The organism is Cupriavidus alkaliphilus (assembly GCF_900094595.1).
GTDB lineage: Bacteria > Pseudomonadota > Gammaproteobacteria > Burkholderiales > Burkholderiaceae > Cupriavidus > Cupriavidus alkaliphilus.
In genome coordinates this window covers 509,136-622,015 of the sequence record NZ_FMAD01000002.1, presented here as the reverse complement: position 1 = coordinate 622,015, position 112,880 = coordinate 509,136, and the positions used below count along the sequence as shown (strand labels likewise).

Sequence of the window (112,880 nt, the reverse complement as noted above, 5' to 3'; positions counted from 1 at the left end):
CAACGGCCGCAAGGCGGTCGAAGAGAAGTTCGGCAACAAGGTCAAGACCACCTTCGTCGAGAACGTGCCCGAATCCGCCGCCGACGCCGAGCGCGTGTTCCGCGACCTGGCCAGCCAGGGCAACAAGCTGATCTTCGGCACCACCTTCGGCTACATGGAGTCGATGCTCAAGGTGGCGAAGGAATTCCCGGACGTGAAGTTCGAGCACGCCACCGGCTTCAAGACCGCCGACAACCTGGCCCAGTACGACGTGCGCACCTATGAGGGCGCCTACCTGGCAGGCGTGGTCGCCGGCAAGATGAGCAAGACCGGCAAGATGGGCGTGGTGGCGTCGGTGCCCATCCCCGAGGTGATCCGCAATATCGACTCGTTCACGCTGGGCGCGCGCAGCGTCAACCCGAACGCCACGGTCAAGGTGGTGTGGGTCAACAAGTGGTTCGATCCGGGCAAGGAACGCGAAGCCGCGACCACGCTGATCGGCCAGGGCGTCGACATGCTGATGCAGAACACCGACTCCGCCGCCGTGGTGCAGACCGCGCAGGAGAAAGGCGTGCATGCCTTCGGCTGGGACAGCGACATGACCAAGTTCGGTGACAAGGCCCACCTGGCCGCGTCGGTGATCTCGTGGGGCGTCTACTACAACAAGGTGGTGGAAGACGTGCTGAACAACCAGTGGAAGAACAGCACCACGTGGTGGGGCCTGAAGGAAGGCATGATCGACCTGAAGAGCTACAACGCCGACGTGCCGGCTGAGGTCAAGGCCCTGGTCGACGAACGCAAGAAGGGCATCATCGACGGCACCGCGCCGATCTGGAAGGGCCCGATCAAGGACAACACCGGCAAGGAACAGCTGGCCAAGGACCAGGTCGCGGACGACAAATTCCTGCACGGCGTGAAGTTCTATGTCGAGGGCGTGGAAGGGAAGATTCCGGGCTAAACCGCGCCATCGCCGCCCGAGCTTGTCCGGGCCCTCTGCTCCCTCTCCCCTTCATGGGGAGAGGAGAGCAAAACCGCAGCGGGGGCAGCCTCCAAGGCATCTCCGCGCACCCGCGGAACTTGAAGCCCGCCACACCGGCCCAACCTCTCTGCGTATGCGCCAGTCTCAGGCGCCCGCCATGTGAAGGAGGCCTCTCATGTTGAAGCGTTTTTCGGCCCTGTGGACGCTGGTTCGCCGCGACGGCCGCCTGTTCTGGTACGCGCTGCGTCATCCGGACGCGCCGGCGTGGCTCAAGCCCGCCGCCATCGGCCTGCTGTTCTACGCGATCTCGCCGATCGACCTGGTGCCTGACGTGGTTGCGGGCCTGGGGCTGGTCGATGACGTGGTGCTGATCCCGCTCGCGGTGCACCTGATCCTCAAGCGCCTGCCGCCGCATATCCTGCGCCAGGCGCAGGCGCGCGCCACCGCTACCACGGTCCGGCCGCACTGAAGCCGCCAACAAAAAAATCCCCGGGACACTCGGTGCCCCGGGGATTTTTCATGCCCGCGCAAAACCGCTTTCAGTGCGGCAGCAGGATGGTCGAGCCGGTGGTCTTGCGCGCTTCCAGGTCGCGGTGCGCCTGCGCCACTTCGGACAGCGCGTAGCGCTGGCGGATATCGACCTTGACCTTGCCGGTGGTGACGGCGTCGAACAGGTCGGCCACCATCGGCTCGAGCAGTTCGCGGTGCACCACGTAGGTCATCAGCGTCGGCCGCGTCAGCCGCAGCGAGCCCTTGTTGCCCAGCACCGACAGGTCGAACGGGGGCACCGGACCCGAAGCGTTGCCGAAGCTGACCATGGTGCCGCGCGGCGCCAGGCAGTCGAGCGAGCCGCGGAAAGTATCCGCGCCGATCGAGTCATAGACCGCCGGCACGCCCTTGCCGTTGGTGATCTCCCTGACCCGCTCCACGAACGACTCGCGCGTATAGACGATGGTGTGGGCGCAGCCGTTGGCGCGCGCCAGTTCGGCCTTCTCGTCGCTGCCGACGGTGCCGATCACGGTCACGCCCAGCGCCTTCAGCCACTGGCACGCGATCAGCCCGACGCCGCCCGCGGCCGCGTGCAGCAGCACGGTGTCGCCCGGCTGCACCTTGTAGCTGTCGCGGATCAGGTACTGCGCCGTCAGCCCCTGCAGCATCATCGCTGCGGCGGTGTCGAACGGGATCGCATCGGGCAGCCGCACCACGATATCGGCCGGCATTACCCGCACCTGCGCATAGGCGCCGGTAGGACGGCCGGCGTAGGCCACGCGGTCGCCCACGGCAACGTGGCGCACGCCCTCGCCCACCGCCTCGACCACGCCGGCGCCTTCCATGCCCAGCCCGCCAGGCAGCGGCTGCTTGTACAGCCCGGTGCGGAAATAGACATCGATATAGTTCAGGCCCACCGCCTCGTGGCGCACGCGCACTTCGCCGGGGCCGGGTTCGCCCACCTGTACATCGACCCACTGCATGACTTCGGGACCGCCGGTCTGCTCGATCCGGATGGCTTTGCTCATCTGCGTCGCTCCTTGTTTTGGTGAGGCATCGATCGGGAATGCGGGGAATTTCAGCCGGCCTGCGCCGCGCCGTTCTCGCGCGCAAGCCCTGCCAGCAGCAACTCGGCGCTGGCCACGTTGGTCGCGCACGGCACGTTGTGCACGTCGCAGGCGCGCACCAGCGCGTTGATATCGGGTTCGTGCGGCTGCGGCGTCATCGGGTCGCGCAGGAACACCACCGCGCTGACGCGCCCTTCGGCCAGCTGCGCGCCGATCTGCAGGTCGCCGCCCCACGGGCCCGACAGCATGCGCATAACGTCGAGCCCGACTTCGTCGATCAGGCGCCCGCCGGTGGTACCGGTGGCAAGCAGTTCGCACTGCGACAGAAAGGCGCGATGGCGCGCGGCGAAGGCGACGATGTCGTCCTTCTTGTGGTCATGGGCGATCAGCGCTATACGGGGCACAGGGGGCCGGGTCATCAGGGCTTCCTTTCTTCCTCTTGCGGGGTACGGGTAACGTCAGGACACTGCGGATCAGAACGTGCCAGGGAAGGCGCCGCCGTCGAGCAGGATGTTCTGGCCGGTGATGTAGCCGGCATGGCGGCTGCACAGGAAGGCGCAGGTGGCGCCGAACTCGGCCGGCTCGCCGAAGCGGCGCGACGGGTTGGCCGCGGCGCGGCGCTGCGCCACTTCCTCGATGCTCAGGCCGGCCTTCTTCGCGCCGCCTTCCATGGTCTTGAACAGGCGGTCGGTATTGAACGGGCCCGGCAGCAGGTTGTTGATGGTGACGCCGTGCTGCGCCACTTCGCGCGCGACGCCGGCAACGAAGCCGGTCAGGCCGGAGCGCGCGCCGTTGGACAGCCCCAGCACATCGATCGGCGCCTTGACCGCGCCGCTGGTGATATTGATGATGCGGCCCCACTTGCGCGCGATCATGCCGTCGACGGTGGCCTTGATCAGCTCGATCGGGGTCAGCATGTTGGCGTCGAGCGCTGCCAGCCAGTCGCTGCGCTCCCAGTCGCGGAAATTGCCCGGCGGCGGGCCGCCGGCGTTGTTGACCAGGATGTCGAGATCGCCGAGCTTGGCGGCGGCGTCGAGCGCCGCCTTGCGGCCCTCGGGCGTGGTGATGTCGGTCGCCACCGCGATCACGCGGCGGCCATGGCGCGCGCGCAGGTCGGCCGCGGCCTTTTCCAGCGCCTCGGCGCCGCGCGCCACGATCACCACGTCGACGCCCTCGGCCGCCAGCGCATCGGCGCAGGCGAAGCCCAGGCCCTTGCTGGCGCCGCATACCAGCGCATGCTTGCCGCGCAGTCCCAGATCCATGTGTTTCTCCCTTGTCTGTTGTCTGTGACCGGCCCGCCTCCGGGCCGGCCCGAATCAGCTTTTCCTTGCCGACAGCAAGTACATGCCGCCCATCACCAGCGCGCTGCCGGCCAGCTGCACGCCGCTGACAGGCTCGCCCAGCAGCCAGAAGGCCAGCAGCAGCGTCGACACCGGGCCGATCATGCCGGCCTGCGACGCCATCGGCGCACCGATGCGCGACACCGCTACCATGGTCAGCGACACCGGCAGCACGGTGCAGAACACCGCGTTGACCAGCGACAGCCACATCACCGGCGCCGGCTGCGCCAGCTCCGCCAGCGGCCGGCCCAGCACCAGGTACTGGATCACGCAGCAGGCGGTCGACACGCACATGGCATACGCCACCAGCCGCAGCGAGCCGATGCGCTGGACCAGCTCACCGCTCAGGATCAGGTAGATACCATAGGTGATGGCGCTGCCCAGCACCAGCGCGCCGCCCAGCCACACCTGGCTGCCGCTGACATCGAGGTCATGCGCGAACACCAGCACGATGCCGGCATAGGCCAGCAGCAGCGACAGCCACTGGTGCCTGCCGATCGGCCGGCGCAACAGCAGCGCGGTAGCCAGCAGCACGAACGACGGCGTCAGGAACAGGATCAGCCGCTCCAGTCCGGCGGTGATGTACTGCAGGCCGATGAAGTCCAGGAAGCTGGACAGGTAGTAGCCGATAAAGCCGAGAAACACCACCCGGCCCCGGTCCGCCCACGACAGCGGCGCCAGGCGGCGCGACTGCCACCAGCCGATCGCCATGAACAGTGGCACCGCGAACAGCATGCGCAGCGTGATCACCATCACGGCATCGACGTTGTAGCGGTACATCAGCTTGGCGACGATCGCCTTGGCCGAGAACAGCACCGCGCCCACCGCGGCGATGACAAGGCCCGAGCGCTGCGTCGACGGCAGCGCGGCGGGCACGGCGAGAGACTTCTGGGAGGCGGGCACGAAGAATACCGGGGAAAGCGGGCCGGCACGGCGGCCCCGCAAAACGACCCGACGATTGTATTCGAAAAGGCGCGAGGGCATCGGACGCCGCCCCGGCCGCGCGCACGCCCTGTTCCGCGGCCTTCCTCGGTATACTCTGGGTCACCTCCAGCCACCGCACCTGCTTCGTGCCCCAGCCCGCCGACACGCCTTCCGGCAAGCCCGCCGCCGACTATGACTTCACCGAGCAGGTGGGCCACCTGCTGCGGCGCGCCTACCAGCGCCATGTGGCGATCTTCCAGCAGACCATCCCCGATTCGCAGCTGACCGCGGCGCAGTTCGTGGTGCTGTGCGCGGTGCGCGACCGGCAGCCTTGTTCGATGAACGAGGTGGTGCGCGCCACCGCGATCGACCAGGCCACGGTGCGCGGCATCATCGACCGGCTCAAGTCGCGCAAGCTGATCGCGGTCTCGCATGATCCCAACGACCGGCGCAAGGTGGTGGTGACGGTCACGCCCGCCGGGCTGGCCCTGATCGACGAGACCGTGCCGTTCGCGAAGGAGATCTCGGAACAGACCTTCGGCAGCCTGAATCCGGCCGAGCGCGTGGCGGTGACCTACCTGCTGCGCAAGATGAGCGAGATCGACGAGGGGAACGGAGGCTAGCGCCGCAGATGCCGGGGGTTTGCTCCCCTCTCCCACAAGCGGGAGAGGGCGTACACAATCAGACGTTCCCTGACGCCATCGCCGCCAGCACCGTCTCCGGCACGAACGGCGGGCGGCGCAGGCGCACCCCCAGCGCATCGAACAAGGCATTGGCAATCGCCGGCGCGCCCGGCAGCGAGGCCGATTCGCCCGCGCCCAGTGGCGGCTCTGACTGGCGCGGCATCAGCACCACGTCGATCGGCGGGATTTCCGGGAAGGTCAGCAGCGGATAGCTGCCCCATTCGCGGCTGGCGACACCGTCGGCATCGAAGCGGACCTGCTCCTTCAGCACGCGGCTGAGGGTCTGCACCACATTGCCGTGGACCTGGTGGCGCACGCCGTCGGGATTGACAACCATGCCGGTGTCCTGCCCCACCACCACCTTGTCGATGGTGATGCGGCCCGTGCCCGCGTCCACGGTCAGGTCCACCACCCAGGCGGCCCAGGCCGCGCCGAATCCGGGAAAGCGGCTGTGGATATAGCGCGCGTAGGCCACGCCCCGTCCGCGCAGCCGCCCGTCGGCATCCGGCTCGCCGCGCGATCCGCCCGCGCCGCGCTGCCAGCCGGCCGCGTCGGCGACGGCCCGCAGCAAATCCGCGGCGCGTTCGTCAGGCAGGTGCCGCAGGCGGAAATCGACCGGGTCGGCGCCCGCCGCCAGCGCCAGCTCGTCGATCACGCACTCATGCGCGAATGCATTGGGCAGCGCCGACACGCCGCGCAGCCACGACGCGCGCACGATCGCCGGCGTGTCGTCGCAGCCGATACGGCGTGCGGCATAGGCATAGGGCGGCACCGCGGTACGGTCGCCCATCTCCAGCATGCGTGGGGCATTGGAGACGGCACCGGTCAGCACCAGCGCCAGCGTGGGCGCGTCGTTGGACGGATAGCGGCTGGTGAAATCGTAGCCGAGCAGCGCGCCGCCGGCGCCGAGCGTGGCGCTGACATCCATCAGCTGGGCCGCGCCCTTGGGCTCCCACAAGTGCTCCTGCTCGCGCGACAGCTGCACGCGCACCGGCCGCCCCACCGCGCGCGACAGCAGCGCCGCGTCGGCGCAGACGTCGTCGGCGCAATTGCGGCCGTAGCAGCCGGCGGCCTCCATGCGCACGATCTCGATGCGGTCTTCGCCCAGCCCGCACAGCCGGGACAGGTCGATGCGCAGCATGTGCGGGTTCTGCGTGCCGGACCATACCGTCAGGCCCTCTTCGTGCCAGTCGGCCACGGCGCAGGACGGGCCGATGGAGCCGTGCATCTGGTACGGCCACACGTAGCGACGCTGCAGTACCGTGCCGGCGCCGCCGGCGGGCAGCTCGCCCTCGCTCAGCAGTTCGCGCCGCGTGGCCGGGTTGGCGCGCAGCGCCGGCTCCGGATCGTCCAGCGCGGGCAACGGCGGCACCGGCTTCCAGCGCACGCGCAGCCGGCGCGCGGCCAGCACCGCATATTCCTCGCGCTCGGCGACCACGCCGACGAAGTCGCCCTGCACCACCACCTCGACCAGGCCGGGCACGTCGCGCACCGAGTCGCGGTCGACGGCCAGCAGGCTGCTGCCGACGAAGGCGCCGCTGTCGCGCCCGGCATACGGCGGGCGCACCACGCGGCCGTGCAGCATGCCGGGCACGCGCACGTCGTGGACAAAGGTCAGCGCCCCGCGCGCCTTGTCGGGGATATCGACGCGTGGCGCCGCGCGGCCGACGATGCGGTAGGCGTCGACGGGCTTGGTCGGCACGTCTTCGGCCAGCGGCAGCTCAACGTGCTCGCCGGCAACCAGCGCCGCGTAAGCGATGCTGAGCTGCGTGCCGGGCACGCGCAATACGCCGTCTGCCGCTTCCAGCCTGTCGGCGTCCACGCCCAGCCGCCGTGCCGCGCGCGCCTGCAGCCACGCGCGCGCCTGCGCGGCGGCGCGGCGCAGCGGCAGCGCCGAGATCTGGATCGAGGCGCTGGCGATGGTCGGGCCCTGGTTGGGCGTGGCCTCGGTATGGCCCAGCACCATGCGCACGTGCTCGAGCGGCACATCGAGTTCTTCGGCGACGATCTGCGCCAGCGCGGTGCGGATGCCGGTGCCGAGGTCGACGTGGCCGTTGAAGGCGAGCACCTCGCCGCTGTCGCGCACGGCGATAAACAGGTCCGGCAGCGCCGGCACATAGTCCGACGCCGCGCCGGGCTGGCCCGGCGCCGGGCGCGCGGCCGGCTGCGGGGCGCGCGTCACCAGCAGCACGCCGGTGGCCTGCAGCAGCGCCAGCCGCAGCGCGCGCGGCGTGGCGGCATCGGCCTGTGCCGGGGGTTGCAGCTGGGTTGCCGTCATCGTTTCATTCTCTCCGTCACTGCTAGCCGAGCAGGCCACCGATCGGGCCACCGATCGAGCCAAATCCGGCCACCGTTATACTGCGCCAACAGGCACACAGCAGAACCTCCCACCATGACCACCAAGACTGCGGCCGCGCCCGCCACCCGGCGGGCGGCAGCCGGCACCCGGGCCAGGCAGGCGCAGGACAGCCGCGAGCGCATCCTCAAGGCTGCCATCAAGGTCTTCGCCCAGCGCGGCTACGACGGCGGCCGCATCGAACGCATCTCGTCGCTGGCCAAGACCTACGACCGGATGATCTACTACTACTTCGGCAGCAAGGAGAAGCTGTTCGTCGAAGTGCTGGAGACCATCTACCTGCAGCTCAACCAGGCCGAGCAGCAGCTCGAGCATGAGCTCGATGCCGCCGACCCCGTGCGCGCGCTGTCGCAGCTGATCGATTTCGTCTGGCAGTATTACCTGGACCATCCCGAGTTCGTCGCCATCCTGACCAGCGAGAACATGAGCCAGGGCAGGCACGCGAAGAAGTCGGTGCGGCTGCGCGAGATCTCCAGCTACGCGCTCTCGGTGCTCGACGGCATCCTCGCGCGCGGCAAGGCCGCCGGACTGTTCCGCGCGGACGCCGGCGCGCGCGACGTGTACATGGTGATCGCTTCGCTCGGCTACTTCTATAACTCCAACCATCATACGCTCAGCGCCTTCCTGGGCGAGCCCATGATGAGCCCGCCCGCGCTGGCGCACTGGCGCGATGTGATCCAGCAGACCGTGCTGCGCACGGTGGCCGTGCCCGGCGCCGTGCCGGCGGCGCAAGTGCCACCCGCCGCCGCGCCGCGCAAGGCGGCACGCGGCAGGCGCGCGGCGGCGGGCTGAGACCGGCACGGGCGCCATCGGCCAGGCTCAGGCGGCGGCGCGCACGCCTGCCACCTGCGCCAGCGCCTCGTCGCGCGGCAGCACCGTGGCGTACTTCTGCGCCATGTCGAACAGGTTGGCCTCGTGCGGCCCCAGTGCGCGGTCGCCCACGCAATCCGACACCACCAGCGGGCGGAACCCCAGCGACATCGCATCGACCACGCTGGCGCGCACGCAGCCGCTGGTGACGCAGCCGGCCACCAGCAGCGTCTGCACGCCGCGCTGCGTCAGCCACGCCGCCAGCGAGGTGCCGAAGAATGCCGACGGCACCGTCTTGCGCACCACCAGCTCGCCCGCCGCGGGCGCCAGCTCGGGCACGATCTGGCTGTTGTGGCCATCTTCCTTCAGCGTCAGCATGCCCGGCACCTTCAGCGTGAAGATGTTGTGGTCGCTGTCGTCGTCGGCGAACACGATGCGGCTGTGCGCCACCGGCCAGCCATGCTCGCGCGCGGCACGCAGCAGCGGCTGGGTGTTGCGGATGGCCTCGGGAATATTGCCGCCGCCGAACACCGCCGGATCGGCAAAGCCGTTGACGAAGTCGATGATCAGCAGCCCGTACGGCGCCTTCAGTTCCATTGCCGCGCCGAAGCCCTGGCGCTGGTAAGTCTGCACTGCGTCATCCATGGCGCGAGTCCTTGTCTGCCTTGTAGAGCGATGCGGCCGGGGCATGGTGCCCGTCCATCACCTTGCCGCGCACCACCACCGGCTCGCCGTCGAGGCTGACGGTGCAGTGGCGCACGGGGATATCGATATGGCAGGCGGTGGTGCGGCTGCCGCCGGCTTCGTTGTTGGGGCCGAACGAGCACAGGAAGTTGCCCTCGTAGGCGCGCGCATCCATGCCGATGGTGGCCTCGCGGTCGTACATCGCCAGCGCCGACCAGCTCGCGCGCGGCTGCAGGCCCCAGCCGATATGCGACATGGCATACGCTTCCGGATCGTTGAACGACGCCATGTAGTCGGCCAGCAGCTCGGCGTCGACGCCGCCTTCGATGCGGCGCACGTAGCCGGCCTCGACCGTGATGCGGATCGGCGCCTGCAGATAGGACTTCATCGGCAGCAGGATGTCGCCGCGGTCCAGCACGATGGTGCCGTCGGTGCCGCCCTCGTCGGGCCAGGTCAGCACGAAGCCGCTCGGCCAGTGGTCCCAGCGCCCGGGCTCGTCGACGAAGCCGTACTCGCTGATCGCGGGGAATTCACCCAGGCGGCAGCGCAGGTCCATGCCGGCGTCGGACACGATATGCATCTCGCGCGCCTTGCCCAGCCGCTGGGTGGCAGCCTTGACGCGGGCGCGGTCGGCCTCGGTCGGCACCAGCCGTGCCAGCACTTCGGGCGGCTCCACCGCCAGCAGGATCCTGGTGCCGCCGGACAGGATCTCATGCTGCTCGGGCGAGAACAGCAGCGTCATCAGGTCCAGCACCAGATCGCTCGCCTTGAGCGCGGCAATCGCTGCAGGGTTGCCGGTCAGCGGCGTGGTGCCGAGGTAGGCCAGCGCGTCCCGGCTCAGCGCCTTCTCGCCGTTGACCGGCGGCAGGTCGAGCCGGTTGACGATGGCGCCCATCGACGCCGCCGCCACCATTGCCGTGCGCAGCGTCTGCGGATGCGTGGCCGCGCCGGTCAGCACGGTGACGGTCTGCCCCGGCTGCAGCTTCGACAGCGTCAGCACCTGCTGCCACGCTGTCGTCAGGTCGTAATCGCTTACGGGCATGTTGGCTCCTGTCAGTCCAGCGGCGCGCCGAGGAAATCGCCGAAGGCGCGGTAGAAGCCGGCCTCGTCGTCCCACGGGATCATGTGGCCGGCGTTGGCAACGTGCGCGACCAGCAAGGTTGGCAGCAGCGCGCGCATCTCCTGCACGTCCTGCGCGCGGATCACGTCGCCGCGGCCGGCGGTCATCAGCAGCGCCGGCACGGCGACCTGCGGCAGGTCGGCGTGGATATCGTCCTCATGGAAGCCGTTGAAGCTGGCCAGGATCGCGCGCTCGTCGCAGGTATGCAGCCATTGCGCGCGCAGGCGCAGCTGGTCTTCGGTCCAGGTCGGGCAGAAAGCGCGCATGCCTTCGGCGTCGATGCCCTGCTGCGCCAGCCGGATCGAATCGATGTACCACGGCAGTTGCGACGGGTAGGCGCGGCGCCCCGGGCCGGACACCGGCGGATCGACCAGCACCAGCCGCGTCAGGCCCGCGGGCCGGGCGCGCGCGGCGCGGATGCCGATGCGCGCGCCCATCGAATGGCCGACCACGGCATAGCGCTGCAGTCCCAGCGTGGCGGCCAGGGCCACCACGTCGGCGGCCTGCGCATCGAGGCTGTAGTCCAGCTCCGGGCCGGCCTGCGACAGGCCGCGGCCGCGCACGTCGAGCACATAGGTATCGAACTGCTGCCCGAAGCGCTCGCCGACAAAGCCCCAGGTCACCGCGGGGCTGGTGATGCCCGGCACGATGATGACCGCATCGCGCTGCGCGCGCGCGCCCGCCTGCCCGCCATAGCGCAGGTAGTGCTGGCGGATGCCGTTGGCGTGGACGTGGGCGCCGTAGAGAAAGGTGCTGTCTGCCATGGCCTGCCCCTTCAGTACGCGCCTGACAGCAGCGCGCCGGCGCCCGGCACCACCGGCTCCAGCCCCAGGCGCTTGAGCAGCGCATAAGTGGTGGCAACGGCGGCGGTGACGACCGGCTTGCCGGTCATGGCCTCGACCTTGGCCACCGCGGGCAGCGACGGCATCTGCACGCAGGCGGACAGCACGATCACGTCGGCATCGGCGGTGTTCATCTGCGCGACGATCCCGGGCAGCTTCGCCGGGTCGTGGCGGCCGACTTCCAGGTTGTCGGGGATCTCCAGCGCGCGATAGTCGACCACCTCGTAGCCTTCGTTGCGGATGTAGTCCACCACCAGTTCGGTCAGCGGCTTCATGTACGGCGCCACCACCGCGATGCGCTTGGCGCCCATCACCTTGAGCGCGTCGACCAGCGCGCCGGCGCTGGTAATCACGGGTGCATCGCCGCCGTTCTCGGCGGTATGCGCCTGCAGGCGCTGCTCGGAGACGCGGTGGTAGCCGTGGCCCATCGCCATGATCGCCACCAGGCAGGCGTAGCCGAGCACGTCGACGCGGGCGTCGCTCAGCTCCACCGCGCAGCGGTCGGATTCGGCATCCATCGCGGCCAGTTCTTCCTTGACCACCTTCTTCATCCGCATCCGGCTCGAGTGGAAGGTGAAGCGCTCCGGGCGCACCAGCTGGCGCGCGGCCAGCATCGCCGGGATCTCGGTTTCCATGGTGGTGTTGGAGCTCGGCACGATCTGGCCGATTCGGAAAACTTTCTGCACTGTCGACTCCGTCATCTGTTTGTCTGCCCTTGGTTGCGCTTGGGTCGCGCTCTCGGTCTGCCTGCATCGGCCCAGGGCCTGCATGCTGCGAACGATTGTAGTGTACACACTTTATATAGGCAAACAGATTCTGCACCGGGACCGATTCACTCGTTCAGTGCATACTTAATCCATGACTCCCTGTTTTAGCGCATAATTTCGCCATTGCAGCGCATCATTGTAAATCCATCACATGGTTGTCAGGGTTTTCCATAGGTTCGGTTGATTTCGCCTTTACCGCGATATTTTGAGTGTGTACACTCGTTTTCAACGGTCGGCCGCGTGGCCGCCCCAGCCCCCATCGACCTTGTGTCATTGCCAGGAGAAATAACGTGCAAGGCAAACCGCGAATCGCAGTTGTCGGCGCCGGACTCGGAGGGACGGCCGCGGCCGCCCTGCTGCAGCGAGCCGGCTTCCAAGTCAGGCTGTATGAGCAGGCACCGGCGTTCTCGCGCCTGGGCGCGGGCATCCATGTCGGGCCCAACGTGATGAAGATCATGCGGCGCATCGGCATCGAGGACGCGCTCAACGACATGGGCTGCCACCCCGACTACTGGTACAGCCGCGATGGCCTTACCGGCGAAGTGATCGCGCAGATCCCGCTGGGCGACTATGCGGTGCGGCACTACGGCGCCAGCTACCTGACCGTGCACCGCGGCGATTTCCACAAGCTGCTGACCGACGCCGTGGCACCCGGCACGCTGTTCTTCAACAAGAAGCTGGAAAGCGTCACCGACCAGGGCGATGTGGTGCAGCTGCGCTTCACCGACGGCACGGTCGAAGAGGCCGATATCGTGATCGGCGCCGACGGCGTCAACTCGCGCATCCGCGAGACCCTGCTGGGCGCCGAGCCGCCCAAGTACACCGGCTACGTCGCGCACCGCGCGGTGTTCCCGATCTCACGCGTCAAGGGCTTCACGCACGAGCGCTGCACCAAGTGGTGGACCGACGACCGCCACATGATGGTCTACTTCGACACCAGCAAGCTCGACGAGATCTACTACGTCACCGGCGTGCCCGAGCCCGATTGGGACATGAGCAAGAGCTGGGTGCCGAGCAGCATCGAAGAGATGCGCGCGGCCTTCGACGGCTGGCACGAAGGCGTGCAATCGCTGATCGAAGGCACGGTCGAAGTGACCAAGTGGCCGCTGCTGGAGCGCGACCCGCTGCCGCTGTGGAGCCGGGGCCGCCTGGTGCTGCTGGGCGATGCCTGCCATCCGATGAAGCCGCACATGGCGCAGGGCGCCGCGATGGCGATCGAGGATGCCGCCATGCTGGCGCGCTGCTTCACCGAAGCCGGCACCGACGACTACGCGGCCGCCTTCGCGCTGTACGAGGCCAACCGCGCCGAGCGCGCCGGCAAGGTCCAGCTGGTTTCGCACAACAACACCTGGCTGCGCAGCAACGAGAACCCGGACTGGTGTTTCGGCTACGATGTGTTCAACGTGCCGCTGGTGTCGGCCGGGAGCAAGCCGCTGTCCGAAGCCGCCTGACCGCCTGACCGCCCTGCCCGCCGCCGCCCCTCGCGAAGAATGGGGCGCGGCGCCGCGATGCGTGATGTTCAAACCGCCCCCAGCCCCCGATGAACACGCCCCGCCCCCTGACCCTGCAGGTCAACCACGCCGAGCACACGCTCGAGGTGGCGCCTGACACGCCGCTGCTCTACATCCTGCGCAACGACCTGTGCTGCAACGGGCCCAAGTACGGTTGCGGCCTGGGCCAGTGCGGCGCCTGCACGGTGCTGGTAGATGGCCTGCCCGCGCGTTCGTGCGTGCTGCCGGTCCGGGCCGCGGTGGGCCACGCGGTGACCACGCTCGAGGGCCTGGGCACGGCACAGCATCCCGACCCCGTGCAGCAGGCGTTTATCGAAGAACAGGCCGCGCAATGCGGCTACTGCCTGAACGGCATGATCATGACCGCCAAGGCGCTGCTGGCGCAGAACCCCGACCCCGACGAAGCGCAGATCCGCGAAGCCTTGCGCTTCAACCTGTGCCGTTGCGGCACGCATGTGGAAATCGTGCGCGCGGTCAGGCGGGCCGCGGTGCTGCAGCGACAAGCCGCGCAAGGGGCGGCGTCGTGAGCGCCGGCATCGTGCAAGCGGCGACGCCGGCCACGGCACTGGCCGCCGGCCTCCCGCCGGGCGCCGCCGATTGCCTGGTGGCCCATGTACTGACACCCCCGGGCCTGCGCTGGGTGGGCGGAGAACCGCTCGCGGCGCGCCTGCTGCACGCCGAGCGCGACGCCGCGCTGGCGCTGCCCGGCATCCGCGCGGTGGTGGTCCGCAACAGCTTTGCCGGCGTGGCCGCGGTTTCGGCCACCCAGGCCGCCGACGCGGCGCGGGCGCTGCGGGCGCGCTGGTCTGGTCCGCCGCGCGCCGGCGCCACCCCTGCGGCGCGCCACACCCTGGCGCAGCGCGGCGATGCCGCCGATGCGCTCGAACACGCCCGCGCATCCCACACGCAGCATTACCAGTGGCCGCTGGCGGGCAGCCGCGACGATGCCTGCTGCACCGTTGTCGCCGACTTGCGCGACGGCACTCTGACCGTGTGGCTGCCCGCCACGCGCCCCGGCGCACTGCGCGCCGAACTCGCTGCGCTGCTCGGCATCGCGCCAACGCAAGTGCTCCTGGTCTGCTGGCAAGACCCGAACGACCGCGCCGACCCCGCGCTGCTGGCACCGCACGCTGCCGCCGACGCGGCCCTGCTGGCGCACGCCAGCGGGCAACCGGTGGTGCGCCGGCTGCGCGCCGCCGAGGTGGGCCTGGCCGATGCCGCGCTCGATATCCGCATCGATAGCGCCCGCACCGGCGCCACCGTCGACGCCTACGCCGCCACGCTGTCCGGCGTCACGGCCCCGGTTTCACCGCTGGCGCTGTGGCTGACGCATACGCCGGCGCCGGTGACGGACCGCCTCGATGCGGGGCATGGCGGCGACGCTGCGCTGCCGCCGTATGACATCCCCCATGCCGAGCTCGCCGTGTCCGGCGACCCGGCTGCATTCAAAGCCGCGCCGCTGACGGCAGCCCGTGCGCAGGTGTTCGCGCGCGAATCCCATCTCGACGAGCTTGCCGCCGCCAGCGACGCCGACCCGGTGGCGCTGCGCCTCGCGCATCTGCACGACCCGCGCGGCGCGGCGCTGGTGCGGCAGGTGGCCAAGCGCGCCGACTGGGACCCGGACGCCAATGCCGCCGCGCCACGCGCCAGCGCCGCCGCGGGCAATGTGCGGCGCGGCCGCGGCTTTGCCTACGCCCACAGCATCGACCACGACGCCGGCCAGAGCTGGTCGGCGTGGGTTGCGGAGGTCGAGGTCGACGGCACCACCGGCGAGCTGGCGGTCACGCGCGTCACGGTCGGACATGACAGCGAATCGCTGCCGCCACCGCAAGCCGCCACGACCGCGCGTTCGATCGAGCGGGACGTGGCCGCAACCGCGCTGCAGCTGACCGCCGCCACGCCGGGGTTCGACACCTGGCCGGGCGACGCGCGTGTTGCCGGGGAAACCTTGCCTGCCGTGCCGGCCCGGGCCCTGCCCGAAGTGCGGCTGGCCGGCACGCTGGCCACGCACGATGCGCTGGCTGCCGGCCCCACGGACTCGATGCCGGCGGCCGCCGCCGTCGCCAATGCCATCTACGATGCCACCGGCGTGCGCCTGCGCAAGCCACCGTTCAGCGCCGAACGCATCCGCCTGGCACTGGCCGAGGCAAGTCCCGGCGACAAGCGCAAGAAGCGCGGCTGGATCGCGGCGGCGGCCGCCGCCGCGGCGGGCGTGTGCGCCACGCTGTTGCCGTGGCGCGCGCCGATCGCGCCGGTGGCACCGCCCGAACCCGGCTTCTATTCCGCCGCCACGCTCGAACGCGGCCGGCTGGTGGCCGCCGCCGGCGACTGCGCGGTCTGCCATACCGCCCCGGGCGGCGCGAAGAACGCCGGCGGCCTGCCGCTGGAAACGCCCTTCGGCACGGTCTACAGCACCAACATCACGCCGGATGTGCAGACCGGCATCGGCAACTGGTCGTTCGCCGCCTTCGAGCGCGCCATGCGCGAAGGCATCCACCGCGACGGGCGGCGCCTGTACCCGGCGTTCCCGTACACCGCCTTCGCGAAGATCAGCGATGGCGACATGCAGGCGCTGTACGGCTACCTGATGTCGGCCGAGCCGGTGACCTCCGCGGTGCCGCAGACGCAGCTCGCCTTCCCCTTCAACCTGCGCCCGCTGCTGGCCGGCTGGAACCTGCTGTTCCATCGCAATGAACGCTTTACGCCGGACCCGTCGCGCTCGGCGCAATGGAATCGCGGCGCGTACCTGGCCGAGGGGCTGGGCCACTGCAGCGCCTGCCATTCGCCGCGCAACGCGCTCGGCGCCGAGCAAGGCGGGCGCCGCTACCTGACCGGCGGCAGCGCCGAAGGCTGGGAAGCGCCGGCGCTGACCGCGCTGTCGCAGGCGCCGGTGCCGTGGACCGAGGCCGCGCTGTTCACCTACCTGCGCGGCGGCTATGCGCCGCACCATGGCGCCGCCGCGGGACCGATGGCGCCGGTGGTGGAAGAACTCGCGCAACTGCCCGAGGACGACGTGCGCGCGATCGCGCATTACGTGGCTTCGTTCGGCGCGCCCGCACCGGCACCGTCGGTGCTGGCGGCGCAGGCGGCGCAGGTCGAACAACGCAGCCAGCAGGCCGCGCGCACGCTGGGCGGTCCCGCCGAACGCCTGTACCAGAGCGCCTGCGCGGTCTGCCACCAGTCGGACCAGGGCATCGCGCAGTTCGGCGTGAAGCCGTCGCTGGCGCTCAATACCAACCTGCACAGCAAGCGGCCGGACAACGTGATCCAGGTGTTGCTGCGCGGCATGCCGGCACCGCCCAACAGCGAACTGGGCGCGATGCCTGGCTATGCCGACACGCTCGACGACCAGCAGATCGCGCAACTGGCGCAGTACCTGCGCGCGCGCTTTGCCCCCGACAAACCCGCATGGCAGGACCTGGAGAACACCGTCGCGCGGCTGCGCGCGGCGCCTGCCCACTGAACCACCGGAGCACCGCGCACCACGCTGGCGGGCCCTGCGCATCGGCGCCGGGCGCGTGGGCGTGACCGACCCTGCGCCAGCCGGCTAGCGCGCGGGAAAACCCCGAGGAGAGAAACGCAATTCGGCCTTGCCCGCCAGTTTCATGTAGCTTACGCTGAACGATCATGTAGTGCGCACTACATGAGTGCCAGCGGGCACGCAGCGGTGCCTCCCCGCACAAGGACGGCGCGCCGCAAGCGGCGGACAAGAACACCAAAACCATAAGACCGGCCCGATACATCACCGGACGCGCTGGCGCGGGGCTTGCATAGTTCCGCCAGACCACCGGGACACCGGGCCTGACCAAACCAAGGGTAGACAACCAGGAGTGACTATGACGTATCAGTACCAGGAAGCTGTTGCAGGCGTGCTACCGGGTTAGTTCTAGCCTCGCCAGGTGGAAGCCATCGCCCCCGCCGGGACGCCGAGCGGTGCCAATCGTGCCAGTCACGCCGGCGCCGCTGCATTCCGCAGCAGCTGGCATCACGTGCCGGCCAGCTTCGCTCCACGCGTGCTTCCGAGTTCCAGAACCAGCCTATAAAGACAGGTAGACAAACATGTCGTCATCCATTTCATCCATGGCCACTACGACCATCCCGGACGCAACCCTGGGCTCGGCGCCCCAGCCCAGCGCGCGCGCAGCGTCGTCGCCCCCCATCACGATCGAGCAAGGCATCCGCGCGGCCGGCGTCGGCCGCTTCCAGTATCGGCTGTTCGTCATATTCGGCCTGGTGTGGCTTGCCGACGCGATGCAGGTGCTGTCGATCGGCTTCACCGCGCCGTCGATTGCGGCAACCTTCGGCATCCCGGTGCCGACGGCGCTGCAGACCGGCACCATGTTCTTCGTCGGCATGCTGATCGGCGCCTTCGTGTTCGGCCGGCTGGCCGACCGCATCGGCCGCCGCCCGGTGCTGATGATGGCGGTGGTCATCGATGCGATCTGCGGCGTCGCCTCGGCCTTCGCGCCGGACTTCCAGTGGCTGCTGCTGTTGCGCTTCCTGACCGGCATCGGCGTCGGCGGCACCCTGCCGGTCGACTACACCATGATGGCCGAGTTCCTGCCGTCGGACCGGCGCGGCCGCTGGCTGGTGCTGCTGGAGTCGTTCTGGGCGGTCGGCACCATCCTGCTGGCGATCCTGGCGCTGATCGCGGTGTCGCGCGGCGACGATGCCTGGCGGCTGATCTTCCTGGTTACCGGCATCCCGGCGCTGGTCGGCGTGGTGTTCCGCTTCTTCGTGCCAGAGTCGCCGCTCTACCTGAATAAATCGGGGCGCTCGGAGGAGGCCCGCGCGGTGCTGCAGCGGGTCGCCGCGGCAAACCGCGTGTCGGTGGAGATCGGCGCGCTGCAGCCGCAGAAGATGGAGCGCAAATCGGTGTTCGCGCTGTTCGCGGCCGGCTGCCGGCGCCGCACCATCTGCCTGCTGGCGGCGTGGATGCTGATCTCGATCGCCTATTACGGAGTCTTCGTCTACCTGCCGGTGAAGCTGGCGGGCCAGGGCTTCGGCTTCATGCGCGGCCAGGTGTTCCTGATCGTGCTGGCGCTGGTGCAGCTGCCCGGCTTCGCGCTGGCCGCGCACGGGGTCGAGCGCTGGGGCCGCAAGCCGACCCTGATCGGCTTCCTGCTGCTGAGCGCGGCGGGCTGCATGCTGTACAGCCTGGGCCAGTCCCCGGCGCTGGTGATCGGCTCGACCCTGCTGATGAGCTTCTCGCTGCTCGGCACCTGGGGCGCACTGTACGCCTTCACTCCCGAGGTGTACCCGACCGACCTGCGCGCCAGCGGCATGGGCACCGCGGGTGCGATGGCGCGCTTCGGCGGCCTGTTCGCCCCGTCCATCATCGCGCCGATCATGGCCAGCCAGTTCACGCTGGCGCTGGTGCTGCTGTCCTCGTTCCTGGCCGTGGCGGCGCTGGCTATCTTCCTGGTCGATATCGAGTCGAAGGACCGCGCGCTCGACTAGCCGAAGGCGCCACGGCGCGGCAGTGGGGCCGCTGTGGGGCCGCTGCAGGGCGCGGCGGCCCGCTTCCATTACAATCCGGCTGCAACGGCGCGGCGCGCGAGCCCCAACCGGCCTCGCGCGCGCGCTTCACTCGCCATCCCGCCGAGCCCTCGCCGCCAGCCATGAAACAAGATCCGCGCTTTCCCAACCTCTTCATCCTCGACCACCCGCTGATCCAGCACAAGCTCTCGCACATGCGCGACAAGGAAACGTCGACGCGCACGTTCCGCGAGCTGCTGCGCGAGATCACGCTGCTGATGGGCTACGAGATCACCCGCAACCTGCCGCTGACCACGCGCCGCATCGAAACCCCGCTGGTCGAGCTGGACGCCCCGGTGATCGCCGGCAAGAAGCTGACCATCGTGCCGGTGCTGCGCGCGGGCGTGGGCATGAGCGACGGGCTGGTCGAGCTGATCCCGTCGGCGCGCATCGGCCATATCGGCGTGTACCGCGACGAGCAGCATCGCCCGGTGGAATACCTGGTGCGCCTGCCCGCGCTGGAGGACCGCAGCTTCATCCTGTGCGATCCGATGGTCGCCACCGGCTATTCGGCCGCGCACGCGGTGGAGGTGCTCAAGCGCCGCGGCGTCAAGGACGAGGCCATCACCTTCGTCGCGCTGGTGGCCGCCCCCGAGGGCGTGGAAGTGTTCCAGAAAGCGCATCCGGGGGTGAAGCTGTTCGTCGCCTCGCTCGACAGCCACCTGGACGCCGACGCGTATATCGTGCCCGGGCTGGGCGATGCCGGCGACCGGCTGTTCGGCACCAAGAACTGAGCGTGGGCGGGCTGGCCGGCGCTTGACCGGCCTCAATAGCCCGCCTCGAGCGGCTCCCTACACTGGCGGCAGGCGCCGGCGCAACCACGCCGCGCGCCACCATCCACACCAAGGGAGCGACGCATGGAAGCCTTCAAGATCCTGTTCAGTACCAGCACCGGGCTGATGAGCCTGGGCGTGATCGTCTTCATCATCGGCATGGGCTGGTTCTTCGCCCGCATGTTCGCGCGCAAGATGCGCGAGGATGGGGAAGCGGCGAAGGCGCGCGACGCGGCGCAGCGGCGCTGACCCATGAATGGCCGCCGGTGTACTGCGCTGTTCCCCTGCGGGAGAGCGGAGCAAACCGGCGGAACTCCCTTACTTCTTCTTCCCCAGCAAACTCCCCAGCACGCCCCGGATCAGCTCGCGCCCGACCTGCGAGCCGACCGTGCGCGCGGCCGACTTGGCCATCGATTCCAGGATCGAATCGCCGCGGCCGCTCTTGCCGGTGCCCTTGGTCAGCGTGCCGAAGATTTCACCAGCAGTGCCGAGCCAGCCGCTGTCCTGCTCGCCTGCCGGCTGCCCGGACTGCGCGCCGCCCGCGCCCTTGCCGCCATTCGCCACCGTCGGCACGCTGCCGCGCAGCTTTTCATAGGCGGATTCGCGGTCGACGGTCTGCTCATAGGTGCCGGCCACCAGCGAGCTGGCGATCAGCTGCCTGCGCTCGTCCTCGGTCGCCGGGCCGATGCGGCTGCCGGGCGCCAGCACCCAGGCGCGCTCGGTCACGCAGGGCGTGCCCTTGGCGTCGAGGAACGACACCAGCGCCTCGCCCACGCCCAGTTCGCCGATGGCGGTTTCCAGCTCCAGCTTCGGGTTGGCGCGCATGGTGGTGGCCGCCACCTTGACCGCCTTCTGGTCGCGCGGGGTGAAGGCGCGCAGCGCATGCTGCACGCGGTTGCCCAGCTGCCCCAGCACCGTATCCGGGATATCGACCGGGTTCTGCGTGACGAAGTACACGCCCACGCCCTTGGAGCGCACCAGGCGCACCACCTGCTCGATCTTGTCGAGCAGCGCCTTGGGCGCATCGTTGAACAGCAGGTGGGCCTCGTCGAAAAAGAACACCAGCTTGGGCTTGTCCAGGTCCCCGGCCTCGGGCAGCTTTTCGAACAGTTCGGACAGCATCCACAGCAGGAAGGTCGCGTACAGCCGCGGCGAGTTCATCAGCTTGTCCGCGGCCAGGATATTGACCACGCCCTGGCCCTTGTCGGTCTGGATGAAGTCTTCCAGGTTCAGCATGGGCTCGCCGAAGAAGACATCGCCGCCCTGCGACTCCAGCGCGATCAGCCCGCGCTGGATCGCGCCGACCGAGGCGGCCGAGATATTGCCGTATTCGGTGGTGAACTGGCTGGCGTTGTCGCCGACGTACTGCAGCATTGCGCGCAGGTCCTTGGCGTCGAGCAGCAGCAGGCCGTTGGCGTCGGCAATGCGGAACACCAGGTTCAGCACGCCCTGCTGCGTGTCGTTCAGCTCCAGCATGCGCGACAGCAGCAGCGGCCCCATGTGCGAGACCGTGGCGCGCACCGGGTGGCCCTTCTCGCCGAACACGTCCCACAGCGCGGTGGGGCAGCCGCCCCACACCGGCTCGGGCAGGTTCAGGTCGGCCAGCCGCTGCTTGAGCTTGTCCGACGGCTGGCCGGGCTGCGAAATGCCGGTCAGGTCACCTTTGACATCGGCCATGAACACCGGCACGCCCAGCCGCGAGAACCCCTGCGCCAGCGTCTGCAGCGTGACGGTCTTGCCGGTGCCGGTGGCTCCCGTGATCAGCCCGTGCCGGTTGCCCATCTGCGGCAGCAGCACCAGTTCATGTTCGGCATTCTTGGCGATGAGGATGGGGTCGGCCATGATGTTCCTGGATTCCGTGAGGGTCGGTTGGGGATCAATGGGGGATCGATTGGGGATCGATCCGGCGCGGGCGGCGCAGGCAGGCCCGCGTGATAAAATCCTGGGCTGATTATAGCCAGCCGCCAGGCATATCCGTCACCTGGCGCGCGCCGCCCGCCCGCCTGCCGATGCAGCCGCGGCGCGCCTGGCGACCCCGCACAACATCACCGCAGATCACCGCATTCCGCTTCGGAGAGAATCATGGCCGGTCACTCGAAATGGGCCAATATCAAACACAAGAAAGCCGCCGCCGACGCCAAGCGCGGCAAGATCTGGACCCGCCTGATCAAGGAAATCACCGTGGCCGCCAAGCTCGGCGGCGGTGATCCCGACTCCAACCCGCGCCTGCGCCTGTCCATGGACAAGGCCATGGACGCCAACATGCCCAAGGACAACATCCAGCGCGCGATCCAGCGCGGCGTGGGTGGCCTGGAAGGCGTGAACTACGAGGAAATCCGCTACGAAGGCTACGGCCTGAGCGGCGCCGCGATCATCGTCGACTGCCTGACCGACAACCGTACCCGCACCGTGGCCGAAGTGCGCCACGCGTTCTCCAAGCATGGCGGCAACATGGGCACCGAGGGTTCGGTGGCCTTCATGTTCACCCACTGCGGCCAGTTCCTGTTCGCTCCCGGCACGCCGGAAGACAAGCTGATGGAAGCCGCGCTGGAAGCCGGCGCCGACGATGTCGTCACCAACGACGACGGTTCGATCGAAGTCACCTGCCCGCCCAACGATTTTTCCGCGGTCAAGTCCGCGCTGGAAGCCGCCGGCTTCAAGGCGGAAGTTGCCGACGTGGTGATGAAGCCGCAGAACGAGGTCAGCTTCAGCGGCGACGACGCGGCCAGGATGCAGAAACTGCTCGACGCCCTGGAAAACCTGGACGACGTGCAGGAAGTCTTCACCAACGCGGTGATCGAAGACTAAAACGGTAACAAGCTCCCCAACGGCGGCAGCCCGGCTAACAAGACCCAGCTGCCGCCTTTTTGCATGCGTTTCTTTTCTGGCAGTGGATCATGAAAGTATTGGTTGTCGGCTCGGGTGGACGTGAACACGCGCTGGCCTGGAAATTGGCCCAGTCACCCAAGGTGCAGGTGGTGTACGTCGCGCCGGGCAACGGCGGAACCGCGCTCGACAAGCGCCTGCAGAATGTTCCGCTGACCGATCCCGAGGTCATCGCGGCGTTTGCCGAGCGCGAGGGCGTGGCTTTCACCGTGGTCGGCCCCGAGGCCCCGCTGGCCGCCGGCATCGTGGACATCTTCCGCGCCAAGGGACTGCGCATCTTCGGCCCCACCCAGGCCGCGGCGCAACTGGAATCGTCCAAGGATTTCGCCAAGGCGTTCATGCAGCGCCACGGCATCCCCACCGCCGCCTACCAGACTTTCGCCGACGCCGCCCAGGCGCACGCCTACATCGACGCGCAGGGCGCGCCGATCGTGATCAAGGCCGACGGCCTGGCCGCGGGCAAGGGCGTGGTGGTGGCGATGACGCTGGAAGAAGCGCACCAGGCCGTCGACATGATGCTCGACGGCAACAAGCTGGGCGACGCCGGCGCACGCGTGGTGATCGAAGAATTCCTGGAGGGCGAGGAAGCCAGCTTCATCGTGCTGGTCGACGGCAAGAACGTGCTGGCGCTGGCCACCAGCCAGGACCACAAGCGCCTGCTCGACGCCGACGCCGGCCCCAACACCGGCGGCATGGGCGCGTATTCGCCGGCCCCGGTGGTCACGCCCGCGCTGCACGCGCGCGCGCTGCGCGAGATCATCCTGCCGACGGTGCGCGGCATGGAGAAGGACGGCATCCCGTACACCGGCTTCCTGTACGCCGGCCTGATGATCGACCAGGACGGCAACCCGAAGACGCTGGAATTCAACTGCCGCATGGGCGATCCGGAAACCCAGCCGATCCTGGCGCGCCTGAAGACCGACCTGGTCGACGTGATGGAAGCCGCGGTCTCGGGCAAGCTCGACAGCATCGAGCTGGACTGGGACCGCCGCACCGCGCTGGGCGTGGTGATGGCCGCCCACGGCTATCCGGACGATCCGCGCAAGGGCGATGCCATCACCGGCATCCCGGCCGAAACCGACGACAGCGTGACCTTCCACGCCGGCACCACGCTCAAGGACGGCACCCTGCTGACCTCGGGCGGGCGCGTGCTGTGCGTGGTCGGCCTGGCCGACACCGTCAAGGCCGCGCAGCGCGCCGCCTATGCCGCGGTCGAGCAGATCCGCTTCGACGGCATGCAGTACCGCACCGACATCGGCTACCGCGCCATCAAGCGCTGACTGGCCGCCGCCGGCCCCGGGCGACCAAGGGGCCGCCCAGCCGGTACAATCGTGACAATGCTGTGACGCACCCGGCAGCCGACTGGCTGCCGGAGTGCCATCCGGCCGGTCCATTCGTCGGTTTATCCGATTCAGCCAACCATGATCGATTCCCAGGCAGTCCGTGCCTATCTGCTCGGTCTGCAAGACCGCATCACCGATGCCATCGGTGCCATCGACGGCCAGCCGTTCCTGACCGACGCCTGGGAGAAACCGCCCACCGAACGCCTGCGCGGCAGCGGCCGCACCCGCATCCTGGAAGGCGGCGCGGTGATGGAGCGCGCCGGCGTGGGCTTCTCTCATGTCAGCGGCGACACCCTGCCGCCGTCGGCCACCGCCAACCGCCCGGAACTGGCGGGGCGCAGCTTCGAGGCCATGGGCGTGTCGCTGGTGTTCCATCCGCGCAATCCCCATGTACCGACGGTGCATATGAACGTGCGCTGCTTCCTGGCGCTCAAGCCGGGGGCGGAGCCGGTCTGGTGGTTCGGTGGCGGCATGGACCTGACGCCCTACTACGGCAACGCCGGTGACTGCACGCACTTCCACCGCACCTGCCAGCAGGCGCTGGCCCCCTTCGGCGACGAACTGTATCCGCGCTTCAAGCAGTGGTGCGACGAGTATTTCTTCCTGAAGCACCGCAACGAGGCGCGCGGCGTCGGCGGGATCTTCTTCGACGACTTCTCCGCGCTCGGCTTCGAGCGCAGCTTCGCCATGATGCAGGCGGTCGGCGACGCCTTCCTGGAGGCCTACCTGCCGATCCTGCAGGGCCGCAAGGACACGCCCTACGGCGAGCGCGAGCGCGATTTCCAAGCCTACCGGCGCGGGCGCTACGTCGAATTCAACCTGGTGTTCGACCGCGGCACGCTGTTCGGCCTGCAATCGGGCGGGCGCGCCGAGTCCATCCTGATGTCGATGCCGCCGCTGGCCGCCTGGCGCTATGACTGGCAACCGGAACCGGGCAGCCCCGAAGCGGCGCTGTACACCGATTTCCTGCCGGCGCGCAACTGGGCCTGACGGCTGACCCATGGCCCATCCCGCGCATCCCCGCATGCCCGCCGCCGACGCGGGCGCGTCGCCACAGCCCGGCGCCGCCCGCCCCTACCGCCTGGGTATCCTGGGCGGCACCTTCGATCCGCCCCACGTCGGCCACCTGGCGCTGGCGCGTCTGTGCATCGACCATCTGGGCCTGGACGAGCTGGTATGGATTCCCACCGGCCAGTCCTGGCAGAAAGGCGACGACGTGACCCCGGCCGCCGACCGCCTGGCGATGACCGAGCTGGCCGCCGCTGCGCTGGGCGACAGCGGCGCCAAAGTCCGCGTCAGCCGCATGGAGGTGGATCGCGCCGGCCCCAGCTACACCATCGACACGGTGCGCCAGCTGCGCGACGAATACGGCCCCGAGGCCTCGCTGTGCTGGCTGATGGGCGCCGACCAGCTGCTGCGCCTGCACACCTGGCATGGCTGGCAGGAACTGTTCGCGCACGTGCACCTGTGCACCGCAACACGGCCGCGCTTTGCGCTGGCGGCGCTGGAGGGCCCGGTGCTGGCCGCGCTGGCCGAACGCCAGGCCGACACGCACCTGATACAATGCACGCCCTCCGGCCGGATGTGGATCGACCAGACGCTCGCCGTCGACCTCTCTTCCACCCATCTGCGCCAGCGGCTGGCAGCCGGCGAGCCGGCAGATGACCAATTGCCGCCCGGCGTGGCACACTACATTGCCAGCCACGGGCTGTACCGCAACGCCCCGGCCCGGGCATGACCAGGGTTGCATCGACCCCGCGCCCACCCCCAAACCGATCTGAGCTGAACAAGAAGACACCCATGGATATTCGTAAACTGCAACGCGCCATCGTCGACGGCCTCGAGGATGTCAAAGCGCAGGACATCAAGGTGTACGACACCAGCCACCTGACGGAACTGTTCGACCGGGTGGTGATTGCCAGCGGCACATCCAACCGCCAGACCAAGGCGCTGGCAGCGTCGGTGCGGGATACGGTCAAGGAAGCGGGCGGCCATATCGTGGCGGTCGAGGGCCTGGAAACCGGCGAATGGGTGCTGGTCGACTGCGGCGACGCCGTGGTCCACATCCTGCAGCCGCAACTTCGCCTGTACTACAACCTCGAAGAGATCTGGGGCGACAAGCCGGTGCGCATGAAGCTGGCCGCCGGCGCCCGCCTGGCCAAGGCCAGTGAGCCCATGGACGAAGACGAAGACGAGGCCCCGGTGCGCACGGTGCGCCGCGCCAGCAACCTGCGCCCGGCGCTGGCACGCCTGCCCGAAGGCATGAAGGAGCCGTCGCCGCCGATGGGCCACGAGGACACCGACGCGGATGCCATCGCCACCATCCGCAAGCCGGCCCGCAAGAGCGCCGCCAAGACCCCGGCCGGCAAGACCGCCGGCACCCGCGCCGCCGCGCCGCGCAAGACCGCCGCCGGCACCGCCGCGCGCAAGACCGCCACCAAGACCGCGGCAAAGAAGGCCCCGGCCAAGAAGGCACCGGCCAAGACCGCCGCGGCCAAGCCGGCCGCGCGCAAGCGCGCCACCCGCTCGGCCTGAGTCCGGTGCGCGGCCGTTGGGCGTCAGTCCGGCGGCCGCGCCGCATTACCGCATCGTCTGACCCATGCAACTGGTGATCGTGGCCGTCGGCCACAAGATGCCCGGCTGGATCGAAACCGGCTTCAGCGAATACGCCAAGCGCATGCCGCCCGAGCTGCGCATCGAGCTGCGCGAGGTCAAGCCGGAAACGCGTTCTTCCAGCAATAACGCCGCCACCGTGATGCAGCGCGAAGCCGCGCGCATCGAGTCGGTGCTGGGCAGCCTGTCGAAGCAGTGCCGGATCGTTGCGCTGGACGAGCGCGGCCGCGACTTCACCACGGTGCAACTGGCCGCGCAGCTGACCGACTGGCAGCGCGAGGGCGGCGACGTGGCGTTCCTGATCGGCGGCGCCGACGGGCTCGATCCCGCGCTCAAGGCCCGCGCCAGCACCCTGATCCGGCTGTCCAGCCTGACCCTGCCGCACGGCATGGTGCGCGTGCTGCTGGCCGAGCAGTTGTACCGCGCGTGGTCCGTCACGCAGAACCACCCCTACCATCGGGCCTGATCCCGGCCGTCGCCGGAAGGCCCCCGCCGCGATGCCCGACACCCTGCACGACTACCTCTACCTCGCCTCGCAAAGCCCGCGCCGCCGCGAGCTGCTGACCCAGCTCGGCGTGCGCTACGAACTGCTGCTGGCCGACGACCAAGAAGACGCCGAAGCGCTCGAAGCGGTGCTGCCCGGCGAGAGCCCCGACGACTATGTCCAGCGCGTGTGCGCGCTCAAGGCCGAAGCCGCGCTGCGCCGCCGCGAACGCCGCGCGCTGCCCGATGCGCCGGTGCTGACCTCGGACACCACGGTCTGCCTGGGCGGACGCATCCTCGGCAAACCCGCCGACGGCGCCGACGCCGCGGCCATGCTGGGCGCGCTGGCGGGCACCACCCACCGCGTGCTGACCGCGGTGACGGTGGTGTCGGCCACCGGCATGCGCCATGCGCTGTCGGTTTCCGAAGTCACCTTCCGCCCGCTGCAGCCCGCCGAGATCGAGCGCTACGTCGCCAGCGGCGAGCCGCTGGGCAAGGCCGGCGCCTACGGTATCCAGGGCCGCGCGGCCGAGTTCGTGGCGCGGATTGCGGGCAGCTATTCAGGTATCATGGGCTTGCCCTTGTTTGAGACGGCCGCGTTACTTCGCCAGGCCAGGCTGCGGTTCTGAGCGGCGCCGCCGGCCAACCCTGTGCGGCCCTGACCCGGCCCTGACCCGGCCCTGATTCCGCTCTGATCCTGCCGCTAATCCCGCCGTTTGTCCGGCGCTCACCGCGCCCGCCGGCGACGCGTTTCACCCGCTATGACTGAAGACATACTCGTCAACATCACGCCCCAAGAGACCCGCGTCGCCATCGTGCAGCAGGCCGCCGTCCAGGAACTGCATGTCGAACGCACGCTTACGCGCGGGCTGGTCGGCAATATCTACCTGGGCAAGGTGGTGCGGGTGCTGCCCGGCATGCAGTCGGCCTTTATCGACATCGGCCTGGAGCGCGCCGCCTTCCTGCACGTCGCCGACATCTGGCACCCGCGCGACCCGGACCGCAACAACTCCACCCCGCAGCTCGCCATCGAGAAGACCCTGTTCGAAGGCCAGGCGCTGATGGTGCAGGTGATCAAGGACCCGATCGGCACCAAGGGCGCGCGGCTGTCGACCCAGGTCAGCATCGCCGGGCGCACGCTGGTGTACCTGCCGCAGGACCCGCATATCGGCATCTCGCAGCGCATCGAAGGCGAGGTCGACCGCGAGGCGCTGCGCAGCCGCGTGCAGGGGCTGGTGCCCGCGGACGAGCGCGGCGGCTTTATCGTGCGCACCATCGCCGAGGAAGCGACCGACGAGGAACTCGGCAACGATATCGCCTACCTGCGCAAGATCTGGGGCGCGATCCGCCAGAACGCCACCACCCTGCCCGCCCCCAGCCTGCTCTACCAGGACCTGAACCTGGCCCAGCGCGTGCTGCGCGACTTCATCAACGACGCCACCGGCGTGATCCAGATCGACTCGCGCGAGAACTACCAGATGCTGCTGGAGTTCGCCAAGGAATACACGCCGGCGGTGCTGCCGCGGCTGTCGCACTACACCGGCGAGCGCCCGATCTTCGACCTGTTCAATATCGACGCCGAGATCGAGAAGGCGCTGTCGCGCCGCGTCGACCTGAAGTCGGGCGGCTACCTGATGATCGACCAGACCGAGGCGATGACGACCATCGACGTCAACACCGGCGGCTACGTGGGCGCGCGCAACTTCGACGACACCATCTTCAAGACCAACCTGGAGGCGGCCCATACCATCGCGCGCCAGCTGCGGCTGCGCAACCTCGGCGGCATCATCATCATCGATTTCATCGACATGGAGAACGCCGAGCACCGCGACGCGGTGCTGTCCGAGCTCAAGCGCGCGCTGTCGCGCGACCGCACCCGCATCACCGTCAACAGCTTCTCGCAGCTGGGCCTGGTGGAGATGACGCGCAAGCGCACGCGCGAATCGCTGGCGCATGTGCTGTGCGAACAATGCCCGGTCTGCCAGGGCAAGGGCCAGGTCAAGACGCCGCGCACGGTCTGCTACGACATCCTGCGCGAGATCATGCGCGAATCGCGCCAGTTCAACCCGCGCGAGTTCCGCATCCTGGCCTCGCAGGAAGTGATCGACCTGTTCCTGGAAGAGGAAAGCCAGCACCTGGCGATGCTGGGAGACTTCATCGGCAAGCCGATTTCGCTGCAGGTGGAATCGACCTTCCACCAGGAGCAGTACGACATCATCCTGATGTGAAGCGGCCGGCGCGAGCGCTGCCGGCATAGCGAAACAGCCCGCCAAGCTGGCGGGCTGTCTCGCTTTACGGCCGGATCACGACGTGCGGGCTGATGACCAGCGCGGGTTCGGGCTGGTAATACACCGGCGGGGGCGGCGGCTGGTACACCACCGGACGGTCCTTGCACTTGCGCTCTTCCTTGTACTCGCCGTTGCCCTTCCACTTGCGCTTGATCTTGCAGTTGCCGACCCAGAATTCTTCCTTGTAGTCGTCGCCTTTGTAATAGCGGCCATAGTGCCGCCCATCGTAACGGTCATCGTCGTCCCAGTCGTCGTCGGCATGGGCGGCGGCGCAGAAGGAGCCGAGGAGCATGGGCAGGACCACAAGGGATACCAGGAGGCGGGGCTTCATGTCGGAACGGGCAAGCACAGGTTGGAGCGAGGCTAGCACGCGGGTGCGCACAGCAGTGTTTCAAGCTGTTTAAGAACGTAACCGCGATGCATCGACGGCGCCTGTCCGATGCCTTGCGCACGGTGACTTCTGGACTGGGGAATCGCCCTACCCCTTTTCCGTTTGCCATCCGCTATAACTAAGCGAAGGTAGTCAGCGGCCTTCGCACGGAGGCCGCACCCGGCTGTCCGCGCGAGCCGTTCGGGCGCGTAGGGCCGGTCGGCAAGCAAGGAGTCCGGCATGAACGCCACGAACCATGGGGCCTGTGTGCTGGCCCTCCTGTTATCGGTGGCGTGCGCGCCATTGCCGATCGCCAGGCGCGCGCCGCCGCCACCGCCCGCAGCCAAGGTAGAAGTCCCCGAGGCGCCCAAGGAGCGCGCCACGCCGATCGCGCCCAAGGTCATCAACCTTGCCGCGGCGTGCAAGCGCACCGAGGAAGACGGCTTCCGCGAAGACGCGCTGATGGACGTCCAGGCCAACGAAGTGCGCGCGCTGAAATGGAAGCTGTGGGTATCGCGGCGCGGCAGTTGCGAATTCAACCTGGTGCAGTTCCGCCAGGTTCGCGCGACCCCGCACATCGAGCTGCAGGCGATCGACGGCAGCCAGTGCAAGCTGCTGGTCTGGCAGGATCCGCGCCGCGTCACGCTGGCCCATAACCGCTGCGAGAAGTACTGCACGCCCGGCATCTACGAGCAGGCGTGGCCGGTACTGTTCGATCCCAAGAGCGGTGCCTGCGCCGAAGTGCGCTGAGCCACCCGGCGCCGCGGCACCGCGGCGCCGCTACTTCGCCTTCGGTACCCGGCCCATCAGGTAGAACTCGTCGTTCGGGCGCATGCCGATGGTATTGGCCATGCGGTTGGACAGGCCGAAGAACGCGGTGATCGCGGCAATATCCCAGGCGTCCTCGTCGGAAAAGCCGTGCGCGCGCAGCGCGTCGAAATCGGCCTCGCCGACTTCATGCGAAGCGGTGCAGACCTTCATGGCGAAGTCGAGCATGGCGCGCTGGCGCGGCGGGATGTCGGCCTTCAGGTAGTTCACCGCGACCTGGTCCGCGACCAGCGGCTTCTTCTCGTAGATGCGCAGGATCGCGCCATGCGCCACCACGCAATACAGGCACTGGTTGGCGGCGGACGTGGCCACCACGATCATCTCGCGCTCGCCCTTGGTCAGGCCGCCGTCCTTGAGCATCAGCGCATCGTGATAGGCGAAGAAGGCGCGGAATTCATCCGGACGGTACGCCAGCGCCAGAAAGACGTTGGGGACGAAGCCGGCCTTCTCCTGGACTTCCAGGATGCGCGCGCGGATATCGTCGGGGAGGTCGGCCAACGCCGGGACGGCGTAGCGGCTGATCGGGAATGCCGTGTCTGACATGGTGGTCTCCGGTTGGAATGGCATCATCGTCGTGAGGCTTCTGGAACCAATACTAACGGATCGCGCGCCGGCCGGCGCGCCGCATGTTGCCCATGCATCGCACGGACACAGGTCCGCCGGATCAGGCATACTACGCACCTTCCGAACCAGGCGGCCCCCCTGGCCGCGCTATTGTTCCCGATGAAACGTATTCTCATCGTCAAGCTGACCTCGCTCGGCGACATGGTGTTCACCCAGCCACTGGTGGCTGACCTGCAGCGCGCCTTTCCCGGCGTCAAGATCGACTGGATCGCCGACTCCTATTGCGCCGACGTGCCGCGCTGGAATCCCAATATCGAGCGCGTGATCGCCGCACCGCTGCGCGGCTTCAAGAAGGCGCGCAGCTGGGCCGGCCTGCGGGAGATCTTCGCTGCCCTGCGCGCCTTGCGCCGCGAGAAATACGACGCGGTGCTGGACGTCCACGGCGTCTACAAGAGCGCCATCGTCACCTTCCTCGCCCGCACGCGCCATCGCTATGGCTACCCGGTCCAGGAACTGGGCGAGAGCGGCGCGCGCTTCGCCTACAACCATGTGTTCCAGCCGTTCGTGGAAGAGGATTGCGCGCGCAACCGCATGCGCCGCGCGGTCAGCCGCGCGCTCGGCTACGAAATGACCCGGGAGATGGACTACGGCCTGGAAATGCCGGCGGACACGCCCGCGGCGGCCGGCAAGGGTCCCTATGCGATGCTGTTCCACGCCACTTCCAGCGAAGAAAAGAAGTGGCCGGTGGCCGACTGGATCAGCGTGGGCAGCGCCATCTCGGCGCGCGGGCTGCGCGTGCTGGTGCCCTGGGGCAATGACGCCGAGCGCCTGGAAGCCGAAACCATCGCCGCCAGCGTGCCTGGGGCCGAGGTGATGCCGCGCCTGAGCATCACCGGCGTGGCGCAGATGGTGGGCAAGGCCTCGCTGGTGGTCGGCATGGACACCGGCTTCGTGCATATTGCCGACGCGCTGCGCCGGCCGACGGTGATCCTGTTCACGACCACCTCGCGTCACCTGTACGGCGTCGATGTGCCGGGCCGCGCGGTGTCGCTGGGCGGCGGCGGCGTGGTGCCGCAACGGGACGAGGTGCTGGCCGCCATCGACGAAGTGCTGCCCCGGGTCACTTCGACCAACTGATCCCGCCGCCACGGCAACAAAAAAGGGCCGGTGCATTCGCACCGGCCCTTTTTGCTGGATGGTCCGCAACCGCCTAATGGCTGGCGAACTGGATCCGGTGCAGCCCGGCGTACAGGCCATTGGCCGCGAGCAGCTGCGCGTGGGTGCCGGTCTCGGCGACGCGGCCGTGGTCGAGCACGGCGATGCGGTCGGCATTCTCGATGGTCGACAGCCGGTGCGCGATCACCAGAGTGGTGCGGCCCTTCATCAGTTCTTCCAGCGCCGCCTGCACCTGGCGCTCCGATTCCGAGTCCAGCGCCGAGGTGGCCTCGTCCAGGATCAGGATCGGCGCATCCTTGTACAGCGCGCGCGCAATCGCCAGGCGCTGGCGCTGGCCGCCGGACAGCTTCATGCCGTTGTCGCCGATATTGGTCTGCACGCCCTCGGGCAGGCCCTTGACGGTTTCGGTCAGGTAGGCCGCCGCCAGCGCGCGCTCGACGCGGGCCATATCGATCTCGCTGTCAGGCTGCGCGCCATAGGCCACATTGGCCGCGACCGTGTCGTTGAACAGGACCACGTCCTGGCTGACGAAGGCGATCTGGTTGCGCAGGTCCTTGAGCGCCAGCTCGGTCAGCGGCACGCCGTCGAGCAAGATGCGACCGGAGGTGGGATCGAAGAAGCGCGGCACCAGGTTGACCAGCGTGGTCTTGCCGCTGCCCGACGGCCCCACCAGCGCCACCACCTCGCCCGGGCTGACGCGCAGGTCGATGCCCTCCAGCGCGGCGCGCGGCGCCTCGCCATAGCGGAAGCCGACCTGCTCGAAGGCCAGTTCGCCGCGGGCGCGGGCGAGCGGCTTGCCGCCATCCTGCGGCTCGACCGGTTCGTCGATCAGCCGGAAGATCATCTCGGCGGCGGTGATGCCGCGCGTCAGCGGCTGGTTGATGTCGGTCAGGTGCTTGAGCGGCGAGATCAGCAGCAGCATCGCCATCACAAAGCCGGTAAAGCCGCCCACCGTGGTCTGGTTGGCCTGCGCCTGCACCATCGCAATGGTGATGATCACCGACAGTGCCAGCGCGGCCAGGAAGGCCGTGACCGGCTGGTTCAGCCCGCCGGCCACCGCCATGCGCATGGAGTAGTTCTTGAGCCGCTCGGCCACGGTGCGGAAGCGCCGCAGTTCATAGGCCTCGCCGCCATGCAGCTTGACCACCTTGTAGCCGCCCACGGCTTCTTCGACCACGTAGGCGGCATTGTTGGTATAGGTCTGGTGATCGCGGTTGAGCTTGCGCAGCCTGCGGTTGATCTTCGACATCAGGTAGCCGATCACCGGCAGGATCACCGCGACGATCAGCGTCAGGCGCCAGTTGGTGTAGAACAGGTAGATCAGCAGCGCGACAACCGTGAGCGAATCGCGCACCAGCGTGATGAACACGCTGGTCAGGATCTGCAGCACCTGGTTGACCTCGAAGATCACCGCGTTGATCAGCGACGCCGCGGTATTGCGGTGGTAGAACGACGCCGGCGCCTGCAGCAGGCGCTCGAACATCTGCAGCCGCATCTTCAGCAGCACGCGGTTCGAGATCAGGTTGAGCAGGTAGCCCGACGCAAACTGCGCCACGCCGCGGATCAGCGCCACGCCGGTCAGGATCGCCGGCACATGCCACAGCGTGCCGGCGTAGTCGCCGCCGAAGCCTTTGTCGAGCAGGTCGTTGACGACCTTGGGGATCACCCCTTCGCTGGCGGCCACCACCGCCATGGCGAGGATGGCGCCGATAAAGATGCGCAGCTCGGGGCGCAGGTAAGACCAGAGCCGGCTGGCCATGCTGGACGGCACGGCGGCACCTGGCGAGATGGGCGGTTTGGATGTGGTCACTGGGTTTTCTTCTGGGTGATGGCGGCGTTGCGGCACCAGGGCGCGGCGCTAGCCCGGCCGCTTCTGGCGCGCGACGCGCAGGAAGGGCCTGACGAAGACCTGGAACAGGAAGCGCTGGTAGACATAGCGGCGCAGATAATAGCCGACACTGCGGCGCGCCTTGTCGGTGGCGTCGAGGTCGGCGCGATGCGTTTCCAGCGACGAGGCCTCGGCCAGTTCGGTCAGGCCGATGCAATACGGGACCACGGCGCGCACCGACACCAGGCCGCGCCGCTCGAACGCGGACCAGTAGTCGGCCGCGCACCAGGTCGGCTGCAGCCCCGCCACCAGCCGCTCGGCGGCGGCGCGGGTGACGACATAGCCATGGGCGCGCCACCATTCGCCATAGCGGCGCACCAGCTTGCGCCGCGGGCCCAGCGGCCGGATGCCCCAGCGGGTGAATTTGTCGACATGCGACAGCAGCACGACGTCCGGGCGGGCGGGGTCCATCTGCGACGCCAGCGCCTCGAGCACCGCCGGCACGTCATCGCCGAGCAGCGCGTCGTCTTCCAGCACCAGCGCCAGGCTGGCGCCGTCCTCGAGCAGCTTGCGGTAGACCCCCAGATGGCTCAGCGCACAGCCGATCTCGCCGCGGCTCATCGGGCGGTAGCTGGTGCTGGCGGCCTGCGCATCGTAGCGGCGCTTGACCTCGTCGTCGGCGAGCGCGCGCCCGTTCACCGCGGGAAACACCTGGAACGGCACGCCGAGCCGCGTCAGCTGGCCGGCAATGCGCTGGCGACGCGCCTCGGCGCTTTCGAGATTGATCACATAGGCGCCGATCATGCCGCCACCGCCCATGCGTCCTGGCCGATCCGGCGTGAAAGGGAGATCGATGCGGCACACGCCACCAGGGATAAAACCGTTTCCATCCCTGTGAATCGGGACCAATGTGCTCGTGTCATCAATTTGGCAACTGAGATCTGGGCTTCGGCGCGCGCGGCGCGCACCGGCAATCGAGGGCAAGCGGCTGCGGGGCCACTGCGCCGGTGCGGTAGAATACGCGCTCTTCCATCAGCGCCCGGCTGGCGGCGACGCCGGCGGCTGGCCGGTCTGGCCCGGACGGGGCGCGCCCCTACGTTCCATGAAAGTCTCCGCCGTCATCATTACCAGGAATGAAGCTCACAATATCGGGCCATGCCTTGAAAGCGTGTCCTGGTGCGAAGAGGCGATTATAGTGGATTGGGCCAGCACGGACGACACGGTGGCGATCGCGCGTGCCGCCGGCGCCACCGTGATCCAGACCGACGACTGGCCCGGCTTCGGCCCGCAGAAAAACCGCGCGGTCCAGGCCGCCAGCGGCGACTGGATCCTCAGCCTGGACGCCGATGAGCGCGTCACCCCCGCGCTGCGCGACGAAATCCTGCACCACTTGCAGCAAGCCGATGCCCGGGCGCTGGCGCTGCCGCGCCTGTCTGCGTTCTGCGGCACCTTCGTGCGCCATGCCGGCTGGTATCCGGACTATGTCACCCGGGTGTTCCGCAAGGGCCGCGGCCGCTTCACCGACGATCTCGTGCACGAACACCTCAAGGTGGACGACCCGGTCACGCGGCTGCGCGAGCCGCTGGTGCACTACAGCTACCGCTCGCTGTCGGACGTGCTGCGCAAGATCGACAGCTATTCCAGCGCCGGCGCGCAGCAGGCCTATGCCCGCGGCAAGCGCAGCTCGGTCGCGTCGGCGGCGGGGCACGGCCTGTGGGCGTTCGTGCGCACCTACCTGCTCAAGCGCGGCTTCCTCGACGGCGGCGCCGGGTTCGGCGTCGCGCTGATGAATGCGCAGGCCAGCTACTACAAGTACGCCAAGCTGGCGCAGCTGCACGCCGCGGCGGAAAACAAGGCCGCAGGCTGAAGCGCCCGACGTGGCCACGCGCCGCCCCACCCTTACCTTCTCGATCGATGAAAGTTGGCATCTCCTGCAATCGCTTCGGCGCCGGCGGCGGCCTGGAGCGCTACGCGCTCGACATCAGCCGGGCCATGGCGCGGCGCGCCGATACTGAAGTCTCGGTCTACGCACGCCGCTTCGACGCCGGCGTGGCGGCGTCCGCCGGGGTTGCCGCGCATCGGATCGTGGTGTCGTGGCTGCCGGGCAAGCTGCGCGACCGCTATTTCTCGTGGCGGCTGCAAGGGCTGCGCGATGCCGGCGAGGTGCTGATCGGCTGCAACCGCGTGCGCGGTTCCGATATCGCCATCTGCGGCGGCACGCATCGCGGCTACCTCGCCGCGCGCGGCACGCCGGCGCGGCGCTCGGACCAGTGGCAGATCGATCTCGAAAGCGCGCAATATGCCGGCGCGCACCGCGTGGTGGCACATTCCGCGCTGATGCGACGCGAAGTGATCGAGCTGTACGGGATCGCGCCAGAGCGCGTCGAGCAGGTCTACCCGCCGGTCGACACGCAGCGTTTCACGCCGGTCGATGACGGTGCGCGCGCCGCGCTGCGGCGCGAGTTCGGCTTTGGCGACGACGAGATCGTGTTCCTGTTCCCGTCATCGGGCCATGCGCGCAAGGGCTTCGACCTGCTCGCCGACTACTTCTCCCGCTCGGACCTGCCGATCACACTGGCCGTGGCCGGCCGCCCGGTCGGGCGCACCATCGCGCGCGTGAGCGAGCTGGGCTACAGCAGCCGCATCGACGCGCTCTACCGCGCCGCCGATTTCACCATCCTGGCCTCGGGCTATGAGCCGTTCGGGCTGGTGGGGGTGGAATCGGTGCTGTGCGGCACGCCGCTGGTGTTTGCCGACAATATCGCCTGCCTGGAAGTGATCCGCCCGCAGGCCGTGCATGCGTTCTCGCGCGAGCGCAGCGAGACGCTGGACCATGCCATCCGCGCCGCGGTGGAGTCGGTGCGCCGCGGCCAGGCGCGGCTGGCGAACCCGCTGGCGCTGCTCGACTACGACCCGGGCATCGAGGCCCATGTCGACACCCTGCTGAAGCTTGCCGCCGACGCGCGAGGCGCGCGGGGCGCCGCCTGAAGCGGCACCCGACGCGAACTCAGGCAGCGCTTAGTCGTACACAGTGCTGACGGCATCCGCCGACAGCACCTGGCGCAGCGCAGTCAGCGCCTCGTCGGAAGGCACCACCTGCCAGTCGGGGCCCAGCATGGCTTCGCAGCTGGCGGACTTCGCCTCGTAGCGAACCCGCACTGGCAGGCCCTGCGCGCCGCTGGCGCGCGCCAGGTGCGGCATCAGCAGCTCGCGCAGCATGCCGGTCGAGGAATTGCCGTTCATCGACAGCCGCACCGCGCTGGCAAAGCGCACCCGCGCGGCGACCAGGTCCATCACCGATTCGGCGGTGAAGCGAACGCCGCCGGTGAAGGTATCGTGGCGCGCATTGCCGGTGGCGATCAGCAGTTCGTCCTCGCGGAACATCTGCCGGTTGGCGTCGAAGACCTCGTTGAACACGGTCATCTCGACCAGGCCGGTGCCGTCGTCGAGCGTGACGATCAGCATCTTGCCGCGCTGGGTCATCTGCGTGCGCATGCCGCTGATCACGCCGGCAATGGTCTTGCCGCGCACATCGCGGCCGAAGCCGCCGCCGTTGCCCTGCACTTCCTTTTCCAGCCCGGCCAGCGTGCCCTTGTTGAAGCGGCGCACCTCGTCGCGATAGGCGTCGAACAGGTGGCCCGAGAAGTAGTAGCCGAGCGCCTGCTTTTCTTCCTGCAGCGTGCGCTTGGGACTCCAGCGCGGCTCGTCGAGCAGCTCCGGGCGGTGCGCGTCGCCGGCATCGCCCATCAGGTCGAACAGCGACACCTGGTTGGCGGATTCGGCCTTCTGCTCGGCGGCTTCCATCGCGATCGGCACCGACGCGAGCAGCTGCGCGCGGTTGTCGTTGAGGCTGTCGAAGGCGCCGGCGCGGATCAGCGCCTCGATGGTGCGGCGGTTGACCTGGCGGCGGTCGACCCGCTCGCAGAAATCGAACAGGTCGGTGAACGGCCGCTCCTCGCGCGCGCGCAGGATGTCTTCGATCGCGCCCTGCCCGCTGCCCTTGATGCCGCCCAGGCCATAGCGGATGGTCTTCGGATCGGTCGGCGCGAAGCGGTATTCGCTGGCGTTGACGTCCGGCGGCAGCACCGCGATCTTGTTGAGCTTGCAGTCCTCGTAGAGGATCTTGACCTTGTCGGTGTCGTCCATGGCCAGCGACATGTTGGCTGCCATGAATTCGGCCGGATGGTGGGCCTTGAGCCACGCGGTGTAGTACGCCAGCAGCGCATAGGCGGCGGCGTGCGACTTGTTGAAGCCGTAGCCCGCGAACTTCTCCATCAGGTCGAAGATGTCGTCGGCCTGCTGCGCGGACAGCCCGTTCTTGTCGGCGCCCTCGCGGAACATCACGCGATGCTGCGCCATTTCCTCGGGCTTCTTCTTGCCCATGGCTCGGCGCAGCAGGTCGGCGCCGCCCAGCGAGTAGCCGCCGATGATCTGCGCCATCTGCATCACCTGCTCCTGGTAGACCATGATGCCGTAGGTCTCTTTCAGGACGGGCTCGACGCGCGGATCGGGATACTCGACCTTCTCGCGGCCGTGCTTGCGCGCGCAGAAGCTGGGGATCAGGTCCATCGGGCCGGGACGGTACAGCGCCACCAGCGCGATGATGTCCTCGAAGCGGTCAGGCTTGGCATCCTTCAGCATGCCCTGCATGCCGCGGCTTTCCAGCTGGAACACGGCGACCGTGTTGGCGGTCTTGAGGATGTCGAAGGCGGGGCCGTCGTCGAGCGGGATCTGGCTGCAGTTCCAGTCGGCCTTGCCCGGGTCCAGGCGGCGGATATAGCGCTCGGCCCAGTCCAGGATGGTCAGCGTGGTCAGGCCCAGGAAGTCGAACTTGACCAGGCCGGCGGCCTCGACATCGTCCTTGTCGTACTGGCTGACCACGCCGCTCATGCCGTCGTTCTGCGCGCCCTGCGTGTACAGCGGGCAGAAGTCGGTGAGCCGGCCGGGGGCGATCAGCACGCCGCCGGCGTGCATGCCGACGTTGCGGGTCATGCCCTCGACGCGCTGCGCCAGCTCCAGCAGCTGGCGAACTTCTTCCTCGTTGCGCTCGCGCTCGGTCAGCAGCGGCTCTTCCTTCTTGGCCTCTTCGATGGTGACCAGCTTGCCCGGCTTGAACGGGATCAGCTTGGCGATGCCGTCGACAAAGCCGTAGCCGAGGTCGAGCACGCGGCCCACGTCGCGCACCGCGGCCTTGGCCGCCATGGTGCCGAAGGTGGCGATCTGCGACACCGCGTCCTTGCCGTACTTCTCCTTCACGTAGGTGATCACGCGATCGCGGCCGTGCTGGCAGAAGTCGATGTCGAAGTCGGGCATCGAGACCCGTTCCGGGTTCAGGAAACGCTCGAACAGCAGCGCGTACTTGAGCGGGTCGAGGTCGGTAATGCCGAGCGCATACGCCACCAGCGAACCGGCACCCGAACCGCGGCCCGGGCCCACCGGCACGCCATTGTTCTTGGCCCAGTTGATAAAGTCCGCCACGATCAGGAAGTAGCCGGGGAAGCCCATCTTGATGATGGTGCCGGTCTCGAACTCCAGCCGCGCGTAGTATTCCGGGCGCTTGCCCTCGCGCACCGCCTCGTCGGGGAACAGCACCGCTAGGCGCTTCTCCAGGCCTTCCTTGGCCATGAACACCAGGTAGTCGTCGAGCGACATGCCATCCGGCGTCGGGAACAGCGGCAGGCGCGGCTTGCCCAGCTCCAGCGTCAGGTTGCAGCGGCGCGCGATCTCGACCGCGTTCTCAAGCGCCGAGGGGATATCCGCGAACAGCGCGCACATCTCGTCCTGGGTCTTGAAGTACTGGTCGGTGGTGAAGCGCCGCGTGCGGCGCGGGTTGGCCAGCAGCTCGCCCTCGGCGATGCACACGCGCGCCTCGTGCGCGGTGTAGTCGTCGGGCGTCATGAACTGCACCGGATGCGTCGCCACCACCGGCAACTGCAGCGCGGCCGCCAGCTGCACCGCCTGCTGCACGTAGGCGTCGGTGCCGGCGTGGCCGGCGCGCTGCAGCTCGATGTAAAAGCGCTGCGGGAACACCGAGGCCCAGTGCTGCGCGGCGCGGCGCGCGCCGTCGGCATTGCCGTTGGCGAGCGCCATGCCGATATCGCCGCCCATCGCGCCCGACAGCGCGATCAGGCCCGTGGCCAGCGGCAGGTCGTCTTCGCCCGGTTCCAGGAACCACGACGGATCGATCTCGGCGCGGCCGCGATGCTGGTTGCCCAGCCACGCGCGCGACAGCAGCATGCACAGGTTCAGGTAGCCGCGCCGGTCCTGCACCAGCAGCAGCAGGCGCGCGGGCTTGTCGCGGTCTTCGGCGTTGGTCAGCCACACGTCGGCGCCGACCACCGGCTTCACGCCCTTGCCGCGCGCTTCCTTGTAGTAGCGGATCAGGCCGAAGGCGTTGGCAAGGTCCGTCAGGGCGAGCGCGCCCATGCCATCGGCCGCGGCGGCCTTGACGGCATCATCGAGGCGGACGATGCCGTCCACGATGGAGTATTCGGAATGCAGGCGGAGGTGTACGAAGCGGGGTGCAGACATGGGCGACATTGTACCGGCTCGGCCCGCCGGCATGCCGCCAATGTTGCGTGCCACGCGCGCCGGCGCGCCCGCGCGCATAGCTGATCGGCGCGCTGGGGAATGCCACGCGCCAGGCGTGCGCGCACGCTATAATTTCGCCTTTCCAATCAGGCAGTTATCGCAGGCTGTCGGCGCCCCTCGGGACGCCGCCGCGGCGGCGCAGGGTCCCATGCAGATCGTCAATATTTCCGCTTACAAGTTTGTCTCGCTGGACGACATCGAGGCCCTGCGCCCGGCCATGCGCGAGCGCTGCGAGGCGGCGGGCCTGAAGGGCACGATCCTGCTCGCGCCGGAAGGCATCAACATGTTCCTGGCCGGCCCGCGCGAAGCGATCGACGGCTTCATGGCGTGGCTGCATGCCGATGCGCGCTTTGCCGATATCGCGCCCAAGGAAAGCCTGTCGGACCACCAGCCCTTCAAGCGCATGCTGGTGCGCGCCAAGAAGGAAATCATCACCATGAAGATGCCGCTGATCCGCCCCGAGGCGGGGCGCGCGCCCGCGGTGCGGCCGGTGGACCTGAAGCGCTGGCTGGACCAGGGGCACGACGACGAAGGCCGCCCGGTGGTGATGCTCGATACGCGCAATGATTTCGAGGTGGCGGTCGGCACCTTCGAGGATGCGGTCGAGTACGACATCGCCAAGTTCAGCGATTTTCCCGACGCCGTCGCCGCGCACAAGGCAGACCTGGAAGGCAAGACCGTGGTCTCGTTCTGCACCGGCGGCATCCGCTGCGAGAAGGCCGCGATCCATATGCAGGAAGTCGGCGTCGAGCGCGTCTACCAGCTCGAAGGCGGCATCCTGAAGTACTTCGAGGAGGTCGGCGGCAGCCACTATCGCGGCGACTGCTTCGTCTTCGACTACCGCACCGCGCTGAATCCCAGCCTGGAACCGGCCGGCCCCAAGCAGTGCTTTGCCTGCCGCGCCGTGGTCACGCCCGAGCAGCAGCAAAGCCCGCACTATGTGGTCGGCAAGAGCTGCCCGCACTGCATCGGCGGCAAGGACCGGGCCGCCGCCTGAGGACGGCTCGCGCGCGGCTCAGGCCGCCAGCAGGTGGTAGAGGTTGCGCAGCATGCCGGCGGTGGCGCCCCAGATAAAGCGCTGGCCGCCGTTCTCGCGCGGATAGGGCATGGCGTAGAACATGCGCTCGCCGTCGACCCAGCGGAACAGGCGCCGCTCATGGTGCGACGGGTCCATCAGGAAGGCCAGCGGCACTTCGAACACATCGGCCACTTCCGAGGCGTCGGGGCGCAGCGTGAAGCCATCGCGCACCAGGCCCACCACCGGGCTCACATGGAAGCCGGTGCCGGTGATGTAATCCGGCAGCGCGCCCAGTACCTCGACATAGTCGCGGGCCAGGCCCACTTCTTCTTCCGTCTCGCGCAGCGCGGTGTCGATGCGGTTGACGTCCCACGACTCCTGCCGTCCGCCGGGGAAGCTGATCTGGCCGGCATGCGCGCTGAGATTGGCATTGCGCTGCGTCAGCAGCACCGTCAGGCCATCGCTGCGCTCGACCAGCGGCACCAGCACCGCGGCATCGCGCAGCCCGCGGCTGCGATCGTAGACCCGTGATTCGTCGGTCAGCTCGGGCGCCCATGCCGGCGGAGCCCGGAAGCGGTGCCGGATAAAGTCGACCTGCAGGCGCGGCGCGCTCAGCGCACCGTTGCGCAGGTCGGTATCGATGACGGGGAGGGATTCGGGATCGAAGGCGGGGCGCATAACATCGCAAGTATGACAGAAGCGCGCCATCTGGCGCCGCAGCAACGCGCGGCGGTGGGCCCGCGCGGCCATGCAAAAAGGGCACCCTGGGGTGCCCTTCCTGAGGAAACGCTGGCCGGGTCGCCCCGGCCGGCATGTCCGGCTTACTCCGCGGCCTTGGCAGCGGCGGCAGCCTTCGACACCAGCTTTTCCTTGATACGTGCGGACTTGCCCGAACGCTGGCGCAGGTAGTACAGCTTCGCGCGACGCACGTCGCCGCGACGCTTCACTTCGATGCCGGCGATCAGCGGCGAGTACAGCTGGAACGTACGCTCCACGCCTTCACCCGACGAGATCTTGCGCACGATGAAGGACGAGTTCAGGCCGCGGTTGCGCTTGGCAATCACGACGCCTTCGTAGGCCTGCACGCGCTTGCGGTTACCTTCGACCACGTTGACGCTGACGACGACGGTGTCGCCGGGCGCGAATGCGGGGATGGTCTTGTTCGCGGTCAGGCGCGCGATCTCTTCCTTCTCGATCTGTTCGATGAGGTTCATCGTTTCTTCTCCGTAACCATCGTGCCGGCGTTGTATGCCCCAGGACTTCCCGGGCCCCGGCAGAGGATGGGGTTTTACCTGGCGGGAGTTTCCCCCCGCCCTTCTTTCGCCGCCCATTCCGACAAGAATTTCTCGTCGACACGGGTCAGCAAACCTTGCTCGCGGGCCGCCTCGATCAGGTCGGGGCGCTTGCGCGCGGTATTGGCCAGCGCCTGCTGGCGCCGCCATTTTTCAATCTCGGCATGATGGCCCCCTAACAGGATGTCGGGGACCCGCACGCCTTCATATTCTTCCGGCCGGGTGTAGTGCGGGCAATCCAGCAGGCCGTTGACAAAGCTGTCCTGCACCGCCGACTGCGCGTCGCCCAGCACGCCGGGCAGGTGGCGCACCACCGCGTCGATCAGCGCCATCGCCGGCAGTTCGCCGCCCGACAGCACGAAATCGCCGAGGCTGATTTCCTCGTCCACGCGGCGGTCGATCAGCCGCTGGTCGATCGCCTCGTACCTGCCGCACAGCAACACCAGGCCCGGCCGCTGCGCCAGCTCCATGACCTTGGCATGCGTCAGCGTCTTGCCCTGCGGCGACATCAGCACCACATGCGGCTGCGGCACGCCGGCCTGCGCCTGCGCCGCCACCGCGGCATCGATCGCATCGTCCAGCGGCTTGGCCAGCATCACCATGCCGGGACCGCCGCCATAAGGCCGGTCATCGATGGTGCGGTAGTTGTCGACGGTGAAATCGCGCGGATTCCAGCTGCGCAACGCATACCGCTGCTGCTTGGCCGCCCGGCTGGTAATGCCCCAGTCGGTCAGCGCGCGAAACATTTCGGGAAACAGCGTGATCACGTCGAACTGCATCCGCTCTCTCCCTTCCCTATTCCGCACATGACCTGCACCTGTGCAGGCACGGCTCAGTAATCGAGCCCCCAGTCCACCACGATGCGCTTGCCCGCGGTATCCACCGTGCGCAGGAACGCGTCGACAAATGGAATCAGCCGTTCGCCGGCCTTGCCGTCGGGCTGCACGAAGGCAACCTGCAGGATCTGGTGGGCACCGTTGTCGATCAGCCCGGACACCTCGCCCAGCAACTCGCCTTGCTCGTTGCTGACGCTGCAGCCGATCAGGTCGACCCAGTAAAACTCATCTTCTTCCGGCGCCGGAAAATCCGCGCGCCGGATCCACACGCGACGGCCACGCAGCGCTTCCGCGAGATTGCGGTCGGCCACGCCGGCAGCCTGCGCCACCACCGTGCCGCTGTGCTCGCGCGACTGCGCGATCTTCACGCAGGCGGGCTCGGCCCGCGCCGCGTCGGCCGCCACCAGACCCGCCTGCGGCGGGCTCAGCAGCCACCAGCGGCGGGCATGCAGCAGCGCCGACGCATCGTCGGCATGCGGCTGGACCTTGATCCAGCCACGGATGCCATAGGCAGCGCTGACATAGCCGACTTCCACCAGGTCTTCGGGCAGCGGATCGGCATACAGCAGCGCCGTGGGCAGCCTGAGCGCCTTGGCCGGCTCGCCTTGCGGCCGGCTCATGGACCGGTTCAGTGGCGGCCGCGTCGGCCGCCCGGCGTCCTGCTTTCGCTCAGTCACGTGTGCGCATGGTCCAATGCAAACGCGCCCCGCCGGTTATGGCAGGGCGCGTTGCAGACGGCAATCAGGCAGCAGCCTTGGCGCCTTGCTTGACCAGGCGGGCAACGGTCGGCGACAGCTGGGCGCCGACGCCTTGCCAGTAGGCCAGGCGGTCTTGCGACAGGCGCAGGCCTTCTTCACCTTCGGCTGCCAGCGGGTTGTAGAAACCAACGCGCTCAATGAAACGACCATCGCGACGGTTGCGCGAGTCGGTGGCGACGATGTTGAAGAACGGGCGCTTCTTGCTGCCGCCGCGAGCCAGACGGATAACGACCATGGAATGATTCCTCAGAAAACGGGGTGTTCAAGGGCGTTCGAACACGAAACGCAAGAGTATAGCCCAATTCCCGAGGCCAAACAAACACTTAGGCGGTTGACGCGTGAACGCGGCGCAGGCATCGTGGCAAAAACCGCGACAGGAGGCCCCACATGCGCCCCGCTCTGCACTTCATGGTTGGCATGTTACCGCGTACGCTGCTGGCGCTCATGGTACTGGCAACGAGCCAGTCCGCGCTGGCCGCCCTGCCGCTGGACCAGCTGCGCCTGCCGCCCGGCTTCCGCATCGAGGTGCTGACCGACGACGTGCCAGGCGCGCGCGCCATGGCGATGTCCCCGTCGGGGACGCTGTTCGTGGGATCGCGCAGCGAGGGCAAGCTCTATGCGGTCAGCGATGCGCTCGGCACGCGCCCGCGGGTGCGCACCGTCGCCAGCGGCTTGCGCAATCCGCTCGGCGTGGCGTTCCATGACGGCAGCCTGTATGCGTCCTCCGTCTCCAAAATCGTGCGGCTCGACCAGATCGAGGCGCGCCTGGACCAGCCGCCCGCGCCCAGGGTGGTGAGCGACCGCTTCCCATCTGACGGCCACCACGGGGGCAAATTCATCGGCTTCGGCCCGGACGGCTACCTGTACGTCGCCACCGGCGCGCCCTGCAACGTGTGCGAGCCAGACGAAACCCGCTATGCCAACATCGTCAGGATGAAACCCGACGGCACCGGCCTGCAGGTGGTAGCACGCGGCGTGCGCAACACCGTCGGCTTCGACTGGCACCCCGCCACGCGCGAACTGTGGTTCACCGACAACGGCCGCGACCGCATGGGCGACGACGTTCCCGACGACGAACTGAACCGCGTCACCGCGCCCGGCCAGCATTTCGGCTATCCCTACTGCCATGCCGGCAACGTCGCCGACCCGGAATACGGCGGCAAGCGCCCGTGCTCCGAATTCGTGCCGCCAGTGGCCCGCCTGGGCGCGCACGTCGCCGCGCTGGGCATGCGCTTCTACACCGGCACGCAGTTCCCGCCGGACTACCGCAACAACGTCCTGATCGCCGAACACGGCAGCTGGGACCGCAGCGAGCCTTCCGGCTACCGCGTGGTGCGCGTGGTGCTGGACGGCGCCGGCAAGGCCGTGCGCCAGGAGGTGTTCGCGCAGGGGTGGCTGCGCGGCGGCAGGGCCTGGGGCCGGCCCGCCGATGTCCTGGTCGCGCCGGACGGTTCGCTGCTGGTCAGCGACGACCATGCGGGGGCGATCTACCGCATCCGCTACCAGCCCTGAATCCGGCTGAAAGCCCCGCCCGGCGCGGCTTTGTGCGGGCGAAACAATCCGTTACACCGGTAACGGGATTGGCATAGGCGCCCCGATGCCCCATGCGTACCATGAACCCATCTTCCAACAGCAACACAGCGCGACAGGACCCTGGGAATCCGCATGCTCACCCGCTCTCTCCTGCGCGACCTGGTGGCTGGCATCCTGGTGGCCTCGGGCCTGGTCGGCGCGGTAGCCGCCAGCCATGCCCAGGTCGCGTTCTGGCAACAAGTCCGTTCCGATGGCCGGCCCGCCCGGATCCAGTCCGGAGATGGCTGGCAGATGGCCAGCGTGCGCGCCGAAAGCCGTGAACACGTGCAGGCGCAGATCGACCGGATGGAGGCGCGCGCCCGCGCCGACGACCGGCTTAGCGGCCGCCGCGCCGCGCTCGCCGGCGCCCGCGACGACAACCGCGGCCGCGGCCCGGAACGCAATCCCCCCAATGACGCCCGCAACGAGCCGCGCCAGGGCCAGATCGGTCCCGGCTGGCAGGCGCGCGGCCGCGACAACGGCCGCTGATCGAAGCCGACGGCGCTTCCCCGGCGCCTGAATACCGCGCCCCGCCCCTCGCTGCGGAACTCCGCCCCCGCCCGGCCTGTCTCTACTTAAGTGTGTGCCCCGATTCCGGGCGCGCGCACAGGCTGCCGCCCGGCGCTGCCCGGGGCTCACAGCGTGCCGTCATGTGCGGACGGCAATCGAACTGACCTGCCTCTGCCCGACACCTCCTGCCGGGACCCGACCAAGACGGCCGGGCGCAGCCTCCAGAATGACAATAATTCTGTGAGGTTTGTCATGTCACCCCTGCTTAGCGACCTGGCCGAACACGCTGGCCAGCTATCGCTGTCGATCCTGTTCATGGGCATCCTGACCCTGGTTCTCTACAGCGAAACCCATATCAGCGAGCACGCCTCGGCCTTTATCCGCGGCCTGATCGCCGGCGGCTGGCATTAGCGCCGCTGGCGCCTTTTGACGCACTTTCCTTCCTTGCGCTGACTGCCGGCGTACAATGTGGGCCGGCCGGTACCCTTGTGCCGCCACTTCCGTGCCGGCGCCACGCCGGCCTGCATCCCAGGCCTGAAACTCTCTTTCCGACCATGCCCGCAGCCACGCCAGCCCGCCACGCCACTCCGCTCGCAGCGCCGTCCGCGCGCGGCAAATCGAAGCTGCTGACCGTGGCGCTGGCGTTCCTGTTCGGCAGCCTGGGCGCACACCGCTTCTACCTGGGCGGCCTGCGCGACCTGTATGGCTGGGCGCACCTGCTGGCGCTGCTGGCCGGCGCCATCGGCGTGGCCTCGATGGCCACCGGCGCGGGCAGCCCGGCGCTGAACTGGACCCTTGCCGTGGCCGGCGGCATTTCCGTCATCAGCGCCTTCCTGGCGGCGATCGTCTACGGGCTGCGCCCGGACGACAAATGGGATGCCCGCTTCAACCCGCACGGCAAACCCACGCGCTCGGGCTGGCCGGTGGTGATCCTGGTGATCCTGTCGCTGCTGATCGGTACCGGCCTGCTGATGGCGGGTCTGGCGATCAGCTTCCAGACCTTCTTCGAGTCGCAGGTCGAGGCCGCGCGCGAACTGTCGCAGTAGGCGCCTGCGCACTGCTCCCCTGGCGCATCGTTTGTGCGCGATCAAGGCGGCCGCAATCGCCGGTTTCCCTTTCGGCCAATTCGCCCATACTGGTAGAGCCGTCCGATCCTGGCGGCGCGACGCGCGGCGAGGCCACGCCCCCGGCTGCGCAAAGGAGCAAGAATCGACATGCCAAGCTATGAGGAAGGACGCCTGGCGGCGATCGCCGTCCGGCTGGCGCTGTCCTCGGGACTGCCGCCATCGAGCGCCAAGGCCGCGCTGGAACTCGCCAGCAGCATGATCGGCGACCAGCAGGCCACGGCAGCCGCGCTGAAGACTCAGAACAGTGAACCCTGCGGATCGTCCTTGCCGCTGGGCCCCGCAGCCGGCGGGCGAAAACGCGAAGTATCCAGTTCAAACCGGTTGTAGCGGAAGCCGAGCCGTTCGGCGGCCTTGTAGAAGCGCTGGCGCAGCAAGTCCGCCCACACGCCGGTGCCGCGCATGCGCGTGGCAAAGTTCGCATCGTAGGCTTTGCCTTCGCGCATGTCCCGCACGCGGTTCATGACCCGTTCGGCCCGGTCGGGGAAGTGCGCCTGCAGCCATTCCTCGAACAGCGGCCGCACTTCCCACGGCAACCGCAGCACGATGTAGTTCGCATACACGGCGCCCGCCTCGCGCGCCGCTTCCAGCACGCGCTCCAGGTCGGGTTCGGTGATGAAGGGGATCACCGGGGCGATGCTGACCCCGACCGGGATGCCGGCGTCGGTCAGCGTGCGGATGGTGCGAAGCCGCCGCGACGGCGTCGCCGCGCGCGGCTCGAGCGTGCGTGCAATGCCGGGATCGAGCGTGGTGATGGTGAGCGCCGCCACCGCCAGCCGCTTGGCCGCCATCGGCGCGAGCAGGTCGATATCGCGCTCGATCAGTGAAGACTTGGTGATCAGCGCCACCGGGTGGTCGCACTCGTGCAGCACTTCCAGCAGGCTGCGCGTGATGCGCTGTTCACGCTCGATCGGCTGGTACGCGTCGGTGTTGACGCCCAGCGCGATGGTCTCGCAGCGGTACGACGGCCGCGTCAGCGTTTCGCGCAGGCGCTCGGCGGCATTGGTCTTGGCATAGAGCTTGGTTTCGAAGTCCAGCCCCGGCGAGAGGTCCAGATAGGCGTGCGTCGGCCGGGCGAAGCAATAGATACAGCCGTGCTCGCAGCCGCGGTAGGGATTGAGCGAAACGTCGAACGGGACATCCGGGGAGGCATTGCGCGTCAGCACGGAGCGGGCACGCTCGAAATGGACTTCAGTACGCAATGGCGGCAGCGGCGCGTCGTCGTTGCCCGCGATGGCTTCTGGCGCCGCGGCGGTGTCTTCCGGCACCGGGCCCCAGCCATCGTCGAACGCCTCGCGCTGGTCGCGCTCGAAACGCCCCTGCAGGTTGCTGACGGCCCCGCGGCCTTTGCGCGCCGCGAGCGGGCGCGCAGGGGCCTGCGGCGCCTGGGCGTCGGGATCGGCCTCGCGCCGCGTCGCGCTGGCGAGGGGCCTGGCGGAGGATTTGGGTTTTGGCGGGGGGCGCTCCATGCTGGCCTTCGTTACGCGGCCTGGCTCTTCTCCTCTACCGAGATGGCCAGTGTCTCCTTGATTTCTTCCATCACCACATAGCTCTTCGACTGCGCCGCGCCCGGCAGCTGCAGCAGGATGTCGCCCAGCAGCCGGCGGTATTCGCCGATCTCGCGGATGCGCGCCTTGATCAGGTAGTCGAAATCGCCCGAAACCAGGTGGCATTCGAGCACTTCCGGAATGCGCAGCACCTCGCGGCGGAACTGCTCGAACATATTGCCCGACTTGTTGCCCAGCGAAATCTCAACGAATACCAGCAGCGCGCTGCCCAGCAGTGCCGGGTTGAGCCGCGCGTAGTAGCCCATGATGACACCATCGCGCTCCAGGCGCTTGACGCGCTCGATGCACGGCGTGATGGTCAGCCCGACCGCCTCGGCCAGGTCTTTCATCGACATCCGGCCGTCGCTTTGCAGCGCGGTCAGGATCTTGCGATCGAGCCGGTCGAGCGTGCGCTGGGGCTGGCGACTCGTTCTCATGAGTTTTTCCTGTTTTCCTAATAAATTCGGTAACTATGACTGGAATGCATTCAATAGTATAGAGACAAATCCTCTATACCGTAGTCATCGCAGTTGGAGCCCCCGAAATGCGCGTTCTCGTACTTGGCAGTGGCGTGATTGGCGTCACCAGTGCGTGGTACCTGGCCAAGGCCGGTCATGAAGTGACCGTGGTCGACCGCGAGGCCGGTCCCGCGCTCGGCACCAGCTTTGCCAATGCGGGCCAGATTTCGCCCGGCTACGCGTCGCCGTGGGCCGCGCCCGGCGTGCCGCTCAAGGCGATCAAGTGGATGTTCCAGGAGCACGCGCCGCTCAGCATCCGCCCCGACGGCACGCTGTTCCAGCTGCAATGGATGTGGCAGATGCTGCTGAACTGCAGCGCCGGGCGCTATGCCGTCAACAAGGAGCGCATGGTCCGGCTGGCCGAGTACAGCCGCGACTGCATCCGCGCGCTGCGCGCGCAAACCGGCATCGCCTACGAAGGCCGCCAGCAAGGCACGCTGCAGGTGTTCCGCACCGACGAGCAGCTGCAAGGCGCGGCCAAGGACATCGCGGTGCTGGAACAGGCCGGGGTTCCCTACCAGTTGCTTTCGCGCGAAGAACTCGCCGCTAGCGAACCGGCGCTGGCCGCCGTCCGCCACAAGCTGGCCGGCGGCCTGCGCCTTCCCAATGACGAAACCGGCGACTGCGCGCTGTTCACGCAGCGCCTGGCCAACATGGCCGGCACGCTCGGCGTCCGCTTCCTGTACAACCGCTCGATCGACGGACTGATGAGCCAGGGCGATGCCGTCACCGGCGCCGTGGTCGACGGCGAGCCGATCGCGGCCGACCTGGTGGTGGTGGCGCTGGGAAGCTGGTCGACGCAGCTGGTCAAACCCTTCCTGCGCGGCATGTCCAACCTGCCGGTGTATCCGCTCAAGGGCTTCTCGATCACCGTGCCGCTCAGCGATGCCTCGCGCGGTCCGGTATCGACGGTGCTGGACGAGACCTACAAGGTGGCGCTGACCCGCTTCGATGACCGCATCCGCGTCGGCGGCATGGCGCAGATCGTTGGCTATGACCGCAGCCTGGACCCGGCCAAGCGCCGCACGCTCGAGCATGTGGTGACCGACCTGTTCCCGGGTGCCGGCGATGTCAGCCAGGCCACCTTCTGGACCGGCCTGCGCCCGATGACCCCGGACGGCACGCCCATCGTCGGCCCGACCCAGGTGCGCGGCCTGTGGCTGAACACCGGCCACGGCACGCTCGGCTGGACCATGGCGTGCGGCTCGGGCCAGCTGCTGTCGGACCTGGTCTCGGGCAAGTCGCCGGCGATCCGTGCCGACGACCTGTCGGTCAGCCGCTACCTGAAGCCGGCGCGCCATCACCTGGCGCCGCGTCCGGCAGCCGCCTGATACAAGGCGGGTTACCCCCAAAGCAAAAGGGCGACCTGGCCGGTCGCCCTTTTGCTATCCGCGCGTCGCGCGCAACGCTCAGAACTGCTCGGCGCTCAACGCATTGACCGGCGCCCCGCCGTTGACCACGGCATCGCGCAAGGCCGATGCCTGCGACAGGATGTGCTCGGCAAAGAAATGCGCGGTCGCGATCTTGGCTTCATGGAAGGCCGGATCGTCGGCCCGTTTCGCGTCAGCGGCGAGCATGGCGCGGCCGAACTGCCAGCCGGAGAACACGATGCCGCACAGCTTCAGGTAAGGCACGCTGCCGGCGAAGACCGCGTTCGGGTCCGACTTGGCGCTGGCGACGACGAATTCGACCACGGCTTCCAGCGCGGCACGGCCCTTCGCCAGCTGCGCCTGCACCGCGGTGAAGGCAGCGCCGCCGTGCCGGCCCAGCGCGGCCTCGGTCTCGGCGATCTGGGCGCAGATCGCGCGGGCCACGGCGCCGCCGTCGCGCACGGTCTTGCGGCCGACCAGGTCGTTGGCCTGGATTGCCGTGGTGCCCTCGTAGATCGGCAGGATGCGCGCGTCGCGGTAGTGCTGCGCCGCGCCGGTTTCCTCGATAAAGCCCATGCCGCCGTGCACCTGCACGCCGAGGCTGGTGACATCGATCGACAGCTCGGTGCTCCAGCCCTTCACCACCGGCACCAGGAACTCGTAGAACGCCTGGCTCTGCCGGCGCACGGCTTCGTCGGGATGCTGGTGCGCCGTGTCGCTGGCGGCCGCGGCGACGTACGCCACCGCGCGCGCGCCTTCGGTCAGCGCGCGCATGGTCATCAGCATGCGCTTGACGTCGGGATGGTGGATGATGGTCACCGCCTCGCGCGCCGAGCCATCGACCGGGCGGCTTTGCACGCGCTCGCGCGCGTAGGCCACCGCCTGCTGGTAGGCGCGCTCGGACACCGCGATCCCCTGCATGCCGACCGAGAAGCGCGCCGAGTTCATCATGATGAACATGTACTCGAGGCCGCGGTTTTCTTCGCCGACCAGCGTGCCGATCGCGCCGCCATGGTCACCGAACTGCAGCACCGCCGTAGGGCTCGCCTTGATGCCCAGCTTGTGTTCGATCGAGACGCAATGCACGTCGTTGCGCGCCCCGGTGCTGCCATCGTCATTGACCAGGAACTTGGGCACGATGAACAGCGAGATGCCCTTCACGCCCTCGGGCGCGTTGGGGGTGCGGGCCAGCACGAGATGGACGATGTTCTGCGCCATGTCGTGCTCGCCGTAGGTGATGAAGATCTTGGTGCCGAACACCTTGTAGGTGCCGTCGCCCTGCGGCTCGGCACGGGTGCGCACCGCGGCCAGGTCCGAGCCCGCCTGCGGCTCGGTCAGGTTCATGGTGCCGGTCCACTCGCCCGAGATCAGCTTGGGCAGGAAGGTGGCCTTCTGGGCGTCGGTACCGGCCGTCAACAGCGCCTCGATGGCGCCGTCGGTCAGCAGCGGGCACAGCGCGAACGACAGGTTCGCGGTGTTCAGCATCTCGTTGCACGCCGTGGCGATCAGCTTGGGCAGGCCCTGGCCGCCGAACTCCTGCGGATGCAGCACGCCCTGCCAGCCGCCTTCGCCAAACTGGCGGAAGGCTTCCCTGAAGCCGGGCGTGGTGGTGACCACGCCGTCCTTCCAGCTGCTCGGATCCAGGTCGCCGGCGCGGTTCAGCGGCGCCACCACCTGCTCGTTGAACTTGGCGGCCTCGTCGAGCACGGCCTCGGCCGTCTCGGGGGTGGCTTCTTCGAAGCCGGGCAGCTGGCTGACGGCCTCAAGGCCGGCCAGCTCGTTCATGACGAACAGCATGTCCTTGATCGGCGCACGGTAGGTCATCGATGTCTCCCAACATGTATGAAAAAGCCGTTCGCGGGTCGCCCCCGGAACGGCTCGATACTTGCTGCCTGCTGTTATCCGTGCCGGCCGCGGTGCGGCCGGCAAGGTCGGCGCGGCATCAGCCCAGTGCAGCCACCAGCTCCGGCACCACGGTGTTCAGGTCGCCCACCAGGCCGTAGTCGGCCACGGAGAAGATCGGGGCCTCGGCATCCTTGTTGATCGCGACGATCACCTTGGAGTCCTTCATGCCGGCCAGGTGCTGGATCGCGCCCGAGATACCGACGGCGATATACAGCTGCGGCGCGACGATCTTGCCGGTCTGGCCAACCTGGTAGTCGTTCGGCACGAAGCCGGCGTCGACCGCGGCGCGCGAGGCGCCCAGCGCGGCGTTGAGCTTGTCGGCCAGCGGCGTCAGCACCTTGGTGTAGTTTTCGCCCGAGCCCACGCCACGGCCACCCGAGACGATGATCTTGGCGGCGGTCAGTTCCGGACGATCGCTCTTGGCCACTTCGCGCGAAACGAATTGCGAAACGCCCGCGTCGGCCACGGCCGGCAGGGTCTCGACGGCGGCCGAGCCACCTTCGGCAGCGGCGGCGTCGAAGGCCGTGCCGCGCACGGTGATGACCTTGATCTTGTCTTCCGACTTGACCGTGGCAATGGCGTTGCCGGCGTAGATCGGGCGCTCGAAGGTGTCCGGGGCGTCGACCTTGGAGATTTCCGAAATCTGGGCCACGTCCAGCTTGGCGGCCACGCGCGGCAGGATGTTCTTGCCGTACGGGGTGGCCGGGGCCAGGATGTGCGAGTAGTCGTTGGCGATGGCCAGCGCCTGCTCGGCCACGTTTTCGGCCAGGCCGTCGCCGAAGTAGGCGGCGTCGGCCAGCAGGACCTTGGTCACGCCGGCGATCTTGGCTGCGGCATCGGCGGCGGCCTTGGCGTTGGAACCGGCCACCAGCACGTGCACGTCGCCGCCACACTGGGCTGCGGCGGTCACGGTGTTGAGCGTGGCGCCCTTGATCGATTGATTGTCGTGTTCAGCAATGACGAGTGCAGTCATGTTCTATCTCCCCCGCGCTCAGATAACCTTGGCTTCGTTCTTCAGCTTCTGCACCAGCGTCGCGACGTCCGGCACCATCACACCCGCGCTGCGCTTGGGCGGCTCGACCACTTTCAGGGTCGACAGGCGCGGCTTGACGTCGACGCCGAGGTCTTCCGGCTTGACGGTGTCGAGCGGCTTCTTCTTCGCCTTCATGATGTTCGGCAGCGTGACGTAGCGCGGCTCGTTCAGGCGCAGGTCGGTGGTCACCACCGCCGGCAGGCTCAGCGACAGCGTTTCCAAGCCGCCGTCGACTTCCCGGGTGACCGAAGCCTTGCCATCGGCCACCACCACCTTCGAAGCGAACGTCGCTTGCGGCAGGCCGGCCAGCGCGGCCACCATCTGGCCGGTCTGGTTGGAGTCGTCGTCGATGGCCTGCTTGCCCAGGATCACCAGTTGCGGCTGTTCCTTGTCGATCAGCGCCTTCAGCAGCTTGGCCACGGCCAGCGGTTGCAGGTCTTCGCTCGATTCCACCAGGATGCCGCGGTCGGCACCGATGGCCATCGCGGTGCGCAGGGTTTCCTGGCACTGCGTGACACCGCACGATACGGCGACCACTTCGGTGACAACGCCGGCTTCCTTCAGGCGCACGGCCTCTTCCACGGCGATTTCGTCGAAGGGGTTCATGCTCATCTTCACGTTGGCCAGATCCACGCCCGAGCCGTCCGCCTTGACGCGGACCTTGACGTTGTAATCCACCACCCGCTTGACTGCGACGAGTACTTTCATGCGCTCACTCCACTGATAGCTGATAGTCAGAAATTTTGTTCGCTCGTCATTATAACCACCGGGCTGGCGGCTCTCCTATTTTTCGAACGATCGTACTATTTTATCGGCAAAATGATGCCGGGCATAGGCCCGGCACCTTTTTTACCGGTCAGGCGATTGTGCCGCAAAGCCAGGCCGGCAGGCCTCGTCCGATTGGATGAAACCCTCGAGTGACGCCGGCTTACCAGGCCGTGATGACCGATTCCTTGAAGGTCGATGTGACGTATTGCTTGATTTCCGGCGAATGGTAGGCCTTCACCAGCTTGGCCACCCAGGGCTTGCTCTTGTCGGCCTCGCGGATCGCGATCAGGTTGGCGTACGGCCCCTTCGGGCCCTCCATGGCGATCGCGTCCTTGGTCGGCGACAGGCCTGCCGATTCCGCGTAGTTGCCGTTGATCGCGGCGGCATCCAGGTCATCCAGCGAGCGCGGCAGCTGCGCGGCGTCAAGCTCGACGATGCGGATCTTCTTCGGGTTCTCGGCGATGTCCAGCGGCGTCGCCTTCAGGCCCGCGTTGGGCTTGAGCTTGATCACGCCCTTGCTCTGCAGCAGCAGCAGGCCGCGGCCACCGTTGGTGGGGTCGTTGGGCACGCCCACGCGCGCGCCCTGCTTGAGCTGGTCGAGCGACTTGATCTTCTTCGAGTACACGCCCATCGGGAACGTCACCGTGTAGGCGATGTGCGTGAACTTGTAGCCGCGGTCCTTGATCTGGGCTTCCAGGTACGGCAAGTGCTGGTAGCTGTTGGCATCCAGGTCGCCGGAGGCGAGCGCGGCGTTGGGCTGGATGTAGTCGCTGAACTCGACCACCTGGATGTTCAGGCCGTCCTTGGCGGCGACCTTCTTCACCTGTTCCATGATCTGCGCGTGCGGGCCGCCGGTCACGCCGATCTTGATCGGCTTGTCCTGGGCGATCGCGCCGGTGGCCAGCGAGGCGCCGAGCGCGGCGCCGAGGATCCATTGCAGCAGGTTGCGACGTTGCATGATGTGCGTTCCTATCTCGATAAAATTTGGGTTCAGCGGTGACTGATGCGACGGACCAGCCAGTCGCCGAAGCTCTGCACCGCCTGCACGAACACGATGAGAATGACCACCACCGCCACCATGACCTCGGTGATGTAGCGCTGGTAGCCATAGCGAATGCCGAGGTCGCCCAGGCCGCCGCCGCCGATCGCGCCGGCCATGGCCGAGTAGCCGACCAGGCTGACGAAGGTGATGGTCAGGCCGGCGACGATGCCGGGCATGGCCTCGGGCAGCAGCACCTTCCACACGATCTGGCGCGTGGTGGCGCCCATCGACTGCGCCGCCTCGACCAGGCCCTTGTCGACCTCGCGCAGCGCGCTTTCGACCAGGCGCGCGATAAACGGGATCGCCGCGATGGTCAGCGGCACGATCGCCGCGGTGGTGCCGATCGACGACCCGACGATAAAGCGCGTGAACGGGATCACCACCACCAGCAGGATGATGAACGGGATCGAGCGCACCGCGTTGACCACCACACCGATAGTGCGGTTGAACAGCGGGTGCGACAGCACGCCGCCGCGGTTGGTCAGGTGCAGCAGCACGCCCAGCGGCACGCCCAGCAGCGCGCCGACCACGCCCGAGATCGCCACCATCAGCAGGGTCTCGTTGAACGAGGTCAGGAACAGATCAAACATTTCAGACCACATGCTCGAACTCCTCCACCACGACGCCTTGCGCCTGCAGGTATTCCATTGCCGCCTTCACATCGGCCAGCTCGCCGGTGGCCATGATGGCCAGCGAGCCGAAGGCCTGGCCCTGGATCTCGTCGATATGGCCGTGCAGGATGTTGAAGTCCAGCCCGTAGCGGCGGATCGCCTGCGCCAGCACGGGCTGGTCGACGCCCTCGCCGGTGAAGGCGAGGCGGTAGACGTGGTCGCGCCCGTTGCCGAGCCGGCTTTCGACGCGCTTGAGCACGCTCGCCGGCAGCTCCTGCGAGATGACGTCGCCGATCATGGCGCGCGTGACCTCGTGCTGCGGGCGCAGGAAGACGTCGATCACGCGACCGGTCTCCACCACCTCGCCGGCCTCGAGCACGGCCACGCGGTCGCAGACCTGCTTGATGACTTCCATCTGGTGCGTGATCATCACGATGGTCAGGCCCAGCTCGCGGTTGATCTGCTTGAGCAGGTCCAGGATGGAACGGGTGGTTTCCGGGTCCAGCGCCGAAGTGGCCTCGTCCGACAGCAGCACCTTGGGCTTGCTCGCCAGCGCGCGCGCAATGCCTACGCGCTGCTTCTGCCCGCCGCTGATCTGCGCCGGGTAGCGGTCCTTCAGCGCCGACAGCCCGACCAGCTCCAGCAGCGGCAGCACCGTGGCGGCGATTTCCGCCTTGGGCTTGCCCGCCAGCTCCAGCGGCAGCGCCACGTTGTCATAGACGGTGCGCGACGACAGCAGGTTGAAATGCTGGAAGATCATGCCGATCTCGCGCCGGGCCAGGCGCAGCGCGCCATGGTCCAGTGCAGTCAGATCCTGGCCAGCGACGACCACGCGGCCGCTGGTGGGCCGGTTCAGCAGGTTGATGGCGCGCACCAGCGTGCTCTTGCCGGCGCCGCTGCGGCCGATGATGCCAAAGACTTCGCCCGCCGCAATCGACAGGCTGACGTCCCGCAATGCATGCACGTCGCCAGACGCGCCCGGGAAGCGCTGCGACAGTCCTTGCAGTTCGATCATGGAAAAGGTGACCAAAAGAAAACGGCAACAGGCGAGGGATCTCCAGCGCTGTTGCCGCTCGTTATTTTTCTGAAGCGCGTATTTTATGCGATTCGCTTCATACCATAAACGACTTTTTACCGATGTCTTTATACGTTCCCGGCATATAAAGACCGCGAAAGTCGGTCAGGAGTCACGCCAGGATGGCGGCCGCTTGTCGATAAAGGCCTGCACCCCCTCCAGCGCCGCATCGTCCATCATGTTGCACGCCATGGTCTGCCCGGCCAGCTGGTAGGCCGACTCGATGCCCATCTCGAGCTGGCGGTAGAACAGCCCCTTGCCGGCGGCGACTGCGGCGGCCGGCTTGGCGCAGATGCTGGCAGCCAGCCGCGCCACCTCGTCGTCCAGCCCCTCGGCCGGCACCACCCGGTTGACCAGCCCGCGCTCGCGGGCACTGGCGGCATCGATCATGTCGCCGGTCAGCAGCATCTCCATGGCCTGTTTGCGATGCAGGTTGCGCGACAGCGCCACGCCCGGGGTCGAACAGAACAGCCCCAGGTTGACACCCGACACGGCAAAGCGCGCATCGTCCGCGGCCACCGCCAGGTCGCACATCGCCACCAGCTGGCAGCCGGCCGCGGTGGCGATGCCCTGGACCCGGGCGATGACCGGCTGCGGCATCCGCTGGATCGCCATCATCATGCGCGTGCAGCGGTCGAACAGGCGCCGGTAGTAGTCGTGCGACGGCGCCGCGCGCAACTCGCGCAGGTCGTGGCCGGCGCAGAAGGCCTTGCCGGCGCCCGCCAGCACCACTACGCGCACGCTGTGGTCGGCGGCGAGCCGGCGCAGCGCATCGGTGAGCGCGTCGAGCAGCCCTTCGGACAAGGCGTTGAACGCCTGCGGCCGGTTCATGGTCAGGCGCGCCACGCCGGCGGCGTCGCGCGATTCGGTCAGCAGCGGCGCGTCGACGCGCGCATCGTTCTCGGCCATGGCGGTCTCCTAATGTTCCAGCAGCACCTTCAGGTGGGCCAGCACGCTGCGGCCCAGCGCGCTGAGGTTGTAGCCGCCTTCGAGGCAGCTGACGATGCGGCCTTGCGCATGGGTGCGCGCCACCTCGACCAGCTGGCCGGTGATCCAGGCGTAGTCCTGCTCCACCAGGCCCATCTGGCCCAGGTCGTCCTCGCGGTGCGCGTCGAAGCCGGCCGAGATGAACAGCATCTGCGGACGGAATTCATTGAGGCGCGGCAGCCAGATGGTCTCGACCACCTCGCGCACCGCCATGCCGTTGCTGTAGGCCGGCAGCGGGATGTTGACCATGTTCGGCGCCAGATGCTCGGTGCCGCTGTAGGGATAGAACGGGTGCTGGAAGATGCTGCACATCATCACGCGCTCGTCGCCGCGGAACGCCGCCTCGGTGCCGTTGCCGTGATGGACGTCGAAGTCGATGATCGCCACGCGCTCCAGCCCGTGCGCCTGCAGCGCATGGCGCGCGGCAATGGCCACGTTGTTGTAGAAGCAGAAGCCCATGGCGCGGCCGGGCTCGGCATGGTGTCCGGGCGGGCGCACGCAGCAGAACGCGTTCTCGAACTCGCCGGCGATCACGGCATCGGTGGCCGCCACCGCCGCGCCCGCCGCCAGCGTGGCGGCGGCGAGCGTGTGGGCGTTCATCGAGGTGTCCGGATCGATCGCGTGGTAGCCGCTCGACGGGCTGGCGCTTTCGAGCGCGTCGACGTGCTCGGGCCGGTGCACGCGCTCGAGCTGCTCGCGCGTGGCGGGCGGCGCCTCGCGGCGCTCCAGCAGCCCGTCCAGGCCGTGCGAAATCAGGTGATCCTCGATCGCCTGCAGGCGCTCCGGACACTCGGGGTGGAAGTGTCCCATCTCGTGCCGCTGGAACTCGGGGTGCGTGTAATAGCCTGTCGGCATCTCTTATCGTCGCAATGGGTTGCAGTGCGTCGCCATGTTGTCTCCAAACGTTACGTTAGCACACGCCAGACCAGGCCACCCAGCAGCGCCGGCGCGCCCGCCCATGCCCGCCCCGACGCGGCTGCCGCGGTGGCATCCGCTATACTCGGTGCGACTTGCAAAGGACACCATGACCGACACCCAGCGCTCACTGCGACGCCCCCTGCTGGGCGCCGCGCTTTCCGCTGCCGCACTCGGACTCTGCGGCCTCTCCCCCAGCCTGCTCGCCGCCGGCAAACGCCGCGTCAGCGTGCGCGAGGAAGAAATCGAACCCGGCCGCTACCGCGACAACCCGCAAGCACGTGCCTTTATCGACGAGATGGTGGCGCGCCACGGCTTTGACCGCGCCATGCTGCAGGACTGGTTCGGACAGGCGGTCTACTCGGCCACCGTGGTACGGCTGATCATGCCGCCCGCCACCATCGGCCGCAAAAGCTGGCGCACCTACCGCTCGCGCTTTATCGAGCCGATCCGCATCAATGCCGGCGTGCGCTTCTGGCAGGACAACCGCGACATGCTGCGCCGCGCCGAGGCCGAGTTCGGCGTGCCGGCCTCGGTGATCGTCGGCATCATCGGCGTCGAAACCATCTACGGCCGCGACATGGGCTCGTTCCGCGTGCTCGATTCGCTGTCGACACTGGCGTTCGACTACCCGGCTACGCCCAACCGCGACGCCCGCACCACGCTGTTCCGCAACCAGCTGGCCGACTACCTGCTGTGGTGCCGCGACACCCGCACCGATGTCTACTCGGTGCTGGGCTCGTATGCCGGCGCCATCGGCATTCCGCAGTTCATGCCGACCAGCCTGCGCGAATACGCCCTCGACTACGACAACAACGGCCACATCGACCTGCGCAACAGCCCCACCGATGCCATCGGCAGCGTGGCGCGCTTCCTGCAGCTGCATGGCTGGGAGCCGGGCCGGCCGGTGGTGTGGCGCATCGCCCCCGACGCCGGCAGCCTGGGCATCGCCACCGCCGCGGCCGATGGCGAGCCGTGGCCGACCCGCACCCTCAACCAGCTGACCCGCGCCGGGCTGCGCGTGGACGAGCCCATCAACCTGGCGCGCGAAGGCGAAACCGGCGTGCTGGTGGTGGACCTGCCCACGCCCGACCAGCCCACCGAGTACGTGCTGGGCCTGCGCAACTTCTATGTGCTGACGCGCTACAACCGCAGCTTCTTCTATGCGCTGGCGGTGTACCAGCTGGGCGAGGCGGTCAAGGCGGCGATGGGCTAAAGGCGGCACGGCCAAAGTCAAAAAGGCCTCGCATCAGCGAGGCCTTTCTTGTTTGCGGCGGCGCTGCGGATCAGGCCGGGAACACGCCGGTCGACAGGTAGCGGTCGCCGCGGTCGCACACCACGAAGACAATGGTGGCGTTCTCGACTTCCTCGGCGACGCGCAATGCCACGCACAGCGCACCGGCGGCGGAAATGCCGCAGAAGATGCCCTCTTCCGACGCCATGCGGCGCGCCATGTGCTCGGCGTCGCCCTGGCTCACCGGCTCGGTGCGGTCGATGTACTTGGGATCGTAGATCTTGGGCAGATACGCTTCGGGCCACTTGCGGATGCCCGGGATGCGCGAGCCTTCGGCCGGCTGCGCGCCGACGATCTGGATCTCGGGATTCTGCTCCTTGAGGAAGCGCGACACGCCGGTGATGGTGCCGGTGGTGCCCATCGCCGAAACGAAGTGGGTGATGCGGCCGTCGGTATCGCGCCAGATCTCGGGGCCGGTGCCCTCGTAATGCGCCTGCGGGTTGTCCGGGTTGGCGAACTGGTCGAGGATCACGCCCTTGCCGTCGCGCTCCATAGAATCGGCCAGGTCGCGCGCATACTCCATGCCGCCCTTGACCGGAGTCAGGATGATCTCGGCGCCGTAGGCCGCCATGCTCTGGCGGCGCTCGAGGCTGAGGTCCTCGGGCATGATCAGCACCATCTTGTAGCCGCGGATGGCAGCCGCCATGGCCAGCGCGATGCCGGTATTGCCCGAGGTCGCCTCGATCAGGGTATCGCCCGGCTTGATGCGCCCGCGCGCCTCGGCCCGGGCGATCATCGACACCGCCGGGCGGTCCTTGACCGAACCGGCCGGATTGTTGCCTTCGAGCTTGCCGAGGATCACATTGCCGCGCGCGTCGTTGGCGGCGCCGGGGATGCGCTGCAGTCTGACCAGCGGCGTATTGCCGATGGTGTCTTCAATTGTCTTGTAGGCCATGGGGCGAAGGAAGGTCGCAATCGGGGGAATCCGGAGGATTCCGGGGGATTCCAATTCGCCGGCCATTGTAATCCAGACCCCTATCCCCTCGCCGGCAGGCGGGATTTGCACCGCCCGCCGGCACCGCCGTGGCTCAGCCTTCCTCGCGGTTGCCTTCGCCCAGCAGGTGATACAGCAGGATGCAGCCGAAGGTGGCGGTGCCGATGCCGCCCAGCGTCATGCCGCCCAGCTTCAGCGTCAGGTCGCCGGCCGCCACCGTCAGCGTGGCGCCCACCGTGATCAGGTTGCGCGAGCTGGAGAAATCCACATGGTTCTGCACCCAGATGCGGCCCGCGGTGGCGGCGATGAGGCCGAACACGACGATGGTCAGGCCGCCGATCACCGGCCCCGGGATGGTCAGGATCAGGGCGCCGAACTTGGGCGAGAAGCCCAGCAGGATGGCCACGGCGGCCGCCACCACGAAGATCAGCGTCGAATAGATCTTGGTGACCGCCATCACCCCCATGTTCTCGGCATAGGTGGTCACGCCGGTGCCGCCGCCGCTGGCCGACAGCATGGTGGCGATGCCGTCGCCGATAAAGGCGCGGCCGATGTACGGATCCAGATTGCGGCCGGTCATTACGCCGATGGCCTTGATATGGCCGAGGTTCTCGGCCACCAGCACGATCGCCACCGGCGCGATCAGCAGCATGGCGCCCAGCTCGAACGTCGGCGCGGTGAACGCCGGCAGGCCGAACCAGCTGGCGGCGGCCACGCCGGAGAAATCGATCGGCTTGCCCAACCCCATCACATTGGTGCCCAGGTAGTAGGCAACATAGCCGGCCAGGCCGCCGATCAGCACCGGCAGGCGGCCGATCATGCCGGGCGCGCGCACCGCGACCAGCCCCACCGCGACCACGGTCAGCAACCCCACCCAGGTATCGAGCGCCGCGCCGCTGACCGCCTTGACCGCCACCGGGGCCAGGTTCAGCCCGATCGCCGCGACGATCGCGCCGGTCACCACCGGCGGCATCAGCTTTTCCACCCAGGCGTAGCCCGCCGCCTGCACCACCAGGCCGATCACGGTGTACAGCGCGCCGGCGGCAATGATGCCGCCCAGCGCCACCGGGATATTGAGGTTGGGGCCGCTGCCGGCATAGCCGGTGGCGGCGATCACCACCGCAATGAAGGCAAAGCTGGAGCCCAGGTAGCTGGGCACCCGGCCGCGCACGCACAGAAAGAAGATCAGCGTGCCGATGCCGGAAAACAGGATGGCGATATTCGGGTTGAAGCCCATCAGAATCGGCGCGATGGCGGTCGAGCCGAACATCGCCACCACGTGCTGGATCCCGGCCAGCAGTGTCTGCCCCGCGGGCAGCCGCTCATCGGGGCCGATTACGCCCTCGGTCTTGAGCCGCCATTGCGGCAGGAATCCCGCGTCCTCGCCATTCGCCATATTGTCTTGCTCCCTGTGGTCCGGGCTGGCCTCCGGATCGGCGGCCGCCGCGCTTGTGCCTGGTTGTTGGGTTGTGGAATGCCGCTCGGCAGCCGCGCGGCAGGTCCTGCCTGCGCGGCGTCCGCATGATACTCCGCCGCCACGGGGGCTGCGAAGCCGGCAAGCTTTAGCACAACGCATACCAGCAACAGCGCACCCGGCCGCAGCACGACCGGGCACAGGGCAGCGCGGACAGCGCTAGCGGGCCGGCTTTGCCGGTGCAGGCGTCGCCTTGGCCCCCTTGGCGGGCGCCGGCGTGGCCGGCGCAGCGGATGGCGCGGCGGTGGACGCGCCCTTGCCGGCGATGGTCAGGCCGGCATCCTGCAGCCTGGCCACGGACTTCGGCCCGATGCCGCTGACGCGCTCGGCCAGGTCGGCGGCGTCCTTGTACGGCCCGCGCTTGTTGCGCTCTTCGACGATGTGGCGGGCCGTGGCCGGTCCTACGCCCTTGACCGCGGTCAGCGCGGCCTCGTCGGCGGTGTTGACGTCGACCGCGGCACGGGCGGTGCCGCCGGCAAGCAGGCACAAGGTTGCCGCGAGGGAGATCAGGGAAAAACGCCGGGCAAGTTGCCGGATCCAGTGCATGGCCATGAAGGCTCTCCTTTCCTGTGGATGGTCTGAGGTACCACCCCCGCCGGGGCGGCGAGGTCAGGTCAGGATAGGGGCGCACCGCGAGGGCGGCGCATGCGGCAACAAAAGTTGACACCGGCCGCACGAAAGCGTGTCAGCCGGCGCAAGGCAGGGGCGATGCGGGGTTCAGCCGTTGCGCTCGAGCAGCCAGCGGCAGTAGCGCGCCACGCCTTCCTCGACGGTCAGGAAGCGCTCGCCGTAGCCGGCGCCGCGCAGCTTGGACACATCCGACTGCGTGAAGCACTGGTACTTGCCGCGCAGTGCGTCCGGAAACTTGACGTACTCGATCAGCCCTTCCTGCACCAGGTCGTCCAGCGACAGCGGCGGCTTGCCTTCGGCTTCGCGCAGCGTGTTGACCACGGTGGCGGCGATGTCGTTGAACGGCTGGGCGCGACCGGTGCCCAGGTTGAAGATGCCGGACTTCTCCGGATGGTCGAAGAAGAACAGGTTGACCTTGACCACGTCCTCGACCGAGATGAAGTCGCGGCTCTGCATGCCTGGGCCATAGCCACCGTATTCGCCGAACAGCTTCACCGTGCCGTCGGCGCGGAACTGGTTGAAGTTGTGGAACGCCACCGAGGCCATGCGGCCCTTGTGCGTTTCGCGCGGCCCGTACACGTTGAAGTAGCGGAAGCCGACGATCTGCGACAGCGCCGACGGCAGCCGGCGCCGCACGATCTGGTCGAACAGGAACTTGGAGTAGCCGTACACGTTGAGCGGACGCTCGAACTCGCGGTCTTCGCGGAACACCTGCGAGGCGCCGTAGGTCGCCGCCGACGATGCGTAGAGGAACTGCGTGCCCTGCTCCAGGCAGCTCTCCATCAGCGACAGCGTGTAGCGGTAGTTGTTCTCCATCATGTAGCGGCCGTCCGTCTCCATGGTGTCGGAGCAGGCGCCTTCATGGAACACCGCGCGGACCTTGCCGAACTCGCCGCGGGCAAAGCGCGCGAGGAAGTCCTGCTTGTCCAGGTAATCGGAGATCTCGCAGTCGACCAGGTTGTGGAACTTGTCGGCGCGGGTCAGGTTGTCGACGGCGATGACATGGGTCTCGCCGCGTTCGTTCAGGCCCTTGACGAGATTGCTGCCGATAAAACCCGCGGCACCGGTGACGATGATGGTCATGGTCGGATCAGGATGGGGCGCCGCGCCTCAGGCTGCGGCGCCGAACAATTCGGGATAAGTGACGACGGCGGTGCCCAGCTTGCCGACCACGATGCCGCCGGCGCGATTGGCATGCTGCACGGCTTCCTTGAGCGGCACGCCGGCACCCATCATGGTGGCGAGCGTGGCGATCACGGTGTCGCCCGCACCGGATACATCATAGACCTCGCGCGCCTGGGCCGAGACGTGCAGCACTTCGGCTTCGGTATAGAGCGTCATGCCCTCTTCCGAGCGCGTCAGCAGCAGCGCCTCGAGCTGCAGCGCGCGGCGCAGGTTCTGCGCGCGGATGGTCAGGTCGGCCTCGGTCTTCCAGGCGCCGACCACGGCGCGCATCTCGGCGCGGTTGGGGGTGATCAGCGTGGCGCCGCGGTAGCGCGAGTAGTCGTCACCCTTGGGGTCGACCAGCACCTTGCGGCCGGCGGCGCGGCCGGCATCGATCATGCGCGTGACATGGGTCAGCCCGCCCTTGCCGTAGTCGGACAACACCAGCACCTGGTAATCGTTGACCAGGCCCTGGAAGCGGTCCTGTACCGCGAGCAGCACTTCGTGCGCCGGCGCGTTTTCGAAGTCCACACGCAGCAGCTGCTGCTGGTGCGCCACCACGCGCAGCTTGATGGTGGTGTTGATCTTGGCATCGCGGTGCAGGTAGGGCTGCACGTGGCTCTCGGCCAGCAGGGCCTCGAGCGTGCGCGCCGGCTCGTCGTCGCCGACCACGCCCAGCATGCCCACGCGCGCGCCCAGCGCCGCGGCGTTGCGGGCCACGTTGGCGGCACCGCCCAGGCGCTCGTCGCTGCGTTTGACCTGCACCACCGGCACCGGTGCTTCGGGCGAAATGCGCTCGACGTCGCCGAACCAATAGCGGTCCAGCATCATGTCGCCGACCACCAGGATATGGGACTGCCGGATCTGCTCCTGCGGAATGACGGTCTTGTTCATGAAGATCCTTGGCAATATCGCGGCGGCAGCGGCCGCCGCGTTAGCTTATCGGTTGATGAGTCCGTTGACCCGCCTGCGCCTCATTCGTTCGCCGGCGCTGCCTTGCGGGTCGGGCGGCCGATGGCGTGGTATTCCACGCCGGTCTCGCGCATCGCCTCGGGCTCATACAGATTGCGTCCATCGAAAATCACCGGCGACTTCAGCCGCCGCTTGATCTGCGCGAAATCGGGGCTGCGGAACACCTTCCATTCGGTCACGATCGCCAGCGCGTCGGCGCCGTCGAGCGCGTCCATCTGGTGCTGGTGGAAGCTCACGCGCGCCGCGCCGCCCGGCACGTCGGCCAGGTCGGCCTCGAGCGCCCGACGGGCCTCGGCCATCGACACGGGGTCATGCACGCGCAGCGACGCGCCGCGCGACACCAGTTCGCGCGCCAGCACCCGCGACGGCGCCTCGCGCATGTCGTCGGTATTGGGCTTGAAGGCCAGGCCCCAGACCGCGAACACGCGGCCGCTCAGGTCGTCGCCAAAACGGCGCACGATCTTCTGGCCAAGCACGCGCTTCTGCGCGCCGTTGACGGCTTCCACCGCCTCCAGCACGCGCATCGGCTTGCCGTGGTCGGCGGCGGTGCGCATCAGCGCCTGCACGTCCTTGGGGAAGCACGATCCGCCATAGCCGGCGCCGGCATAGAGGAAACTGTAGCCGATGCGCGGGTCCGAGCCGATACCCATGCGCACCAGCTCGATATCGGCGCCGACTTCGTCGGCCAGGTTGGCCAGCTCGTTCATGAACGAGATGCGCGTGGCCAGCATCGAATTGGCGGCGTACTTGGTGAACTCGGCCGAGCGCACGTCCATGTAGAAGGTGCGCTCGTGATGGCGGTTGAACGGCGCGTACAGCTGCCGCATGGTGGCCTGCGCGTGGCGGCCGGCGGCGTCGGCGTTGCAGCCCAGCACGATGCGGTCGGGGCGCATGAAGTCTTCGACCGCGGCGCCCTCCTTCAGGAATTCGGGGTTCGACACCACCGAGAACTGCAGGTCTTCCAGCCCGCGCGCGGCCAGTTCCTCGCGGATCGCGGCGGTGACGCGGTCGCCGGTGCCCACCGGCACGGTCGACTTGTCGACCACCACCTTGAAGCCGGTCATGTGGCGGCCGATATTGCGGGCTGCCGCCAGCACGTACTTGAGGTCGGCCGAGCCGTCCTCGTCCGGCGGCGTGCCCACCGCGATGAACTGCACGTCGGCATGCTCGACGCTGGCTGCCACGTCGGTGGAAAAGGTCAGGCGGCCGGCCTCGCGGTTGCGCTGGATCAGCTCCTGCAGGCCCGGCTCGTAGATCGGCACGCCGCCAGCGTTGAGCAGCGCAATCTTCTGCTCGTCCAGGTCCAGGCAGAAGACATCGTTGCCCTGCTCCGCCAGGCAGGCGCCGGTGACGAGACCGACGTAGCCACTGCCGATAATGGTGACTTTCATAGCTTCAATTCACATCCGTTGCACGGCCATCGGAATCAGCCGAGCGTTTCGGAACGCCGCGGGGCATAGGTCTCCCAGCGGTTGCAACCAGGGCACTGCCAATAGAACAGCCGCGCACGGAAACCGCATTCGCGACAGGTATAGCGCGCCAGGTTGCGAGTGCGCAGTTGCAGCAGGTCGCGGATGGCGGTGGTTTCCTTGGCCTCGTCGTCCTCGGCGCCTTCGTCCTGGCCAGCCGCGGCATCGACCTCAGCGGTTTGCGCGGCGGGCGCGGCGACGGCCACTGCCGCCTGCGCCTCGAAATACTTGGTCAGCGCCAGCAGCGTGGGCTGGCGGCGCAGCTGTTCGCGCATCAGGCGCGCCGCGGCTTCGGGGCCGTTTACTTCCAGCTCGGCCTTGTACGCGGTATCGAGCACCTCGGGCGCGAGCTTGCCCTTGAGCAGGCCGCGCAGCCATTCAAGCGCCACGCCTTGCTCGTCAAGCGCGGCATAAGCCTTGACCACACGCTCGGCCACCAGCGGCAGGAAGGAGGCGTCCTGCCGCTCGATCCCGAGCCAGTGGCCCAGCGCGCCGCGCGCATCGCCCGCCGCCGCGGCGACGTCGCCCAGCAGGATCGGCGCGCGCACGTTGGCGGGATTCTCGGCCACGGCCTGGTTCAGCCATTTCACCGCGTCTTCGGGGCGCTTGCGCTGCAGCGCGTCCTGCGCCAGCTCGCAGCAGAACTGCGCGATCTGCAGGCTGTAGCTCTTCTGCTCCAGCGTCTGCAGCTCACGCGCGGCATCGATCGCCTTCTGCCACTCCTTCTCCACTTCATAGAGCTCGAGCAGCACGCGCTTGGCCGAGGCCGCGTAGGGTCCCGACATCAGCCGGCGCAGCGACTCCTCGGCACGGTCCAGCAGGCCCGCGCGCAGGTAGTCCTCGCCCAGCTCGAACAGCGCATGCTCGCGCTCGGGCTCGGGCAGGTCGGGGCGCGTGGCCAGGTTCTGGTGCACGCGGATGGCGCGCTCGGTTTCGCCGCGGCGCCGGAACAGCGCGCCCAGCGCAAAGTGCAGTTCGGTGGTTTCGGGGTCCAGCCGCGCGACTTCGACAAAGGCATCGATGGCCTTGTCGGGCTGCTCGTTGAGCAGGAAATTGAGTCCCTTGAAGTAGGAGCGCGGCAAGGCGCCCTGCTCGCTGATCATCTGGCGCACGTCGAAGCGCGCCGCCATCCAGCCAAGGCCAAAGACAAGTGGCAGCACCAACAGCCACCAGGTTTCGAACATCATGGATCAGACTTTCGGGCCGACTACGTTATAGGGAGACTTGGCATCGCGCGCCACCGGGGCGGCGCTTGCCGGTGATGTCGATGACGCCGCCGACGGCGCCGTCGTTGAGGCCCCGGCATTCGCGACCGCCCGGCGCAGCCTGGCCAGTTCCATGCGCTGGCGCATCAGTCCGGGCGCCACCGAGGCCAGCGCGGCCACCGCGCCCAGTGCAAACGCGGCAAACAGGATCAGGATCAGCGGCGCATGCCAGACGGCGTTGAAGAACAGCTGAAGCGAGGCTTCTGCGGTATTGCGCAGCGCCAGCACGAACAGCAGCACGAATACGACGATGCGGACGATCCAGGCAAACAGTTTCATGCGGGTAGGCGGCGAGGCAGCGTGGCGTTGTGGCAGGCAAGCACAGAGGCAGCGGCTAAGCGGACGGCCTGTGCGAGGCCCGGCAAAGACCCCGGCATTGTAACGGAATCACTTCACGGATTCGGTAACGTGGCGGTAACGGCGTCCCGGCTCACGCCTCGCAAGCATCGCAGGCTGGCCTTGCAGGCGATGCGGCGTGCCGCCGCGATTCGCACGGATAAAAAAAAGCGCCCCAAAGGGCGCTTTTTTTGACAATACAGCAACAGGCAGTGAGGCAAGGTAAGTCAGGAACGAATGAAATCCAATCCGCTCTCATGCAAACCGGTCGGCGCGGCGGGTGCCGCGCCCTGGCCTGCCTTGCCCGGCAGGGCTTGCGCCGTGCCGCCGGAATGGCCGTTGCCATTGGCACCCGCAGGCGCCGGCTGGCTGCGGTCAACCCGTTCGCGCAATTCCTTGCCCGCCTTGAAGTGCGGCACCCGTTTTTCAGGCACCAGCACCCGCTCGCCGGACTTGGGATTGCGCCCCACGCGAGGCGGACGCTTGTTCAGACCAAAACTGCCGAATCCGCGGATCTCGATGCGGTGGCCGTCGGCCAACGCTTCGGACATCGCGTCGAGTATCGTTTTCACCGAGATGTCCGCATCCCGCAGCAGCAGCTGGGGGAAGCGGGCAGCCAGTTTTTCGACAAGCTCCGACTTGGTCATGGGCATACGCGCAAGCGCGGGGGCCTGCGATTACTGGTTGTCCTGGCCGAGCTTGGCCTTCAGCAGGGCGCCGAGGTTGGTCGTGCCAGCCGTGCCGGTGTCGGCCTGGAACTTCTGCATCGCTTCCTGCTGCTCTGCGCTGTCCTTGGCCTTGATCGACAGGTTGATGTTGCGCGACTTGCGGTCGACGTTCACCACCAGGGCGGTGATCTGCTCGCCTTCCTTCAGCACGTTGCGGGCGTCTTCCACGCGATCAGCGGAGATTTCCGAAGCACGCAGGTAGCCTTCCACGTCGTCGGCCAGCTGAACCACGGCACCCTTGGCGTCAACGGCCTTGATGGTGCCCTGAACCAGCGAACCCTTGTCGTTGGCCGAGATGAAGTTGTTGAACGGATCGCCCGACAGCTGCTTGATGCCCAGCGAGATGCGTTCCTTGTCGACGTCGATGCCCAGCACCACGGCTTCGACTTCGTCGCCCTTCTTGTACTTGCGCACGGCCTCTTCGCCGGACTCTTGCCAGGACAGGTCGGACAGGTGCACCAGGCCGTCGATGCCACCCGGCAGGCCGATGAACACGCCGAAGTCGGTGATCGACTTGATCTGGCCGCTCAGCTTGTCGCCCTTCTTGTGGTTGCGCGAGAAATCGTCCCACGGGTTGGCCTTGCACTGCTTCATGCCCAGGCTGATACGACGCTTGTCTTCGTCGATATCCAGCACCATGACTTCGACTTCGTCGCCCAGCTGGACAACCTTGGACGGGGCCACGTTCTTGTTGGTCCAGTCCATTTCCGACACGTGCACCAGGCCTTCGATGCCGGCTTCGATCTCGACGAACGCGCCGTAGTCGGTCAGGTTGGTGACCTTGCCGAACAGGCGGGTGCCTTGCGGGTAGCGGCGCGAGATGCCGACCCACGGATCTTCGCCCAGCTGCTTCACGCCCAGCGAGACGCGGTTCTTTTCCTGGTCGAACTTGAGGATCTTGGCGGTGATTTCCTGGCCAACCGACAGCACTTCGCTCGGGTGGCGGACACGACGCCAGGCCAGGTCGGTGATGTGCAGCAGGCCGTCGATGCCGCCCAGGTCAACGAACGCACCGTAGTCGGTGATGTTCTTGACGATACCGTTGACGATGGCGCCTTCCTTCAGGGTTTCCATCAGCTTCTGGCGCTCTTCGCCCAGCGTGGCTTCGACCACGGCGCGGCGCGACAGCACAACGTTGTTGCGCTTGCGGTCCAGCTTGATCACCTTGAATTCCAGGGTCTTGCCTTCGTACGGGGTGGTGTCCTTGATCGGACGCACGTCAACCAGCGAACCCGGCAGGAACGCGCGGATGCCGTTGACCATCACCGTCAGGCCGCCCTTGACCTTGCCGGTCACGGTACCCGAGATGATTTCGCCGTCTTCCAGGGCCTTCTCGAGGTTCAGCCACGAGGCCAGGCGCTTGGCCTTGTCGCGCGAGAGGATGGTGTCGCCATAGCCGTTCTCGAGTGCGTCGATGGCCACGGAGACGTAGTCGCCGGCCTGCACTTCGAGTTCGCCCTGGTCGTTCAGGAACTCCTCCACCGGCACAAATGCCTCGGACTTGAGGCCGGCGTTGACGACCACGAAGTTGTGGTCGATGCGCACGACTTCAGCGGAGATCACTTCGCCAGCCTTCATATTGGAGCGAGCGATCGATTCCTCGAACAGTGCGGCAAAGGATTCGTTAGTTTGCAGGTCGGACATAAACGTAAGGTGAAATCCGCAATACGCTGGCCGGCGCGACGATCGCGCTCAGTCTGCCAGGGCAGCGGGGTCAGGTTTGACAAAAGCCAGCCCAGGCACAGGCCCGGACTGACGCCATCGGGTACGGAAGAGGCGCGCCGCTTCTACGGATGCGCCCGCTGCATGTCATGCATCGGGCCGCACAGCGGCAAACCACTCCAGCACCTGCGCCACTGCCTGATCCACCGTCATGTCGGAGGTATCGAGCAGCTTTGCATCCTCGGCGGGACGCAGGGGCGCGGCGGCACGGGTGCGATCCCGCGCGTCGCGCGCCTCGAGGTCACGCAAAAGGTCTTCGATATTAGCAGAAATTCCCTTATCAATCAATTGTTTATAGCGCCTGCGCGCGCGCGCTTCGACACTCGCGGTCAGGAACACCTTGAGCTGGGCGTCCGGGAAGATCACGGTGCCCATGTCGCGGCCGTCCGCCACCAGGCCGGGCAGCTTGCGGAAGCTGCGCTGCAGCTGGGTCAGCGCGTCGCGCACCGGCTGGTGCACGGCGATGGCCGAGGCGCGGTTGCCGATCGCCTCGGCGCGGATCGCCAGGCTCACTTCCTCGCCTTGCAGCCAGACGCGGTCGGGGCCGAACTTCACATCGAGGCGCGTAGCGATCCGCGCCAGGGTGTCCATGTCGGCCAGGTCAACACCGGCGCGGTCGCTGGCCAGCGCTACCAGCCGGTACAGCGCGCCGCTGTCGAGCAGGTGGAAGCCCACCGCGTCGGCAACCTTGTGCGCAACCGTGCCCTTGCCGGAGGCGGTCGGTCCGTCAATGGTGATGACGTTGACGATAGTCATTACTTATGGCACCCAGTAAAACGATTGATTGTTAATTCTATTGAGAATCATTATCATTTGATCCATGGCACCGCGCCGCAAACAGCAGCGCATCCCTCAGTATTGGTCGCGAGGCAATCTACCATGGCAAAAACCCTGACGTTCGGCATCATGCACCTCGGCATCGCGTTCAGCGTGACCTATGCGCTGACCGGCAGCCTGGCCGTGAGCGGTGCCGTCACCTTTATCGAACCGGCCATCAATACCGTGGCCCACTACTTCTTCGACCGGTATTGGGCCAAGCGCGAACGCCGCCAGGAATCGGCGGCCGGCGGCAGCGCCGCAGCGGCCGCCACCCCCGGCTCCGGCGCCGCCCTCGTCAGCGCGTGACGCCGGCGAACACGCTGAAGTAGTCCGGGAACGTCTTCGCGACGCAGCCCGGATCATTGATCCGCACCGGCAACGGGCCGAACGCCGCCAGCGAGAAACACATCGCCATGCGATGGTCATCATAGGTGCCAATGCCGTCGGCCGGGGTCTGCCACGGCTGCGGCGGCGTCACGCGCAGGTAGTCGGCGCCTTCCTCGACCACGGCTCCCAGCTTGCGCAGTTCCGTTGCCATCGCCGCGATGCGGTCGGTTTCCTTGACGCGCCAGCTGGCGATATTGGTCAGCGTGGTCGTGCCTTCGGCAAACAGCGCCGCCACCGCCAGCGTCATGGCGGCATCGGGGATATGGTTGCAGTCCAGTTCGATGCCGTGCAGGCGTCCGTCGTCGCGCTCGGTGCCGCGCACCTCGATCCAGTTGTCGCCCGCCATCACGTTGGCGCCCATGCGGTTGAGCGCATCGGCAAAGCGCACATCGCCCTGGATGCTGGCCATGCCGACGCCTTCCACGCGCACGGGACCGCCGCCGATGGCGCCGGCGGCCAGGAAATACGAAGCCGACGACGCGTCGCCCTCGACAAAGATCTCGCCCGGCGAGCGGTAAGCCGCCCCTGCGGGCAGGATGAAGCGCTCCCAGCCCTGCCGCTCCACCTCGATGCCAAAGCGCGCCAGCAGGTTCAGCGTGATCTCGATATACGGCTTCGAGATCAGTTCGCCCACCACTTCGATCTCGATGCGGCCGCTGGCGGACTGCGCCAGCGGCAGGCTCATCAGCAGCGCGGTCAGGAACTGGCTGGAGACATCGCCGCGCACGCGGATCGGCGCGTCGATGCGCAGGCTGGCCGGCTGGATATGCAGCGGCGGGAAACCTTCGTTGCCAAGGTAGTCGATCACCGCGCCGACCTGGCGCAGGCCATCGACGAGGTCGCCGATCGGCCGCTCGTGCATGCGCGGCACCCCGGACAGCTTGTAGCTGCCGCCTTGCAGCGCCAGCGCGGCAGTCAGCGGACGGATCGCGGTGCCGGCGTTGCCCATGAACAGCTCGGCCGATTTGTTGGGGAAGTTGCCACCGGCGCCGGTGACGATATAGTCCGCGCCTTCCTGCCGCCAGGCCACGCCCAGCGTGCGCAGCGCCTGCAGCATCACACGGGTGTCGTCGGAATCGAGCAGGTCGCGCACGCGGGTCTCGCCGTTGGCCAGCGCGGCCAGCAGCAGCACACGGTTGGAGATGCTCTTCGAGCCCGGCAGCCGGACGGTGCCGTGTGCGCGGGTCAGGGGGCCTAGCGTCAGGTGTTCCATGGATGTCGTGGGCGCCGGGGCGCCGCGGTCAGGCGATTGGCCAGGGCCATCAGGGTTCGATATGGTTGTTGCCCGCGGCGCGCTCGGCGCCCCAGGCCAGGCGGGTCTTGCTGGCGCGCGTGAAGATGCGCTCGAGCGCGTCGCCGTCGCCCTTCTCGATCAGCGTCTTCAGGTGCGCCAGCACCGACTGGTAAGTATTCAGTTCGCGCAGCAGCGCGTCGCGGTTGGCGACGCAGATGTCGCGCCACATCTCCGGCGACGAGGCGGCGATGCGCGTGAAGTCGCGGAAGCCGCCGCCGGCAAAGTCCAGCTTCAGCGCCGCATCTTCGGCGTTGGCCACCTGCGCCACCAGCGCGTACGACAGCACGTGCGGCAGATGGCTGACTGCTGCGAACACCGCGTCGTGCTGCACCGCCGACATCACGTGGCAATGCGCGCCGGCGCTTTCCCACATGGCGCGCACGGCGGCAACATCGGCGCGCGCGTTCTCTTGCAGCGGACACAGCACGGTCCTCTTGCCGTCGTACAGGTCCGGCAGCGCGGCCTCGACGCCGTTGAGCTCGCGCCCGGCGATCGGGTGGGCCGGCACGAACTGCGCGGCCTTGTCGCCCAGCGCGGTCTTGGCGGCGATGATCACGTCGGACTTGGTGCTGCCGGCATCGGTGACGATGGTGCCCGGCTGCAGGTGCGGCTCGAGCGCATGCAGCAACGCAAAATTCTGCGCCACCGGCGCGCACAGCACGATCACGCTGGCTCCGCGCGCGGCATCGGCCAGCGTCGCGGCCTCGTCGATCACGCCCAGGTCCAGCGCTTTCTGCATCGACGCGGCCGAGCGCCCGACCCCAACCACCGTGCCCACCACGCCGGCGCGCTTGAGCGCCAGCGCGAGCGAGCCGCCGATCAGGCCTACGCCGACAATGACAACACGGGAAAAATGCAATGCACTCACAATCACAGGCCGCAAGCGGCGGTAGTTCGGTTCAGACCGAGGTCAATCAATGCGCGGCACGAGCACCGGCGTTTGCAGCGGCCGGCCTCAGGCCAGCGCCCGCTCCAGCGCCGCGATAAACGCCGCGTTCTCTTCTGGCAAGCCGATGGTCACGCGCAGCCAGCGCGGCAGGTTGTAGTTGCCCACCGGCCGCACGATCACGCCCTGTTTCAGCAACGCCAGGTTGACGCGCGCGCCGGCGCCGTCATCGTCGCCCACGCGCACCAGCACGAAGTTGCCGGACGACTGCACGTATTCCAGGCCGAGCCGCTCGAACGCCTCGGTCAGCTGCCGCTTGCCGCTGCGGTTCAGCTGCGCGCTGCGGCGCAGGAAATCAGCATCGGCCAGCGCAGCGATGGCCGCGGCCTGCGCCACGCTGTTGACGTTGAACGGCTGGCGGATGCGGTTCAGCAGGTCGGTCAGTTCGGGCTGCGCCACCGCATAGCCGATACGCAGGCCCGCCAGGCCATAGGCCTTGGAGAACGTGCGCGACACCATCAGGTTGGGGTAGCGGCGCACCCAGGCAATCGCGTCGTATTGCTGGTCCGCATCGAGGTACTCGTTGTAGGCCTCGTCCAGCACCACCACGACATGACGCGGCACGCGCTGCAGGAAGGCCTCGATCTGCGCGGCCGGCAGAAAAGTGCCGGTCGGGTTGTTGGGGTTGGCAATGAAGACCAGGCGCGTATCCGGGGCAATCGCAGCGGCCATCGCGTCGAGGTCGTGGCCGTAGTCGCGCGCGGGCACCTCGATGGCGCGGGCGCCGATCTCCTGCGTGGCCAGCGCGTACACCGCGAACGAGTACTCGGCATAGACGATCGACTGGCCCGGCTCCACCAGCGCATGCGCGGCCAGTTCCAGGATGTCGTTGCTGCCGTTGCCCAGCGTCAGCCAGTCGGCGGGCACGCCGAAGCGCGCCGACAGCGCGCCCTTCAGCGCAAAGCCGTTGGCATCGGGATAGCGCCCCAGTTCGGCCACGGCCTCGGCCACCGCGAGACGGGCCGATTCCGGCATGCCCAGCGGATTCTCGTTGGAGGCGAGCTTGACGATGCCGGCCTCGTCCAGGCCGAACTCGCGCGCGACTTCGGCAATCGGCTTGCCGGCCACGTATGGCGAAATCGCCCGCACATAATCCGGCCCGAAACCCGTTGCGCCGCCCTGCTTGCCCTGCTCTGCCATTTCGTCTCCTTGTGCGTTCCGGCTGCCTTACTTGCTCGACGGATACGAGCCCAGCACCTTCAGGTAGGCCGCGTTGCGGCGCAGCTCTTCGATCGCGCGCGCCACCGCCGGCTCATGCTGGTGCCCTTCGACGTCGACGTAGAAGTAGTACTCCCACGCGCCGCTGCGCGCCGGGCGCGACTCGAAGCGGCACATCGACACGCCGTTCGCGGCCAGTGGCGCCAGCAGCTGGTACACCGCGCCGGCCTTGTTCGGCACAGACAGGATCAGCGAGGTCTGGTCGCTGCCGGAGGGCTCGGTCTCATAGCGGCCGATCACGGCAAAGCGCGTGCGGTTGTGCGGATCGTCCTGGATATGCGTGCGCACCAGGTGCAGGTGGTAGCGGTTGGCGGCGGACTCGCCGGCGATCGCGGCCACGGTCGGGTCTTCGCTGGCCATGCGCGCCGCTTCGGCATTGCTCGACACCGCCTGGCGCTCGAGGTGCGGATAGTTGGCGGTCAGCCAGTGCTGGCACTGCGCCAGCGCCTGCGCATGCGCGCGCACCACCGTGACGCCATTCATGTCGGGCGTCGACGCCATCAGGTTGTGGTGCACCTTGAGCGCGATCTCGCCGCTGATCTTCAGCGAGGTCTGCAGGAACAGGTCGAGCGTGCGCGACACCGCGCCCTCAGTGGAATTCTCGACCGGCACCACACCGTATTCGACCGTGCCCGCCTCGACCGCGCGGAACACCTCGTCGATGCTCGGGCAAGGCACGCCCGACACCTCGTGGCCGAAATGCGCGTACAGCGCCTGCTCCGAGAACGTGCCGGCCGGCCCCAGGAATGCCACTTCCAAAGGCTTCTCCAGCCCGCGGCAGGCGGACATCACCTCGCGCCAGATTGCCGCCACGCTTTCGCCCAGCAGCGGGCCCGGGTTGGCCCCTTGCACCTTGCGGATGACTTGCAGCTCGCGCTCCGGACGGAACACCGGCGCGCCGTACTTCTTCTTGACCTCGCCCACCTCGAGCGCGAGCCTGGCGCGGCGGTTCAGCATCGCCAGCAACTCGCGGTCCACGGTATCGATCTGCTCGCGCAGCGGCCCCAGCTCGACCGAAAGCTGGCGCTCGGCGTCACTCAGGTGGCTGTCGCCGTTCTGCGGCGCATTGGGCGGCGTCTCCTCGCGCGCGGGGGTTCGGTCTTGGCTTGTCATGTTGTATCAATCCGATGGGCCACCGGGCGCGGCGGCCGGAAAACTGCCCGCGCGGGCCGGCATGCCGTGCCTGGCATGCGCGGACCCGCCAGCGGGAATGCGCGTCAGGCGGAGGTCCGCTCGAACTCGCGCATGAATTCGATCAGCGCCATCACGCCTTCCAGCGGCATGGCGTTGTAGATGCTGGCGCGCATGCCGCCCACGGTCTTGTGCCCCTTCAGCTGCACCAGGCCATTGGCCCGGGCCTGCTGCAGGAAGGCCTCGTTGCGCGATTCGTCGCCCAGGAAGAACGGTACGTTCATGCGCGAGCGGCAGCTGGGATGGATCTCGTTGCGATAGAAATCGCTCTGGTCGAGGTAGTCGTACAGCGCCGACGCCTTGGCGATATTGCGCTGTTCGATCGCGGGCACGCCGCCCTGGCGCTTGAGCCACTGGAACACCAGGCCGGCGATATAGATCGCATAGGTCGGCGGGGTGTTGTACATCGAGTTGTGCTCGGCCACCAGGCGCCAGTTGAATGCCGACGGGCACAGCGGATGGGCATGGCCGATCAGGTCTTCGCGCACGATCACGATGGTGACGCCGGCCGGACCGATGTTCTTCTGCGCGCCGCCGTAGACCACCTGCACGCGCGACCAGTCGACCGGGCGCGACAGGATGTGGCTGGAAGCATCCGCCACCACGACGCGGTCGCCCTTGACCTGGCCGATATCGGGGATGTCTTGGAATTCCACGCCGACGATGGTCTCGTTGGTGCACAGGTGCACGTAGCCCGCGTCGTCCGACAGCTTCCAGTCGGCCACGTCCGGAATGCGGTGGTATTTCTGTGCCTCGCTGCTGGCGGCGATATTGACTGCGCCGTAGCGGCGGGCTTCCTGCTCGGTCTTGACCGACCAGGTGCCGGTGACGACGAAGTCGGCCTTGGGTGCGTCGGCATGGCGCAGGCGCATCAGGTTCAGCGGCACGATGCCGTTTTCGCCGATGGCGCCGCCCTGCAGGAACAGCACGCGGTAGTTGGCCGGAATATGCAGCAGTTCGCGCAGGTCGGCGATGGCCTGGCCATGGATGCCTTCGAACTCGCGGCTGCGGTGGCTCATCTCCATCACCGAGACCCCGGTCCCGCGCCAGGACAGCATCTCCTCGGCAGCCTGCTGCAGCACTTCGGCGGGCAGCGCCGCCGGGCCGGGCGAGAAGTTGTAGACGCGTTCGGCCAATGCACGCTGCATCATGCCGGCAAGAGCGGGATTCTGGGGATCGTTCATGAGACGGGGGGATGGAAAAATGGCTGCCGGTGTTACCCAAGCAGCCATTATCCCTCAAACCCGCGCCCCGTTGGGCGCCCCGGGGTCAGCCCCGGGTTGCCGCGCCCGCCCGAACGCCGCCGGAGGGGCGGCGGACGGAGCCGTTGCGGCTCACGCCGGCATCACTTCGAAGCGGCGGTGATTTCCTTCTCGGCGGCGTCGCGCATCGACTTGCCGACCTGCGGGCCGTACTTCTGCATCATCGAGCCCCAGATTTCCTGCGTTGCCTTGCCCTGGTTGGCCATGAATTTCTGGCCGGTCGGCGACTTCAGGAAGGTGGTCAGGTCCTTCAGTTCCTGCGTGGTGTAGTACTTGCCGAAGGCATCGTAGTGCGCCTGGATGGCATCCTTGCGGAAGCCGTCGGTGGTGAACGCCGTGCCGGCGCCGTCCACGACGCGCTGGACCGCGCCGTTCTTCTTCAGCTTTTCAACCGCGGCCTGCTTCTGCTTGTCGCTCAGGGTCTTGTTTTCGACCAGCACCTGCTCGAGGACCAGCGGCGCTTCCTGCTTGGCGCCTTGCTGCCAGTTCTCTGCCTGGCCCTTCACAGCCTGGTCTGCCTGCATGACGGAAAGCAGTTCCTTGATGGCTGCCGTCTTTTCCGCGTCCTGTGCGTGGGCGTGCTGCGCCATCATGAAGGTCGGGACAAAAGCAGCCAGAACAGCGATACGTCGATAGGTTTTGAGCATTGTGACTCCCTGGTAAATACGTCCGTTTTAGTCCGGACAGCCGCGAGGCGAGTTCCGGCTGGCGTCCTATTGTTGCAACAATTTACGTTTTGTCTTAAGGATTCGCGTCGGCATCCGCACCTGCGGCACCTTCAGTGCCCTCGGCGCCTTCCGCGCCCTCGGCCTCGTCCGGCTCCTCGCCATTGCCACCGTTGTCGGCATCGCTTTCGACGATGCGCTGCAGCCCGGACAGCTTGGTGCCCTCGTCAACGTTGATCAGCGTCACACCCTGGGTGGCGCGACCCATTTCGCGGATTTCCGCCACGCGGGTACGGATCAGCACGCCGCCGGTGGTGATCAGCATGATCTCGTCCTCGGGCGAAACCAGTGCAGCAGCCACCACACGGCCGTTGCGCTCGCTCGTCTGGATCGCAATCATGCCCTTGGTGCCACGGCCATGTCGAGTGTACTCGGCGATGGGGGTACGCTTGCCGTAGCCGTTCTCGGTGGCGGTCAGCACGCTGCCGCGCACGCCCGCATCGGCTGCCTCTTCAGCGGTCTCGGCCGGCGCCACCAGCATCGCGATCACGGCTTGGCCGTCTTCCAGGTTCATGCCGCGTACGCCGCGCGCCTGGCGGCCCATCGGACGCACGTCGTTCTCGTCGAAACGCACGGCCTTGCCGGCGTCCGAGAACAGCATCACGTCGTGCTGGCCGTCGGTCACCGCCGCACCGATCAGATAGTCGCCTTCGTCGAGGTCGACCGCGATGATGCCGGCCTTGCGCGGGTTGGAGAACTCGGTCAGCGCAGTCTTCTTGACCGTGCCGCGCGCGGTCGCCATGAAGATGAAGTGCTCGGCGTCGAACTGCCGCACCGGCAGGATGACGTTGATCTTCTCGCCTTCCGACAACGGGAACATGTTGACGATCGGCCGCCCGCGCGAGTTGCGCGAGCCCTGCGGCACCTCATAGACCTTCAGCCAGTACAGCCGGCCGCGGTTGGAGAAGCACAGGATGTAGTCGTGGGTATTGGCCACGAACAGGGTATCGATCCAGTCGTCTTCCTTGGTCGCCGTCGCCAGCTTGCCCCGCCCGCCGCGCTTCTGCGCACGGTATTCGGAGATCGGCTGGCTCTTCATATAGCCGCTGTGCGACAGCGTGACCACCATGTCCTGCGGGGTGATCAGGTCCTCGGTATCCAGCTCGGTCGCGTTCAGCTCGATCTGCGAACGGCGCTCATCGCCGAATTCGGCGCGGATCGCGGTCAGTTCGTCGATGATGATGGTAGTAATGCGCTCCGGACGCGCCAGGATATCGAGCAGGTCGGCGATTTCCGCCATGATGTCGCGATATTCCTGGACGATCTTGTCTTGTTCGAGCCCGGTGAGGCGTTGCAGGCGCATCTGCAGGATTTCCTGCGCCTGGCCGTCCGACAGCCTGTACAAACCGTCGGCCTGCATGCCGAACACCGCCGGCAGTCCGTCCGGCCGGTACGACGCCCGCCCGCCCGGGGTTTCGCCCTCGGCGCGGGCCAGCATGTCGCGGACCAGCGCGGAATCCCACGCCTTGCTCATCAGTTCCTGCTTGGCGATCGGCGGCGTCGGGGCGGCCTTGATGATGGCGATGAACTCGTCGATGTTGGCCAGCGCCACTGCCAGGCCTTCCAGCACATGGCCGCGCTCGCGTGCCTTGCGCAGCTCGAACACCGTGCGGCGGGTGACGACCTCGCGGCGGTGCGCGAGGAAGTACTCCAGCATCTGGCGCAGGTTCAGCAGGCGCGGCTGGCGGTCGACCAGCGCCACCATGTTCATGCCGAAGGTGTCCTGCAGCTGGGTGTTCTTATATAGGTTGTTGAGGACGACCTCGGGCACCTCGTTGCGCTTGAGCTCGATCACCACCCGCATGCCGGACTTGTCCGACTCGTCGCGGATATCCGAGATGCCTTCGACCTTCTTCTCGGTGACCAGCTCGGCGATGCGCTCCAGCAGGGTGCGCTTGTTGACCTGGTACGGCAGCTCGTCGACGATGATGGCCTGGCGCTGGCCGCGGTCGATATCCTCGAAGTGCGTCTTGGCGCGCATCACCACGCGGCCGCGGCCGGTGCGGTAGCCTTCGCGGACGCCCTGAATGCCGTAGATAATGCCGGCGGTCGGAAAATCCGGGGCCGGAATCAATTCAATCAGCTCATCCACGGTCGCCTGCGGGTTGCGCAGCAGGTGCAGGCAGCCGTCGACGATTTCATTCAGGTTATGCGGCGGGATATTGGTGGCCATGCCCACCGCAATACCCGACGATCCATTGATTAGCAGATTGGGAATACGGGCCGGGAGAATCGAAGGCTCTTTTTCAGAGCCGTCGTAGTTGCTGTCGAAATCGACCGTTTCCTTGTCGATGTCGTGCAGCATCTCGTGCGCGATTTTCGACAGGCGGATTTCGGTATAACGCATGGCCGCGGCGTTATCCCCGTCCACGGAACCGAAATTCCCCTGGCCGTCGACCAGCATGTAGCGCAGCGAGAAGTCCTGCGCCATGCGCACGATGGTGTCGTAGACTGCGGTATCGCCGTGCGGATGGTATTTACCGATCACATCCCCGACGATACGGGCCGACTTCTTGTAGGCGCGGTTCCAGTCGTTGTTGAGCTCGTGCATCGCATACAGCACGCGCCGGTGCACCGGTTTCAGGCCATCCCGGACATCGGGAAGCGCGCGCCCGACGATTACGCTCATGGCGTAATCCAGGTAGGAGCGGCGCATTTCCTCTTCTAGGGAGACCGGAAGGGTTTCTTTTGCGAATGGATCCATTGCGGCGTGGTTTATGCGGCAGGTTTAAGCAAATGACAGGCCTTTGGCACGCGGCGCCGGTGGGCGCCTGACGGCTGGGCAACGTGCCATTCTAACATGCCGGCACCCCCTGCCCGGCGCTCTCCGGACAGGCCCCGCAGGAGCCCGCGGCGGCCGCTGCTGAAACCCGGAATCCCTGATGCCACAAGGCTTTGCGGGCGATACAAGACCCATGTTGCACAAACACCACAGGCCCAAAACCCATGCGGCGAATCGAATATATTTACTTCTTAGGAAACGACCCTTGTGGCACAATTCCCCAGCGAAGAGCCAGACATTGTTCGAAGTGGAGCATCCGCCACATCGAGAATGTTATACTCCGAAGAATGTATGACTTGTTTTCGTCCATTTGCTCGCAGTAACCCTGCGGTGATCTCATCCTGAGAGGAGAAATATGAAAAAATTTGCCAAGCTCGCGCTCGTTGCAGCTACCGCAGTAATGGCTGCATCCGCTCAAGCTCAGTCCGTCCCTTATGAAAAGAAGGCAGTGAACGACAACTGGGGCAACGGTACGAGCGAGTACGTGTGGAAGAATGGCACGAACGAGCTCTGCTGGCGCGACAGCTCCTGGACCCCGGCCACGGCCAACGCGCTGTGCGACGGCGCCCTGGCCCCGGCCGTTGCGGCACCGGCCCCGGCTCCGGTGGCCCCGCCGGTTGTCTCGAGCGAGAAGGTCACTTTCGCTGCTGACACCCTGTTCGACTTCGACAAGGCTGTGCTGAAGCCCGAAGGCAAGGCCAAGCTGGACGACCTGGTCTCGAAGCTGCAAGGCATCACCCTGGAAGTCATCATCGCCGTTGGCCACACCGACTCGTTCGGCTCGGACAAGTACAACGATCGCCTGTCGATCCGCCGCGCTGAATCGGTCAAGGCTTACCTGGTGAGCAAGGGCGTTGAAGCCAACCGCGTCTACACCGAAGGCAAGGGCAAGCGCCAGCTGAAGGTTGATCCGAAGTCGTGCAAGGGCAACCGCAAGTCGCAAATCGCCTGCCAGCAGCCTAACCGCCGCGTGGAAGTCGAAGTGGTCGGCACCCGCAGCGCACGTTAATCGGAACCCTTCCGATCCAAGAAGCCCAGCGCAAGCTGGGCTTTTTTTTTGGTACAGTTGCCCGGACTGTCCCCTTCCTCCACCCGCCGCGGCCAGCGCCGCCGGACCCGCATACGATGACGTTGCAATCGCACACCCTCCCCGCAGCCGACGCCGCCCGCCAGCACCCGCCGCGCCGGAATGCCGACCCCAAGGAAATCGACAAATTCAGCGAACTGGCCCACCGCTGGTGGGATCCGCAGAGCGAGTTCAAGCCGCTGCATGAACTGAATCCGCTGCGCCTGGGCTGGATCGATGGCATTGCCGGACTGGCGGGCAAGCGGGTGGTCGACGTGGGCTGCGGCGGCGGCATCCTGTCCGAGAGCATGGCGCGCCTGGGCGCCACCGTGCGCGGCATCGATCTCTCCAGCAAGGCGCTGAAGGTGGCCGACCTGCACAGCCTCGAGTCCGGCGTTGCCGTGACCTACGAGGAGATCGCCGCCGAAGCGCTGGCGGCGCGCGAGCCGGCCAGCGTGGATGTGGTCACTTGCATGGAAATGCTGGAACACGTGCCGGATCCGGCTTCGATCGTGCAGGCGTGCGCGACGCTGGTCCGTCCCGGCGGCCATGTGTTCTTCTCGACCATCAACCGCAACCTGAAGGCGTACCTGCTGGCCATCGTCGGCGCCGAATACGTGCTCAACATGCTGCCGCGCGGCACCCACGACTACGTAAAGTTCATCACGCCTTCCGAACTGGCCCGCTTCGCGCGCCAGGCCGGCCTGGACCTGGTCGAGATGCGCGGCATGACCTACAACCCGCTGTCGCAGGTCTATGCGCTGGGGCGGGACACGGACGTAAATTACCTGATGGCGTTCCGCCGGGTGGCGGCATGAGCGCGGCGATCGCAGGGGTCTTTTTCGATCTCGATGGCACCCTCGCCGACACCGCGCCGGACCTGGCTGCGGCGGCAAACCGGCTGGTGGTCGAACGCGGCCGCCCGCCCGTGGCCTATGACAAGCTGCGGCCCGTGGCCTCGCATGGCGCCCGCGGACTGCTCGGCGCCGCATTCGGCTTGCGCCCGGAGGATGCCGAATTTCCGGCCCTGCGCGATATCTTCCTGGATTACTACGAGGCCGACATCGCGGTGCACACGCGCCTGTTCGACGGCATGCCGCAGGTGCTGGCTGCACTCGAGGCGGCGGGCATCCCGTGGGGGATCGTCACCAACAAGATCGCGCGCTTCACGGTGCCGCTGGTCGCCGCGATTGGCCTGGCCCCCCGCGCCAGCGCCGTCGTCAGCGGCGACACCACGCCGCATGCCAAGCCCCACCCGGCGCCGCTGCTGCATGCCGCCGCGAGTGCCGGCGTCGACCCGAGCCGGTGTGTCTATGTTGGCGACGACCTGCGCGACATCCAGGCCGGCAAGGCCGCCGGCATGATCACCGTGACCGCGGCTTATGGCTACTGCGGCGACGGCGACCCGCCCGAGGCCTGGGGCGCGGACCACCTGATCCGCCACCCGGCGGAGCTGATCCCGCTGCTGGTGTCCGCCGCGATCACCTGAAAGTGCGCTGGCAGTATCCAGGGACCCGGCCTGGAACTCCCCGAGACAGCTTGCGTCCAACCGGGTACAATCCAGCTTCCTCACTGGGGCCGACCTGGTTTCGACGTGGGTTACAAAGCAGTGGAGGGCATACCGAGGACCCGTCACCTCGTTAATCAATGGGAATGCAATAACTGCTAACGACGAACGTTACGCACTGGCAGCCTAAGGGCCGCCGTCCTCGCACTGGCTCGCTGACGGGCTAGGGTCGCAAGACCACGCGAGGTCATTTACGTCAGATAAGCTCCGGAAGGGTCACGAAGCCGGGGACGAAAACCTAGTGACTCGCCGTCGTAGAGCGTGTTCGTCCGCGATGCGCCGGTTAAATCAAATGACAGAACTAAGTATGTAGAACTCTCTGTGGAGGGCTTGCGGACGCGGGTTCGATTCCCGCCGGCTCCACCAGTATTCAGTCCGATGCAGAACCAGCAGGACCAGAAACCCGCGACAGCCGAGGCTGCGCGGGTTTTTCTTTGTCCGGCCGCGCCACCGGCATGCGCCTGCAAAAAAAAACATCCCCACTTTTGGGGATGCCGGGCGCGCCATGCAGGCTCATGATGCGATGCGGGCGATCCGCGACTCGCCCGCTGCCACTTCGAGCCCTCGTCCACCCGGCCGAGGGCTTTTTCTTTTGGCGCGACGGCCAGGGACGGGAAAATTTCCGACCCCAAAATAGGCCAAGCCTTATCGCTTCACGAGTGTGCGGGTCCTATCGTAGCAAGGAACTTTGACTGGCATGCCGCTGGTTGTCATTGGCTGGATCCGCGCGCGCCGCGGGAGTTTGACTAGGCAAGCCGCATCCCTGACCCTGCTATGAACCGAACCCAACTGCTCCATCTCCTGCGCCGCTGGCTGGTCGTGGTGGCGTGCTTCGCGGCGCCGCACCTGGCCCATGCGAAGTGCACTGCCACGCCGTCGCTCCCCTATGACCAGACCCTCAACAGCATGGCCATCGCGGTCAACCTTGCCGACGGCAGCACGATTCCCGGAACGGTGCGCAGCTACCAGTTCAGCGGCAGCTGCGCCAACGTGCTGCCCTGGGTGGTGCCCGGCGCCCCGATCGTCTCGTGCTACTACGGCTCCGGTACCGAAGTGCAGCCAGGCGTCTATTCCACCGGCGTCGCGGGTGTCGGCATCCGCCTGCGCAATGCCGCCGGCCAGCCGATGACCAATGCTGCCGGCGTCTGGTGCGACACCCGCTCGGCTAACCTGGGCCATCTCAATGCCGACCTGACGTATTCCGTGTCGGTGACGATCGAATTCGTCAAGACCGGGCCGATTGCCACCGGTAACCTCGACCCCGCACAGACCCGCTTTGGCTTCGGCGTCTATAACGGGTCGGTGGAAGGCGCGCTGGGCGGCACGGGCAACCGCGACAACTACATCGGCTTTTCCGGCACCATCGCAACGCGCGAAATCGCCTGCAATGTCTTCGCCCCCCCAACCGTGAGCCTGCCTGCGATCAGCGCCAAGACGCTCGCAACGCAAGGCTCCGGCGGCAACACGCCGTTCGCCATCCAGCTGACCTGCAACAGCGCAGCCATCGTCGGCATGACGCTGGACGGTGCCGCCGGCACGCCGGTAATGTCGGCCGCCTCCGGCATCCTAGGCCTCAGCAACGCCGGGGTCCCCGGCGCGGCGAGCGGCGCGGGCGTGCAGATCATGAATGCCAGCGGCAGCGCGCCGGTCCCGCTGCAGGTGCGCAATGCCATGGGGAGCATCCAGGCCAACGTGCCCGCCACCTATCGTTTCGGCGCCCGCTATGCCAGCCTCGGCGGCACCCCTTCGCCGGGTAACGTCAGCAGTTCGATGGTGTTTACGCTGGACTACCAGTAAGCGCTATCGCGGCAGTGACGTACCGGATGCATGGTTCATCGCTACATCCCCGAATCGAAGGACTACAATAGCCCGCTGCAGTCCTTCAAGGCTTTCGCGATGTCCGACCATCCCCGCTTCACCATCAACCGCTCCATGATCGCCCTGGTTCCGGAACAGCCGTTCCTCGACTGGATCCAGGCGGTCGATCCCCAGCCCGTGGCCGGCCTCACGCTGGAGCAGGTGCGCGAAGACCAGAGCGTGTTCCTGCTGCCCGAGGAGCTGGCCGACACGCACGAGAACGCCGTACGCTGGGTCGAGAAGCGCTGGCAGGATTTCTTCGAATTCATGCTCGGCGAATGGTTCGACGACTCGGCATGGCCCGAGGAACTGTCGCTGAAGATGTTTCGCGAGTGGTTCAGCGTGCGCTATCACTCGATGGTGTTCGACATGGCACCCGACGTGCCGGTGATGCACGACGACTGGGACGACGAGGACGATTCGTCCGAGCTGCTGCACTGATCTCCCCGCCGCCCCTCAGAGGAAGCGGTCAAGTATCTTGCGGCTGTGCTTGTCCAGCGCCATCAGGTCGCGGATCAGGTAGTGGATGCCGTGCGTGTCCGAGATCAGCAGCGTGCTGCCGGCCAGGCGCCGGATCGCTTCTTCGCCGCGCAGCACCAGGTCGGTCTGGCCACGGTCGGTCTTGACCGTCCACACGCTCGGCGTGGCGTAGGTCGACACACTGACGATGCGCTCGATTTCCGGCATGAACTCGCGCGAGGCCAGCTCCGCCTCGATCATGTCGCGCTCGGCGATCGGCAGGTCTTCCAACCGCGGAATCCATACCACCTCATGCCCGTCGGCGCTCATCATGCCGATGCCGCCGCGCGGCGCCGAGATCGGGAAGGCGCGCACCGGCACTACGCCTTCATGGACGGTGCCGTCCTCGGCGATCAGCACCAGGCGGCCGAAGGGATTGCGGTCCAGCGTAAACACAGGGGTCGGCGCGGCGGCGGCGGCGGCAGCGGCGATGTCATTGGGCATGGGCAGTCTCCGGGATCTGGATGGCCTCTTCGGTGTCGTCGTCTTCGGTATCGACATTGCGCGCCTGCGCCTGGTACAGCTTGTAGTACGCGCCTTCGCGCAGCAGCAGTTCGTCGTGGCTGCCCACTTCGACGATCTGCCCGCGGTCCATCACCACCAGCCGGTCCGCCTTGCGCAGCGTCGACAGGCGGTGCGCGATGGCAATGGTGGTGCGGCCCTGCACCAGGTTGTCCAGCGCCTTCTGGATTTCCTTCTCGGTGGCGGTGTCGACCGACGAGGTGGCCTCGTCCATGATCAGGATGCGGGGGTTGATCAGCAGCGCGCGCGCGATCGAGATGCGCTGGCGCTCGCCACCCGACAGCGCCTGGCCGCGCTCGCCCACCAGCGAGTCATAGCCGTGCGGCAGCCGCAGGATGAACTCGTGCGCATGCGCGGCGCGCGCCGCGGCAATGATCTCCTCGCGCGTGGCGTCCGGCTTGCCGTAGGCGATGTTGTCGGCAATCGTGCCGAAGAACAGGAACGGTTCCTGCAGCACCAGGCCGATATGACGGCGGTACTCCGAAACCGGCAGCGAGCGGATATCCACCCCGTCGACCCGGATCGCGCCCTCCGACACATCGTAGAAGCGGCAGATCAGGTTGACCAGCGTGCTCTTGCCCGAGCCGCTGTGGCCGACCAGGCCGATCATCTCGCCCGGCGCGATCGACAGGTTCAGCCCCCGGATCACCGCGCGGTTGCCGTAGCGGAAGCCCAGGTCGCTCATGTCGATGGCGCCCTCGACCCGGTCCAGCCGGGCGGGCCGCGCCGGCTCCGGCACGCTCGACACATGGTCGAGGATGTCGAAGATGCGCTTGGCGCCGGCGGCGGCCTTCTGCGTCACCGAGACGATGCGGCTCATCGAATCCAGCCGGGTATAGAAGCGGCTGATATAGGTCAGGAATGCCATCAGCACGCCCACGGTAATGGCGCTGTGCGACACCTGCCAGATGCCAAACACCCACACGATCAGCAGCCCGATCTCGGTCAGCAGCGTCACTGTCGGCGTGAACAGCGACCACACCGCGTTGACGCGGTCGTTGATCGCCAGGTTGTGCTTGTTGGCCTCGCGGAAGCGAGTGACTTCGCGCTTTTCCTGGGCAAACGCCTTGACCACCCGGATGCCGGGGATGGTGTCGGCCAGCACATTGGTGATTTCCGACCAGATCCGGTCGATCTTCTCGAAGCCGTGGCGCAGACGGTCGCGCACCAGGTGGATCATCCACGCGATAAACGGCAACGGCACCAGCGTCACCAGCGCGAGCCACGGGTTGATCGAGACCAGGATCACCGCCGTCATCACGATCATCAGCACGTCGGTGGCGAAGTCCAGCAGGTGCAGTGACAGGAACACGCAGATGCGGTCGCTTTCCGAGCCGATGCGCGCCATCAGGTCGCCGGTGCGCTTGCCGCCAAAATACTCCAGCGACAGCTTTAGCAAATGTTCGTACGTTGTGGTGCGAAGATCGGCGCCGATGCGCTCCGACACCCGCGCCAGCAGGTAGGTGCGCGCCCATCCCAGCGACCATGCCACCAGCGCCGCCCCGAGCAACCCTGCCAGGTACAGGCGCACCAGCCCATAGTCGATCGGCACGCCGTTCTGGAACGGGATCAGCACCCGGTCCATGAGCGGCATGGTCAGGTACGGCGGCACCAGGGTGGCGGCGGTCGACAGCAGCGTGAGGAGGAAGCCGCCCAGCAGTTGCCAGCGGTATGGGCGGGCAAAGCGCCATAGCCGCAGCAGCGCCCACGTCGACGGCGGCGTCTCCAGTTCGCGGCTGCATTGCGGGCACTGTTCCTCGTCAGGGGGCAGCGGCGCCTTGCAGGTCGGGCACAACACCTCGCCGGCGCCGGTGACCGGAGGCGAGGCGGCGGCGTCGCGCTGGGCCTCGAACTGGTCCGCCAGCCGCAAAGCGGCGGGATTGTAACCAAGCGTATATCGCCAGGTGGCGAGCCGGCCGGCCGGGCCGGTCAGTTCCAGCGTGCCGACCCCTGCGTGGTCGGTATGCGAAAGGCGCAGCGCCGGGGCGATGTTCCATTCCCGCACATTTTTTTCGCCGGGGGCATGGGCAACGATGCGCTGGTCGGTCACAACCAGCCACCCTTGGGTAAAATGCAGCCTCGCGTCGAGGTCCAGTGCCAGTCCGGCCAGGACAGTCTCGCCGGGTCGGAGCCACGATCCGGCTTCAGCTCGCCAGGGTTCGTCGGCGGCGGTGGCGGTAGGGACAGGCAGGGAGGACTGGGTCATGGATGGCGCGGCGTGCGTCCAGGGATTGCGGACATAACTTGAAACAATTTAGGCCGGGCACGCGCTGGCGGCCCGCGAATTCGCCCGCAGTATACATAACGACGAACGCGCGGGTAGCCCTGATGCATTGCACAATCACTTTTACACCAAGAAAGTCAACCCGCTTCGTGCTGTAACGTTACTGAAAGGTTAGGCTTCCATTTCTCGGGCGTTCCGCCCACTGCCTCAAGCTAATTCAATGAAAAAGAAGGACATTGAGATTTTCGATGTCATGTCGCTGCGCGGCCCGAATATGTGGACATATCGGCCCGTTTTGGAGGCATGGGTCGATATCGGGGAACTGGAGGATTTTCCCTCCAACACGATTCCGGGGTTCTACGAGCGCCTGTCGGCCTGGCTGCCGTCGCTGATCGAGCATCGCTGCAGCATCGGCGAGCGCGGCGGCTTCCTGCAGCGGCTGAAGGAAGGCACCTGGCCGGGCCATATCCTGGAACACGTGACGCTTGAGCTGCAAAACCTGGCGGGGATGCCGGGCGGCTTCGGCAAGGCGCGCGAAACGCCGGTGCGCGGCGTGTACAAGGTGATCGTGCGCGCCTGGCACGAAGAAGTCACCCGCGCCGCCCTGTTCGCCGCGCGCGACCTGGTCATGGCCGCGATCGAGGACCGCCCCTACGACGTCCCCGCTACGGTGGACCACCTGCGCCGCCTGGTCGACAAGCATTGCCTGGGCCCCAGCACCGCCTGCATCGTCGATGCCGCGGACGACCGCGACATCCCCGCGATCCGCCTGTCGGACGGCAACCTGGTGCAGCTGGGCTACGGCGCGCGCCAGCGCCGCATCTGGACCGCCGAGACCGACCGCACCAGCGCCATCGCCGAAAGCATCTCGCGCGACAAGGACCTGACCAAGAGCCTGCTCGAATCCTGCGGCGTGCCGGTGCCGGAAGGCCGCCTGGTCGAATCGCCGGAGGATGCCTGGGATGCCGCCGAGGACATCGGCGTGCCGGTAGTGGTGAAGCCCTATGACGGCAACCATGGCCGCGGTGTGTTCACCAACCTGATGACCCGCGAGGAAGTGGAAACCGCCTATGGCGTGGCCATCGACGAGGGCAGCGGCGTCATTGTCGAGCGCTTCATCCCGGGCAACGAGCACCGCCTGCTGGTGGTGGGCGGCCGCCTGGTGGCCGCGGCCATGGGCGAGACCGCCAGCGTGGTCGGCGACGGCAAGTCCACCATCGACGAGCTGATCGAACTGCAGATCAATTCCGATCCGCGCCGCGGCAGCACCGAGGACCACCCGCTCAACCGCGTGCGCCTCGACTCCGCCGCGCGGCTGGAGCTGAAGCGCCAGGGCATGGACGGCAGTTCGGTGCCGCCGGAAGGCCGCACCGTGCTGATCCAGCGCAATGGCAACGTTGCCTTCGACGTCACCGACCGGGTGCACCCCAGCGTGGCCGCGCATGCCGCGCTGGCCGCGCGCGTGGTGGGGCTGGATATTGCCGGCGTGGACCTGGTGGCCGAGGACATCTCGCGCCCGCTGCACGAACAACGCGGCGCCATCGTCGAAGTCAACGCCGGCCCCGGCCTGCTGATGCATATCAAGCCCGCCGAGGGCACGCCGCGCCCGGTGGGACGCGCCATCGTCAACCACCTGTTCCCGGAGTCGGAAGACGACCAGGGCCGCATCCCGGTGGTGGGCGTGACCGGCACCAACGGCAAGACCGTGGTGGCACGGCTGGTAGCGCGCCTGCTGCAGCTGTCGGGCAAGCATACCGGGCTGGCCTGCAGCGACGGCCTGTTCCTTGATCGCCGCCAGGTCGAAAGCGGCGACCGCGCCAACTGGGAAGCCGGCCACCGCATCCTGATGAACCGCGCGGTCGAGGCCGCCGTGTTCGAGAACGACAGCGGCAGCATCCTGTCCGAGGGCCTGGCCTATGACCGCTGCCAGGTCGGCGTGGTCACCAACTTCGACCAGCCCGACCATCTCGGCGACTATTACGTCGAAGACGAAGACCGCATGTACAACGTGCTGCGCACGCAGGTCGACGTGGTGCTGCAGAACGGTGCCGCCGTGCTCAACGCGCGCGACGAGCGCCTGGTCGAGATGGCCGAGCTGTGCGACGGCGACGTGATCTTCTTCGGCCTGACCCCGGAGCTGCCCGCGATCATGTCGCACCGCGCCGCGGGCAAGCGCGCGGTGTACGTGCGCGAAGGCAAGATCGTGCTGGCCACCGGCAACAGCGAGACCGCGCTGGTCGACGTGGCGGCGGTGCCGCTGACCTACGCCGGCCGCGTCGCGTTCCAGATCGAGAACGTGCTGGCCGCGGTCGCCGCCGGCTGGGCGCTGGGCATCTCCAATGACCTGATCCGCGCCGGCGTGGTGACCTTCGATGTCGGCCAGGTCGACGTGCCGGGCCGCTTCACGCTGTTCGAGCGTAACGGCGCCACGGTGGTGGTCGACGACGCCCACAACGCCCCCGCGCTCGAAGCGCTGGCGACCGCGCTGGACCGCTTCCCGGCCGAGCGCCGCATGGTGGTCTACGGCGCCGGCGTGCAGCGCCGCGACGACGACCTGGTGCGCCAGGGCAAGGCCCTGGGCCAGCATTTCGACCGCGTGTTCCTGTGCGAGGACCGCAGCGTCAAGCGCGCCCTGCCCGACGCCGAGGCGCGCGCGCTGCTCAAGCAGGGCCTGTACGAAGGCCGGCGCGTGACCAAGATCATCGACGAAGGCACGCGTGCCAGCGCCATCGAAGCCGCCCTCAGCCAGCTGGTGCCGGGCGACCTGCTGGTGCTGCAGTGCGACGAGGCCGCCACCGGCGCCACCGTCGACCTGGTACACCACTGGATGGGCCAGCCTGCCCGCCGCGCCTGATGCCCCCAGCTAACCGCGCATAGAAGACACGGAAACCGTTCTATGGAAGTCTCCCGTATCCGGGCCCTGCGGGGCCCGAACCTGTGGTGCCGCCACACCGCCATCGAGGCGATCGTGGCCTGCCAGGACACCGCCAACATGCTGTCGGCCCTGCCCGGCTTCGAAGACCGGCTGCGCGCCCGCTTCCCCGAGATCGGGCCGCTGCGCCCGGACGAGGAATCGGTCGAGCTGTCGCTGGCCCACGTGCTGGAAGTGACCGCGCTGCGCCTGCAGGCCGCCGCCGGCTGCCCGGTGACGTTCAGCCGCACCGCGCAGACGGTCGAGCCCGGCATCTACCAGGTGATCGTGCAATACAGCGAGGAGGAAGTCGGCCGGCTCGCCTTCGAACTGGCCGAGGCGCTGTGCCAGGCCGCGCGCCACGACACCCCGTTCGACCTCGCCGACGCGCTGCACCGCCTGCGCGAGCTGGACGAGGACGTGCGCCTCGGGCCGAGCACCGGCTCGATCGTCTACGCCGCGGTCGCGCGCGGCATCCCGTACCGGCGCCTGACCCAGGGCTCGATGGTGCAGTTCGGCTGGGGCAGCAAGCAGCGCCGCATCCAGGCGGCCGAGACTGACCGCACCAGCGCCGTGGCCGAGTCGATCGCGCAGGACAAGGAACTGACCAAGAGCCTGCTGCACGCCGCCGGCGTGCCGGTGCCGCTGGGCCGCTCGGTGCGCAGCGCCGAGCAAGCCTGGGCCGCGGCGCAGGAGATCGACGCGCCGGTGGTGGTCAAGCCGCGCGACGGCAACCAGGGCAAGGGCGTCGCGGTGCGCATCCGCACCCGCGAGGAAGTGATGACCGCCTACGAGGTCGCCTCGGACATCAGCTCCGACGTGATCGTCGAGCGCTATATCCCGGGCCATGATTTCCGCCTGCTGGTGGTCGGCAAGCAGCTGGTGGCGGCCGCGCGCCGCGATCCGCCGCAGGTGATCGGCGACGGCGTGCATACCGTGCGCCAGCTGGTCGAGGAAGTGAACCGCGACCCGCGCCGCGGCGAAGGCCATGCCACCTCGCTCACCAAGATCCGCTTCGACGATATCGCGCTGGCGACGCTGGCCAAGCAGAACCTGACCGCGGATTCCGTACCGGCCGCCGGCACCCGCGTGGTACTGCGCAACAACGCCAACCTGTCCACCGGCGGCAGCGCCACCGACGTCACCGACGACGTCCATCCCGACATCGCCGCGCGCGCGGTGGCGGCGGCGCAGATGGTGGGCCTGGACATCGCCGGCGTCGACGCGGTCTGCGAGACCATGCTCAAGCCGTTCGAGGAACAGGCCGGCGGCATCGTCGAGGTCAACGCCGCGCCGGGCCTGCGCATGCACCTGCAGCCGTCCTACGGCAAGGGCCGCGCGGTCGGCGAAGCGATCGTCTCCACCATGTTTGCCGACGGCGATGACGGCCGCATCCCGGTGGTGGCGGTGTCGGGCACCAACGGCAAGACCACGACGGTGCGGCTGATCACCCATATCATGGCCAGCAGCGGCCTGCGCATGGGCATGACCGGTACCGACGGCGTCTATATCCAGGGCGAGCGCATCGACACCGGCGACTGCAGCGGCCCGCGCAGCGCGCGCAACGTGCTGCTGCACCCCGACGTCGACGCCGCCGTGTTTGAAACCGCGCGCGGCGGCCTGCTGCGCGAAGGCCTTGCCTTCGACCGCTGCGATGTGGCGGTGGTGACCAACGTCGGCGAAGGCGACCACCTGGGCCTGTCCTACATCAACTCGGTGGAAGACCTGGCGGTGCTCAAGAGCGTGATCGTGCAGAACGTCGCGCCGCACGGCATGGCCGTGCTCAACGCCGCCGACCCGATGGTGGTGCGCATGGCCGACGCCTGCCCCGGCAGCGTCACCTTCTTCGCGCACGATCCCGACCAGCCCGCCATGGCCACGCACCGCGCGCAGGGCAAGCGCGTGGTGTTCGTCGACGGCGCCGACATCGTCACCGCGGAAGGCGATGCCGAAGTGCGCATCGCGCTGGCGGAGATCCCGCTGACGCGCAACGGCACCATCGGCTTCCAGGTCGAGAATGCGATGTCGTCGATCGCCGCCGCGTGGGCGCTGGGCATCGACTGGTCGGTGATCCGCCGCGGGCTGGCCACCTTCGTCAACGATGCGCAGACCGCGCCCGGGCGCTTCAATGTGTTCGACTACCGCGGCGCCACGCTGATTGCCGACTACGGCCACAACCCGGATGCCATCCTGGCGCTATGCAACGCGATCGAATCCATCCCGGCCAAGCGGCGGGTGGTGGTGATCAGCGGCGCGGGCGACCGCCGCGACGACGACATCCGCCGCCAGACCCAGATCCTGGGCGGCGCGTTCGATGAGGTCGTGCTGTACCAGGACCAGTGCCAGCGCGGCCGCGCCGACGGCGAGGTGCTGGCGCTGCTGCGCGAAGGCCTGCAGGGCGCGCAACGCGCCAGCCAGGTCGAGGAAATCCGCGGCGAGTTCCTCGCCATCGACACCGCGCTGTCGCACCTGCAGCCGGGCGACCTGTGCCTGATCCTGGTGGACCAGGTGGAAGAGGCGCTGGGGCATATCGCCGGGCGCATCGCGCAGGGGTAAGGCCTTTCGCTATGTCGAGGGGGTGCTCCCCTCTCCCGATTGCGGGAGAGGGGCGGGGGTGAGGGCCGGCGCTTCAACGGGCGGCGTGCTGGAAAAAACCGAGGGCTTCGATTGATGTGGTGCCTCGCTAGACCACCCCTCACCCCGACCCTCTCCCCGTGAGGGGAGAGGGAGAACACCTTGCTTAGGCCAGTTCGGGCGGCTTGGGAGCGCCTGGCACCGCTCTCCCCTTTCCTGTCCGCAGGACTCAGTGCCGCCCTGGCAGCGCCAGCCTGCGCTCCAGCCTGTGCTGCAGCCCCGACAACCCCGTGCTCAACACCCAGTAGATCGCCGCCACCGCCAAATACAGCGGCAACGGCTGGTAGGTGGCGGCGATCACCTCCTGCGCGGTGCGCAGCAGCTCGGTGACGGTGATGACCGATACCAGCGAGGTATCCTTGATCAGGCTGATCAGGCTGTTCGACAGGCTCGGCACCGCCAGCCGCAGCGCCTGCGGGCCCACCACGTAGCGCAGCGCCTGCGCCGGCGTCAGGCCCAGGCTGTAGGCGGCCAGCCACTGCCCGCGCGCCACGCCCAGGATGGCGCCGCGCATGCTCTCCGACAAATAGGCGCCGACGTTCAGGCTCAGCGTCAGCACACCGGCGGGCGTCGGCTCCAGCGCGATGCCGATGCCGGGCAGCCCGTAGTAGACCACGAAGATCTGCACCAGCAGCGGCGTGCCGCGCATGATGCTGACGTAGCTGCGCGCCACTGCCTTGAGCGCACGGCTATGGCTGATGCCCATCAGCGCCACCACGGTGCCCAGCATCAGCCCGAACACCATCGACCACAACGCGAACTTGATGGTCAGCAGCGTGCCCTGCAGCAGCACGGGCAGGGAGTCGATGACGAGCTGGAGAGCGGGCATGGCGTGGCGGCGCGAAAATAATCAGAAATAAAGGACACAAAGCAAAGCGGCGCGGCAGCCGTGCAGGCCGCCGCGCCGCGACATGATAACGCCCTGCCGGCCGGCTTACTTCACCGGCTTGCCGGCTGGCTTGGTCACGTCGGTGCCGAACCACTTCACCGACAGCTTGCCGAGCGTGCCGTCCTTGCCCAGTTCCTCCAGGGCGTGGTTGATCGCCTGCGCGAACTTGGGGTTGTCCTTGCGGAACGGGATCGCCACCTGCGTGGTGGCACCGGCCACGATCGCGCCCGGCCGCAGCGGCAGGTTGGCGGTCTTGACCAGATACGCGACCATCAGCCGGTCGTTCAGCGCGGCGTCGACGCGCTGCGCCGCCAGGTCGCGCAGGTACTCGGGTGCGCCGGGATAGGTCTTGACCTCGATGCCGGCCACGGACTTGGCCAGGTCGTTGTAGTTGCTGCCCAGGCTGACGCCGAGCTTGTGGCCCTTCAGGTCTTCCAGCGACTTGAACTGGCGCTTGTCATCCTTGCGCTGGATCAGCTGCGCATCCGAGTAGACGTAGGGCGTGGAGAAATCCAGCACCTGCTGGCGCTGCGGCGTGACGTTGACCTGGTTGACGATGACGTCGAACTTGCCCGCCTGCAGGCCGGCGATGATGCCGCTCCATTCGGTGGTGACGAACTCCGGCTTGACGCCGAGCTTGGCCGCCACCGCCCGCGCCACGTCGACGTCGAAGCCTTCCAGCTCGTTCTTTGCGCCACGGAAGCCGAACGGAGGATAGGTGCCCTCCAGCCCGATCTTCAGCACGCCGGCCTGCTTGACGGTGTCGAGCAGGTCGGCGGCATGGGCCGCGGTGGCCGCCAGGCCGGCGCCGGCCACCAGGGAAGCGGCCAGCAGGGATTTGAACCAGCCAGTACGAAGCGATCGCATATGTTCTCCAGTCGATGCGGATAAGCAGTGTGAGGCAGCGCCGGCTGGCCTCTTTTGGAGGGCCGCCGGCTGTTGTGCTGCTATGAGCCTATATCGGGCTCAACACTACCGCAAACACTATCGAATGCTAAATATCGATTCATCATGGCTAAATAACCGCGAGGCCCGGTTGCGCCCCCGCCAGCCCCCTGTCTTACTGATAGGCCTTGTCGTTGGGCGCCGCGAACAGCGCCTTCATGTCGGCCGACAGCGGGTAGTTCATGTTGATGCCGCGCGGCGGGATCGGCGTCATGAACCACTTGTTGTACAGCTTCTCGGCACGGCCGCTGGTCTGCAGGTCGGCGATCACGCCGTCGGCCAGCTTCTTGAACGAGGGATCGTCCTTGCGGAACATGCAGGCGTAGTTCTCGGTCTGCAGCGGCGCGCCCACCACCACCCATTCGGCGGCGTTCTTGGCCTTGGTGCGCTCGCCGTACAGCAGCGGCTCATCCATCACGAACGCCGCGGCACGGCCGGTTTCCAGGATCAGGAAGGACTGGCCGTGGTCCTTGGTGCTGATCAGGTTCATGTTCATGGCCTTCTCGCCGTTCATCTTCACCAGCAGGCGCTCGCCGGTGGTGCCTGCCGTGGTGACCACGTTGCGGTCCTTCAGGTCGGCAAACTCCTTCACGCCTGAATCCTTCTTGGTCAGCATCTTGATGCCGTAGACGAACAGGCTGTTGGAGAACGCGACCTGCTTCTGGCGCTCGAGGTTGTTGGTGGTGCTGCCGCATTCGATGTCGATGGTGCCGTTCTGCACCAGCGGGATCCGGTTCTGCGAGGTGATCGGCGTCAGGCGCACCTGCAGGTTGGGCATCTTCAGCTCGCTTTTCACCTTGTCGACGATCTGCAGCAGGATCTCATGCGAGTAGCCCATGACCTCCTTGCCGTCGGTGTACGAGAACGGGATCGACGATTCGCGATAGCCGAGCGAGATCACGCCGCTGTCCTTGATCTTCTTCAGCGTGTCGCCGTCGGCAGCATGGGCGGCGCCGGCGGCCAGCAGCAGCGTGGCTGCCGCAAGTGCGCGGCGGGTGGCGGATCGGTGGGGGTGCAGCGTTTGCATGTGGCGCTCCTTGTAGTGGGGCTTGGTCATCGAGGCATGTTTTATGGACAGCTTCAGGTACTGCGGACTTACCGGTACGGCAACAACCCATGCTCGGCCGCGGCGCTAGGCGCGCGCGGCGTCGAAATCCTCTGCGTCGATGGCGGGACGGCGCCCCGCCAGGCGGTCGGCCAGCAGGCCGGCACTGCCCATCGCAAGCGTAAACCCCAGCGCGCCGTGGCCCAGGTTGAGCCACAGCCCCGACACCCGCGACGGTCCCACCAGCGGCAGGCCATCCGGCGTGGCCGGTCGCAGCCCGGCCCACGGCTGCAGCTGCGCCAGCGGCTGGTCCGGCACGATGCCGGGAAACAACGCGCGGGTCTGGGCCACCAGCGTGCCGACCCGTTCCGGATCGATGCGGGTGCCGCCGCGCACCAGGTCGGCCATGCCTGCCACCCGCAGTGTATTGCCGATCCGGGCATAAACGATCTTGTTGGCAAAATCCGTCACGCTGATATGCGGCGCCTGCGCGCCCCCGGCCAGCGGCACCGTGATGCTGTAGCCCTTGAGCGGCCACAGCATCGGCCGTACCCCGAGGGGGCGCAGCAGCGGCACGCTGCCGATGCCGCCCGACACGATCACCACGTCGGCGGGCACCACCCCGGCCGGCGTACGCACCCCGGTGACGCGCCCGCCCTGCTGCACCAGCCCTTGCACGACGGTGCCAAAGCGCATCGACACGCCCGCGTACGCGCCGTCTTGCAGCAACCGTGCCAGCGACAGGCAGAAGCGATGGCAGTCGCCCACCTCCTCGCTCGGGGTATGGATCGCGCCGGCAATGTCGTCGCGGATGCCGGCCAGCGCTGGCTCCAGCGCCACGCAGGCATCGCGGTCCAGCGCCTGCTGCTCGCAGCCCAGGCTGGCCTGGTAGTCCAGCAGCCGGCAGGCCGAATCAAACGCCGCCGCGTCGCGGTGCACCACCAGCTTGCCGCGCCGCGCAAAATGGAAGCCGGCGCCGCCGTCGTCATGCTGGTGCCGGGCCACGAAGGCCTGCATCAGGTCGCGCGAATAGAAGCCCAGCCGCAGCAGCTTGCGCGTGGTCGCCTCGCTGGTGGCGCTGTTGCAGGCGGACATGAAGGCGGCCAGCCAGCGCCACTGCGCCGGGTCCGCCGCCGGGCGAAAGCGCATCGGCGAATCGCGCCGCAGCAGCCAGCCCGGCACCTTGGCCAGCACGCCCGGCCCCGCCAGCGGCGCCACGTAGCTGTAGCTCAGCTGCCCGCCATTGGCAAAGCTGGTTTCCTCGCCGGGGCCGTCGTGGCGCTCGAGCACCGTCACCTGGTGGCCATCCTCGGCCAGGCGCCATGCCGTGGTCATGCCCACCACGCCCGCGCCCACGATCACCACCCGCATTGCCTTTCCTTTGCTCGTGTCCATCAGGCAGAGCGTAGTGCAAGCGCGCCGGCTTGCCCAATGCGAATACGTGCCAGAATATGTCTTCAGGCTATGGGCGCCAATCGCCGCCTTGCCACGCCCTTTCCACCACGCCCCGGACGCCATGCGCCTGCGCCAGATCGAAGTATTCCGCGCCGTGATGCTGACCGGCACCGTCAGCGAGGCCGCGCGCCTGCTGCACGTGTCGCAGCCGGTGGTCACGCGCGTGCTGCAGCATGCCGAGGCCTCGCTCGGCTTCCGGCTGTTCGAGCGGGTGCGCGGACGGCTGCAGGCAACGCCCGAGGCCAACGCGCTGTATGGGGATGTCGAAAGGCTATATGGCGAGATCGAACGCGTGCGCCGGGTCTCGGAAAGCCTGCGCCACAAGGGTGCGGGCCGGCTGCGCGTGGCCGCCACGCCGAGCCTGGCCAACCCGCTGCTGGTGCCGGCGGTGCGCAGCTTCTGCGCACGCCACCCCGACACCCAGGTGCAGGTGCTGACGCACCATACCGACGAGATCGTCGGCGCGCTGCTGGCCAACCAGATCGACCTGGGCTTTGCCTTCGCCCCGCCTCGGCACGAGGCCATCTCGAGCGAGCCGGTGGCGAGCGGCCGCATGCTGCTGGCGGTGCCGCGCGCGCAACCGCTGCCCGCCGGCGGGCGCCGCCGCATGGTGCCGATGCAGCGGCTGATGGAGCGCGCCTTCATCGGCTATGACGACAACAGCTCGCTCGGCCTGCTGGTGCGCCAGACCCTGGCGCGGCACGCGCTGGAACCGCGCTCGATGCTGGAGGTGCAGACCTACTCGCTGGCGCTGGCGCTGGTCGACGCGGGCCTGGGCATGACCCTGCTGGACCAGTACACCGCGCTCAGCGCCAGCGCGGAGCGCGTCGCGCTGCATGACGTGGCGCCGGTGCTGCCGTTCGAGATCCAGATGCTGCGCGCCAGCCACCGCGCCGGCTCAAGCCTGGCCGACGACCTGCGCGACCAGTTCGCGCAGGCCGCCGAGACGCTGGCGGCAACGCTGCCGCAGCGGCTGGAAGCGCCGACGGCAAGCTTCGACGCCGCCCCCGCCAGACGCCGCGACTGACGGGAGCACAGATTGACAGCCGCGCGCGCCGTGCACCATCATCAAGCCGCCTGCAGGCACAACCTGCCAGCGCAACCCTGCCTATGTTCGTCCTGACCCTGATCCTGCTCGTCCTTGTCAGCGCCTTTTTCTCGATCTCCGAGATCGCGCTGACCGCTGCCCGCCGCACCAAGTTGCAGGTGCTGTCCGAACGCGGCGACGGCCGCGCCACGCGCGTGCTGCTGCTCAAGGAAGAGCCCGGGAATTTCTTCACCATCGTGCAGATCGGGGTCAACAGCGTCGCCATCCTGGCCGGTATCCTGGGCGAGAAACATGTGTCCGACCTGCTGCTCGAAGCGCTATCGCCCTACATGCAGGTGGTGCACGCGCAGCGCGCCGCGAATATCGGCTCGTTCCTGATCGTGACGCTGCTGTTCATCCAGTTCGCCGACCTGATCCCCAAGCGCATCGCCATGACCTTTCCCGAGGCCTGCGCGCTGGCCGTGATCGACCCGATGCTGACGCTGCTGCGCGTGCTCAGGCCGCTGGTGTGGGTCTTCAACGCCGCCGCCGATGCCATGCTGCGGCTGCTGCGACTGCCGACCAAGCCGGTGGACCAGATCACCACCGAGGACATCGCCGCGATGGTCGATGCCGGCGCCGAGGCCGGCGTGCTGCACAAGCATGAGCTGCACCTGATCGAGAACGTGTTCGAACTCGACTTCAAGGGCATCACCGCGATCATGACGCCGCGCGACGAGGTGGTCTACCTGAGCCTGGACGAGCCCGCCGACAGCGTGCGCCGCAAGCTGGTCAACCAGCCGCACGCACAATACCCGGTGTGCGGGCACGACCTGGACGACGTGCAGGGCTATATCGATTCCAAGGACATCCTGCAGCTGCTGCTGGCCGATGAAAGCGCCGCGGTGATGGGCAATATCGGCCGCTACCACGACAAGAACGTGCTGGTGATTCCCGACACGCTGACCCTGTCCGAGTCGCTGACGCGCTTCCGCGAGATGCACCAGAGCTTTGCCGTGGTCATGAACGAGTACGGGCTGGTGGTGGGCATCGTCACGCTGGACGACATCGTCGGCGCGCTGATGGGCGACATTCTCTATTCGAGCGAAGACGAGCAGATCGTGCGGCGCGACGACAGCTCGTGGCTGGTCGATGGCCTGACGCCGCTGGTCGACCTGAAGAAGGCGCTGGAGCTCGACACCCTGCCCGGCGAGGACTACGTCGATACCGCGGCCGGACTGGTGATCTATGCGCTCAAGCGCATCCCGAAGAAGTCCGAGTCGATCACCGTGGCGGGCTATCGCTTCGAAGTGCTGGACATCGACCATCACAAGATCGACCAGCTGCTGGTGTCGCGCCTGCCGCCAGCACCAGAGGCTGGCGCGGCTGCGACGCCAGCGTAGCAGCGCCGGCCTGGCGATAGCGCTCGAGCGTATCCGGCAGCCGGAACCACGCCACGTAGCCGAACGCCGCCACCACCGCAACCGCCGCCACCACACCGAGCCGCGACGGCGCCACCGAGCCCTGCGGCGCCGGCCCGTGCAGCGTGCGGTAGGCGGTGCCCAGCAGCGCGATCCACGCCAGCCCGAGCGCATAGCCCGCGGCCACGTCGGACAGCCAGTGCATGCCCAGGTACAGCCGCGACACGCCGATCGCCGCCACCGCCACCACGGTCAGCGCCAGCACCGGAATGCGCACGCGCCACGGCTGGCGCAGGCACATCAGGAAGGCCAGGAAGCCATACGTGACCATGCTGCTGGTGGCGTGGCCACTGGGGAAGGAATACGATTCCAGGCCGCTGTAGATGCTGGCCGGACGCACGCGCGCCATGCCCAGCTTGAGCGCCATCACGCAGGCGCGCGCGCCGAGCAGCGCGGCGGCCCAGTACAGCGCCACGATCCAGGCCCGGCGCCAGCACAGCCACGCGAACACCGCCACGCCCACCGCCACGGAAATACGACCGCCGCCGAGCTCGGTCACGGCCACCATCGCCACGTCGAGCCAGTCGCTGCGCAAGGCGCGCAGGCCCGCGTACACCTGCTGGTCCAGGCGCACCACGTCGGCATTCTCCGCGACCTCGCCGGCCAGCCAGAACAGCGCGCTGCCGCAGGCCAGCAGCACGGCGCCGGCCAGCAGCACCAGCAGCAGCTCGGCCACGTCGCGCTCGAGCACGCGCAGCGTAAGCGCGCCCAGCCGCCGCGGCCGCTCCGCCACGCGTGACGACAGCGCGCCGGCACCCCACACGCGCCAGCGGTCCAGCCAGTGCACCACGGGCCGCAACAGCGCCACCAGCAGCGGCACCAGGCTCAGCAGCAGCAACGTCACCAGCGTGAACAGCGCAAGCAGCCCCAGCGCCGTGCCCGGCGTGAGCCAGGCCTGGACCAGCTCGCTCACGCGCGCCGGCGCGTCAGTCACCGGCCGCCTCTGCCGCGGCCACGCTGCGCGCGATATTGGCGCGGGCCGGCGCCTCGCAGTCGGCGAAGGGCGCGGTCAGGAACAGTTGCGGGCGCCGCGCCAGCTGGCTCAGGAATGCGGCGCGGCGGCGCATGAACTCGGCCCACAGCGCATCGCCCTGCAAGCCGGTGCGCGCGGCCAGCAAGGCGCGGTTCTCGGCGAAGACGTCCTGGCTGTGGCTGTCGAACACATCCGGCGGCGCGGCCAGCCTGAGCAGGTCGAGATCGAGCACGGTGTCGGCGCCCGCGCAACTGGGTCGATGGCCGCGCGTATCGAGCACGATCTGCGCGGCGCGCTCCAGCACCGCGCGCGCCTCATCTGGCGCCACGGAATCGATCATGGCGGCCGAGGCGGCTTCGTTGTGCTCGCAGCCGGCCACATAGACTGCGTCGTGGCACAGCACCGCCAGCGCCTGGGCACGGTCCAGCGCCACGCCGCGTGCATGGGCGGCCTCGAACATCTCCAGGATATGGCGGCGGTCGTGGTAGCGGCGGTACGGCGTGTCGTGCAGCGACAGCACATCGAGCACCGCCTGGCGCGGCAGGAAATCCAGGCAGGCCAGGGCCGCGGGCCAGTCGGGCGCGAAGCGCGGCACCTCGCCCTGCGGCGTGGCCACCGGTTCGCTGAACACATCGGCGCGGCGCACCCACAGCAGCGACGGATCGCGCATGGCGCGGTAGACCACCACCGGCGCCAGGTCGGCCTCGAAGCGCCCGATGCCTACCGCCGTATAGGCGCCGCCCTTGTAGTGCCGGTACGGCATGCCGTAGACAAGATCGGGATCGGCCGGCAGTTCGGACGGATCGCCGTGGAAGGCCGGTGCGGCGGCTGCATTGTCGGGGGGCTGGGTCATGGTGCGGCATCCTGCGTGGCGGATCGCCATGATAGTGCACCAGCCGGCGCGTGCCGTGGCCGCAGCACAAAACCGGCCGCCGAAAAAACAAAACCGACGCGCACTTTCGTGAGCGTCGGCCTGAGTTTTACTACACTGTTGTTGCCTGTCCGGTGGTCGAGACCGGGCAGCTTCTTGTCTGGCGGAGAGGGTGGGATTCGAACCCACGGTACCGTCGCCGGTACGCCTGATTTCGAGTCAGGTACATTCGACCACTCTGCCACCTCTCCGGTAACTGCTTTGCCGTGTGGCGAAACCAAGATTATAGCCACACGGCGCCGGCCAGTGCAAGAGGCCGACAACAGATTTTTTACAGCTCCGGTTCCAGGCGGGTGACGCCGCCCATGTACGGCTGCAGCGCGGCCGGCACCGTGACCGAGCCGTCGGCGTTCTGGTAGTTCTCCAGGATCGCCACCAGCGTGCGGCCGACGGCCAGGCCCGAGCCGTTCAGCGTGTGCACCAGTTCCGGCTTGCCCTGCCCCGCGCGCATGCGCGCCTGCATGCGGCGCGCCTGGAAGTCGCCCATGTTCGAGCAAGAGCTGATCTCGCGGTAGGTGTTCTGCGCCGGGATCCACACTTCGAGGTCATAGGTCTTGGTGCTGCCGAAGCCCATGTCACCAGTGCACAGCACGATGGTGCGGAACGGCAGTTCCAGCTTCTTCAGGATCGCCTCGGCGTGCCCGGTCAGTTCTTCCAGCGCGTCGAACGATTGCGCGGCCGGAACGATCTGCACCATCTCGACCTTGTCGAACTGGTGCTGGCGGATCATGCCGCGCGTGTCCTTGCCGTACGAGCCCGCTTCCGAGCGGAAGCACGGCGTATGCGCGACGAAGCGCAGCGGCAGCTTCTCGCCGGCGACGATGGCGTCGCGCACGATGTTGGTCAGCGGCACCTCGGCGGTCGGGATCAGGTAGAAGTTCTCGATGCGCTCCCCGTCTTCACTGCCGATCTTGCGCGGCACCTTGAACAGATCTTCCTCGAACTTGGGCAGCTGGCCGGTGCCGCGCATCGACGCGGCGTTGACGATGTACGGCACGTACATCTCGGTATAGCCGTGTTCCTGCGTATGGGTTTCGAGCATCAGCTGCACCAGCGCGCGGTGCAGGCGCGCCATGCCGCCGCGCAGCATCGAGAAGCGCGAGCCCGTCACCTTGACCGCGGTGTCGAAATCCAGCCCCAGCTTCTCGCCCACGTCGACGTGGTCGCGCACGGCAAAGTCGAACTGGCGTGGCTCGCCGACGCGGCGCACCTCGACGTTCTGAGTCTCGTCGTTGCCCACCGGCACGCTCTCGTGCGGCAGGTTGGGAATCGACAGCATCAGTTCGCCCAGATGCGCCTGGATCTCGTCGAGCCGCGCGGCCGAGGCCTTGAGCGTGTCGCCGATGCCGCCCACTTCCGCCATCACGGCCGAGGCATCCTCGCCCTTGCCCTTGAGCACGCCGATCTGCTTGGACAGGCTGTTGCGGCGCGCCTGCAGTTCCTCGGTCTGGGTCTGCAGTTGCTTGCGTTCGGCCTCGAGTGCCTGGAACGCCGCCACGTCGAGTTGGAAGCCGCGCGTGGCAAGGCGTTGCGCCACGGCGTCGATGTCTTTGCGGAACAGCTGGATGTCGAGCATGTTGCTAAGGTGGAGTGCAGGGCCAGCGACATGCCGGCGGACCCGCCATTTTACTGCACCCACGTTAGCAAACAGGCAAACCTATTCGCTGGTCTTGCCGCCCTTGCCGTGGTCCTTCGGCTTCGCGGCACGCTGCTCGCGATGCCAGGCATCGTCCAGCTCGCGCAAGTGACGCAGCTTCTCGGCGATCTTGCCTTCCAGTCCGCGCGGCACCGGCTGGTACCAGCCCTGCGCCTTCAGGTCGTCCGGGAAGTAATGCTCGCCCGCGGCATAGGCCTCGGGCTCGTCGTGCGCATAGCGGTAAGCGTGGCCGTAGCCCAGCTCCTTCATCAGCCGGGTCGGCGCATTGCGCAGGTGCACCGGCACCGCCCGCGACTTGTCCTTGGCGACGAAGGCACGCGCGGCGTTGTAGGCGTTGTAGCCGGCGTTGGACTTGGGCGCGACCGCCAGATAGATCAGGGCCTGGCCCAGCGCCAGCTCGCCCTCGGGCGAGCCCAGCCGTTCATAGGTCTCGGCCGCGTCCAGCGTGATGCGCGCGGCGCGCGGATCGGCCAGGCCGATATCCTCCCACGCCATGCGAATAATGCGGCGCGCCAGGTAGCGCGGGTCGGCGCCGCCATCGATCATGCGGCAGAACCAGTACAGCGCGGCGTCGGGGTCCGAGCCGCGCACCGACTTGTGCAGCGCGCTGATCTGGTCGTAGAAGGCATCGCCGCCCTTGTCGAAGCGGCGCAGGTTTTCCGACAGCGCGCTGCCGAGCAGCGCGGTATCGATCTGCGCGGCGCCGGCATTGCGCGCGGCGCGCGCGACGATCTCGATGTTGTTCAGCAGCTTGCGGCCGTCGCCGTCGGCCGACGCCACGATCAGCTGCAGCGCTTCATCCTGCCAGCTGATGCCGCCGAGTTCCTCGGAGGCGCGCAGCGCCAGCTGGGTCAGTTCGGCATCGTCCAGGCTCTTGAGCACGTAGACCGCCGCGCGCGACAGCAACGCGCCGTTGACCTCGAACGAAGGATTCTCGGTGGTGGCGCCGATAAAGGTGAACAGGCCGCTTTCCACATGCGGCAGGAACGCGTCCTGCTGGCTCTTGTTGAAGCGGTGCACCTCGTCGACGAACACCAGCGTGCGCCGGCCATGGGCGCGGAACTGCTCGGCGCGCTCGACCGCCTCGCGGATGTCCTTGACCCCCGACAGCACCGCCGACAGCGCGATGAATTCGGCGTCGAACGCATCCGCCATCAGCCGTGCCAGCGTGGTCTTGCCCACGCCGGGCGGCCCCCACAGGATCATCGAATGCGGCTCGCCCGACTCGAATGCCACGCGCAGCGGCTTGCCCGCGCCAAGCAGGTGCTGCTGGCCGATCACCTCGTCGATGGTGCGCGGGCGCAGGCGCTCCGCCAGCGGTTGCCGGGAACGGTCGGGAGATTCGGAAAACAGCGTGTCCGCCACGGTAGTCAGGCCCTGTCAGTGCGCAAGATGCAGAACGCCACAGTGTAGACCATCGGCGCCGGCGCGCTTGCGCGCGCGCTCAGGCGGCAAACGCCACCACGTCCTCGATCTCGACGCGGATGCCGATGCGCTCGCCCACGGCGTGGTTGTGGTGCGAGGGCACCAGCGCCAGCACGCGGCCGCCGCTGGCCAGGCGCAGCGTGTACAGGATCTCGGCGCCGCGGAAGGCCTTGTGCACGACCTCGGCGCGCATCGGGCTGGCGTCGTCGTGAATGATGTCGTCGGGACGCACCAGCACGTCGACCGCCGCGCCGGCCGGCAGGTCCAGCGGCACGGCCGCGCGCAGCAGGCCCAGTTCCAGTTCGATCTGGGCGGCATCACGCATGCGCCCGGCCATCAGCACGCCCTGGCCGATAAAGCCCGCGACGAAGCGCGACGCCGGACGGTGGTACAGGTCGTGCGCGCTGCCCCATTGCTCGATCACGCCGTCGTGCATCACGCCGATCTCGTCGGCCATGGCGAAGGCTTCGTGCTGGTCGTGCGTGACCAGGATGGCGGTGGTGCCCTGCGCCTTCAGGATCGACCGGACTTCCAGGCTCAGGCGTTCGCGCAGGTCCACATCGAGGTTGGAGAACGGCTCGTCGAGCAGCAGCAGTTCCGGGCGCGGCGCCAGCGCGCGTGCCAGCGCGACGCGCTGCTGCTGGCCGCCGGACAGTTCGTGCGGATACTGGCCGCCGGCGCCGGCCAGGCCGACCAGCTGCAACACCTCGTCGACCCGCGCCGCGCGCTCGGCCCGGCGCGCGCGCGTGAGGCCGAAGCCGACGTTGGCCGCCACGTCCAGGTGCGGAAACAGCGCATAGTCCTGGAACACCATGCCGATGCGGCGCTGCTCCGGCGCCAGCAGCGTGCCCGACGAGGACACGGTCTGCCCTTCCAGCACGATGCGCCCGTCCTGCAGCGGCTCGAACCCCGCGATCGCCCGCAGCACCGTGGTCTTGCCGCAGCCGCTGGGCCCCAGCAGGCAGGCGATATGGCCGCGCGCCACCGAGAACGACAGGCCCTTGACCACGGCATGGCGGCCGAAGGCGTGACGGATACGCTCCACCTCGATGACAGCCGGAGCGGGGACTGCCGCATCCGGCGCATCCGCGCGGGTAGCCGGACGGCTGCGGGCCGGGGTGTCAAGCAGTCGTGAATAGGAATCGGTTCGCATGTGCGCATTATAGGGACGTGCCGCGATCGTGCAGCCCCGCACGACCTTCCTACGCGCGCCCGACGCCGCCGGCATTGCTAGAATGCGTCAGCCCGCACACCGCGCCGCCAGGCGCAGGTCCGGCGGGCGGCACTTTGCTCACCGTTCCCGCGCATGCTCCTGTCCAGCCGCCGCCGCTTCCATCCCCTGACCCTGGCCACCGTGGCGATGGCGCTGCTGATCGCCGTGCCGGTGCTGGTGATCGCCTCGGCCGTGCTGCTGCCCGCCGGCGATACCTGGCGCCACCTGATCGACACGGTGCTGGCCGAATACGTGCTCAATACCGTCTGGCTGCTGTGCGGCGTCGCCGCAGGCGTGCTGCTGCTGGGCGTGACCACCGCCTGGCTGGTCTCGACCTGCCGTTTCCCCGGCCACGCCGTGATGGAATGGGCGCTGGTGCTGCCGATGGCGATGCCGGCCTATGTGATCGCCTACGCCTACACCGACGCGCTGCAGTTCGCCGGCCCGGTGCAGGGCTGGCTGCGCGAGCTGACCGGCTGGCGCGCGCGCGAATACTGGTTTCCCGAGATCCGCTCGCTCGGCGGCGCGATCGCGCTGTTCTCGCTGGTGCTGTACCCGTACGTCTACCTGACCGCGCGCGCCGCCTTCCTGCAGCAGACCCAGAACACCCTCGAAGCTGCGCGCCTGCTCGGCCATGGCGCCTGGAGCCGGCTCTGGCGCGTGGTGCTGCCGCTGGCGCGGCCGGGCATCGTCGCCGGCACCGCGCTGGCGATGATGGAAACGCTGGCGGACTTCGGCACCGTGGCCTACTTCGCCATCCCGACCTTCTCCACCGGCATCTACCGCGCATGGTTCTCGCTGGGCGACAAGAACGCCGCGGCGCAGCTGTCCGCCTGCATGCTGCTGTTCGTCGCCGCCATCCTGCTGATGGAGCGCGCCAGCCGCGGCCGCGCGCAGGTGTTCGGCAACCAGCGCCGCGCCGCGGCCTGGACCCTGGACGGCGCGCGCGGCTGGCTGGCGCTGGCGGCGTGCCTGGTGCCGGTGCTGCTGGGCTTCGTGGTGCCCGCGCTGATGCTGTGCCGCATGGCCTTTACCGATGGCGACGCGCAGTTCGGCCCGCGCTTTGTCGGCCTGGTGCGCAACAGCTTCCTGCTGGCCAGCGCCACCGCTCTGGCGGCGGTGGCGGTCGCGCTGGCGGTGGGCTATGCCGCGCGCGCGGTCAACGGCAAGCGCAGCTGGCTGATGCGCGGGCTGACCCGGGTGTGCGGCATGGGCTATGCGCTGCCGGGCTCGGTCATCGCGGTGGGGGTGCTGGTGCCGGTGGCGCGGCTGGACAATGCGCTGTCGGCGTGGCTGCAGCAGCAGTTCGGGGTCTCGGCGGGACTGCTGCTGACCGGCGGCATCGCCGCGCTGGTCTACGCGCTGCTGGTGCGCTTCCTGGGGGTGGCGCTGCAGACCGTCAACGCCGGGCTGGGCAAGATCACGCCCAGCATGGACGCGGCCGCGCGCAGCCTGGGCCATGGCCCCGGGGCCACGCTGCGGCGCGTGCATTTGCCGATGCTGCGCGGCAGCCTGCTGACCGCCGCGCTGATCGTCTTTGTCGACGTGATGAAGGAATTGCCGGCCACCTTCGTGATGCGGCCGTTCAATTTCGACACGCTGGCGGTGCAGGCCTACAACCTGGCCGCCGACGAACGCCTGACCGAGGCCGCCACCGCCTCGCTGGTGATCGTGGCGGTGGGGTTGCTGCCGGTGATCGTGCTGTCGCGCACGATCCGCCGCCAGGCGCAGCGCTGAGCCGCCCCCAGTCGCGCTAAAGTCGCGCGCGCCTCGCGCCGATAGCCTCTTATGGCCCGGCCTCCGCCCGGGCGCGACCCGCGGCATGCCCGCCGCACAAGAGCCTATGCTGCGATATCACATCCTGCTGTTCAAGTTGAACCGGCTCAGCCGCAACAAGCTGAGCGGCGTGGAAGAAGTCTCGCTGGCCGGACAGCTGGCCGAGATGATCGGCTCGCCCGACAGCGCCGCACGCGTGATCGACGACCTGTTCGACCATGCCAACCCGCAGGTACGCCGCATCGCCCTCAATGCGGTCCGCCGCGCGCGGCAATTTTCCACGCCCGCGCTGCAGCCGGCGCTGGTGCGCCGCATGGCCGATGCCGAAGCAGCCGTGCGCCACGACGCCGTCTGGATCGTGCAGGAAACCCGCATGGATGGCGCCGAGCTGCGCGCCGCGCTGCGCCGCCTGGCCGGCAAGGTACAACTGCCGTGGGATGCCGACCGCGCCCGCGCCAACCCGAGCGATACCGCGCTGGCGGCACAGGTGCGGGCGCGCATGGCGCTGGACAAGCTGCTGGAGAAGAGCGCCGCGGAGCGCAACCAGGCGCTGGCGGCGATGGCGCTGGGCTCGACCTCGGACCAGCCCTATGCCGAAGGCACGGTCGGCCACAAGGGCTTGCTGCACCGGGCGCTGGTGCGCAGGCAGGCGGGGCGCCGGCTCAACAGCAGTGTCAAGCTGACGTTCCGCAAGGTTGAACCGACGCAGGTGACGGGGAACAAGCGGTTTTTGCTGTGACAGCGACGTCTGACAGTTGATAACTTGGCAACCGCTTGTTTCTCCCCTCTCCCGCGCGCGGGAGAGGGGAGAAAAGCAGAGCCAGGCAATCCTTCGGCTTTACTTGAACCCCGCCCGATCCACCAGCTTCTGCGCCTGCGGCTGGTACTTGCCCAGCTCGGCCACATTGATGGCATCGGACTTGAACTCGCCCAGCGCTTCCAGCACGGGGTTGCTGACCTTCACGCCCTTCACCACCGGCCATTCGTTGTTGCCGTCGGCAAAGTAGCGCTGCGCCTCGTCGCTGGCCAGGTACTCCAGAAACTTGACCGCCGCTTCCTTGTTCGGCGCGTGCTTGAGCATGCCGCCGCCGGAGACGTTCATGTGCACGCCCTGGCTCGACTGGTTGGGCCACACCACGCCCAGCTTGTCGGCCACGGCCTTGTCTTCGGGCTTGGTCGACTTCAGCAGGCGCGCGATGTAGTAGGTATTGGCGATGGCCACGTCGCACTCGCCGGCGGCAACCGCCTTGAGCTGGTCGGTATCGCCGCCCTTGGGCACGCGCGCCAGGTTGGCGGCGACGCCGCGCGCCCATTGCTCGGTGCGGGCCTCGCCGTCGTGGGCGATCAGGCTGGAAATCAGCGACAGGTTGTAGACATGGCCGCTGGAGCGCGTGCAGACCTTGCCCTTCCACTTGGGGTCGGCCAGGTCTTCATAGTTGGCAATGTCGCCGGACTTGACCGCGGCCTTGTTGTAGGCGATCACGCGGCCGCGTGCCGAGAAGCCGAACCACTCGCCATTCGGATCGCGGTAGTTGGCCGGGATGCGCGACTCCAGCACCTTCGACTTCACCGGCGCGAACACGCCGGCCTGCTGGGCGCGCCACAGGCGCCCGATATCCACCGTGATGAACACGTCCGCCGGGCTGTTGGCGCCTTCGTTGCGGATGCGCTCCAGCAGCGGATCTTCCTGGCCTTCGATGCGGTTGATCTTGATGCCGGTCTGCTTGGTGAAGTTGGCGTACAGCGCCTCGTCGGTCTGGTAGTGCCGCGCGGTGTAGAGGTTGAGCACCTTCTCCTGGGCCGCCGCGGCAAGCGGCAGCGTCAGCAGGGCCAGTGCCGCAGCGCGCGGCAGCAAGGTTCGGATGGTGGTTTTCACGCGGTTGGCTCCCCAGCATGGTTTGGGCAGCCGCCGGGCACCCCCAAGGCCGCCCGGTGTTTGGATTCCGGTCAGCGGAAAACAATATTGATTCTTGTTCAGGCGGTCAAATTACATTTCTGTCATGTTGGGTCACGCTTGCGCGGGGTCAAGATGACCCGTCAACACCGGCACGGAGGCGGCCTCAGCCGCGCCGCACCCACACCACCTTGCCGGCCTTGATCCCAAGCGTGCGCCGTTGCGGGTTGTAGTCCATGGTGCCGGGAAACTGCTGGCCGTCCCGTTCGCCCAGGCGCCACGCGCAGCCTTGCAGCAGGCCGATGGCTTCGGCCTCGGGCTTGCCGACCAGCGCGTCGTCCGCCAGCTAGTCCGCCGCACAGCCGGCCGGCGTGCCGAGCGAACCTTGCGGGCCCGGCGCCGGTGCCGGCGCCCCTGGCTCCGCCGGGACGGCGGCGCAGCCGGCCAGCAACGCGCCGCCCGCCGCCAGCCACAGCAGTTGATGGGTCCGGCTGCGCATCATGGCAAGCATCGTAATCATGGGGAGGTTCCTGTCAGGGTTGGC

At 67.8% G+C, this 112,880-nt stretch carries 101 protein-coding genes, 1 tRNA gene, 1 other RNA gene and 1 pseudogene (1 of these 104 only partly in view); 42 read left to right on the top strand and 62 right to left on the bottom strand.

All coding sequences use genetic code 11. From position 1 onward, the window contains the following. Nucleotides 1–937 carry the 3' portion of a BMP family ABC transporter substrate-binding protein gene (locus GA0116996_RS06360; RefSeq protein ID WP_092308284.1) on the top strand. 209 nt of this gene lie to the left of the window's left edge, so the window shows 937 of its 1,146 coding nt (coding positions 210–1,146); its start codon lies off the left edge, out of view; the stop codon is at nucleotides 935–937. 196 nt (nucleotides 938–1,133) lie between these two features. Next, nucleotides 1,134–1,427, top strand: a complete 294-nt coding sequence (locus tag GA0116996_RS06355; RefSeq protein ID WP_092308282.1) for a YkvA family protein — start codon at nucleotides 1,134–1,136, stop codon at nucleotides 1,425–1,427. A gap of 70 nt (nucleotides 1,428–1,497) precedes the next feature. Here GA0116996_RS06355 and GA0116996_RS06350 read toward each other — a convergent pair whose 3' ends face one another. Genes GA0116996_RS06350 through GA0116996_RS06335 form a run of 4 tightly spaced genes read right to left on the bottom strand, consistent with a single transcriptional unit; the run spans nucleotide 1,498 to nucleotide 4,718 of the window. Beyond that, nucleotides 1,498–2,475, bottom strand: a complete 978-nt coding sequence (locus tag GA0116996_RS06350; RefSeq protein ID WP_018007001.1) for a quinone oxidoreductase family protein — start codon at nucleotides 2,473–2,475, stop codon at nucleotides 1,498–1,500. Nucleotides 2,476–2,525: 50 nt separating this feature from the next. Further along, a complete protein-coding gene (locus tag GA0116996_RS06345; protein WP_092308280.1) occupies nucleotides 2,526–2,933 on the bottom strand; it encodes a methylglyoxal synthase in 408 nt (135 codons plus the stop codon). 54 nt (nucleotides 2,934–2,987) lie between these two features. Then, nucleotides 2,988–3,776 (bottom strand): SDR family oxidoreductase, encoded by a 789-nt coding sequence (locus GA0116996_RS06340; protein ID WP_092308278.1) that lies wholly within the window; start codon nucleotides 3,774–3,776, stop codon nucleotides 2,988–2,990. A gap of 54 nt (nucleotides 3,777–3,830) precedes the next feature. Further along, entirely contained in the window at nucleotides 3,831–4,718 is an 888-nt protein-coding gene (locus GA0116996_RS06335; RefSeq protein WP_092308420.1) for a DMT family transporter, read from the bottom strand. Nucleotides 4,719–4,924: 206 nt separating this feature from the next. Between GA0116996_RS06335 and GA0116996_RS06330 the strand changes: the two genes are divergently transcribed. Continuing rightward, entirely contained in the window at nucleotides 4,925–5,401 is a 477-nt protein-coding gene (locus tag GA0116996_RS06330; RefSeq protein WP_018007004.1) for a MarR family winged helix-turn-helix transcriptional regulator, read from the top strand. 58 nt (nucleotides 5,402–5,459) lie between these two features. Here the strand turns inward: GA0116996_RS06330 and GA0116996_RS06325 are convergent, their stop codons facing one another. Beyond that, entirely contained in the window at nucleotides 5,460–7,739 is a 2,280-nt protein-coding gene (locus GA0116996_RS06325; RefSeq protein ID WP_092308276.1) for a xanthine dehydrogenase family protein molybdopterin-binding subunit, read from the bottom strand. Nucleotides 7,740–7,853: 114 nt separating this feature from the next. On the opposite strand from GA0116996_RS06325, the gene GA0116996_RS06320 reads away from it, so the two are divergent. Further along, complete coding sequence (locus GA0116996_RS06320) at nucleotides 7,854–8,609, top strand: TetR/AcrR family transcriptional regulator (protein WP_092308274.1); 756 nt, start codon at nucleotides 7,854–7,856, stop codon at nucleotides 8,607–8,609. Nucleotides 8,610–8,636: 27 nt separating this feature from the next. On the opposite strand, the gene GA0116996_RS06315 is transcribed toward GA0116996_RS06320, so the two are convergent. The 4 genes from GA0116996_RS06315 to GA0116996_RS06300 are packed head-to-tail and all read right to left on the bottom strand — an operon-like array spanning nucleotide 8,637 to nucleotide 11,959. Further along, the gene (locus tag GA0116996_RS06315; protein WP_092308272.1) at nucleotides 8,637–9,272 is read right to left on the bottom strand and encodes an N-carbamoylsarcosine amidohydrolase; all 636 of its coding nucleotides are present in this window, start codon (nucleotides 9,270–9,272) and stop codon (nucleotides 8,637–8,639) included. After that, nucleotides 9,265–10,353 carry a 2,5-dihydroxypyridine 5,6-dioxygenase NicX family protein gene (locus GA0116996_RS06310; RefSeq protein WP_092308270.1) on the bottom strand — a complete coding sequence of 363 codons (1,089 nt, stop codon included), beginning with the start codon at nucleotides 10,351–10,353 and terminating at the stop codon, nucleotides 9,265–9,267. Before GA0116996_RS06310 ends, GA0116996_RS06315 begins: the two co-directional genes overlap by 8 nt. An 11-nt stretch (nucleotides 10,354–10,364) precedes the next feature. Further along, the gene (locus tag GA0116996_RS06305) at nucleotides 10,365–11,195 is read right to left on the bottom strand and encodes an alpha/beta fold hydrolase (RefSeq protein ID WP_092308268.1); all 831 of its coding nucleotides are present in this window, start codon (nucleotides 11,193–11,195) and stop codon (nucleotides 10,365–10,367) included. 11 nt (nucleotides 11,196–11,206) lie between these two features. Next, a complete protein-coding gene (locus GA0116996_RS06300) occupies nucleotides 11,207–11,959 on the bottom strand; it encodes a maleate cis-trans isomerase family protein (RefSeq protein ID WP_092308266.1) in 753 nt (250 codons plus the stop codon). Between the two features lie 371 nt (nucleotides 11,960–12,330). On the opposite strand from GA0116996_RS06300, the gene GA0116996_RS06295 reads away from it, so the two are divergent. From GA0116996_RS06295 to GA0116996_RS06270, 6 genes are all read left to right on the top strand, one after another. Further along, nucleotides 12,331–13,491 (top strand): FAD-dependent monooxygenase, encoded by a 1,161-nt coding sequence (locus GA0116996_RS06295; protein WP_092308264.1) that lies wholly within the window; start codon nucleotides 12,331–12,333, stop codon nucleotides 13,489–13,491. An 89-nt stretch (nucleotides 13,492–13,580) separates the two neighbouring features. After that, complete coding sequence (locus GA0116996_RS06290; RefSeq protein WP_092308262.1) at nucleotides 13,581–14,078, top strand: (2Fe-2S)-binding protein; 498 nt, start codon at nucleotides 13,581–13,583, stop codon at nucleotides 14,076–14,078. After that, nucleotides 14,075–17,014: a c-type cytochrome gene (locus tag GA0116996_RS06285; RefSeq protein ID WP_092308260.1), complete on the top strand. Its 2,940-nt coding sequence runs from the start codon at nucleotides 14,075–14,077 to the stop codon at nucleotides 17,012–17,014. Before GA0116996_RS06290 ends, GA0116996_RS06285 begins: the two co-directional genes overlap by 4 nt. 596 nt (nucleotides 17,015–17,610) lie before the next feature. Beyond that, nucleotides 17,611–19,011: an MFS transporter gene (locus tag GA0116996_RS06280; RefSeq protein WP_232344401.1), complete on the top strand. Its 1,401-nt coding sequence runs from the start codon at nucleotides 17,611–17,613 to the stop codon at nucleotides 19,009–19,011. 161 nt (nucleotides 19,012–19,172) lie between these two features. Beyond that, a complete protein-coding gene (upp, locus tag GA0116996_RS06275) occupies nucleotides 19,173–19,823 on the top strand; it encodes a uracil phosphoribosyltransferase (RefSeq protein WP_012352165.1) in 651 nt (216 codons plus the stop codon). A gap of 123 nt (nucleotides 19,824–19,946) precedes the next feature. Next, nucleotides 19,947–20,111, top strand: coding sequence for a DUF3149 domain-containing protein (locus GA0116996_RS06270; protein ID WP_092308258.1), 165 nt, complete (start codon nucleotides 19,947–19,949; stop codon nucleotides 20,109–20,111). Nucleotides 20,112–20,180: 69 nt separating this feature from the next. Here the strand turns inward: GA0116996_RS06270 and GA0116996_RS06265 are convergent, their stop codons facing one another. Then, entirely contained in the window at nucleotides 20,181–21,704 is a 1,524-nt protein-coding gene (locus tag GA0116996_RS06265) for a helicase HerA-like C-terminal domain-containing protein (RefSeq protein ID WP_092308256.1), read from the bottom strand. A 240-nt stretch (nucleotides 21,705–21,944) separates the two neighbouring features. Here GA0116996_RS06265 and GA0116996_RS06260 point away from each other — a divergent pair, with 240 nt between their 5' ends. From GA0116996_RS06260 to rng, 8 genes are all read left to right on the top strand, one after another. After that, complete coding sequence (locus tag GA0116996_RS06260; protein ID WP_092308254.1) at nucleotides 21,945–22,670, top strand: YebC/PmpR family DNA-binding transcriptional regulator; 726 nt, start codon at nucleotides 21,945–21,947, stop codon at nucleotides 22,668–22,670. A gap of 89 nt (nucleotides 22,671–22,759) precedes the next feature. Continuing rightward, nucleotides 22,760–24,028 carry a phosphoribosylamine--glycine ligase gene (gene purD, locus GA0116996_RS06255; RefSeq protein ID WP_092308252.1) on the top strand — a complete coding sequence of 423 codons (1,269 nt, stop codon included), beginning with the start codon at nucleotides 22,760–22,762 and terminating at the stop codon, nucleotides 24,026–24,028. 141 nt (nucleotides 24,029–24,169) lie between these two features. Further along, on the top strand, nucleotides 24,170–25,081 hold the full coding sequence (hemF, locus tag GA0116996_RS06250) for an oxygen-dependent coproporphyrinogen oxidase (RefSeq protein ID WP_092308250.1): 912 nt from the start codon (nucleotides 24,170–24,172) through the stop codon (nucleotides 25,079–25,081). Nucleotides 25,082–25,091: 10 nt separating this feature from the next. After that, nucleotides 25,092–25,829 carry a nicotinate-nucleotide adenylyltransferase gene (locus tag GA0116996_RS06245; protein ID WP_092308248.1) on the top strand — a complete coding sequence of 246 codons (738 nt, stop codon included), beginning with the start codon at nucleotides 25,092–25,094 and terminating at the stop codon, nucleotides 25,827–25,829. Nucleotides 25,830–25,891: 62 nt separating this feature from the next. Beyond that, entirely contained in the window at nucleotides 25,892–26,626 is a 735-nt protein-coding gene (gene rsfS / locus GA0116996_RS06240) for a ribosome silencing factor (RefSeq protein ID WP_092308246.1), read from the top strand. A gap of 64 nt (nucleotides 26,627–26,690) precedes the next feature. Next, nucleotides 26,691–27,170: a 23S rRNA (pseudouridine(1915)-N(3))-methyltransferase RlmH gene (gene rlmH / locus GA0116996_RS06235; protein WP_092308244.1), complete on the top strand. Its 480-nt coding sequence runs from the start codon at nucleotides 26,691–26,693 to the stop codon at nucleotides 27,168–27,170. A gap of 31 nt (nucleotides 27,171–27,201) precedes the next feature. Next, on the top strand, nucleotides 27,202–27,816 hold the full coding sequence (locus GA0116996_RS06230; protein ID WP_092308242.1) for a Maf family protein: 615 nt from the start codon (nucleotides 27,202–27,204) through the stop codon (nucleotides 27,814–27,816). A gap of 132 nt (nucleotides 27,817–27,948) precedes the next feature. After that, entirely contained in the window at nucleotides 27,949–29,415 is a 1,467-nt protein-coding gene (gene rng, locus GA0116996_RS06225) for a ribonuclease G (protein ID WP_092308241.1), read from the top strand. A gap of 64 nt (nucleotides 29,416–29,479) precedes the next feature. On the opposite strand, the gene GA0116996_RS06220 is transcribed toward rng, so the two are convergent. After that, nucleotides 29,480–29,806, bottom strand: a complete 327-nt coding sequence (locus GA0116996_RS06220; protein ID WP_092308239.1) for a hypothetical protein — start codon at nucleotides 29,804–29,806, stop codon at nucleotides 29,480–29,482. 279 nt (nucleotides 29,807–30,085) lie between these two features. On the opposite strand from GA0116996_RS06220, the gene GA0116996_RS06215 reads away from it, so the two are divergent. Beyond that, the gene (locus GA0116996_RS06215) at nucleotides 30,086–30,595 is read left to right on the top strand and encodes a hypothetical protein (protein ID WP_092308237.1); all 510 of its coding nucleotides are present in this window, start codon (nucleotides 30,086–30,088) and stop codon (nucleotides 30,593–30,595) included. A gap of 30 nt (nucleotides 30,596–30,625) precedes the next feature. On the opposite strand, the gene GA0116996_RS06210 is transcribed toward GA0116996_RS06215, so the two are convergent. Beyond that, on the bottom strand, nucleotides 30,626–31,216 hold the full coding sequence (locus GA0116996_RS06210) for a peroxidase-related enzyme (protein ID WP_092308235.1): 591 nt from the start codon (nucleotides 31,214–31,216) through the stop codon (nucleotides 30,626–30,628). A gap of 180 nt (nucleotides 31,217–31,396) precedes the next feature. Here GA0116996_RS06210 and waaC point away from each other — a divergent pair, with 180 nt between their 5' ends. Next, nucleotides 31,397–32,374 carry a lipopolysaccharide heptosyltransferase I gene (waaC, locus tag GA0116996_RS06205; protein WP_092308234.1) on the top strand — a complete coding sequence of 326 codons (978 nt, stop codon included), beginning with the start codon at nucleotides 31,397–31,399 and terminating at the stop codon, nucleotides 32,372–32,374. Nucleotides 32,375–32,447: 73 nt separating this feature from the next. Here the strand turns inward: waaC and msbA are convergent, their stop codons facing one another. After that, complete coding sequence (msbA, locus tag GA0116996_RS06200) at nucleotides 32,448–34,172, bottom strand: lipid A export permease/ATP-binding protein MsbA (protein ID WP_183299725.1); 1,725 nt, start codon at nucleotides 34,170–34,172, stop codon at nucleotides 32,448–32,450. A gap of 99 nt (nucleotides 34,173–34,271) precedes the next feature. Next, entirely contained in the window at nucleotides 34,272–35,045 is a 774-nt protein-coding gene (locus GA0116996_RS06195; RefSeq protein WP_092308416.1) for a glycosyltransferase family 25 protein, read from the bottom strand. 298 nt (nucleotides 35,046–35,343) lie between these two features. Here GA0116996_RS06195 and GA0116996_RS06190 point away from each other — a divergent pair, with 298 nt between their 5' ends. Both GA0116996_RS06190 and GA0116996_RS06185 read left to right on the top strand, forming a co-directional pair. Beyond that, the gene (locus tag GA0116996_RS06190; RefSeq protein WP_092308230.1) at nucleotides 35,344–36,108 is read left to right on the top strand and encodes a glycosyltransferase family 2 protein; all 765 of its coding nucleotides are present in this window, start codon (nucleotides 35,344–35,346) and stop codon (nucleotides 36,106–36,108) included. A gap of 47 nt (nucleotides 36,109–36,155) precedes the next feature. Beyond that, entirely contained in the window at nucleotides 36,156–37,229 is a 1,074-nt protein-coding gene (locus GA0116996_RS06185) for a glycosyltransferase family 4 protein (protein ID WP_092308228.1), read from the top strand. Nucleotides 37,230–37,259: 30 nt separating this feature from the next. Here the strand turns inward: GA0116996_RS06185 and dnaE are convergent, their stop codons facing one another. Further along, entirely contained in the window at nucleotides 37,260–40,772 is a 3,513-nt protein-coding gene (dnaE, locus tag GA0116996_RS06180) for a DNA polymerase III subunit alpha (RefSeq protein ID WP_092308415.1), read from the bottom strand. Between the two features lie 208 nt (nucleotides 40,773–40,980). On the opposite strand from dnaE, the gene GA0116996_RS06175 reads away from it, so the two are divergent. Then, nucleotides 40,981–41,829 (top strand): sulfurtransferase, encoded by an 849-nt coding sequence (locus tag GA0116996_RS06175; RefSeq protein WP_092308226.1) that lies wholly within the window; start codon nucleotides 40,981–40,983, stop codon nucleotides 41,827–41,829. Nucleotides 41,830–41,847: 18 nt separating this feature from the next. Here GA0116996_RS06175 and GA0116996_RS06170 read toward each other — a convergent pair whose 3' ends face one another. The 5 genes from GA0116996_RS06170 to rpsP form a co-directional block, all read right to left on the bottom strand. Next, a complete protein-coding gene (locus GA0116996_RS06170) occupies nucleotides 41,848–42,528 on the bottom strand; it encodes a CoA pyrophosphatase (protein WP_092308224.1) in 681 nt (226 codons plus the stop codon). Between the two features lie 143 nt (nucleotides 42,529–42,671). Further along, a complete protein-coding gene (rplS, locus tag GA0116996_RS06165) occupies nucleotides 42,672–43,064 on the bottom strand; it encodes a 50S ribosomal protein L19 (protein ID WP_012352117.1) in 393 nt (130 codons plus the stop codon). A gap of 74 nt (nucleotides 43,065–43,138) precedes the next feature. Beyond that, nucleotides 43,139–43,921, bottom strand: a complete 783-nt coding sequence (gene trmD / locus GA0116996_RS06160; protein WP_092308222.1) for a tRNA (guanosine(37)-N1)-methyltransferase TrmD — start codon at nucleotides 43,919–43,921, stop codon at nucleotides 43,139–43,141. Nucleotides 43,922–43,974: 53 nt separating this feature from the next. Further along, nucleotides 43,975–44,598 (bottom strand): ribosome maturation factor RimM, encoded by a 624-nt coding sequence (gene rimM / locus GA0116996_RS06155; protein WP_183299574.1) that lies wholly within the window; start codon nucleotides 44,596–44,598, stop codon nucleotides 43,975–43,977. 121 nt (nucleotides 44,599–44,719) lie between these two features. Then, nucleotides 44,720–44,971 carry a 30S ribosomal protein S16 gene (gene rpsP / locus GA0116996_RS06150; RefSeq protein ID WP_018007036.1) on the bottom strand — a complete coding sequence of 84 codons (252 nt, stop codon included), beginning with the start codon at nucleotides 44,969–44,971 and terminating at the stop codon, nucleotides 44,720–44,722. 152 nt (nucleotides 44,972–45,123) lie between these two features. On the opposite strand from rpsP, the gene GA0116996_RS06145 reads away from it, so the two are divergent. The 4 genes from GA0116996_RS06145 (at nucleotide 45,124) to GA0116996_RS06135 (ending at nucleotide 47,864) form a co-directional block, all read left to right on the top strand. After that, entirely contained in the window at nucleotides 45,124–46,248 is a 1,125-nt protein-coding gene (locus GA0116996_RS06145) for a PQQ-dependent sugar dehydrogenase (RefSeq protein WP_092308218.1), read from the top strand. Between the two features lie 153 nt (nucleotides 46,249–46,401). Further along, a complete protein-coding gene (locus GA0116996_RS06140; protein ID WP_092308216.1) occupies nucleotides 46,402–46,797 on the top strand; it encodes a hypothetical protein in 396 nt (131 codons plus the stop codon). Between the two features lie 273 nt (nucleotides 46,798–47,070). Beyond that, entirely contained in the window at nucleotides 47,071–47,229 is a 159-nt protein-coding gene (locus GA0116996_RS28220) for a hypothetical protein (RefSeq protein ID WP_165835196.1), read from the top strand. Nucleotides 47,230–47,372: 143 nt separating this feature from the next. Continuing rightward, a complete protein-coding gene (locus GA0116996_RS06135; RefSeq protein ID WP_092308214.1) occupies nucleotides 47,373–47,864 on the top strand; it encodes an NINE protein in 492 nt (163 codons plus the stop codon). A 317-nt stretch (nucleotides 47,865–48,181) separates the two neighbouring features. On the opposite strand, the gene GA0116996_RS06130 is transcribed toward GA0116996_RS06135, so the two are convergent. Together GA0116996_RS06130 and GA0116996_RS06125 are read right to left on the bottom strand one after the other, a co-directional pair. Next, a complete protein-coding gene (locus GA0116996_RS06130) occupies nucleotides 48,182–49,411 on the bottom strand; it encodes a PA0069 family radical SAM protein (protein WP_141693716.1) in 1,230 nt (409 codons plus the stop codon). A gap of 11 nt (nucleotides 49,412–49,422) precedes the next feature. After that, nucleotides 49,423–49,926 (bottom strand): Lrp/AsnC ligand binding domain-containing protein, encoded by a 504-nt coding sequence (locus GA0116996_RS06125; protein ID WP_012352108.1) that lies wholly within the window; start codon nucleotides 49,924–49,926, stop codon nucleotides 49,423–49,425. 107 nt (nucleotides 49,927–50,033) lie between these two features. On the opposite strand from GA0116996_RS06125, the gene GA0116996_RS06120 reads away from it, so the two are divergent. Further along, on the top strand, nucleotides 50,034–51,338 hold the full coding sequence (locus GA0116996_RS06120; protein ID WP_092308212.1) for a D-amino acid dehydrogenase: 1,305 nt from the start codon (nucleotides 50,034–50,036) through the stop codon (nucleotides 51,336–51,338). Nucleotides 51,339–51,416: 78 nt separating this feature from the next. Here GA0116996_RS06120 and GA0116996_RS06115 read toward each other — a convergent pair whose 3' ends face one another. The 8 genes from GA0116996_RS06115 to GA0116996_RS06080 form a co-directional block, all read right to left on the bottom strand. Continuing rightward, entirely contained in the window at nucleotides 51,417–53,201 is a 1,785-nt protein-coding gene (locus GA0116996_RS06115; RefSeq protein WP_092308209.1) for an acyl-CoA dehydrogenase, read from the bottom strand. 118 nt (nucleotides 53,202–53,319) lie between these two features. Further along, nucleotides 53,320–54,255 carry an electron transfer flavoprotein subunit alpha/FixB family protein gene (locus tag GA0116996_RS06110; RefSeq protein WP_018007045.1) on the bottom strand — a complete coding sequence of 312 codons (936 nt, stop codon included), beginning with the start codon at nucleotides 54,253–54,255 and terminating at the stop codon, nucleotides 53,320–53,322. Nucleotides 54,256–54,273: 18 nt separating this feature from the next. Then, nucleotides 54,274–55,023 carry an electron transfer flavoprotein subunit beta/FixA family protein gene (locus tag GA0116996_RS06105; RefSeq protein WP_092308207.1) on the bottom strand — a complete coding sequence of 250 codons (750 nt, stop codon included), beginning with the start codon at nucleotides 55,021–55,023 and terminating at the stop codon, nucleotides 54,274–54,276. Nucleotides 55,024–55,243: 220 nt separating this feature from the next. Continuing rightward, nucleotides 55,244–56,041 carry a MetQ/NlpA family ABC transporter substrate-binding protein gene (locus tag GA0116996_RS06100; RefSeq protein WP_092308205.1) on the bottom strand — a complete coding sequence of 266 codons (798 nt, stop codon included), beginning with the start codon at nucleotides 56,039–56,041 and terminating at the stop codon, nucleotides 55,244–55,246. A 32-nt stretch (nucleotides 56,042–56,073) separates the two neighbouring features. Beyond that, the gene (locus GA0116996_RS06095; RefSeq protein WP_092308203.1) at nucleotides 56,074–56,727 is read right to left on the bottom strand and encodes a methionine ABC transporter permease; all 654 of its coding nucleotides are present in this window, start codon (nucleotides 56,725–56,727) and stop codon (nucleotides 56,074–56,076) included. Continuing rightward, the gene (locus GA0116996_RS06090) at nucleotides 56,717–57,751 is read right to left on the bottom strand and encodes a methionine ABC transporter ATP-binding protein (protein WP_092308411.1); all 1,035 of its coding nucleotides are present in this window, start codon (nucleotides 57,749–57,751) and stop codon (nucleotides 56,717–56,719) included. Before GA0116996_RS06090 ends, GA0116996_RS06095 begins: the two co-directional genes overlap by 11 nt. 165 nt (nucleotides 57,752–57,916) lie before the next feature. Beyond that, a complete protein-coding gene (locus GA0116996_RS06085; protein ID WP_092308201.1) occupies nucleotides 57,917–58,720 on the bottom strand; it encodes an enoyl-CoA hydratase in 804 nt (267 codons plus the stop codon). 9 nt (nucleotides 58,721–58,729) lie between these two features. After that, entirely contained in the window at nucleotides 58,730–59,653 is a 924-nt protein-coding gene (locus GA0116996_RS06080; protein WP_092308199.1) for a histone deacetylase family protein, read from the bottom strand. A gap of 169 nt (nucleotides 59,654–59,822) precedes the next feature. Between GA0116996_RS06080 and mltB the strand changes: the two genes are divergently transcribed. Then, complete coding sequence (gene mltB / locus GA0116996_RS06075; protein WP_092308197.1) at nucleotides 59,823–60,929, top strand: lytic murein transglycosylase B; 1,107 nt, start codon at nucleotides 59,823–59,825, stop codon at nucleotides 60,927–60,929. A 70-nt stretch (nucleotides 60,930–60,999) separates the two neighbouring features. Here mltB and cysM read toward each other — a convergent pair whose 3' ends face one another. From cysM to cmk, 11 genes are all read right to left on the bottom strand, one after another. Further along, complete coding sequence (gene cysM / locus GA0116996_RS06070; protein ID WP_092308195.1) at nucleotides 61,000–61,902, bottom strand: cysteine synthase CysM; 903 nt, start codon at nucleotides 61,900–61,902, stop codon at nucleotides 61,000–61,002. A 133-nt stretch (nucleotides 61,903–62,035) separates the two neighbouring features. Then, nucleotides 62,036–63,337, bottom strand: coding sequence for a solute carrier family 23 protein (locus tag GA0116996_RS06065; protein ID WP_092308193.1), 1,302 nt, complete (start codon nucleotides 63,335–63,337; stop codon nucleotides 62,036–62,038). Between the two features lie 237 nt (nucleotides 63,338–63,574). Continuing rightward, entirely contained in the window at nucleotides 63,575–63,967 is a 393-nt protein-coding gene (locus GA0116996_RS06060) for a ComEA family DNA-binding protein (protein ID WP_092308191.1), read from the bottom strand. Nucleotides 63,968–64,132: 165 nt separating this feature from the next. Next, on the bottom strand, nucleotides 64,133–65,128 hold the full coding sequence (rfaD, locus tag GA0116996_RS06055) for an ADP-glyceromanno-heptose 6-epimerase (RefSeq protein ID WP_092308189.1): 996 nt from the start codon (nucleotides 65,126–65,128) through the stop codon (nucleotides 64,133–64,135). 27 nt (nucleotides 65,129–65,155) lie between these two features. Further along, on the bottom strand, nucleotides 65,156–66,103 hold the full coding sequence (gene rfaE1 / locus GA0116996_RS06050; protein ID WP_092308187.1) for a D-glycero-beta-D-manno-heptose-7-phosphate kinase: 948 nt from the start codon (nucleotides 66,101–66,103) through the stop codon (nucleotides 65,156–65,158). An 80-nt stretch (nucleotides 66,104–66,183) separates the two neighbouring features. Continuing rightward, entirely contained in the window at nucleotides 66,184–67,572 is a 1,389-nt protein-coding gene (locus GA0116996_RS06045; protein ID WP_092308184.1) for a UDP-glucose dehydrogenase family protein, read from the bottom strand. Between the two features lie 35 nt (nucleotides 67,573–67,607). Then, nucleotides 67,608–68,837: a lipopolysaccharide assembly protein LapB gene (gene lapB / locus GA0116996_RS06040; RefSeq protein ID WP_092308182.1), complete on the bottom strand. Its 1,230-nt coding sequence runs from the start codon at nucleotides 68,835–68,837 to the stop codon at nucleotides 67,608–67,610. A gap of 3 nt (nucleotides 68,838–68,840) precedes the next feature. Next, complete coding sequence (locus GA0116996_RS06035) at nucleotides 68,841–69,194, bottom strand: lipopolysaccharide assembly protein LapA domain-containing protein (protein WP_092308180.1); 354 nt, start codon at nucleotides 69,192–69,194, stop codon at nucleotides 68,841–68,843. 284 nt (nucleotides 69,195–69,478) lie between these two features. After that, on the bottom strand, nucleotides 69,479–69,898 hold the full coding sequence (locus GA0116996_RS06030; protein ID WP_092308410.1) for an integration host factor subunit beta: 420 nt from the start codon (nucleotides 69,896–69,898) through the stop codon (nucleotides 69,479–69,481). A gap of 30 nt (nucleotides 69,899–69,928) precedes the next feature. Continuing rightward, nucleotides 69,929–71,623, bottom strand: coding sequence for a 30S ribosomal protein S1 (gene rpsA, locus GA0116996_RS06025; RefSeq protein WP_012352088.1), 1,695 nt, complete (start codon nucleotides 71,621–71,623; stop codon nucleotides 69,929–69,931). A 165-nt stretch (nucleotides 71,624–71,788) separates the two neighbouring features. Then, nucleotides 71,789–72,457: a (d)CMP kinase gene (gene cmk / locus GA0116996_RS06020; protein ID WP_092308178.1), complete on the bottom strand. Its 669-nt coding sequence runs from the start codon at nucleotides 72,455–72,457 to the stop codon at nucleotides 71,789–71,791. Between the two features lie 123 nt (nucleotides 72,458–72,580). On the opposite strand from cmk, the gene GA0116996_RS06015 reads away from it, so the two are divergent. After that, nucleotides 72,581–72,826, top strand: coding sequence for a DUF2061 domain-containing protein (locus GA0116996_RS06015; RefSeq protein ID WP_092308176.1), 246 nt, complete (start codon nucleotides 72,581–72,583; stop codon nucleotides 72,824–72,826). Here GA0116996_RS06015 and aroA read toward each other — a convergent pair. The 7 genes from aroA to gyrA form a co-directional block, all read right to left on the bottom strand. Then, nucleotides 72,816–74,120: a 3-phosphoshikimate 1-carboxyvinyltransferase gene (aroA, locus tag GA0116996_RS06010; protein ID WP_092308173.1), complete on the bottom strand. Its 1,305-nt coding sequence runs from the start codon at nucleotides 74,118–74,120 to the stop codon at nucleotides 72,816–72,818. The two genes, GA0116996_RS06015 and aroA, sit on opposite strands and share 11 nt — an antisense overlap. 49 nt (nucleotides 74,121–74,169) lie before the next feature. Continuing rightward, entirely contained in the window at nucleotides 74,170–75,069 is a 900-nt protein-coding gene (locus tag GA0116996_RS06005) for a prephenate dehydrogenase (RefSeq protein ID WP_092308408.1), read from the bottom strand. 87 nt (nucleotides 75,070–75,156) lie between these two features. Further along, on the bottom strand, nucleotides 75,157–76,287 hold the full coding sequence (gene hisC, locus GA0116996_RS06000; protein WP_092308171.1) for a histidinol-phosphate transaminase: 1,131 nt from the start codon (nucleotides 76,285–76,287) through the stop codon (nucleotides 75,157–75,159). Nucleotides 76,288–76,314: 27 nt separating this feature from the next. Then, nucleotides 76,315–77,478 (bottom strand): prephenate dehydratase, encoded by a 1,164-nt coding sequence (gene pheA, locus GA0116996_RS05995; RefSeq protein ID WP_062802066.1) that lies wholly within the window; start codon nucleotides 77,476–77,478, stop codon nucleotides 76,315–76,317. Nucleotides 77,479–77,582: 104 nt separating this feature from the next. Then, nucleotides 77,583–78,740 carry a 3-phosphoserine/phosphohydroxythreonine transaminase gene (gene serC / locus GA0116996_RS05990; protein WP_092308169.1) on the bottom strand — a complete coding sequence of 386 codons (1,158 nt, stop codon included), beginning with the start codon at nucleotides 78,738–78,740 and terminating at the stop codon, nucleotides 77,583–77,585. Between the two features lie 161 nt (nucleotides 78,741–78,901). Beyond that, nucleotides 78,902–79,465 (bottom strand): DUF2059 domain-containing protein, encoded by a 564-nt coding sequence (locus tag GA0116996_RS05985; protein ID WP_092308167.1) that lies wholly within the window; start codon nucleotides 79,463–79,465, stop codon nucleotides 78,902–78,904. 94 nt (nucleotides 79,466–79,559) lie between these two features. Next, nucleotides 79,560–82,247, bottom strand: a complete 2,688-nt coding sequence (gyrA, locus tag GA0116996_RS05980) for a DNA gyrase subunit A (protein WP_092308165.1) — start codon at nucleotides 82,245–82,247, stop codon at nucleotides 79,560–79,562. Between the two features lie 433 nt (nucleotides 82,248–82,680). Between gyrA and ompA the strand changes: the two genes are divergently transcribed. The 6 genes from ompA to GA0116996_RS05950 all read left to right on the top strand — a co-directional run bounded on the left by ompA (nucleotide 82,681) and on the right by GA0116996_RS05950 (nucleotide 87,256). Next, nucleotides 82,681–83,334, top strand: a complete 654-nt coding sequence (ompA, locus tag GA0116996_RS05975) for an outer membrane protein OmpA (protein ID WP_012352078.1) — start codon at nucleotides 82,681–82,683, stop codon at nucleotides 83,332–83,334. Nucleotides 83,335–83,450: 116 nt separating this feature from the next. Next, the gene (gene ubiG / locus GA0116996_RS05970; RefSeq protein WP_092308163.1) at nucleotides 83,451–84,209 is read left to right on the top strand and encodes a bifunctional 2-polyprenyl-6-hydroxyphenol methylase/3-demethylubiquinol 3-O-methyltransferase UbiG; all 759 of its coding nucleotides are present in this window, start codon (nucleotides 83,451–83,453) and stop codon (nucleotides 84,207–84,209) included. Further along, entirely contained in the window at nucleotides 84,206–84,880 is a 675-nt protein-coding gene (gph, locus tag GA0116996_RS05965) for a phosphoglycolate phosphatase (RefSeq protein ID WP_092308161.1), read from the top strand. The genes ubiG and gph overlap by 4 nt, the downstream gene beginning before the upstream one ends. An 85-nt stretch (nucleotides 84,881–84,965) precedes the next feature. Next, nucleotides 84,966–85,324, top strand: a transfer-messenger RNA (tmRNA) gene (gene ssrA, locus GA0116996_RS05960). Nucleotides 85,325–85,732: 408 nt separating this feature from the next. Next, a complete protein-coding gene (locus GA0116996_RS05955) occupies nucleotides 85,733–86,755 on the top strand; it encodes a fimbrial protein (RefSeq protein WP_244159767.1) in 1,023 nt (340 codons plus the stop codon). A gap of 99 nt (nucleotides 86,756–86,854) precedes the next feature. Further along, a complete protein-coding gene (locus GA0116996_RS05950; RefSeq protein ID WP_026164322.1) occupies nucleotides 86,855–87,256 on the top strand; it encodes a hypothetical protein in 402 nt (133 codons plus the stop codon). A 15-nt stretch (nucleotides 87,257–87,271) separates the two neighbouring features. Here GA0116996_RS05950 and GA0116996_RS05945 read toward each other — a convergent pair whose 3' ends face one another. Further along, complete coding sequence (locus GA0116996_RS05945) at nucleotides 87,272–87,778, bottom strand: cyanophycin metabolism-associated DUF1854 family protein (protein ID WP_092308159.1); 507 nt, start codon at nucleotides 87,776–87,778, stop codon at nucleotides 87,272–87,274. Beyond that, nucleotides 87,768–90,062 (bottom strand): cyanophycin metabolism-associated ABC transporter, encoded by a 2,295-nt coding sequence (locus tag GA0116996_RS05940; protein ID WP_092308157.1) that lies wholly within the window; start codon nucleotides 90,060–90,062, stop codon nucleotides 87,768–87,770. Before GA0116996_RS05940 ends, GA0116996_RS05945 begins: the two co-directional genes overlap by 11 nt. Before the next feature lie 238 nt (nucleotides 90,063–90,300). Between GA0116996_RS05940 and cphA (GA0116996_RS05935) the strand changes: the two genes are divergently transcribed. Together cphA (GA0116996_RS05935) and cphA (GA0116996_RS05930) are read left to right on the top strand one after the other, a co-directional pair. Further along, nucleotides 90,301–92,934, top strand: coding sequence for a cyanophycin synthetase (cphA, locus tag GA0116996_RS05935; RefSeq protein ID WP_092308155.1), 2,634 nt, complete (start codon nucleotides 90,301–90,303; stop codon nucleotides 92,932–92,934). Nucleotides 92,935–92,976: 42 nt separating this feature from the next. Then, nucleotides 92,977–95,547, top strand: coding sequence for a cyanophycin synthetase (gene cphA / locus GA0116996_RS05930; protein WP_092308153.1), 2,571 nt, complete (start codon nucleotides 92,977–92,979; stop codon nucleotides 95,545–95,547). A gap of 247 nt (nucleotides 95,548–95,794) precedes the next feature. On the opposite strand, the gene GA0116996_RS05925 is transcribed toward cphA (GA0116996_RS05930), so the two are convergent. From GA0116996_RS05925 to GA0116996_RS05910, 4 genes are all read right to left on the bottom strand, one after another. Next, nucleotides 95,795–96,454, bottom strand: a complete 660-nt coding sequence (locus GA0116996_RS05925) for an amino acid ABC transporter permease (RefSeq protein ID WP_092308151.1) — start codon at nucleotides 96,452–96,454, stop codon at nucleotides 95,795–95,797. Nucleotides 96,455–96,559: 105 nt separating this feature from the next. Beyond that, complete coding sequence (locus GA0116996_RS05920; RefSeq protein ID WP_092308149.1) at nucleotides 96,560–97,381, bottom strand: transporter substrate-binding domain-containing protein; 822 nt, start codon at nucleotides 97,379–97,381, stop codon at nucleotides 96,560–96,562. A gap of 193 nt (nucleotides 97,382–97,574) precedes the next feature. Next, the gene (locus tag GA0116996_RS05915) at nucleotides 97,575–98,486 is read right to left on the bottom strand and encodes a glutamate/aspartate ABC transporter substrate-binding protein (RefSeq protein ID WP_092308404.1); all 912 of its coding nucleotides are present in this window, start codon (nucleotides 98,484–98,486) and stop codon (nucleotides 97,575–97,577) included. A 105-nt stretch (nucleotides 98,487–98,591) separates the two neighbouring features. Then, nucleotides 98,592–99,875 (bottom strand): D-amino acid dehydrogenase, encoded by a 1,284-nt coding sequence (locus tag GA0116996_RS05910; RefSeq protein ID WP_092308147.1) that lies wholly within the window; start codon nucleotides 99,873–99,875, stop codon nucleotides 98,592–98,594. Nucleotides 99,876–100,020: 145 nt separating this feature from the next. Between GA0116996_RS05910 and GA0116996_RS05905 the strand changes: the two genes are divergently transcribed. After that, nucleotides 100,021–100,986, top strand: coding sequence for a LysR substrate-binding domain-containing protein (locus tag GA0116996_RS05905; RefSeq protein ID WP_092308145.1), 966 nt, complete (start codon nucleotides 100,021–100,023; stop codon nucleotides 100,984–100,986). 83 nt (nucleotides 100,987–101,069) lie between these two features. Next, the gene (gene paeA, locus GA0116996_RS05900) at nucleotides 101,070–102,389 is read left to right on the top strand and encodes a polyamine export protein PaeA (RefSeq protein ID WP_092308143.1); all 1,320 of its coding nucleotides are present in this window, start codon (nucleotides 101,070–101,072) and stop codon (nucleotides 102,387–102,389) included. Here the strand turns inward: paeA and GA0116996_RS05895 are convergent. The 6 genes from GA0116996_RS05895 to GA0116996_RS05870 all read right to left on the bottom strand — a co-directional run bounded on the left by GA0116996_RS05895 (nucleotide 102,271) and on the right by GA0116996_RS05870 (nucleotide 108,606). Beyond that, entirely contained in the window at nucleotides 102,271–103,401 is a 1,131-nt protein-coding gene (locus GA0116996_RS05895; RefSeq protein WP_116330500.1) for a phosphatase PAP2 family protein, read from the bottom strand. The two genes, paeA and GA0116996_RS05895, sit on opposite strands and share 119 nt — an antisense overlap. After that, a complete protein-coding gene (locus tag GA0116996_RS05890; protein WP_092308141.1) occupies nucleotides 103,394–104,323 on the bottom strand; it encodes a DUF1653 domain-containing protein in 930 nt (309 codons plus the stop codon). Before GA0116996_RS05890 ends, GA0116996_RS05895 begins: the two co-directional genes overlap by 8 nt. 149 nt (nucleotides 104,324–104,472) lie before the next feature. Then, nucleotides 104,473–104,562, bottom strand: a tRNA-Ser gene (locus tag GA0116996_RS05885). Nucleotides 104,563–104,642: 80 nt separating this feature from the next. Then, nucleotides 104,643–105,947, bottom strand: coding sequence for a serine--tRNA ligase (gene serS, locus GA0116996_RS05880; protein ID WP_092308139.1), 1,305 nt, complete (start codon nucleotides 105,945–105,947; stop codon nucleotides 104,643–104,645). Between the two features lie 81 nt (nucleotides 105,948–106,028). After that, the gene (locus tag GA0116996_RS05875) at nucleotides 106,029–107,393 is read right to left on the bottom strand and encodes a replication-associated recombination protein A (RefSeq protein ID WP_092308137.1); all 1,365 of its coding nucleotides are present in this window, start codon (nucleotides 107,391–107,393) and stop codon (nucleotides 106,029–106,031) included. 79 nt (nucleotides 107,394–107,472) lie between these two features. After that, entirely contained in the window at nucleotides 107,473–108,606 is a 1,134-nt protein-coding gene (locus tag GA0116996_RS05870) for an ABC transporter ATP-binding protein (RefSeq protein WP_092308135.1), read from the bottom strand. A 153-nt stretch (nucleotides 108,607–108,759) separates the two neighbouring features. Here GA0116996_RS05870 and GA0116996_RS05865 point away from each other — a divergent pair, with 153 nt between their 5' ends. Both GA0116996_RS05865 and GA0116996_RS05860 read left to right on the top strand, forming a co-directional pair. Next, complete coding sequence (locus GA0116996_RS05865) at nucleotides 108,760–110,403, top strand: ABC transporter permease (RefSeq protein WP_092308133.1); 1,644 nt, start codon at nucleotides 108,760–108,762, stop codon at nucleotides 110,401–110,403. A gap of 106 nt (nucleotides 110,404–110,509) precedes the next feature. Next, nucleotides 110,510–111,181 carry a hypothetical protein gene (locus GA0116996_RS05860; protein ID WP_092308131.1) on the top strand — a complete coding sequence of 224 codons (672 nt, stop codon included), beginning with the start codon at nucleotides 110,510–110,512 and terminating at the stop codon, nucleotides 111,179–111,181. Nucleotides 111,182–111,280: 99 nt separating this feature from the next. Here the strand turns inward: GA0116996_RS05860 and GA0116996_RS05855 are convergent, their stop codons facing one another. Next, entirely contained in the window at nucleotides 111,281–112,318 is a 1,038-nt protein-coding gene (locus GA0116996_RS05855; RefSeq protein ID WP_092308129.1) for a Fe(3+) ABC transporter substrate-binding protein, read from the bottom strand. A 184-nt stretch (nucleotides 112,319–112,502) separates the two neighbouring features. Next, nucleotides 112,503–112,856, bottom strand: a pseudogene (locus GA0116996_RS05850) (hypothetical protein). Nucleotides 112,857–112,880 lie beyond the last annotated feature (24 nt).

Coding starts and splice junctions, on each gene's coding strand:
- GA0116996_RS06355 (WP_092308282.1), top strand. CDS start 1,134: ATGTTGAAGCGTTTTTCGGCCCTGTGGACGCTGGTTCGCCGCGACGGC.
- GA0116996_RS06350 (WP_018007001.1), bottom strand. CDS start 2,475: ATGAGCAAAGCCATCCGGATCGAGCAGACCGGCGGTCCCGAAGTCATG.
- GA0116996_RS06345 (WP_092308280.1), bottom strand. CDS start 2,933: ATGACCCGGCCCCCTGTGCCCCGTATAGCGCTGATCGCCCATGACCAC.
- GA0116996_RS06340 (WP_092308278.1), bottom strand. CDS start 3,776: ATGGATCTGGGACTGCGCGGCAAGCATGCGCTGGTATGCGGCGCCAGC.
- GA0116996_RS06325 (WP_092308276.1), bottom strand. CDS start 7,739: ATGACGGCAACCCAGCTGCAACCCCCGGCACAGGCCGATGCCGCCACG.
- GA0116996_RS06320 (WP_092308274.1), top strand. CDS start 7,854: ATGACCACCAAGACTGCGGCCGCGCCCGCCACCCGGCGGGCGGCAGCC.
- GA0116996_RS06315 (WP_092308272.1), bottom strand. CDS start 9,272: ATGGATGACGCAGTGCAGACTTACCAGCGCCAGGGCTTCGGCGCGGCA.
- GA0116996_RS06310 (WP_092308270.1), bottom strand. CDS start 10,353: ATGCCCGTAAGCGATTACGACCTGACGACAGCGTGGCAGCAGGTGCTG.
- GA0116996_RS06305 (WP_092308268.1), bottom strand. CDS start 11,195: ATGGCAGACAGCACCTTTCTCTACGGCGCCCACGTCCACGCCAACGGC.
- GA0116996_RS06290 (WP_092308262.1), top strand. CDS start 13,581: ATGAACACGCCCCGCCCCCTGACCCTGCAGGTCAACCACGCCGAGCAC.
- GA0116996_RS06280 (WP_232344401.1), top strand. CDS start 17,611: ATGTCGTCATCCATTTCATCCATGGCCACTACGACCATCCCGGACGCA.
- upp (WP_012352165.1), top strand. CDS start 19,173: ATGAAACAAGATCCGCGCTTTCCCAACCTCTTCATCCTCGACCACCCG.
- GA0116996_RS06270 (WP_092308258.1), top strand. CDS start 19,947: ATGGAAGCCTTCAAGATCCTGTTCAGTACCAGCACCGGGCTGATGAGC.
- GA0116996_RS06265 (WP_092308256.1), bottom strand. CDS start 21,704: ATGGCCGACCCCATCCTCATCGCCAAGAATGCCGAACATGAACTGGTG.
- GA0116996_RS06260 (WP_092308254.1), top strand. CDS start 21,945: ATGGCCGGTCACTCGAAATGGGCCAATATCAAACACAAGAAAGCCGCC.
- purD (WP_092308252.1), top strand. CDS start 22,760: ATGAAAGTATTGGTTGTCGGCTCGGGTGGACGTGAACACGCGCTGGCC.
- hemF (WP_092308250.1), top strand. CDS start 24,170: ATGATCGATTCCCAGGCAGTCCGTGCCTATCTGCTCGGTCTGCAAGAC.
- GA0116996_RS06245 (WP_092308248.1), top strand. CDS start 25,092: ATGGCCCATCCCGCGCATCCCCGCATGCCCGCCGCCGACGCGGGCGCG.
- rsfS (WP_092308246.1), top strand. CDS start 25,892: ATGGATATTCGTAAACTGCAACGCGCCATCGTCGACGGCCTCGAGGAT.
- rlmH (WP_092308244.1), top strand. CDS start 26,691: ATGCAACTGGTGATCGTGGCCGTCGGCCACAAGATGCCCGGCTGGATC.
- GA0116996_RS06230 (WP_092308242.1), top strand. CDS start 27,202: ATGCCCGACACCCTGCACGACTACCTCTACCTCGCCTCGCAAAGCCCG.
- rng (WP_092308241.1), top strand. CDS start 27,949: ATGACTGAAGACATACTCGTCAACATCACGCCCCAAGAGACCCGCGTC.
- GA0116996_RS06220 (WP_092308239.1), bottom strand. CDS start 29,806: ATGAAGCCCCGCCTCCTGGTATCCCTTGTGGTCCTGCCCATGCTCCTC.
- GA0116996_RS06215 (WP_092308237.1), top strand. CDS start 30,086: ATGAACGCCACGAACCATGGGGCCTGTGTGCTGGCCCTCCTGTTATCG.
- GA0116996_RS06210 (WP_092308235.1), bottom strand. CDS start 31,216: ATGTCAGACACGGCATTCCCGATCAGCCGCTACGCCGTCCCGGCGTTG.
- waaC (WP_092308234.1), top strand. CDS start 31,397: ATGAAACGTATTCTCATCGTCAAGCTGACCTCGCTCGGCGACATGGTG.
- msbA (WP_183299725.1), bottom strand. CDS start 34,172: ATGGCCAGCCGGCTCTGGTCTTACCTGCGCCCCGAGCTGCGCATCTTT.
- GA0116996_RS06195 (WP_092308416.1), bottom strand. CDS start 35,045: ATGATCGGCGCCTATGTGATCAATCTCGAAAGCGCCGAGGCGCGTCGC.
- GA0116996_RS06190 (WP_092308230.1), top strand. CDS start 35,344: ATGAAAGTCTCCGCCGTCATCATTACCAGGAATGAAGCTCACAATATC.
- GA0116996_RS06185 (WP_092308228.1), top strand. CDS start 36,156: ATGAAAGTTGGCATCTCCTGCAATCGCTTCGGCGCCGGCGGCGGCCTG.
- dnaE (WP_092308415.1), bottom strand. CDS start 40,772: ATGTCTGCACCCCGCTTCGTACACCTCCGCCTGCATTCCGAATACTCC.
- GA0116996_RS06175 (WP_092308226.1), top strand. CDS start 40,981: ATGCAGATCGTCAATATTTCCGCTTACAAGTTTGTCTCGCTGGACGAC.
- GA0116996_RS06170 (WP_092308224.1), bottom strand. CDS start 42,528: ATGCGCCCCGCCTTCGATCCCGAATCCCTCCCCGTCATCGATACCGAC.
- rplS (WP_012352117.1), bottom strand. CDS start 43,064: ATGAACCTCATCGAACAGATCGAGAAGGAAGAGATCGCGCGCCTGACC.
- trmD (WP_092308222.1), bottom strand. CDS start 43,921: ATGCAGTTCGACGTGATCACGCTGTTTCCCGAAATGTTTCGCGCGCTG.
- rimM (WP_183299574.1), bottom strand. CDS start 44,598: ATGAGCCGGCCGCAAGGCGAGCCGGCCAAGGCGCTCAGGCTGCCCACG.
- rpsP (WP_018007036.1), bottom strand. CDS start 44,971: ATGGTCGTTATCCGTCTGGCTCGCGGCGGCAGCAAGAAGCGCCCGTTC.
- GA0116996_RS06145 (WP_092308218.1), top strand. CDS start 45,124: ATGCGCCCCGCTCTGCACTTCATGGTTGGCATGTTACCGCGTACGCTG.
- GA0116996_RS06140 (WP_092308216.1), top strand. CDS start 46,402: ATGCTCACCCGCTCTCTCCTGCGCGACCTGGTGGCTGGCATCCTGGTG.
- GA0116996_RS28220 (WP_165835196.1), top strand. CDS start 47,071: ATGTCACCCCTGCTTAGCGACCTGGCCGAACACGCTGGCCAGCTATCG.
- GA0116996_RS06135 (WP_092308214.1), top strand. CDS start 47,373: ATGCCCGCAGCCACGCCAGCCCGCCACGCCACTCCGCTCGCAGCGCCG.
- GA0116996_RS06130 (WP_141693716.1), bottom strand. CDS start 49,411: ATGGAGCGCCCCCCGCCAAAACCCAAATCCTCCGCCAGGCCCCTCGCC.
- GA0116996_RS06125 (WP_012352108.1), bottom strand. CDS start 49,926: ATGAGAACGAGTCGCCAGCCCCAGCGCACGCTCGACCGGCTCGATCGC.
- GA0116996_RS06120 (WP_092308212.1), top strand. CDS start 50,034: ATGCGCGTTCTCGTACTTGGCAGTGGCGTGATTGGCGTCACCAGTGCG.
- GA0116996_RS06115 (WP_092308209.1), bottom strand. CDS start 53,201: ATGACCTACCGTGCGCCGATCAAGGACATGCTGTTCGTCATGAACGAG.
- GA0116996_RS06110 (WP_018007045.1), bottom strand. CDS start 54,255: ATGACTGCACTCGTCATTGCTGAACACGACAATCAATCGATCAAGGGC.
- GA0116996_RS06105 (WP_092308207.1), bottom strand. CDS start 55,023: ATGAAAGTACTCGTCGCAGTCAAGCGGGTGGTGGATTACAACGTCAAG.
- GA0116996_RS06100 (WP_092308205.1), bottom strand. CDS start 56,041: ATGCAACGTCGCAACCTGCTGCAATGGATCCTCGGCGCCGCGCTCGGC.
- GA0116996_RS06095 (WP_092308203.1), bottom strand. CDS start 56,727: ATGTGGTCTGAAATGTTTGATCTGTTCCTGACCTCGTTCAACGAGACC.
- GA0116996_RS06090 (WP_092308411.1), bottom strand. CDS start 57,751: ATGATCGAACTGCAAGGACTGTCGCAGCGCTTCCCGGGCGCGTCTGGC.
- GA0116996_RS06085 (WP_092308201.1), bottom strand. CDS start 58,720: ATGGCCGAGAACGATGCGCGCGTCGACGCGCCGCTGCTGACCGAATCG.
- GA0116996_RS06080 (WP_092308199.1), bottom strand. CDS start 59,653: ATGCCGACAGGCTATTACACGCACCCCGAGTTCCAGCGGCACGAGATG.
- mltB (WP_092308197.1), top strand. CDS start 59,823: ATGACCGACACCCAGCGCTCACTGCGACGCCCCCTGCTGGGCGCCGCG.
- cysM (WP_092308195.1), bottom strand. CDS start 61,902: ATGGCCTACAAGACAATTGAAGACACCATCGGCAATACGCCGCTGGTC.
- GA0116996_RS06065 (WP_092308193.1), bottom strand. CDS start 63,337: ATGGCGAATGGCGAGGACGCGGGATTCCTGCCGCAATGGCGGCTCAAG.
- GA0116996_RS06060 (WP_092308191.1), bottom strand. CDS start 63,967: ATGGCCATGCACTGGATCCGGCAACTTGCCCGGCGTTTTTCCCTGATC.
- rfaD (WP_092308189.1), bottom strand. CDS start 65,128: ATGACCATCATCGTCACCGGTGCCGCGGGTTTTATCGGCAGCAATCTC.
- rfaE1 (WP_092308187.1), bottom strand. CDS start 66,103: ATGAACAAGACCGTCATTCCGCAGGAGCAGATCCGGCAGTCCCATATC.
- GA0116996_RS06045 (WP_092308184.1), bottom strand. CDS start 67,572: ATGAAAGTCACCATTATCGGCAGTGGCTACGTCGGTCTCGTCACCGGC.
- lapB (WP_092308182.1), bottom strand. CDS start 68,837: ATGATGTTCGAAACCTGGTGGCTGTTGGTGCTGCCACTTGTCTTTGGC.
- GA0116996_RS06035 (WP_092308180.1), bottom strand. CDS start 69,194: ATGAAACTGTTTGCCTGGATCGTCCGCATCGTCGTATTCGTGCTGCTG.
- GA0116996_RS06030 (WP_092308410.1), bottom strand. CDS start 69,898: ATGACCAAGTCGGAGCTTGTCGAAAAACTGGCTGCCCGCTTCCCCCAG.
- rpsA (WP_012352088.1), bottom strand. CDS start 71,623: ATGTCCGACCTGCAAACTAACGAATCCTTTGCCGCACTGTTCGAGGAA.
- cmk (WP_092308178.1), bottom strand. CDS start 72,457: ATGACTATCGTCAACGTCATCACCATTGACGGACCGACCGCCTCCGGC.
- GA0116996_RS06015 (WP_092308176.1), top strand. CDS start 72,581: ATGGCAAAAACCCTGACGTTCGGCATCATGCACCTCGGCATCGCGTTC.
- aroA (WP_092308173.1), bottom strand. CDS start 74,120: ATGGAACACCTGACGCTAGGCCCCCTGACCCGCGCACACGGCACCGTC.
- hisC (WP_092308171.1), bottom strand. CDS start 76,287: ATGGCAGAGCAGGGCAAGCAGGGCGGCGCAACGGGTTTCGGGCCGGAT.
- pheA (WP_062802066.1), bottom strand. CDS start 77,478: ATGACAAGCCAAGACCGAACCCCCGCGCGCGAGGAGACGCCGCCCAAT.
- serC (WP_092308169.1), bottom strand. CDS start 78,740: ATGAACGATCCCCAGAATCCCGCTCTTGCCGGCATGATGCAGCGTGCA.
- GA0116996_RS05985 (WP_092308167.1), bottom strand. CDS start 79,465: ATGCTCAAAACCTATCGACGTATCGCTGTTCTGGCTGCTTTTGTCCCG.
- gyrA (WP_092308165.1), bottom strand. CDS start 82,247: ATGGATCCATTCGCAAAAGAAACCCTTCCGGTCTCCCTAGAAGAGGAA.
- ompA (WP_012352078.1), top strand. CDS start 82,681: ATGAAAAAATTTGCCAAGCTCGCGCTCGTTGCAGCTACCGCAGTAATG.
- ubiG (WP_092308163.1), top strand. CDS start 83,451: ATGACGTTGCAATCGCACACCCTCCCCGCAGCCGACGCCGCCCGCCAG.
- gph (WP_092308161.1), top strand. CDS start 84,206: ATGAGCGCGGCGATCGCAGGGGTCTTTTTCGATCTCGATGGCACCCTC.
- GA0116996_RS05955 (WP_244159767.1), top strand. CDS start 85,733: ATGAACCGAACCCAACTGCTCCATCTCCTGCGCCGCTGGCTGGTCGTG.
- GA0116996_RS05950 (WP_026164322.1), top strand. CDS start 86,855: ATGTCCGACCATCCCCGCTTCACCATCAACCGCTCCATGATCGCCCTG.
- GA0116996_RS05945 (WP_092308159.1), bottom strand. CDS start 87,778: ATGCCCAATGACATCGCCGCTGCCGCCGCCGCCGCCGCGCCGACCCCT.
- GA0116996_RS05940 (WP_092308157.1), bottom strand. CDS start 90,062: ATGACCCAGTCCTCCCTGCCTGTCCCTACCGCCACCGCCGCCGACGAA.
- cphA (WP_092308155.1), top strand. CDS start 90,301: ATGAAAAAGAAGGACATTGAGATTTTCGATGTCATGTCGCTGCGCGGC.
- cphA (WP_092308153.1), top strand. CDS start 92,977: ATGGAAGTCTCCCGTATCCGGGCCCTGCGGGGCCCGAACCTGTGGTGC.
- GA0116996_RS05925 (WP_092308151.1), bottom strand. CDS start 96,454: ATGCCCGCTCTCCAGCTCGTCATCGACTCCCTGCCCGTGCTGCTGCAG.
- GA0116996_RS05920 (WP_092308149.1), bottom strand. CDS start 97,381: ATGCGATCGCTTCGTACTGGCTGGTTCAAATCCCTGCTGGCCGCTTCC.
- GA0116996_RS05915 (WP_092308404.1), bottom strand. CDS start 98,486: ATGCAAACGCTGCACCCCCACCGATCCGCCACCCGCCGCGCACTTGCG.
- GA0116996_RS05910 (WP_092308147.1), bottom strand. CDS start 99,875: ATGCGGGTGGTGATCGTGGGCGCGGGCGTGGTGGGCATGACCACGGCA.
- GA0116996_RS05905 (WP_092308145.1), top strand. CDS start 100,021: ATGCGCCTGCGCCAGATCGAAGTATTCCGCGCCGTGATGCTGACCGGC.
- paeA (WP_092308143.1), top strand. CDS start 101,070: ATGTTCGTCCTGACCCTGATCCTGCTCGTCCTTGTCAGCGCCTTTTTC.
- GA0116996_RS05890 (WP_092308141.1), bottom strand. CDS start 104,323: ATGGCGATCCGCCACGCAGGATGCCGCACCATGACCCAGCCCCCCGAC.
- serS (WP_092308139.1), bottom strand. CDS start 105,947: ATGCTCGACATCCAGCTGTTCCGCAAAGACATCGACGCCGTGGCGCAA.
- GA0116996_RS05870 (WP_092308135.1), bottom strand. CDS start 108,606: ATGCGAACCGATTCCTATTCACGACTGCTTGACACCCCGGCCCGCAGC.
- GA0116996_RS05865 (WP_092308133.1), top strand. CDS start 108,760: ATGCTCCTGTCCAGCCGCCGCCGCTTCCATCCCCTGACCCTGGCCACC.
- GA0116996_RS05860 (WP_092308131.1), top strand. CDS start 110,510: ATGCTGCGATATCACATCCTGCTGTTCAAGTTGAACCGGCTCAGCCGC.